This window comes from Paraburkholderia sp. CNPSo 3076, assembly GCF_026343935.1.
Taxonomy (GTDB): Bacteria; Pseudomonadota; Gammaproteobacteria; order Burkholderiales; family Burkholderiaceae; genus Paraburkholderia; species Paraburkholderia nodosa.
On record NZ_JAPMAL010000025.1, the window covers coordinates 1 to 115,343 of the forward strand.

At 64.0% G+C, this 115,343-nt stretch carries 93 protein-coding genes, 2 rRNA genes and 4 pseudogenes (1 of these 99 running past the window's edge); 36 read left to right on the forward strand and 63 right to left on the reverse strand.

From position 1 onward, the window contains the following. Both M3A49_RS26890 and rrf read left to right on the forward strand, forming a co-directional pair. Positions 1-241 (forward strand): 23S ribosomal RNA (locus M3A49_RS26890); the annotation flags it as partial. A 161-nt stretch (positions 242-402) separates the two neighbouring features. Continuing rightward, positions 403-516, forward strand: a 5S ribosomal RNA gene (gene rrf / locus M3A49_RS26895). Between the two features lie 95 nt (positions 517-611). Here rrf and M3A49_RS26900 read toward each other — a convergent pair. Together M3A49_RS26900 and M3A49_RS26905 are read right to left on the reverse strand one after the other, a co-directional pair. Continuing rightward, entirely contained in the window at positions 612-1,190 is a 579-nt protein-coding gene (locus tag M3A49_RS26900; RefSeq protein WP_266231755.1) for a pyridoxamine 5'-phosphate oxidase family protein, read from the reverse strand. Between the two features lie 10 nt (positions 1,191-1,200). Then, positions 1,201-1,905: an SDR family oxidoreductase gene (locus M3A49_RS26905; RefSeq protein ID WP_254357882.1), complete on the reverse strand. Its 705-nt coding sequence runs from the start codon at positions 1,903-1,905 to the stop codon at positions 1,201-1,203. Positions 1,906-2,095: 190 nt separating this feature from the next. Between M3A49_RS26905 and gcvA the strand changes: the two genes are divergently transcribed. Beyond that, on the forward strand, positions 2,096-3,016 hold the full coding sequence (gene gcvA, locus M3A49_RS26910) for a transcriptional regulator GcvA (RefSeq protein WP_266231756.1): 921 nt from the start codon (positions 2,096-2,098) through the stop codon (positions 3,014-3,016). 164 nt (positions 3,017-3,180) lie between these two features. After that, positions 3,181-8,022 (forward strand): NAD-glutamate dehydrogenase, encoded by a 4,842-nt coding sequence (locus M3A49_RS26915; RefSeq protein WP_266231757.1) that lies wholly within the window; start codon positions 3,181-3,183, stop codon positions 8,020-8,022. A 39-nt stretch (positions 8,023-8,061) separates the two neighbouring features. Here the strand turns inward: M3A49_RS26915 and M3A49_RS26920 are convergent, their stop codons facing one another. The 8 genes and pseudogenes from M3A49_RS26920 to M3A49_RS26955 form a co-directional block, all read right to left on the reverse strand. Beyond that, entirely contained in the window at positions 8,062-9,978 is a 1,917-nt protein-coding gene (locus M3A49_RS26920) for an AAA family ATPase (protein ID WP_266231758.1), read from the reverse strand. Between the two features lie 488 nt (positions 9,979-10,466). Then, on the reverse strand, positions 10,467-10,706 hold the full coding sequence (tatA, locus tag M3A49_RS26925) for a Sec-independent protein translocase subunit TatA (RefSeq protein WP_266231842.1): 240 nt from the start codon (positions 10,704-10,706) through the stop codon (positions 10,467-10,469). Positions 10,707-10,790: 84 nt separating this feature from the next. Continuing rightward, positions 10,791-10,985 (reverse strand): annotated as a pseudogene (locus M3A49_RS26930) (ATP-binding cassette domain-containing protein); the annotation flags it as partial. 67 nt (positions 10,986-11,052) lie between these two features. Then, complete coding sequence (locus M3A49_RS26935) at positions 11,053-11,787, reverse strand: anaerobic ribonucleoside-triphosphate reductase activating protein (RefSeq protein WP_254357903.1); 735 nt, start codon at positions 11,785-11,787, stop codon at positions 11,053-11,055. Position 11,788: 1 nt separating this feature from the next. Further along, positions 11,789-11,986 (reverse strand): anaerobic ribonucleoside-triphosphate reductase, encoded by a 198-nt coding sequence (nrdD, locus tag M3A49_RS26940; protein ID WP_254357886.1) that lies wholly within the window; start codon positions 11,984-11,986, stop codon positions 11,789-11,791. Positions 11,987-11,989: 3 nt separating this feature from the next. After that, positions 11,990-13,756: a ribonucleoside triphosphate reductase gene (locus M3A49_RS26945; protein WP_266231843.1), complete on the reverse strand. Its 1,767-nt coding sequence runs from the start codon at positions 13,754-13,756 to the stop codon at positions 11,990-11,992. Positions 13,757-14,063: 307 nt separating this feature from the next. Then, positions 14,064-14,420, reverse strand: a pseudogene (locus M3A49_RS26950) (nitric-oxide reductase large subunit); the annotation flags it as partial. A 72-nt stretch (positions 14,421-14,492) separates the two neighbouring features. Next, complete coding sequence (locus tag M3A49_RS26955) at positions 14,493-15,791, reverse strand: TAXI family TRAP transporter solute-binding subunit (RefSeq protein WP_266231759.1); 1,299 nt, start codon at positions 15,789-15,791, stop codon at positions 14,493-14,495. Positions 15,792-16,660: 869 nt separating this feature from the next. Between M3A49_RS26955 and M3A49_RS26960 the strand changes: the two genes are divergently transcribed. Together M3A49_RS26960 and M3A49_RS26965 are read left to right on the forward strand one after the other, a co-directional pair. Then, positions 16,661-18,019: an MFS transporter gene (locus tag M3A49_RS26960; protein WP_266231760.1), complete on the forward strand. Its 1,359-nt coding sequence runs from the start codon at positions 16,661-16,663 to the stop codon at positions 18,017-18,019. Positions 18,020-18,100: 81 nt separating this feature from the next. Then, entirely contained in the window at positions 18,101-19,249 is a 1,149-nt protein-coding gene (locus M3A49_RS26965; protein WP_266231761.1) for a porin, read from the forward strand. 158 nt (positions 19,250-19,407) lie between these two features. Here M3A49_RS26965 and xylB read toward each other — a convergent pair whose 3' ends face one another. The 7 genes from xylB to M3A49_RS27000 form a co-directional block, all read right to left on the reverse strand. Then, on the reverse strand, positions 19,408-20,868 hold the full coding sequence (xylB, locus tag M3A49_RS26970; protein WP_266231762.1) for a xylulokinase: 1,461 nt from the start codon (positions 20,866-20,868) through the stop codon (positions 19,408-19,410). A gap of 47 nt (positions 20,869-20,915) precedes the next feature. Beyond that, complete coding sequence (locus tag M3A49_RS26975) at positions 20,916-21,809, reverse strand: AraC family transcriptional regulator (protein WP_266231763.1); 894 nt, start codon at positions 21,807-21,809, stop codon at positions 20,916-20,918. Positions 21,810-21,863: 54 nt separating this feature from the next. Next, positions 21,864-23,036 carry an ABC transporter ATP-binding protein gene (locus M3A49_RS26980; RefSeq protein ID WP_266231764.1) on the reverse strand — a complete coding sequence of 391 codons (1,173 nt, stop codon included), beginning with the start codon at positions 23,034-23,036 and terminating at the stop codon, positions 21,864-21,866. Between the two features lie 3 nt (positions 23,037-23,039). Continuing rightward, complete coding sequence (locus M3A49_RS26985) at positions 23,040-24,074, reverse strand: NAD(P)-dependent alcohol dehydrogenase (protein ID WP_266231765.1); 1,035 nt, start codon at positions 24,072-24,074, stop codon at positions 23,040-23,042. Between the two features lie 10 nt (positions 24,075-24,084). After that, on the reverse strand, positions 24,085-24,897 hold the full coding sequence (locus tag M3A49_RS26990) for a carbohydrate ABC transporter permease (RefSeq protein ID WP_028207513.1): 813 nt from the start codon (positions 24,895-24,897) through the stop codon (positions 24,085-24,087). Beyond that, positions 24,885-25,763: a carbohydrate ABC transporter permease gene (locus M3A49_RS26995; RefSeq protein ID WP_254357893.1), complete on the reverse strand. Its 879-nt coding sequence runs from the start codon at positions 25,761-25,763 to the stop codon at positions 24,885-24,887. Before M3A49_RS26995 ends, M3A49_RS26990 begins: the two co-directional genes overlap by 13 nt. A 94-nt stretch (positions 25,764-25,857) precedes the next feature. Continuing rightward, positions 25,858-27,129 carry an ABC transporter substrate-binding protein gene (locus M3A49_RS27000; RefSeq protein WP_254357894.1) on the reverse strand — a complete coding sequence of 424 codons (1,272 nt, stop codon included), beginning with the start codon at positions 27,127-27,129 and terminating at the stop codon, positions 25,858-25,860. A gap of 524 nt (positions 27,130-27,653) precedes the next feature. Here M3A49_RS27000 and M3A49_RS27005 point away from each other — a divergent pair. From M3A49_RS27005 to M3A49_RS27035, 7 genes are all read left to right on the forward strand, one after another. Further along, entirely contained in the window at positions 27,654-28,406 is a 753-nt protein-coding gene (locus M3A49_RS27005) for an SDR family oxidoreductase (RefSeq protein ID WP_266231766.1), read from the forward strand. 516 nt (positions 28,407-28,922) lie between these two features. Continuing rightward, positions 28,923-29,891 carry an ABC transporter substrate-binding protein gene (locus tag M3A49_RS27010; protein WP_266231767.1) on the forward strand — a complete coding sequence of 323 codons (969 nt, stop codon included), beginning with the start codon at positions 28,923-28,925 and terminating at the stop codon, positions 29,889-29,891. Between the two features lie 108 nt (positions 29,892-29,999). Then, positions 30,000-31,514, forward strand: coding sequence for a sugar ABC transporter ATP-binding protein (locus M3A49_RS27015; protein ID WP_266231768.1), 1,515 nt, complete (start codon positions 30,000-30,002; stop codon positions 31,512-31,514). Then, positions 31,511-32,551 (forward strand): ABC transporter permease, encoded by a 1,041-nt coding sequence (locus M3A49_RS27020; RefSeq protein WP_266231769.1) that lies wholly within the window; start codon positions 31,511-31,513, stop codon positions 32,549-32,551. Before M3A49_RS27015 ends, M3A49_RS27020 begins: the two co-directional genes overlap by 4 nt. Beyond that, positions 32,548-33,627: a galactofuranose ABC transporter, permease protein YjfF gene (gene yjfF / locus M3A49_RS27025; RefSeq protein ID WP_266231770.1), complete on the forward strand. Its 1,080-nt coding sequence runs from the start codon at positions 32,548-32,550 to the stop codon at positions 33,625-33,627. Before M3A49_RS27020 ends, yjfF begins: the two co-directional genes overlap by 4 nt. Positions 33,628-34,056: 429 nt before the next feature. Continuing rightward, positions 34,057-34,674, forward strand: coding sequence for a hypothetical protein (locus M3A49_RS27030; protein ID WP_266231771.1), 618 nt, complete (start codon positions 34,057-34,059; stop codon positions 34,672-34,674). Positions 34,675-34,813: 139 nt separating this feature from the next. Next, positions 34,814-36,370 carry a methyl-accepting chemotaxis protein gene (locus M3A49_RS27035; protein WP_266231772.1) on the forward strand — a complete coding sequence of 519 codons (1,557 nt, stop codon included), beginning with the start codon at positions 34,814-34,816 and terminating at the stop codon, positions 36,368-36,370. 201 nt (positions 36,371-36,571) lie between these two features. On the opposite strand, the gene M3A49_RS27040 is transcribed toward M3A49_RS27035, so the two are convergent. Beyond that, positions 36,572-38,413: a sigma-54-dependent Fis family transcriptional regulator gene (locus tag M3A49_RS27040; protein ID WP_266231773.1), complete on the reverse strand. Its 1,842-nt coding sequence runs from the start codon at positions 38,411-38,413 to the stop codon at positions 36,572-36,574. A 373-nt stretch (positions 38,414-38,786) separates the two neighbouring features. Between M3A49_RS27040 and M3A49_RS27045 the strand changes: the two genes are divergently transcribed. Genes M3A49_RS27045 through catA form a run of 7 tightly spaced genes read left to right on the forward strand, consistent with a single transcriptional unit; the run spans position 38,787 to position 44,462 of the window. Next, the gene (locus tag M3A49_RS27045; RefSeq protein WP_266231774.1) at positions 38,787-39,062 is read left to right on the forward strand and encodes a phenol hydroxylase subunit; all 276 of its coding nucleotides are present in this window, start codon (positions 38,787-38,789) and stop codon (positions 39,060-39,062) included. Between the two features lie 40 nt (positions 39,063-39,102). Then, the gene (locus M3A49_RS27050; RefSeq protein ID WP_266231775.1) at positions 39,103-40,140 is read left to right on the forward strand and encodes an aromatic/alkene monooxygenase hydroxylase subunit beta; all 1,038 of its coding nucleotides are present in this window, start codon (positions 39,103-39,105) and stop codon (positions 40,138-40,140) included. Continuing rightward, entirely contained in the window at positions 40,133-40,405 is a 273-nt protein-coding gene (locus M3A49_RS27055) for an MmoB/DmpM family protein (RefSeq protein ID WP_028208985.1), read from the forward strand. The genes M3A49_RS27050 and M3A49_RS27055 overlap by 8 nt, the downstream gene beginning before the upstream one ends. Before the next feature lie 24 nt (positions 40,406-40,429). Further along, a complete protein-coding gene (locus M3A49_RS27060; RefSeq protein ID WP_266231776.1) occupies positions 40,430-42,037 on the forward strand; it encodes an aromatic/alkene/methane monooxygenase hydroxylase/oxygenase subunit alpha in 1,608 nt (535 codons plus the stop codon). Positions 42,038-42,075: 38 nt separating this feature from the next. Further along, a complete protein-coding gene (locus M3A49_RS27065; protein ID WP_266231777.1) occupies positions 42,076-42,438 on the forward strand; it encodes a phenol hydroxylase subunit P4 in 363 nt (120 codons plus the stop codon). 17 nt (positions 42,439-42,455) lie between these two features. Next, complete coding sequence (locus M3A49_RS27070; protein WP_266231778.1) at positions 42,456-43,520, forward strand: NADH:ubiquinone reductase (Na(+)-transporting) subunit F; 1,065 nt, start codon at positions 42,456-42,458, stop codon at positions 43,518-43,520. Positions 43,521-43,559: 39 nt separating this feature from the next. Next, positions 43,560-44,462: a catechol 1,2-dioxygenase gene (gene catA / locus M3A49_RS27075; RefSeq protein WP_266231779.1), complete on the forward strand. Its 903-nt coding sequence runs from the start codon at positions 43,560-43,562 to the stop codon at positions 44,460-44,462. A gap of 154 nt (positions 44,463-44,616) precedes the next feature. Here catA and ligK read toward each other — a convergent pair. Both ligK and M3A49_RS27085 read right to left on the reverse strand, forming a co-directional pair. Beyond that, positions 44,617-45,213, reverse strand: a pseudogene (gene ligK, locus M3A49_RS27080) (4-carboxy-4-hydroxy-2-oxoadipate aldolase/oxaloacetate decarboxylase); the annotation flags it as partial. A gap of 48 nt (positions 45,214-45,261) precedes the next feature. Further along, positions 45,262-46,122 carry a LysR family transcriptional regulator gene (locus tag M3A49_RS27085; RefSeq protein ID WP_266231781.1) on the reverse strand — a complete coding sequence of 287 codons (861 nt, stop codon included), beginning with the start codon at positions 46,120-46,122 and terminating at the stop codon, positions 45,262-45,264. 147 nt (positions 46,123-46,269) lie between these two features. Between M3A49_RS27085 and mdtD the strand changes: the two genes are divergently transcribed. Continuing rightward, positions 46,270-47,673 carry a multidrug transporter subunit MdtD gene (gene mdtD, locus M3A49_RS27090; RefSeq protein WP_416339018.1) on the forward strand — a complete coding sequence of 468 codons (1,404 nt, stop codon included), beginning with the start codon at positions 46,270-46,272 and terminating at the stop codon, positions 47,671-47,673. 8 nt (positions 47,674-47,681) lie between these two features. Here the strand turns inward: mdtD and M3A49_RS27095 are convergent, their stop codons facing one another. The 3 genes from M3A49_RS27095 to M3A49_RS27105 are packed head-to-tail and all read right to left on the reverse strand — an operon-like array spanning position 47,682 to position 50,351. Then, entirely contained in the window at positions 47,682-48,419 is a 738-nt protein-coding gene (locus tag M3A49_RS27095) for an ABC transporter ATP-binding protein (protein ID WP_254357899.1), read from the reverse strand. 36 nt (positions 48,420-48,455) lie between these two features. Further along, positions 48,456-49,475 (reverse strand): ABC transporter substrate-binding protein, encoded by a 1,020-nt coding sequence (locus M3A49_RS27100; protein ID WP_266231782.1) that lies wholly within the window; start codon positions 49,473-49,475, stop codon positions 48,456-48,458. Between the two features lie 24 nt (positions 49,476-49,499). Then, positions 49,500-50,351, reverse strand: a complete 852-nt coding sequence (locus M3A49_RS27105) for an ABC transporter permease (RefSeq protein WP_266231783.1) — start codon at positions 50,349-50,351, stop codon at positions 49,500-49,502. A 541-nt stretch (positions 50,352-50,892) separates the two neighbouring features. Between M3A49_RS27105 and M3A49_RS27110 the strand changes: the two genes are divergently transcribed. The 5 genes from M3A49_RS27110 to M3A49_RS27130 all read left to right on the forward strand — a co-directional run bounded on the left by M3A49_RS27110 (position 50,893) and on the right by M3A49_RS27130 (position 56,982). After that, entirely contained in the window at positions 50,893-52,467 is a 1,575-nt protein-coding gene (locus tag M3A49_RS27110) for a PLP-dependent aminotransferase family protein (protein WP_266231784.1), read from the forward strand. A gap of 151 nt (positions 52,468-52,618) precedes the next feature. Beyond that, entirely contained in the window at positions 52,619-53,023 is a 405-nt protein-coding gene (locus tag M3A49_RS27115; RefSeq protein WP_266231785.1) for a nuclear transport factor 2 family protein, read from the forward strand. 182 nt (positions 53,024-53,205) lie between these two features. After that, positions 53,206-55,017 (forward strand): sulfoacetaldehyde acetyltransferase, encoded by a 1,812-nt coding sequence (gene xsc, locus M3A49_RS27120; protein ID WP_266231786.1) that lies wholly within the window; start codon positions 53,206-53,208, stop codon positions 55,015-55,017. Between the two features lie 166 nt (positions 55,018-55,183). Continuing rightward, on the forward strand, positions 55,184-56,224 hold the full coding sequence (gene pta, locus M3A49_RS27125; RefSeq protein WP_266231787.1) for a phosphate acetyltransferase: 1,041 nt from the start codon (positions 55,184-55,186) through the stop codon (positions 56,222-56,224). Beyond that, the gene (locus M3A49_RS27130; RefSeq protein WP_266231788.1) at positions 56,221-56,982 is read left to right on the forward strand and encodes a sulfite exporter TauE/SafE family protein; all 762 of its coding nucleotides are present in this window, start codon (positions 56,221-56,223) and stop codon (positions 56,980-56,982) included. The genes pta and M3A49_RS27130 overlap by 4 nt, the downstream gene beginning before the upstream one ends. 60 nt (positions 56,983-57,042) lie before the next feature. Here the strand turns inward: M3A49_RS27130 and M3A49_RS27135 are convergent, their stop codons facing one another. The 4 genes from M3A49_RS27135 to M3A49_RS27150 all read right to left on the reverse strand — a co-directional run bounded on the left by M3A49_RS27135 (position 57,043) and on the right by M3A49_RS27150 (position 63,348). After that, positions 57,043-58,770: a cobaltochelatase CobT-related protein gene (locus M3A49_RS27135; protein ID WP_266231789.1), complete on the reverse strand. Its 1,728-nt coding sequence runs from the start codon at positions 58,768-58,770 to the stop codon at positions 57,043-57,045. Then, the gene (locus tag M3A49_RS27140; RefSeq protein WP_416339019.1) at positions 58,767-59,774 is read right to left on the reverse strand and encodes an AAA family ATPase; all 1,008 of its coding nucleotides are present in this window, start codon (positions 59,772-59,774) and stop codon (positions 58,767-58,769) included. The genes M3A49_RS27135 and M3A49_RS27140 overlap by 4 nt, the downstream gene beginning before the upstream one ends. 44 nt (positions 59,775-59,818) lie before the next feature. Continuing rightward, positions 59,819-61,276, reverse strand: coding sequence for an amino acid permease (locus M3A49_RS27145; protein WP_416339022.1), 1,458 nt, complete (start codon positions 61,274-61,276; stop codon positions 59,819-59,821). Between the two features lie 656 nt (positions 61,277-61,932). Then, positions 61,933-63,348 carry an NAD(P)/FAD-dependent oxidoreductase gene (locus tag M3A49_RS27150; protein WP_266231791.1) on the reverse strand — a complete coding sequence of 472 codons (1,416 nt, stop codon included), beginning with the start codon at positions 63,346-63,348 and terminating at the stop codon, positions 61,933-61,935. Positions 63,349-63,714: 366 nt separating this feature from the next. Between M3A49_RS27150 and M3A49_RS27155 the strand changes: the two genes are divergently transcribed. The 3 genes from M3A49_RS27155 to M3A49_RS27165 all read left to right on the forward strand — a co-directional run bounded on the left by M3A49_RS27155 (position 63,715) and on the right by M3A49_RS27165 (position 67,835). After that, a complete protein-coding gene (locus M3A49_RS27155) occupies positions 63,715-64,542 on the forward strand; it encodes an IclR family transcriptional regulator (RefSeq protein ID WP_266231792.1) in 828 nt (275 codons plus the stop codon). Positions 64,543-64,739: 197 nt separating this feature from the next. After that, entirely contained in the window at positions 64,740-66,377 is a 1,638-nt protein-coding gene (locus tag M3A49_RS27160) for a GMC family oxidoreductase (RefSeq protein ID WP_266231793.1), read from the forward strand. Positions 66,378-66,515: 138 nt separating this feature from the next. Continuing rightward, complete coding sequence (locus M3A49_RS27165) at positions 66,516-67,835, forward strand: MFS transporter (RefSeq protein WP_266231794.1); 1,320 nt, start codon at positions 66,516-66,518, stop codon at positions 67,833-67,835. 40 nt (positions 67,836-67,875) lie between these two features. On the opposite strand, the gene M3A49_RS27170 is transcribed toward M3A49_RS27165, so the two are convergent. From M3A49_RS27170 to M3A49_RS27185, 4 genes are all read right to left on the reverse strand, one after another. Next, entirely contained in the window at positions 67,876-68,880 is a 1,005-nt protein-coding gene (locus M3A49_RS27170; RefSeq protein ID WP_266231795.1) for a CobW family GTP-binding protein, read from the reverse strand. Beyond that, positions 68,877-70,553: an amidohydrolase gene (locus M3A49_RS27175; RefSeq protein WP_266231796.1), complete on the reverse strand. Its 1,677-nt coding sequence runs from the start codon at positions 70,551-70,553 to the stop codon at positions 68,877-68,879. Before M3A49_RS27175 ends, M3A49_RS27170 begins: the two co-directional genes overlap by 4 nt. Positions 70,554-70,568: 15 nt before the next feature. Then, positions 70,569-71,981: a sodium:solute symporter family protein gene (locus tag M3A49_RS27180; RefSeq protein WP_266231797.1), complete on the reverse strand. Its 1,413-nt coding sequence runs from the start codon at positions 71,979-71,981 to the stop codon at positions 70,569-70,571. A gap of 75 nt (positions 71,982-72,056) precedes the next feature. Next, a complete protein-coding gene (locus tag M3A49_RS27185; RefSeq protein ID WP_254357591.1) occupies positions 72,057-72,260 on the reverse strand; it encodes a DUF3311 domain-containing protein in 204 nt (67 codons plus the stop codon). Positions 72,261-72,502: 242 nt separating this feature from the next. Between M3A49_RS27185 and M3A49_RS27190 the strand changes: the two genes are divergently transcribed. Beyond that, complete coding sequence (locus tag M3A49_RS27190) at positions 72,503-73,420, forward strand: NAD(P)-dependent oxidoreductase (RefSeq protein WP_028207086.1); 918 nt, start codon at positions 72,503-72,505, stop codon at positions 73,418-73,420. Between the two features lie 87 nt (positions 73,421-73,507). On the opposite strand, the gene M3A49_RS27195 is transcribed toward M3A49_RS27190, so the two are convergent. The 3 genes from M3A49_RS27195 to sauS all read right to left on the reverse strand — a co-directional run bounded on the left by M3A49_RS27195 (position 73,508) and on the right by sauS (position 78,074). Next, a complete protein-coding gene (locus M3A49_RS27195; RefSeq protein WP_266231798.1) occupies positions 73,508-74,890 on the reverse strand; it encodes an MFS transporter in 1,383 nt (460 codons plus the stop codon). Positions 74,891-74,967: 77 nt separating this feature from the next. Beyond that, on the reverse strand, positions 74,968-76,632 hold the full coding sequence (locus M3A49_RS27200; protein ID WP_266231799.1) for an AMP-binding protein: 1,665 nt from the start codon (positions 76,630-76,632) through the stop codon (positions 74,968-74,970). Next, positions 76,629-78,074: an acylating sulfoacetaldehyde dehydrogenase gene (sauS, locus tag M3A49_RS27205; RefSeq protein WP_266231800.1), complete on the reverse strand. Its 1,446-nt coding sequence runs from the start codon at positions 78,072-78,074 to the stop codon at positions 76,629-76,631. The genes M3A49_RS27200 and sauS overlap by 4 nt, the downstream gene beginning before the upstream one ends. A 217-nt stretch (positions 78,075-78,291) precedes the next feature. Between sauS and M3A49_RS27210 the strand changes: the two genes are divergently transcribed. Then, positions 78,292-79,056: an IclR family transcriptional regulator gene (locus M3A49_RS27210; RefSeq protein ID WP_028207082.1), complete on the forward strand. Its 765-nt coding sequence runs from the start codon at positions 78,292-78,294 to the stop codon at positions 79,054-79,056. Positions 79,057-79,076: 20 nt separating this feature from the next. Here the strand turns inward: M3A49_RS27210 and M3A49_RS27215 are convergent, their stop codons facing one another. The 15 genes and pseudogenes from M3A49_RS27215 to M3A49_RS27285 all read right to left on the reverse strand — a co-directional run bounded on the left by M3A49_RS27215 (position 79,077) and on the right by M3A49_RS27285 (position 95,907). Beyond that, a complete protein-coding gene (locus tag M3A49_RS27215) occupies positions 79,077-80,030 on the reverse strand; it encodes a dimethyl sulfoxide reductase anchor subunit family protein (RefSeq protein WP_266231801.1) in 954 nt (317 codons plus the stop codon). Positions 80,031-80,084: 54 nt separating this feature from the next. Continuing rightward, the gene (locus tag M3A49_RS27220) at positions 80,085-80,819 is read right to left on the reverse strand and encodes a 4Fe-4S dicluster domain-containing protein (RefSeq protein ID WP_266231802.1); all 735 of its coding nucleotides are present in this window, start codon (positions 80,817-80,819) and stop codon (positions 80,085-80,087) included. A 15-nt stretch (positions 80,820-80,834) separates the two neighbouring features. Further along, positions 80,835-83,771, reverse strand: a complete 2,937-nt coding sequence (locus tag M3A49_RS27225; RefSeq protein ID WP_266231803.1) for a molybdopterin oxidoreductase family protein — start codon at positions 83,769-83,771, stop codon at positions 80,835-80,837. 208 nt (positions 83,772-83,979) lie between these two features. Next, positions 83,980-84,370, reverse strand: a pseudogene (locus M3A49_RS27230) (NUDIX hydrolase). 176 nt (positions 84,371-84,546) lie between these two features. Beyond that, on the reverse strand, positions 84,547-85,443 hold the full coding sequence (locus tag M3A49_RS27235; protein ID WP_266231804.1) for a LysR substrate-binding domain-containing protein: 897 nt from the start codon (positions 85,441-85,443) through the stop codon (positions 84,547-84,549). Between the two features lie 32 nt (positions 85,444-85,475). Beyond that, positions 85,476-86,201 (reverse strand): amino acid ABC transporter ATP-binding protein, encoded by a 726-nt coding sequence (locus tag M3A49_RS27240; protein ID WP_028207075.1) that lies wholly within the window; start codon positions 86,199-86,201, stop codon positions 85,476-85,478. A 39-nt stretch (positions 86,202-86,240) separates the two neighbouring features. Then, on the reverse strand, positions 86,241-86,897 hold the full coding sequence (locus tag M3A49_RS27245; protein WP_266231805.1) for an amino acid ABC transporter permease: 657 nt from the start codon (positions 86,895-86,897) through the stop codon (positions 86,241-86,243). Then, positions 86,897-87,655: an amino acid ABC transporter permease gene (locus M3A49_RS27250; RefSeq protein WP_266231806.1), complete on the reverse strand. Its 759-nt coding sequence runs from the start codon at positions 87,653-87,655 to the stop codon at positions 86,897-86,899. Before M3A49_RS27250 ends, M3A49_RS27245 begins: the two co-directional genes overlap by 1 nt. A gap of 42 nt (positions 87,656-87,697) precedes the next feature. After that, positions 87,698-88,492 carry a transporter substrate-binding domain-containing protein gene (locus M3A49_RS27255; RefSeq protein ID WP_375541833.1) on the reverse strand — a complete coding sequence of 265 codons (795 nt, stop codon included), beginning with the start codon at positions 88,490-88,492 and terminating at the stop codon, positions 87,698-87,700. A gap of 87 nt (positions 88,493-88,579) precedes the next feature. Then, positions 88,580-89,653, reverse strand: coding sequence for an ABC transporter ATP-binding protein (locus tag M3A49_RS27260; RefSeq protein WP_266231807.1), 1,074 nt, complete (start codon positions 89,651-89,653; stop codon positions 88,580-88,582). A 42-nt stretch (positions 89,654-89,695) separates the two neighbouring features. Further along, positions 89,696-90,538, reverse strand: a complete 843-nt coding sequence (locus M3A49_RS27265) for an ABC transporter permease (RefSeq protein ID WP_266231808.1) — start codon at positions 90,536-90,538, stop codon at positions 89,696-89,698. Then, on the reverse strand, positions 90,535-91,461 hold the full coding sequence (locus tag M3A49_RS27270) for an ABC transporter permease (RefSeq protein WP_266231809.1): 927 nt from the start codon (positions 91,459-91,461) through the stop codon (positions 90,535-90,537). Before M3A49_RS27270 ends, M3A49_RS27265 begins: the two co-directional genes overlap by 4 nt. A 5-nt stretch (positions 91,462-91,466) precedes the next feature. Continuing rightward, positions 91,467-92,564 (reverse strand): ABC transporter substrate-binding protein, encoded by a 1,098-nt coding sequence (locus tag M3A49_RS27275; RefSeq protein WP_254357605.1) that lies wholly within the window; start codon positions 92,562-92,564, stop codon positions 91,467-91,469. A 146-nt stretch (positions 92,565-92,710) separates the two neighbouring features. Then, entirely contained in the window at positions 92,711-94,216 is a 1,506-nt protein-coding gene (locus M3A49_RS27280) for an aldehyde dehydrogenase family protein (protein WP_266231810.1), read from the reverse strand. Further along, positions 94,213-95,907, reverse strand: coding sequence for a 5-guanidino-2-oxopentanoate decarboxylase (locus M3A49_RS27285; RefSeq protein ID WP_266231811.1), 1,695 nt, complete (start codon positions 95,905-95,907; stop codon positions 94,213-94,215). Before M3A49_RS27285 ends, M3A49_RS27280 begins: the two co-directional genes overlap by 4 nt. A gap of 326 nt (positions 95,908-96,233) precedes the next feature. On the opposite strand from M3A49_RS27285, the gene speB reads away from it, so the two are divergent. Then, positions 96,234-97,187 carry an agmatinase gene (gene speB, locus M3A49_RS27290; RefSeq protein WP_254357608.1) on the forward strand — a complete coding sequence of 318 codons (954 nt, stop codon included), beginning with the start codon at positions 96,234-96,236 and terminating at the stop codon, positions 97,185-97,187. Between the two features lie 79 nt (positions 97,188-97,266). On the opposite strand, the gene M3A49_RS27295 is transcribed toward speB, so the two are convergent. Beyond that, the gene (locus M3A49_RS27295; RefSeq protein ID WP_028207065.1) at positions 97,267-98,049 is read right to left on the reverse strand and encodes an amino acid ABC transporter permease; all 783 of its coding nucleotides are present in this window, start codon (positions 98,047-98,049) and stop codon (positions 97,267-97,269) included. 62 nt (positions 98,050-98,111) lie between these two features. Then, a complete protein-coding gene (locus M3A49_RS27300; RefSeq protein ID WP_254357620.1) occupies positions 98,112-98,840 on the reverse strand; it encodes a basic amino acid ABC transporter substrate-binding protein in 729 nt (242 codons plus the stop codon). 329 nt (positions 98,841-99,169) lie between these two features. Here M3A49_RS27300 and M3A49_RS27305 point away from each other — a divergent pair, with 329 nt between their 5' ends. Both M3A49_RS27305 and M3A49_RS27310 read left to right on the forward strand, forming a co-directional pair. Next, positions 99,170-99,985 (forward strand): MetQ/NlpA family ABC transporter substrate-binding protein, encoded by an 816-nt coding sequence (locus M3A49_RS27305; RefSeq protein WP_266231812.1) that lies wholly within the window; start codon positions 99,170-99,172, stop codon positions 99,983-99,985. Between the two features lie 44 nt (positions 99,986-100,029). Next, positions 100,030-100,686, forward strand: coding sequence for a methionine ABC transporter permease (locus M3A49_RS27310; protein WP_266231813.1), 657 nt, complete (start codon positions 100,030-100,032; stop codon positions 100,684-100,686). A gap of 30 nt (positions 100,687-100,716) precedes the next feature. Here M3A49_RS27310 and M3A49_RS27315 read toward each other — a convergent pair whose 3' ends face one another. The 12 genes from M3A49_RS27315 to M3A49_RS27370 form a co-directional block, all read right to left on the reverse strand. Continuing rightward, the gene (locus tag M3A49_RS27315; RefSeq protein WP_266231814.1) at positions 100,717-101,172 is read right to left on the reverse strand and encodes an RpiB/LacA/LacB family sugar-phosphate isomerase; all 456 of its coding nucleotides are present in this window, start codon (positions 101,170-101,172) and stop codon (positions 100,717-100,719) included. Positions 101,173-101,215: 43 nt separating this feature from the next. After that, a complete protein-coding gene (locus M3A49_RS27320; RefSeq protein ID WP_416339020.1) occupies positions 101,216-101,938 on the reverse strand; it encodes a triose-phosphate isomerase in 723 nt (240 codons plus the stop codon). Positions 101,939-102,087: 149 nt separating this feature from the next. Beyond that, positions 102,088-103,038, reverse strand: a complete 951-nt coding sequence (locus M3A49_RS27325) for a D-ribose ABC transporter substrate-binding protein (protein ID WP_266231815.1) — start codon at positions 103,036-103,038, stop codon at positions 102,088-102,090. 69 nt (positions 103,039-103,107) lie between these two features. Beyond that, positions 103,108-104,202 carry an ABC transporter permease gene (locus M3A49_RS27330; RefSeq protein ID WP_266231816.1) on the reverse strand — a complete coding sequence of 365 codons (1,095 nt, stop codon included), beginning with the start codon at positions 104,200-104,202 and terminating at the stop codon, positions 103,108-103,110. A 27-nt stretch (positions 104,203-104,229) separates the two neighbouring features. Beyond that, the gene (locus M3A49_RS27335) at positions 104,230-105,786 is read right to left on the reverse strand and encodes a sugar ABC transporter ATP-binding protein (RefSeq protein ID WP_266231817.1); all 1,557 of its coding nucleotides are present in this window, start codon (positions 105,784-105,786) and stop codon (positions 104,230-104,232) included. Then, a complete protein-coding gene (locus M3A49_RS27340) occupies positions 105,783-106,439 on the reverse strand; it encodes a DUF2291 domain-containing protein (protein WP_266231818.1) in 657 nt (218 codons plus the stop codon). Before M3A49_RS27340 ends, M3A49_RS27335 begins: the two co-directional genes overlap by 4 nt. A 51-nt stretch (positions 106,440-106,490) precedes the next feature. Then, a complete protein-coding gene (gene dhaL / locus M3A49_RS27345) occupies positions 106,491-107,144 on the reverse strand; it encodes a dihydroxyacetone kinase subunit DhaL (protein ID WP_266231819.1) in 654 nt (217 codons plus the stop codon). Next, positions 107,141-108,163: a dihydroxyacetone kinase subunit DhaK gene (locus tag M3A49_RS27350; protein WP_266231820.1), complete on the reverse strand. Its 1,023-nt coding sequence runs from the start codon at positions 108,161-108,163 to the stop codon at positions 107,141-107,143. The genes dhaL and M3A49_RS27350 overlap by 4 nt, the downstream gene beginning before the upstream one ends. A 12-nt stretch (positions 108,164-108,175) precedes the next feature. Next, on the reverse strand, positions 108,176-109,108 hold the full coding sequence (locus M3A49_RS27355; protein ID WP_266231821.1) for a sugar phosphate isomerase/epimerase family protein: 933 nt from the start codon (positions 109,106-109,108) through the stop codon (positions 108,176-108,178). A 48-nt stretch (positions 109,109-109,156) separates the two neighbouring features. Then, positions 109,157-110,665: a glycerol-3-phosphate dehydrogenase gene (locus tag M3A49_RS27360; RefSeq protein ID WP_266231822.1), complete on the reverse strand. Its 1,509-nt coding sequence runs from the start codon at positions 110,663-110,665 to the stop codon at positions 109,157-109,159. 20 nt (positions 110,666-110,685) lie between these two features. Then, entirely contained in the window at positions 110,686-112,314 is a 1,629-nt protein-coding gene (locus M3A49_RS27365; protein WP_266231823.1) for an FGGY-family carbohydrate kinase, read from the reverse strand. Continuing rightward, positions 112,314-113,291, reverse strand: coding sequence for a sugar-binding transcriptional regulator (locus M3A49_RS27370; protein WP_266231824.1), 978 nt, complete (start codon positions 113,289-113,291; stop codon positions 112,314-112,316). Before M3A49_RS27370 ends, M3A49_RS27365 begins: the two co-directional genes overlap by 1 nt. 181 nt (positions 113,292-113,472) lie before the next feature. Here M3A49_RS27370 and M3A49_RS27375 point away from each other — a divergent pair, with 181 nt between their 5' ends. Both M3A49_RS27375 and M3A49_RS27380 read left to right on the forward strand, forming a co-directional pair. Beyond that, positions 113,473-114,990, forward strand: a complete 1,518-nt coding sequence (locus tag M3A49_RS27375; RefSeq protein WP_266231825.1) for an FGGY-family carbohydrate kinase — start codon at positions 113,473-113,475, stop codon at positions 114,988-114,990. Between the two features lie 15 nt (positions 114,991-115,005). Beyond that, positions 115,006-115,343 carry the beginning of a glycerol-3-phosphate dehydrogenase/oxidase gene (locus M3A49_RS27380; protein WP_266231826.1) on the forward strand. It continues 1,402 nt past the right edge of the window, so the window shows 338 of its 1,740 coding nt (coding positions 1-338); it begins with the start codon at positions 115,006-115,008; the stop codon falls past the right edge of the window.

Below are 115,343 nucleotides of genomic sequence, written 5' to 3' on the forward strand. Positions count from 1 at the left end.
GACCGGAGTGGACGAACCTCTGGTGTACCGGTTGTCACGCCAGTGGCATCGCCGGGTAGCTATGTTCGGAAGAGATAACCGCTGAAAGCATCTAAGCGGGAAACTCGCCTTGAGATGAGATATCCCCGGGGCTTCGAGCCCCTTGAAGGGTCGTTCGAGACCAGGACGTTGATAGGTCAGGTGTGGAAGCGCAGTAATGCGTTAAGCTAACTGATACTAATTGCCCGTAAGGCTTGATCCTATAACAGGTGTGCCTCCGCCCCGCGTGGGTGAGCAGGACGCACAGGTTGAGAGAATCACGTGTTGTGCCGGAAACAACACAACCCCAATTGAGCAACACCTCTTTACGCTTCTTCCCGATTGGCTGTGGCGCAGAACCCTGCGACGCAGCAACCCGTCATGCCTGATGACCATAGCGAGCTGGTCCCACCCCTTCCCATCCCGAACAGGACCGTGAAACAGCTCCACGCCGATGATAGTGCGGATTGCCCGTGTGAAAGTAGGTAATCGTCAGGCTCCTTATGCTGTAACGTCCAGAACCCCGGTAGCTCCGAAAGAGCACCGGGGTTCTGGCGTTTGGGCGTGAGAAAAATAAAAAGCAGCTCGCCAATTCAAGGCGCCAGCCAGGTGCCGCGCCATTTCCCTTCCTCAAACACCAGACTGGCCCGCCTATGTCCTGTGGGGTTCAAATCGAGGTAGTCAATTCTCGATACGGTGACATCAATCAGGCAAAAGTTTTCGAATCCCGCTGATGAGTCGGGATCGCCGGCGTGCGTCGCTGCATGCGCCTCAACAGGTGACGCAACCGGTGTCGCAGGTGCAAGCGGCGTGCGATACACGATCAACGTCCGAGGTCTGCTCGAGCTCCAGACCGCCCTCGTTTCCGGGGGCGTCTCGACGATTCTCGCAACGCCGTCCAGCCTTATCTGGATCCCGCCGTCGAGATCACAGCCAACGAGCGATATGCGCGGGTCGCGCCTCAATTCGGCCACCTTCGTAGACCGCACGTCGGTATGAAACATGACTGAACGCTGCTCGCGAGAGGCACGGCGCAACACGACGGTCCGCACGGCAGGCGCGCCGTCTAGCGCGATCGTCGCGACCTGCAGCATCGTGAAGGGCGAGTGCTCCTTTCCCGCACTGGCGCCCGCGTGCAGGCGTGCCCAGACCTCATCGACGATCTGATCCATATTCGCCGCGTTACAGAGCACGCACGATGCCGCCATCGACACGGATGTTTTGCCCCGTGATGTACCCCGCGGCATCCGACAACAGGAACGCGACCGTTTGTGCGATCTCCTGTGTCTTCCCGAAGCGGCCAACCGGAATGCGGGCGACGATTTCAGGCGTTTCGGGCCAGCTGTCGATAAACCCCGGCAGCACGGAGTTGATTCGAATATTGTCCTTCGCGTAGCGATCGGCATAAAGGCGCGTGAACGAACTCAACGCGGCGCGCAGCGCAGAAGAAACAGGCATGGTCTGCTCAGGCGCATCGGCGGCAAAGCTCGAAATATTCACCACCGCGCCGCCGCCTTGCTCGAGAAACGCAGGCGTCACGCAACGCAGCACGCGAGCGACGTTGAGCACGACGAGATCGAGCCCGAGGTGCCACTGTTCGTCTGCGATGGAAAGCAGGTCGCCCTTCGGCGGATGACCCGTGTTGTTCACCACAGCGTCGATGCGGCCAAACTTTTCGAGCGTTTCGCGAACGAACCGGTCGATACAGTCCGGTTCGGTTACCGAGCCCGTAAAGCCGAATCCGCCAAGCTCTCTCGCGAGTTCGGCCGCGCTGCCGGAGGGTGACATCAAGGCCAGACGGTAGCCGCTGGCTGCCAGTTCGCGCGCGATCGCCGCGCCCATACCCTTGCCGGCCGCCGTGACGAGTGCTACTTTTTCTACTGCCATGGTGCTCCCTCCTCGAATTAGACTTAGCGCATCAGCGCTGCGCTACATGGGTTTCGTGTAGAAACTGTATGGCGTTATGACTTGATTGTCGAACGATGATTCTTATAGTCTGACAATAAAATTTCTGCTGGCTCGTTGCCGGATCACTGCGGGCTGATCGCCGGTTTTCCACTAGCCAATTTACCCGTTGATGCATTCATTGAAGCCACGCCACCTGCCGCCGCTGAATGCGCTCCGCGCGTTCGACGCATCCGCCCGGCACCTCAATTTCCGCCTTGCGTCCGCGGAACTCGGCGTCACGCAAGGCGCCGTCGCGCAACAGGTGCGGGTGCTGGAGGACGCCCTGAATTTGCCCCTTTTCGCGAGGGGGCCGCGGGGTCTCGCTCTCACGACCGAGGGGCAGACTTACTTCGCTGCCGTTCAGCGGGCGCTCACGATCGTCGCCGACGCGACCGCGGCACTGAACCTGCGCTCGACCTCCCTTACGATCAGCACGACGCCGTCATTCGCTTCGAAATGGCTGATACCCAGGCTGGCAGAATTTGGAGAGCAACACCCGGAAATCGACGTCCGGATCATTGCTGATGCGGCGCTGTGCAACTTCAGGTCCGACGGCGTGGATATCGCGGTGCGGCTCGGCAAGCCACCGTTCGCGAAAGGTCTCGTCAGCGACCTGCTATTTCCGCTACAGGTGTTCGCCGTAGCCAGCCCGCAACTGCTCAAGCCCGATCAGCCGGTGCGCACGATCTCGGACCTGGAAAACTATGTGCTGCTCCACGATTCTCATGATCTGTGGCCGGAGTTTTTCAACGCTCTGGGCTGCACAAGCGCACTGGGCGGGCTGAAAGGGCCGCACTTCAGTCAATCGTCGCTCGCCATCGATGCCGCCATTGCGGGGCACGGCATTGCGCTCACGAGTGAGCATCTCGTCGAGCGCGATATCGCGGCCGGAAGGCTGCGACGCCTGTTCGATTTCTCGTTGTCATTGTCGCTAGGTTATTACGTCGTCCTCCCGCAGAGCAGCGTCCGGTGGGAGACGAGCCAGAAGCTTCGGACCTGGCTGCTCGCCCAGTTCAACTCCGCATTGAAAGCGGCGCCATCAGCGCGTTGAAGCTGCCGTTCGCAGCCAGCAAGTTCTGCGCCACCATCCGCATTGCAGCGCAGCGCCTCACCGCGAGGCAGCGCGTGCGCACGCATTCATCGTTCGATCACCTTGCCGGTGCATAATGACTGAACCGCCGATGCAGTCGATGACTATCCGCCAAGGAGTTCGTCATGCTAGCGAGGAACGAAGAATTCGTCGCCCATCTGCTCTCCGACGTCATGGAATTTGCGCGGGCGCGCTTGCCCGAGCCGACATTCCAGATCGTCGAGCCATTCCTGCGGCACTACTACGATTTCGCTGACGCCGAAGATCTGCGCAGCCGCGGCATCGCCGACCTATACGGCGCCGCCATGGCGCACTGGCGAACCGCGCAGCGCTTCGTGCCGGGCAGCGAGCGCATGCAGGTCTACAACCCGATCCTCGAACAGCACGGTTGGCATTCGGACCATACGGTCATCGAAATCGTGAACGACGACATGCCGTTTCTCGTCGATTCGGTTTCCATGGCCGTCAACCGTCTGGGCCTCGCCCTGCATTCCGCGCTGCACCCTGTATTCCGGATCTGGCGCGGCAAGGACGGCACGATCGAGCGTGTGGACGAGGGCGGCGCTAGCGCCGGCGACGGGCAATCGCAGCTCGCCTCGTTCATCCACTTCGAGGTGGACCGCTGCGGCGACGCAGCAAAGCTCGACGAACTGCGCAGCGACATCGCCAAGGTGCTTGGGGACGTGCGGTCGTCCGTGGAAGATTGGCCGAACCTGCTCGAGGCCGCGCGCACCACCATCAAGACGATGAAAGCGCGCGAAACGAGCGCAGAGGACATCGAAGCTCGCGCGTTCCTCGAATGGATGGTGGCCGACCATTTCACCTTCCTCGGCCAGCGCGATTACGCGCTGGTTGCGCATGACGGCGGCTACGCCCTGCGCGGCGTGGAAGGCTCGGGCCTCGGCATTCTGCGCGAATCGCTGCGCGCGCCGGGCACGCCCGACATCACGCCGTTGCCGCCCGCGGCCGTAGACATCATCAGCGGCGCGTGGCCCATTTTCGTGACGAAAGCGAACTCGCGCGCCACGGTGCACCGGCCCGGCTATCTCGACTATGTCGGGGTAAAGCTGGTCGGCGCGGATGGCAAGGTGTGCGGCGAGCGCCGCTTCGTGGGCCTCTACACCTCGACCGCCTATATGGTCTCCACCGCCGAAATCCCGATCGTGCGGCGCAAATGCGCGAATATCGTGCGGCGCGCGGGGTTTCTGCCGAAAGGCCATCTCGGCAAATCGCTGGTGACGGTGCTGGAAACCTATCCGCGCGACGAGCTGCTGCAAGCGAGCGAAGACGAGCTTTTCGACATCGCACTCGGTGTGCTGCGCTTGCAGGAACACCAGCGTACGCGGCTATTCGTGCGGCGCGACCGCTTCAACCGCTTCGTTTCATGCCTCGTGTATGTCTCGCGTGACAAGTACAACACCGATCTGCGGCGGCGGATTGCAAACCTGCTTGTGGACGCCTTCAACGGCGTTTCCGTGGAGTTCACGCCGCTGCTTTCGGAGTCGGCGATCGCGCGGATTCATTTCGTCGTGCACGCCGAGCCCGGCACGATGCCCGAAGTCGACACGCACGAACTGGAAGCGAGGCTTGTGCAGGTCACGCGCCGCTGGCAGGACGATCTGGCGGATGCGCTGCTCGACGCATTCGGCGAAGAGCAGGGCACGAGTCTGTTGCATCGCTATGCCGATTCGTTTCCACCGGGCTATCGCGACGACTATCCGGCGCGCACGGCGGTACGCGACATCGAGCTGATCGAGCGCGTGCAGGGAACGCAGCGCATCGCGATGAATCTGTACCGGCCCATCGAGGCGGGGCCGCGTACGTTCCGCTTCAAGGTCTATTGCGCGGGCGAAGCGATTGCACTCTCGCGCAGCCTGCCCATGCTGGAACATCTCGGTGTGCGCGTGGATGAAGAGCGACCCTATGTGATCGAGGCGCCTTCTTGCGCGCCTGCCTGGGTCCACGATTTCGGCCTCGAACTCGCGGACGACGCCGAATTCGACATCGAACGTGTGAAGGGGCTATTCGAAGACGCATTCGAAAGCGTCTGGAACGCACGCATCGAAAACGACGATTTCAACCGGCTCGTGCTGCGCGCCTATCTGAGCGCGCGCGAAGTGACGATCCTGCGCGCCTATGCAAAGTATCTTCGCCAGGTGGGCTCGACATTCAGCGACGCCTATATCGAGCGTGCGCTAACCGGCAATCCCGCAATCGCCCGGCAGTTCGTCGAACTATTCGTACTCCGGTTCGATCCACGCGATTCACAGGCACGGGAAGAGCGCACGGCGCTCATGCTCAAGGCCATTGAAAGTGCGCTCGACCAGGTGCCGAATCTCGACGAAGACCGTATCCTGCGGCAGTTTCTCGGCGTGATCAATGCGACGGTGCGCACGAACTATTTCCGCCGCGAAACCAATGGCGCAGAGCGGCCCTCGCTCTCGTTCAAATTCGATCCGTCGAAAGTGCCTGGCCTGCCCGAACCCAAGCCGATGTTCGAGATCTGGGTCTATTCGCCGCGCGTGGAGGGCGTGCATTTACGCGGCGGACGTGTCGCGCGCGGCGGCCTGCGCTGGTCGGATCGCCGCGAAGACTTCCGCACCGAAGTGCTGGGTCTGATGAAAGCCCAGATGGTGAAGAACGTCGTGATCGTGCCGGTGGGATCGAAGGGCGGTTTTGTCGTGAAGAATCCGCCGCCGGCGAGCGACCGCGAAGCATGGATGCGCGAGGGCGTGGCGTGCTATCAGACCTTCCTGCGCGGCCTGCTCGATCTCACCGACAATCTCGTGAACAATGCGATCGTGCCGCCGCCCGATGTCGTGCGCCACGACCCCGACGACCCGTACCTCGTCGTGGCCGCCGACAAGGGCACCGCCACGTTCTCCGACTACGCGAACGCGATATCCGCCGAATACGGCTTCTGGCTCGACGATGCTTTCGCCTCGGGCGGCTCCGTGGGCTACGACCACAAGAAGATGGCGATCACGGCGCGCGGCGCGTGGGAATCGGTCAAGCGGCATTTCCGCGAAATGGGCGTGGATACGCAGGCCACGGATTTCACCGTGGTCGGCGTTGGCGACATGTCGGGCGACGTGTTCGGCAACGGCATGCTGCTCTCGCCGCATATCAAGCTCGTTGCAGCCTTCGATCACCGCCATATTTTCCTCGACCCCAATCCCGATGCGGCCGTGAGTCTCGCGGAGCGCACCCGGCTCTTCGCGCTCGAACGCTCGAGCTGGGCCGACTACGATCCGGCCACGATATCGGCGGGAGGCGGCGTGTTCGCGCGCACCATGAAGACGATCCCGCTTTCGGCCGCGGTGCGCACGTCACTCGGCATCGAGGCGGCAGCGCTTTCGCCAACCGAGTTGATTCGCGCGATCCTGCTGGCGAATGTCGATCTGCTCTACAACGGCGGCATTGGCACCTATGTGAAAGCCGCGCGCGAAACCAACGCGCAGGTCGGCGACCGCGCCAACGACGCGGTGCGCGTGAACGGCTCGGAACTGCGCTGCAAGGTCGTGGGCGAGGGCGGCAACCTCGGCGTCACCCAGTTCGGGCGCATCGAGTTTGCGCAGCACGGCGGCCACATCAACACGGATGCGATCGACAACTCAGCCGGCGTAGATTGTTCGGATCACGAAGTGAACATCAAGATCCTGCTCGGACTCGTGGTGGCCGACGGTGAGATGACGACGAAACAGCGCAACACCTTGCTCGCGGAGATGACCGACGAAGTCGGCCTGCTGGTGCTGAGCGACAACTACTACCAGACCCAGGCGCTTTCGATCGCGGGCCGATACGCCGTCGAACTGCTCGACGTCGAATCGCGCCTCATGCGCTGGCTCGAACGCGCGGGACGTCTGAACCGCCATATCGAATTCCTGCCGACCGACGACGAAATCGCCGAACGCCAGGTGGCGAAACTCGGGCTTACGTCGCCAGAGCGCGCCGTGCTGCTCGCTTACAGCAAGATGTGGCTCTACGACGCGTTGCTCGACTCATCCGTGCCGGAAGACCCGCTCGTCGCGGACTTGCTGATCGACTACTTCCCGCAGCCGCTGCAGCAGCGCTTTAGCGAACCCATGCAGCGGCATCCGCTGCGGCGCGAAATTCTGGCGACGCATCTGACGAACGCGCTCGTGAACCGCGTGGGCTGCGCATTCGTGCACCGTTTGATGGAGGAAACCGACGCGCAACCCGGCGAAATCGTGCGCGCGTGCATCATGGCGCGCGACGTGTTCGGCCTCAATGACATCTGGCGCGCCATCGACGGGCTCGACAATCGCGTGCCCGACGACGTGCAGGCGCGCATGTTCGTCGACATCGCGCGGCTGCTCGAACGCGCGGCGCTATGGTTCCTGCGGCATCTGCAGGCGGGCGCGGTGGATAACGATAGCGTGAGCACACTGCTGGCGCGCTGCCGCGACGCCGCGCAGCGCCTCGCGCCGCAATTGCCGACGCTGTTGCCCGAAGCGGATCTCGAAGCGCTTTCGGCACGCCAGGGCGAGCTCGTGAAGGCGGGCGTCGAGAACGCGCTCGCGCTGCGCGTGGCGAGCGGAGATATTTCGGTAGCACTGCTCGACATCGCCGATGTGGCGGCGGCGTGCGACCGCCCGCTGGAGCGCGTTGCGGCAGCGTACTTCGCCTTGGGCACGCGGCTCAATTACAGCTGGATTGGCGAGCGTGCTGCGACGCTGCCCACGCCGACGCATTGGGACACCATGGCGCGCGCGGCGGCGCTCGCCGAGGTGGCGCACCTCAAGCGCGCGCTCACCACGAACGTGCTTGCACAAGGCGCCGATGCCGCGGACGCACAAACGCTGGTGGACGCGTGGTGCGCTCAGCACGAGGCTGCGCTGGCGCGCTATGGGCAGTTGCTGACGGAACTGCGTGCCTCGAGCGGCGTGAGTCTTTCCGTGCTGCTCGTGATCGTGAGGGCGATGGCGGCGCTCGAAAGGGCTTGAGGGCTTGAAGACCTGAACGATGACGGCGGTGCAAGCGGCTCACGCGGCGGCCGCTTCGGTCACCGCCTGCGTGCTCGTCACGGCCGCCGCATGCTCGCGAATCAGACGGTAGACCGTCTCGCCGGCCACCGTCTCCGACTCGAGCAACTGATCGGCGATCGCGCGCAGCACTGGCTCGTTCGCACGCAGCAACGCGAAGCACGCGTCGTTGAGTTCGTGCAGCAGCCCATTCGCGTGCCCGATCGCGGTCTTCAACTGCAAGCCCGCGACCTGCTGCGGCAGCGCCGCGAGGCTGAACAGGTTGCCATCCGCGTTGAAGCCGTGCTTCGACACCATGTCGAGGCTGATGCGCGAGGCCTCCTGCAAATCCTGCGCCGCGCCGCTCGATGCTTCGCTGAACATGAGCAGTTCCGAATTGCGCCCGCCCAGCAGCACCTGGATCTCGTTGCGCAGTTCCGTCTCGCGATACAGGTACTTGTCCTGCATTTTCGTGATCAGCGCCACGCCCAACGCGCCGCCACGCGGCAAAATCGTCACTTCTTCGAGCACGCCGGTGCCGAGGAGGGCGGCGACGAGGCCATGTCCCGCTTCATGGATCGCAATGCGCGTGCGTTCGTCATCCGAAAGCGCGCGCTCCGCGCCATTGACGTCGCCAATGCGCGCAATCTTGATCGCCTCGAGAAAATGCACCGCGGCCACTTCCTGCTTACCGGCCTTGCGCGCAACGAGACCCGCCTGATTCACGATCATCGAGAGCGTGGCCGGCGAAAGGCCCGTGGTCAGGCGCGCGAGCTGGTTGAAATCGAGGTCGTCGACTTTCGTCTTCAGATTGCCGGCATAGAAGCGCAGAATTTCCGCGCGATCCTCCAGGTCGGGCAGACGCACCTGCACCGTGCGGTCGAAACGGCCGGGGCGGCGCAGCGCTTCGTCGAGATTGTCCGGGTGGTTGGTCGCGGCGACGATGATCACGCCTTCGTTCGACTCGAACCCGTCCATCTCCGCGAGCAACTGGTTGATGATGCGGTTGCTTTCCGCCTCGACCGGGCCGCCGCCCGTGTCGGTGCGCTTGCCGAGACCGTCCGCCTCGTCGATGAAGATGACCGTGGGCGCGTTCTTGCGCGCAAGCTCGAACAGGCGCTTGACCTTCTGAATGCCCACACCGTAATACTTCGCGCTGAAATAGCTGCCCGTGATGGCGATGAAATTCGCACCGCATTCGCCTGCAAGCGCCTGCGCGAGGCGCGTCTTGCCGACGCCCGGGCCACCCGTCATCAGCACGCCGCATGGCGCACGCACGCCCATGCTCGTGAACTGCGCCGGCTCGGTGAGCCACGCGCGCACGTCGGCGAGCGCGGCTTTCGCTTCGCCCGCGCCGATCACGTCGTCGAAGCGCAAAGTAGGCGATTCGCCGAGCAGTTGCGCGCCGCCGCCCATTTCCCGGCGCATGAACCACAGCAGGCCGCCTAGCATCAGCACGGGGAGCAGCAGACTGAGCGCGTCGCGCAGGTGGTCGAGGGCTTCTGTCCAACGCTCGGCGCCGATGCGCACATCGGCGTGCGGCAACCAGACGAGTTGCCAGGGCGGCGTTGCGCCCGGCTTCAGATCGCCGAGCAGCAGGGCGTTCGCGAACGCGCCATTATGATCGGCCACATAATACTTTTCGCCCTTGATCGTCGAGACGAGAATCGCTTCGCGGCTCACGCCGATTGCGGCGACATCGCGGTCGCGAATATCGCGCAGCAATTCCGAGGCGTCTTTCTCGCGCTTCGTCCATGGCGACGCGTCATGCCGCATTTCGCTGGCGACACCCGTAAGCGCAGCCGGCTGGGACTGCGCAAGATTCGCTTCATGCCGCCAGTAGAAAAAGCCAGCCGTCGCCGCGAGCGCGGCCGCGCATACACTCAACGCCACGTATCGGCCAAAGCGTGACCACCGCGAATTCCTTGCCGGTTTCATGAATCCATTCCTGTCCGGCGCCGCCGTGACGGCGCCAGATAATCTATCGTGGGACTGGAGGCGCTCGAACGTCTCGCCTTGCGTAGTCCATGGATAGTCAGGAATACGAAAACGACCCTTTTAATTGCGCTGCTCCTTTCGAATTATGCCTGCGTTGGGCGGTCCGCGAAAAAAGGGATTGGCGGATAAATACCTTTTAATCCGGTGATTTAGCGAGGTTGCGCGGTCTCTTAGGGGGCGCGACCAGCAATGTACGCCGGTTTGGGTGGTTTTCCCGAGAGGGCCAGACCATGCCGCAGACAGAATCAAAGGTAATGGGCAGGCCTTCCCGTATCCTCCGCGCGCGCAGAAAATCGAACGTAAATTCCCGCAGGTGTGGGTTGGATTTGCGCAGCAGATCGATGGCCGCGTGAAAGCGTCCGCGTACGGGGCTCATGTTGCACGCTCTCGAGGGCGCCAGAGTCGTTCCCGCCACTTTGCGCCGCGTTTCATCGTTGCTCCTGCGTGTGACATGCTTTCTCCGCAGCGTTGACATCGACAAGGGTGGGTGACGGTAGTTCGGCATCCTGAGCGAGTGCCGGCGGCGCCTCGACTTCCCGCATACCTTCCTTGAAACCCTTGACGGCACCGCCCAGATCGCCGCCGATATGGCGCAGCCTCTTCGTGCCGAACACCATCGCGACGATCAGCAAGACGACAAGCCAGTGCCAGACACGGAATTCGCCCATGGAAATCTCCTTTAATTCATCAAGGTTGCTATGCGTCGCGCCGACTGATGTGGCGCACGACGAGCCAGCCCGCAGCGAACAGACACGCCGCGACTCCTGAAACACGACACCGATTCTCGAGCGGACCTGATCCGGCATAGCAACGGCGTCGATATCGTCGACGAAAATGCGCCCGCTGCAAGGCGTAGCGAGCGTGGCGAGAAGCGAGAGCAGTGTCGTCTTGCCCGCGCCGTTGAAGCCGACGATGGCCACGAGCCCGGCGCCCGTGACCGTCCCCATAGTGGCGCTCGGTGCGATCCACACAACGACACGATGAGCCTGGCCGCTTTGCGTCCGCACGTACCTTTCATCCGCGTCGCAACGTGAATGCGGGAAACAGCGCGGCTATCCTGCCGACGAGTTCGTGATCGGGATAGCCTGCCATCGATACGGCATTCAAGCCGTCATCGTGGCAACCCTGAGTGCGGAAGACCTGCAGCGCGTAGTTCGTGATGTTCATTGCCGCGAGTGTCTGCGCGAGTTTCAGGACTTCGCCTTCTGGCAGCAGCCCGGGATGCAAAGTGGTGCGGCATTCGTATTGCACGCCGCTGGCCAGCACGACCTCGAGACTGGCCCGTGCATGTTTGCCACTAGAGGGTACGCGGGTGACGCTCGCATAGTCGCCAAACGCCGCCTTGACGTCCAGTCCAACCCAATCTACCAGCGGCAAGACTTCCCCGAGACGTCGCGGATGCGTGCCGGCAGTATGCAAACCAACCTTGAAACCTAGCGTTCTCACATCGCGAATGGCCTGCCCGAGCGCGGGATCGCCTGTAGGCTCGCCCCCGCTAAAGACCACGGCGTCGAGCAAGCCCACGCGGCGCATCAACAGGTTCAGAACGGCTTGCCACTCGAGCGCACCATTGCGGGTGCGCGGCTGCAAATGCGGATTATGGCAATACGCGCAACGCCACGGGCATCCCTGCACGAATACGACCGCGGCGATCTGGCCTGGATAATCGGTTGCGGTGAAAGGAACTACCCCGCCCACTCGGAGTGTGCGGGGCGCTTGCGGGCCGAAGTCCGGCCCGCACGATTTCATTTCAGTGGGCAAGCCGTGCCTCGCGTTCGCTGAAATATTTGCGCTCGTGGAATTCGCCCTTCTTGCCGGTGTTGAACGAAGAGACCGGACGGTGATAACCCATGACGCGGGTCCAGATCTCGCAGGGCTGGCGTTCTTCGTCGGACAGCGTGACGCCAGCGTGCTTTGCCTTCACAGATTGAGAGAGTACGGTGCTCATGGTTCAGACCTCAGCGGGTTCGAGTTGAGAAAGCTTGCGTTGAAGGATTTCTTCGTCGCAACGTGGGCAAAACTTGTGGCTGCCTCCCAGGTAGCCGTGCTTCGGGCAAATCGAGAACATGGGCGTGACGGTGATATAGGGCAGCGAGAATCGATTCAGCGCGCGTTGAACCAGTGTGCGGCACGCGTTAGCCGACGAAAGCGGCTCGGTCATATACAGGTGCAATACCGTACCGCCCGTGTATTTGCGCTGTAGATCGTCCTGGCGCTCGAGCGCTTCGAACGGATCGTCGGTGAAGCCAACGGGCAACTGCGACGAGTTCGTGTAATAAGGCATATCCGGCGTGCCGGCCTGCAAAATGCCCGGAAAGCGTTTGCGATCTTCCTTGGCGAAGCGGTACGTCGTTCCTTCGGCCGGCGTGGCTTCGAGGTTGTACATGTGGCCGGTTTCCTCCTGATACTCGAGCATTCGCGCGCGCACGTGGTCCAGCACGCGGACCGCCATGGCATGTCCCCATTCGCTGGTGATGTCGTGCTCGTCGGACGTAAAATTGCGGATCATTTCGTTGATGCCGTTCACGCCCAGCGTGGAGAAGTGGTTGCGCAGCGTGCCGAGGTACCGCCGCGTGTATGGGAAGAGCCCGTTGTCCATGCGATGCTGGATGACTTCGCGCTTGATCTCGAGGCTCGTCTTGCCGAGTGCTAGCAGCTCGTCGAGGCGCCGGAGCAGCCCCGTCTCGTCGCCGGCATGGACGTGGCCCAGGCGTGCGCAGTTGAGGGTGACGACGCCAAGGGACCCGGTCTGTTCGGCGGAACCGAACAAGCCGTTGCCGCGTTTGAGCAGCTCGCGCAGATCCAGCTGCAGCCGGCAGCACATGGAGCGGATCATGTTCGGCTTGAGTTCGGAATTGATGAAGTTCTGGAAATAGGGCAGCCCGTAGCGCGCGGTCATTTCGAACAGGCGGTCGGCATTCGGGCTGTGCCAGTCGAAATCGGGCGTGATGTTGTAGGTTGGGATCGGAAAGGTGAAGGCGCGGCCTTTTGCGTCTCCGGCCATCATGACTTCGATATACGCCTGATTGATCATGTCCATCTCGGCCTGCAGATCACCGTATGTGAAGGACATTTCGCGTCCGCCGATCAGCGGCACCTGCTCGCGGAGATCTTCAGGGCAAACCCAGTCGAATGTGAGGTTCGTAAAGGGCGTTTGCGTACCCCAGCGCGAAGGCACATTGAGGTTGTAGATCAATTCCTGAATGTATTGGCGAACCTCCGGATAAGACAGATTGTCGTGGCGCACGAAAGGGGCCATGTACGTGTCGAACGAACTGAAAGCCTGCGCGCCCGCCCATTCGTTTTGCAGCGTGCCGAGAAAATTGACGATCTGACCAATGGCGCTCGACATATGCTTCGGCGGCGAGGCCTCGACTTTTCCCGGTACGCCGTTCAGACCTTCGTTCAGGAGCGTGCGCAGCGACCAGCCTGCGCAATATCCCGAGAGCATGTCCAGGTCGTGAATATGCAGATCCGCATTGCGGTGAGCCTGGCCAACCGCCGCCGGGTACACATGACTGAGCCAGTAGTTGGCAATGACCTTGCCCGAGACGTTCAGGATCAGGCCACCGAGCGAATAGCCCTGATTGGCGTTGGCGTTGACGCGCCAGTCCTGTTGCTCGAGATACTCGTCGATCGAAGAGCGGACCTCGATCAACGGCTTGTCTTGCTGGGTTTTGCCCGGCGCGCCTGACGGCGCGGGGTCGCGATCGGCAATCGAGGCGGGAAGCGCAAGGGGCACGATGAACCCTCCTTTGAATACTAGATATTGTTGGTGAGGCGATCTTATTAACTACATGTAGTTCGTGTCAACGACGCTCGACGGCGAGTTTGTCGGGACTTGATCCGTGCTAATTTCGCCGGGTTCGTGCTCGATGGCAGGCAGACGTGCGCCACGGAGACCACGCATTGGACGTGTCACGCGGGACACGACGCGGCGATTACGCGCACGCGTCGATGGCGATTGGCGATGTTCGAGGGAGAGAGGCCGGCCACCGATCGTGGCCGGCTTGTCAGTGCGGCGATCAAACGCGCTGAACCGCCTTGTGTGTCGTTTTGGCTTCGACGGGAACGGCCGCTTCGGGACGGCGCAACAGCAGCCGCGCGGCGAACCAGCAGAGATACAGCACGCCTGCCGCGAACACCACGTCACCGGGCACACGCAGCCACACCAGCGTTTGCATCAGCGACGAACGAATGACTTCCGGCGAGCGCGCATACCAGAGTCCCTTGCTCACGCTGGCCCATGCCTGGTGGATGCCCGAAGGCAGGATCGAGATGAACACCATCATGAAGAGGCCGATGTTGAGCATCCAGAACGCCATCTTGAGCAGTGAATCGTCCCAGGCCTCGCGCGACGACATGCCACGCAGACAGAACAGCCGGCGATCTATTCGTCTTCTGCAGCCGCGCGATAGTGGGGTGTCGGCTGCGAAGCCGACGCTGCCGCGCCGCTATTCCTTCGTTCGCTGCGCAACGTGGGCTATCCGTTCCCGCACGACGCCGATCGCCTGCTTGAGCGCGTAGACATCCTGAAAATAGCGGTACGGAATGCGTATCCGGCTCGCGTTCGCGTCGATGTTTTCGATTTCTTCGCTCCATTGCGCGATCTGCGAGCGGTTCGGCTCGCTGTTGCTCCACACTTCGTCTTCGAGTGCCTTGATTTCGCGGTACCAAACCACGAGGCGCTTTTTCATCCTCGCTTCGAGCAGGCGCGGCAATGCCTGAAGCAAGCCAATCAGGAGCGCCGCGAACGGCACGAGGATCAACAGCCGTCGTTCGATCACGCTCGCGAGCCAGAACGGCAGATAGCGGTACAGGAACGGCTGGCCGGACTTGAAGTAGCGGACGCTTTCGTCGGAGATCGGGAATTCTTCCGTCTTCAGGTTGGGGAACGTGCCGAGCGGCGTGAAGTAATCTTCGCCACCGTGAACAGCGTGAGCCGCGTCGAGCAGCAGATAGACGAGCGCCGGATGCAGTGTGTCTTTCGATACCAGCAGCGCCGTTGCCGCGAGCAGCGTGACGTCGGTGCGCGGCAGATCGTCGGCGACACTCGTCGACGCGCGCGGCAAGACGATCTTTGAAAGCGACGGGAACTTCTGAACCAGCGCGTCTGCCTGGGCGAAACTCATCAGTTTGAGATTGCTGTTCAGCAGGGTCTTCTGCATCTCGGCGTCGGGCCTGCCGATGAAGAAAGCCGCGTCGATCTGGCCGCTTTCGAGCCCTTGATAAGCTGCCGGTGCATCCATTTGCAGCAGGGTGGAGTTCTGGCTCGTGATGCCGCTGTAGCCGAGCAATACCTGTGCAACGTTGAGCAGGCCGCTGCCGGGCACGCCCGTCGAAATTCTCTTGCCACGGAGTTGCGACAGCCGGTCGACGGTCGGGTCGCCGCGATAGAACACCCAGATCGGTTCGTACGACACGGCAGCGATTGTCTGCAGGCCGTCGGTCTCCTTCGGGCTGGTGGTACCCGACTGGATGAAACCGACCTCGTAGGCGCTGTTCGGGTCTCTCAACCGCTCGTAATTCTCCACCGCGCCGGAAGAACTGCGGATATCGAGCTTGATGCCCGCGCGCTTCAGGATGGGCGCATAGCGATCCGCAAAGCCACGATAGATGCCGTTGTCCGCGCCGCTGGTCATGACGATGGTGCGCTGGAACGCAGGTGCGACCACGATCGCCACCACCCAGCCAAACGCAGCCAACAGAAAGGTTACGCCGACGATCAGGAGGCGCTGCCTCCCCCTGGTCATGGGTGTTTTCTGGCTGCGATGCAGTGCCGGATTGTGTCGGGGCATCGTTATCCACGTCTACAGGATTTATCGCAGCAAGGGTCGCGGTGCATTGTGATCCGCTGTGATCGTTATGCTGACCATACTGCCGTCGCCGCTCGTAGTGAGTATGCCACGGAGAGGAAATCCACCGTCGCATTTAGGACGCATCGTTCGCTGGCAGGCTTGCCGGCGTACCCTTCCTGTCTAGTGGTGGGTAATCGCAGATCAAAGATATATGTCGTAGTGCAGACTAATATTCGGTTCAACCGTAAGACAGGAACGGCCACGCGAACAGCCGATGCGTCCGCGCAACGTCTTCCAGATTCAGATATATAAAAAAACATATGGAGGATATGAATTCGTCATTTTACTTGACATACCTCCATTGCGTTTAATTGGCTCCGTCACATCGACCCATAGAGCCAGGGCGCTACGCCAAAGGCTGAAAAAGACAGGAGACAACGATGTCAGCAACAACGCTGCGCAAGCGGCAACTGGCGCTTGCGGACACACCGCGCGCCGGCCGTCCGGCCAGACTGGCGCAGTCCCCGAATCATCGTCCGGACCGTCGGCATGTTGCTGCGCGCGTTCGCCACGGCGCACACTGCCCAGCGCGATAAACCGGCGCGCGTCCCAAGACCTTTCAGCGCTGCGCGTAGCGCGCACAGCCTGGCAAGGCCCCCAATTCCCGAGAAACCCCGACGCGGCGCGCCTGCAGCGCGCATCGCGCGGGATGGGCATGCGCGCCAACAGGCGCCGCCTGGCCTCGACGTACCGCCCCAGCCAGCTCGCAACGTAGTGCCTGAAGCGGTACGCATGACGCGCAACCGCAATCTGAGGAGACAACCATGGCAATCTCACGCACCGTCGACGTGACGGCCTTTATCGACCGGCATCGCGTCTCGCGGTTTCAGACGCTGATCGTCTCGCTATGCTTCCTGATCGTTGCCATCGATGGCTTCGATACCGCCGCGATCGGCTTCATCGCTCCCGTGCTGCACGTGCAGTGGCAACTGCAGCCCGCGCAGCTCGCGCCATTGTTCGGCGCGGGGCTGGCGGGGCTGATGGTCGGTGCGCTCGCGTTCGGTCCGTTTGGCGACAGGGTGGGGCGCAAGCGGTTATTGCTCGTTTGCGTGTGCGCATTCGGGCTGGCGAGTCTGATTTCGGCGTTCGCGCCGTCGCTCGGCGTGCTGATCGCGCTGCGCTTTCTGACCGGCCTCGGCCTTGGCGGCGCCATGCCGAACGCGATCACGCTCACTTCGGAATTCTGCCCGTCGCCACGCCGCTCGTTTCTCGTCACGACGATGTTCTGCGGCTTTACGATCGGATCCGCGCTCGGCGGATTCGCAGCCGCCGCGCTCATCGAGCATTACGGCTGGCGCTCGGTGCTGTTCGTGGGCGGCATCGTGCCGATCGCACTCGTGCCGATTCTCGCGTGGCGGCTGCCGGAATCGGTGCGCTATCTCGCAAGCCGCGGCGAACATCGCGAGCGCATCGAACGCACGCTCGCGCGCATCGCCCCCGATGCCGACCTCGCAGGCGCGACGTTCACGACGTCCGGCGCGAAAGCGAGCGGGTCGCCGGTGGGTCACCTGTTCCGTCCCGAACTGCTGCGCGGCACGCTGCTCATGTGGCTCGCCTTCTTCATGAGCCTGCTGGTGATCTACCTGCTGTCGAGCTGGCTGCCAACGCTGCTGCGTACGACCGGCGCCTCGCTGCGCACGGCGGCGCTCGTCACGGCGATGTTCCAGGTTGGCGGCACGCTCGGCGCGATCGTGCTCGGCTGGCTCATGGACCGGCTCAACCCCTGCTATGTGCTCGGTGCAAGCTACGCGGCGGCCGGCGTGTTCACGGCCGCCATCGGCTCACTCACGGCGACGCCCTGGCTCGCGGCGATTGCTGTCTTCCTCGCCGGCTTTTGCGTATCAGGCTCGCAGGTCGGCGCCAATGCGTTCTCAGCGGCGTTCTATCCGACCGATTGCCGCGCAACTGGCGTGAGTTGGGCCAACGGCATTGGCCGGCTTGGCTCGGTCGTCGGCTCGGTCGCGGGCGGCGCGATGCTCTCGACGGGGCTGACGTTGCCATCGGTCTTCATGATCGTCGGCGTGCCTGCAGTCGTTGCGGGCATCGCGATGACGGCACTAGGACGCTGGCGGAGGCAGGCGAACCTGGCGCCGCAAGACGAATTGCTGCTGAGCGGGGAATGAACGCGGCGCACGCGCCGCGGGAAATAACACCAATAAAACGACGAACGCACGAGCGACGTCGATACGACTGGAGATCGTTCAATGAAAAAGATCATCGCCGCGACCTGCGCGGCGTCATTCGGCATGGCCGCGAGCAGTGCGGCCCATGCCCAGGGCAGTGTGACGCTCTACGGCATCATCGACACCGGCATCGAATATGTGACGCATGCAAATCGCGAGGGCGACAGCCTTGTGCGCATGCCCGGCATCACGGGCGAGATGCCATCGCGCTGGGGCCTGCGCGGCACAGAACCGCTCGGCGGCGGCTTGTCCACGGTATTCGTGCTCGAAAGCGGCTTTAACGTGCGCGGCGGCGACAGCGGGCAGGGCGGACGCCTTTTCGGGCGCCAGGCGTGGGTCGGCCTGGAGGGACCATTCGGCGTGTTGAGCTTCGGGCGTCAGTACACGATGACGTTCTGGGCGCTTCAGGATTCGGATCTGCTCGGCCCGGACATCTACGGCGGCACCGGTACATTCGACAACTACGTGCCCAACGCTCGCAGCGATAATACCGTCGCGTGGAAGGGCAAGTGGCACGGCGTAACGGCGGGTGCGACCTGGTCGTTTGGCCGCGACGCCGCGGGCAACGGCAACTCGCCCGGACAGGGCACCTGCGCAGGGCAAATCCCGGGCGACTCGCGGGCATGCCGTCAATGGTCGGCGATGCTGCGCTACGACGCACCCGCAGGCTTCGGCGGCGCGGCCGCGTACGACCAGCAACGCGGCGGCCCCGGCGCAGCGGCGAACTTCTTCGACGGCGTAACACCACTACCGCTGAAGGACTCGGGCGATACCGATTCGCGCATCCAGCTGAACGGCTATGCCCAGTTCGGGCCGGTGAAGGTGGGCGGCGGCTGGCTCGGGCGCCGGGTCGACACCGCAGCCGCGACGGTGCCGAATGTGCAATCGAACCTCTACTACATGACTGCATCGTGGTACGCGACGCCGGCATGGCTGATCGACGGCGGCGTCTATCGCATGATCAACAGCGACCAGAACGCGCGTGGCACGCTCGTGACGCTGCGCAGCACCTACCTGCTCTCAAAGCGCTCGGCGGTCTATTTGCAGGGCGGCTACCTCGCCAATAGCGCACATGCGGCCTACACGATAAGCCAGGGCGGCGCGGGCGCGTCGCCGGGCGCGGGCATGTCGCAGCTTGGTGTGATGGCCGGTATCCGGCAGATGTTCTGACGCCTTGATGCGAAGGCCACTTCAATGGCCAGACGACGCAGGTAGCGGCCCCTGCGTCGTGGCCGTGATCGTTGCCAGTGTCACGCCCGGGCGCACGCGCAGCGCAGCGCCGATGCCAACAAGCAGCATGACGATGAACCCGCGAACGGAGGAGCAGTTCAGGCACGAAACTCGGATTTCAACGCCTGATAGAGCCGCCTATACCGTTCGAACCGGTCTCCCAGCACGCTCCGAAGTGCTGTCTCAGGCTCGTATCGTTCAAGGACGGCGGGCGCTTTGACCACTGCAGCGAGTTCTTCCCGTGTGCACGCGAGACGAGCGAGGCGACCTGCTCCAAGTGCCGCTCCGAGTTCGCTTCCTTCCTTTCGATTGAGTTCGAAGCCCAGCGTGCAAGCGCAGAGTTTTCCCCAGAATGCGCTGCGCGAACCGCCGCCAATCAATGCGGCTGCGGTGAGCGCCGTTCCCGCTCCCCGCAGCGCTGCATATCCATCTGCCATCGCAAACGCGACGCCTTCCATCACGCTGTATGCGAGATGCTGGGCGCCATGCGCCGAAGTCATCCCGTAGAAGACCCCCTTTGCTGCGGCGTCGTTGTGTGGCGTGCGCTCCCCGTTCAAATAGGGAAGGAAAATCGGCGCGGCGGCGCTTTGTCCCGAGGGGGCCATCTCGATCAGTTCGGCTACGCTGCTCTTGAGCAAGCCGGACAGCCAGTGCAGGCTCGCCGCTGCGCTGAGGATGACGCTCATCTGATGCCAATGCCGCGGCACGCAATGGCAGAACGCATGGACCGCCTGTGCCGGGTTCGGTGCATAGCTCGCGGTCGCGGCGAAGAGCACGCCCGACGTCCCCAGCGAGAGAAACGCATCGCCCGGCCGGGCAACGCCGATGCCAACTGCGCTCGCGGCGTTGTCACTGGCGCCGCCACAAACCGTCACGCTGCCATCGAGGCCCCACTCGCGCTGAAGTTCTCCCCGCAACTGCGCCGCGGGCTCGCTGCCCTCAACCAGTCGGGGCATGTGCTCCCTCGACAAGCCGGTCGCGTTGAGCATGCGGTCGGACCAGTCGCGTTTTGCGACGTCAAGCCATAGCGTCCCCGAGGCGTCGGACATATCGGACGTAAACTCGCCAGTCAGACGCCATGCGATGTAATCTTTCGGAAGCAGCACTTTTTGCACCGCACGAAAAACGGCTGGCTCGTACTTCGAAATCCAGAGCAGCTTGGGCGCCGTGAAGCCCGGCATGGCCTGATTCCCGGTGATATTGCGCGAATCGGGCACGAGCGCCTCGAGTTCGACGCACTCCGCGTACGCGCGTGTGTCATTCCACAGAATCGCCGGACGCAGGACGTTGCCGCTGCGATCGAGTAGCGTCGCACCATGCATCTGGCCGGAAAGGCCAATCCCGCGCAGCGCCCTGAACGCGCGAGGTTGCTCGCTGCGCAGAGCCGCGATGGCGTCGAGCGTAGCGTTCCACCAATCCTGGGGACTCTGCTCCGACCACAGGGGGTGAGGGTTCTCGACGCGTAGCCGGGCCCGGCTGCTGGCGATGACGTTCGATTCGGCATCGGTAAGCACAACCTTTACCTCGGACGTGCCGAGGTCGATTCCCAGATAACTCAAAGTGGATTCCCGACAGTGAGCAGGCGGGCGCGCCGCCTGGCAAGTTCTCAGGCCGCTGCCTTGTGGGCGTGTGAGGGAGCGTCGTTGAGCCGGTGCAACGCGCGAAACTTCGAAGGCGGAATCCCTTTTTGCGCGAGAAACTGCCGGTTGAAGTTCGATACGTTATTGAACCCGACGCGGTAACAGATATCGGTCACGCCGAGATCCGAGCACATGAGCAGTTCGCAGGCTTCGTTAAGACGCAGCCGGTTCTGATACTGCACAAACGTGCAGCCTGTTTGCCGTTTGAAGAAGCGCGTAAAAGTGCTGACGCTCATACTCGACATTTCTGCAACGTCGATTTCACGCAGATTGCCGGCGAGATTCTGCTGGATATAGGACAGCACCTGGTTGATGGTCGACGGCATATAGCGTTGCGCACTGACATTGTATGCAGGTCCGGCGAGCAGTTTCCTGCTGGTGCAGGCGATCAGCTGGTCGAGGATCGACATCAGCAGCATGACGCGGCGTGCACCGTGCGCGCCTGAGACCTCCTGCATCACAGGGGCAATGGCGAGGCCGAGTGCGTCCGGAAACTGGATGCCTCGCGAGGCCTGATCGATCAGCGCCATCGCAGGGCTGAGTTCGGCGAACGCCGCGACCATCTTCTCGACTGCATCACGTGAGAACTGCAGGACAAGGTCGCGAGACGGCACGCTCGCGCCGCCGTCGCTGTCCGTCACCCAGTTATGAGGCAGATTCGGGCCCGTCAGCACGATGTTGCCAGGATGGAAGTCCCCGATGTAGTCCCCCACGAAGAACTTGCCCGATGAGGCACGAATGACGTGCACTTCGTACTCCGGGTGGAAGTGCCATTTCGCAACCGTATGCGGATAGTCGTGCACCCAAGCCCGAAAGGACTCGTCCTGACGGGTATGGACCAATTCGAGATCCGGATTCATTGCTCTCGTCTCCACGGGAACCCTGACTTCGCGCCCAGGGCGCGTGCTTGCACGCTAATGTACTCCCACGCCGGGCGCCGCGTGCTGGCGCGGCTCGGGTAAGGGCGCAACCGCTGCCTCGTCTGCCGGCCCAAGCGACACATTATCCCCGGTCGCGACGTCGAAAACATGCAGATCGTGTTCGCGCAACGCGAGCCTGACGTGATCCCCAGTGTGAGGCACGGTACTCGCCGGAACCAGCGCGGTGATACGTTCGCCTGAGCAGTCAACGGTAATGAGCGCTTCTGCGCCCAACACTTCAACCAGCTCCACAGCACCGCCGAGCACGAGGGCGTCGTCCGCTTTCACATCATCGGGAATCCGTACGAAATTTGGGCGGACCGCCAGCTTGATCGCCTGTCCGTCCTGCAAGTGCTGAAAGCGCTTCTCGCGTAGTTGCCAGTGACCGGCAGCAGACGCCACCATGACGCTTTCGCCAGTGCGTTGCACCGAGGCATCGAGAAAGTTCATCGCAGGGGTGCCGATGAAGCCCGCACCAAAAATCGTCCGCGGATACCGGTACAGTTCGGTCGGCGTGCCTTCCTGCTCGATGTGTCCGCCGCGCATCAGAATGACGCGGTCGGCTAGCGTCATCGCCTCGAGCTGGTCGTGCGTCACGTAGACCGTGGTCGTTTTCAGGCGCTGATGCAAGCGTTTGATGTCGGTGCGCAGCTGGGCGCGCAACTTGGCGTCGAGGTTCGACAACGGTTCGTCGAACAGGAAGACCGCGGGCGTCTTGATCATCGCCCGGGCGATGGCGGCGCGCTGCTGCTGGCCGCCCGACATGGCGCGCGGCTTGCGCTCGAGCAGCGCGTCGAGATTGAGCATGGCGGCCACTTCGCGCACGCGGCGGTCGATCTCGGCCTTCGGCGTTTTGAGGCGCCGCAGGCCGAACGCGATGTTCTCGTACACACTCATGTGCGGATAAAGCGCGTAGTTCTGAAACACCATCGCGACATTGCGCTCGCGTGCGGGTACGTCGTTCACTACCGTGCCGCCAATCGAGAGACTGCCTCCCGATATCTCCTCCAGCCCGGCGATCATGCGCAGCATCGTCGACTTGCCGCATCCCGACGGTCCCAGCAGCACGACGAACTCGCCTTCGTCGATATGCAGGTCGAGCGGGTGCAATACCGGTTGGTCGCCGTCGTACTGCTTCATGAGCCCTTCGCAGACAATAGTCGCCATGATTCAATCCATCTCGATCTGGATCTTCACGTCCTCGGGGCGGCCAGCGGCGGCTTCCTCGAACGCCTTGATGCCGTCTGAAAACGCAAATTTGCGGGTGATGAACGGATTCACGTCGATCATTCCCGAACTGATGAGGGCCAGCGCCCGCGGGAAAATGTTCGCGTAGCGGAACACGGATTCGAGCCGGATTTCCTTTGCCTGCATCGCTACCACGTCGAGCGCGACCGGACCTGGCGGCATGCCCACCAGCACCGCGCAGCCGCCCGGGCACACGAGGTCCAGCAGCGTCTCGAAGACCTTCGCGTTGCCCGACGCTTCGAACACGACATCGGCGCCCCAGTCTTCGGTCACCTGGCGCACCACATCCTCGAGCGAATCCTCTGCGGCATTCACGGTTGTCACTGCCGGATTGCCTGCGAAATGGCGCAATTTCTCTTTCACGACGTCGGCGAGGATCACGCGCGACGCGCCGCCCGCGAGCGCCGCGAGCGCCGTCATGGCACCGATGGTGCCTGCGCCAATCACGACGGCCACGTCGCCGGGCTTCATGGCGGCCTTCGTGGCTGCTTGCAGGCCGATCGACAAGGGCTCGACGATGGCGCCTTGCGCGAACGAGACGTTGTCCGGAAGCCGGTAGGTGAACGCGGCCGGGTGAACCACGTAGGGGGTCAGGCAGCCATGCACCGGGGGAGTGGCCCAGAACCGCACGGCAGGGTCCAGATTGTAGAATCCGCGCATGGTGGCACGTGAATCGAACTGCGGCACGCCGGGTTCCATGCAAACCCGGTCGCCAACTTTCAGGTGGCCGACTTCGGCCCCCACCTCGACGATCGTGCCCGACGCCTCATGACCGAGCACCATCGGCTGCTCGACCTTGAACGGCCCAATGCGGCCGTGCGTGAAGTAGTGCACGTCACTTCCGCACACGCCGACGGTATGGATGCGAACCTTGACATCACGTGGCCCGATCACCAGCGGCAAATCGATGTCCCGCAGGCTCAGGCGTCGAGCTTCTTCCAGTACAAGTGCCTTCACAACATTCTCCTTATTTACCTTTGACCATTGAGTTCAGGAGGCGAATCAGCACGCCCACGAAGATGATTGGCGGCAGTGCGAGCAATACCGTGGACGCGTTGATCACGCCCCACGGCACTTCCTGACCGAGCGACGTAAACGCGGATGCCACGACCGGCAGGGTGGCGCTGCGCGAGGACGTCAGCGCAAGGCCCATCATCAGTTCGTTCCAGACCAGCACGAAACTGAAAATGATGCCGCCCAGCAGCGTGTTGCCACAGGTCGGCAAGGCGATGCGCCAGAACACCGCGTAAGGTCCATAACCGTCGAGCGTGGCGGCCTCCTCGATCTCGCGCGGCATGCGCTGGAACACGGGTATCGACAGCCATGTGATGGTGGACAAGGTCGTTAGCAGATAGGTGACGATCATCGAGAACCGCGTGTCGTACAGGCCCAGGTCCACCCAGATCGCGATGAGCGGAATCGCTACCGCAACCGGCGGCAGGAAGCGCAGCGACAGCAAAAAGAACTGGATGTCGCGTTTTGCCGGAACGTGAAAACGCGCGATCACGTAGGCTGCCGGCACGCCAAGCACCGTGCCCAGGATGACCGCGGTGCCCACGATGACCGAGCTGTTCTCCAGTGCGATCAGCACCTCCGGGCTCGAAATCACCTGCCGGTAATTGTCCAGCGTCGGCGTGAAGATGAAACGCGGCGTGGGCGTGACGATATCGAGCAGGTTCTTCAGTGAATTGAGCACCGCCCAAAGGATCGGGAACACCGCCACGACGGCGAGCGCAACACCGAGCAGCAGGATCGTACTGCGGGAGATCAGTCTTCCCATTTGTTCACCCGCTTCCAGATAAGCGTGAAAATCAAGGTCGTGGCGACCATCATCAGGACCGCCATGCTCGACGCGTACGACACCTTTCCTGCAAGGCCGATTCCCTGGGAGTACGCGTACATGTCCAGCGTTTCGGTGGATACGCCAGGGCCGCCTTTGGTCATCACGTAAATCAGGTCGAACGAGCGCAGCGATTCCACCATCTTGATGAACACAAGACTCATGATCGGCGCTTTGAGCATTGGCAGCGCGATGTATGCATAAACCTGCCAGGTGCTCGCATAGTCGAGCCGTGCGGCTTCGAGCGGCTCGGGCGGCAGCGTCTCGAGCAGCTTTAGCACCACCACTGAGAAGAACAGGCCCCATTGCCAGATATCGACCAGCGCGACCGCATAGAGCGCAAGCGCCGGGTCCGAGAGAAAGGCCGTGTTCGTGATGCCGAAGAGGCCGATCAACCAGCTGAGAATGCCATTGAGCGGCGAGTACATGAACTTCCAGATAAACGCCGCGGAAACACGTGGCAATAGCACAGGGATGATCAACAGCACACTGATGGCATTGCGCATCCTGCCGCGCACATGCTCGAACAGATAAATGGCAATGACGATTCCGAGCGCGACCGCGCCGAGCACCGTCACGACCTCCCAGATGGCCGAGACTTCAATGGAGTTGATGAAGCGCCGGTCGGCAGCAAGGCGCACGAAATTGCGCATCCATACGAACTCGCTGTCCGGGTAACGCAACACGCGATTGCGGAGCGCGAGGTTGATGGCCGCGATGGTAGGCACGAATCCCAGCACCACCATCGCAACGAGAGGCGGCACCAGAAACACGAACGGAAGGCTAGTCTTTCCGCGATTGAACATTCAGCTCTCCAGCTTCGAACACTCGGGAGCGCATGCCGCCGCTCCCGTGCACAGAGGGGACCCGCGCGCCTCGCGCTTGTCCCCGCGCTGCCGCTCATTTGCGCGCATGCTCCATGGCATCTTGCGCGTACTGGGTCGAATCGTTGAGCGCGCCCTGAATGTCCTTCTGGGTGCCCGTAAAGATTTCCTCGAGCGCCACGCCGAGGTTGTCGCCGATATCCGGCCATTGGGGGCTCGGCCAGAACGTGACTTTCGACACCGGCGTCGTATCCTTCAAGCCCGCGAGAATCTGCGGTTTGACGTGCTTCTGGAAATAGTCGCTTTCGATCGTGCTCGTGCGGTTGTAGTCGCTGAACACGTTGTCGTGCAGGCGTGCCTGCTCCTGTTCCTTGCTTGTTGCCCACGCAATGAACTTGCCGGCTGCCTGGCGGGTGCATTCGTCCTTCGCGCCGACCGCTGAAATGGCTAGTCCATGCCCGTAAGCAGCGGAGGGCAGCGGTGCGGGCGGCCTCACGTAGCCGACCTTGTCGGCGACACTCGACTTGGTGGGGTCTTCCATCCAGTCGGCGAACGGCGTCGACTCGATCATGAACGCCACCTTCCCGGAGCGGAATGCCTCGAGCGCGTTGCTCCAGTCATAGGTGGCGGAGCCCGGCGGCGCATACTTGAAGAGGTCCGTGTAAAGCTGCGTGGCCTTGACGGCAGACGGTGAGTTGAATGCGGGTTGCTGCTGCTTGTCGGTCCATGTTCCACCTTCGGCGAGCATGAACGGCGCCCAGCGCCAGACATTCATGCCGGAGCCGCGCTGGCCTCGGGCAACCCAGCCATACAGGTTCGGCGGCGCGTTGAGTTTCTTGATGTCGGCAACCAGCTCGTCGAGCGTGCGCGGCACCGGCATATGTGCTTTCTCGAGGATATCCCGGCGATAAAACAGGAAGTCGGAACCACCAATCAGCGGCGCGAAATACGCGACGCCCTTATAGCTCGCGACAGCGCGGCGTCCGGGCAGGAAGTCGTTGTAGTCGGCCTCCTTGGGGTAGTACTTCAGCAAGGGCACGATCCAGCCCGCCGTCGCGAACTCGGAGACATTCGCCTCATCCACGTAGTAGACCTGGTACGAACCGGCGCCGGTCGACGCGTCGAGCCGCGATTTTGCGCGGCGGTCGTTCTCTCCGAAGTAGCTGATCTCGATCTTCGTTCCGGTCTTTTTTTCGTAGTCGGGCAAGGACTTTTCCATCACGGTAAGGCCGAGACTTTTCTGCGCGAGCACCTTGATGACAGGAACATTGCACGACTGCGCGACCGACACGACAGGCAGGGTCGCGCCCAGCAACGCACACAGTGCGGAATAGTGGAACCTTTTCACTGCCGTCTCCTGGAAGGTTTTAGTTCGAGTGGTTGTTATCGGCCGGTGGTGGTTGCGTGCCGGTAGATAGCGAGCGTAAGTTAGCACCGGCCTGGCGAGCCAGCCACGCCAAAACGGGGCAGCGGTTCTGTACTTTTTGCTCAGTTTTTGTGTGCAGCGCAAAATTTTGTGTCGAACCTGGGTTGGGCGAGCGTGGCTGTATGCGTTCTGGCAGATCGCGATTCCAGCTCGATTGGCGGTTCGGGGATGGCTGCAAGCACAACCTTCGGCTTTGTCATGCGCCGAATCCTCGCGGCACTGATCCTGAGTACGCCTGTGTATATTTGAAGATTCGCGGGGATCGAATCCGTCGATATCCGCCATTTTTCATGGGAAGTCGAAACGGCAATTCTTGGCACTTTTCGATAGTTCATGATCTTCCCACAATAGCCTCACGCGATGCGACGGCGGCGAATCCTCTCAGTCGATGCGACACCCGCCGGGCGCTTTCACGCGTTCACTGCCTCTCATCTGGAGAATCTGTCATGAAGATTGTCGTAATCGGTGGTTCCGGCCTGATCGGGTCGCGTCTCGTGAAGCTGCTTGGCGATGCGGGACATGAGGCGCTCGCCGCGTCGCCGCGTAGCGGTGTGAACGCCGTGACGGGGGAGGGCCTGAGCAACGCGCTAGCGGGTGCGGACGTCGTCGTGGATGTGGCGAACGCGCCGTCGTGGGAGCCCCATGCGGTGCTCGACTTCTTTCGCAACTCGGCGCGCAACCTCGGCAAAGCGGAAGTGGCCGCTGGCGTACGCCATCACGTCGCACTGTCCATCGTCGGCTGCGAGCGCACGCCGGAGAATGCGTATTTCGTCGCCAAAGTTGCGCAGGAAGAGGCGATCGAGGCGGCGGGCGTGCCTTACACGATTGTGCGCGCGACCCAGTTCATGGAATTCATCGGCGCAATCGCCGATTACGGCACCGAAGACGGGACGGTGCGCGTTGGCGACGGACTGTTTCAGCCGATAGCCGCCGATGAAGTCGCGGCAACGCTCGCGCAGGTCGCTCTCGCCGCGCCGCTGAACGGCACGGTCGACATCGCCGGCCCCGACCGCGTGCCGTTCGCGGAGATCGTCTCGCGCTATCTGAAATCGGTGGGCGATGCCCGCCCGGTAGTGACGGATCGCGATGCGCGCTACTACGGCGGCCGCGTCGAGGAACAATCGCTTGTCCCGCTCGGCGACGCGCGGATCGGCCGCATCAGTCTCGACCAGTGGCTCGCGCAAGCAAAAAAGGGCTGATTCCAAGGTATCTGCGAAACCTGAAGCCGCAGACCCATGAGGCGCATTGACCGTCGCCATTCTTATAGATCAATCGAGACTTTCTAATTCCCGCCGCCAAAATCTTCACCCAAAGGACGACAACCCCAGCATGGTGTAGATAGGTATTTATACCAATGCCAAAACGTATATCGCGGAAGGCGAATATTTCATTAGAAGGTTATCGGGCTTCTCCATAGACTGTGCCGAACCCATTGATCGAGCGCTGTCTCGAGGCAACGGGTCGAGTCGATGACGTTCTTGCCTTGGCATTGCCCGGGAATTCAAATCTAACGACACAAGGGGGAGCGGAATACCTGCGTTTTGGCTAAAGCATCTATTCGATCGGTGATTCGAACAGCGTCAGATCTGACAAACGGAAGAAGCACTGTGGAAGCTTGAACGCAATGGCTGCCGTCACTGGCGTGCGGCGAGCATTGCAGGTTCAGGCTATGGCGAAAAATAGCAATTAGAAACTCGTACATCGGAGACAGAAGAATGAAGCTGGTCAGAAAGATCGCACTACGTACGATGGTGGGAGCAGCGTTCGCGCTTGCTGCGGGGACAAGCGCATTCGCACAGGGCAAGCCGATTACGCTTGGGTTCTCCCAGGTGGGCGCCGAAAGTGCATGGCGCACGGCAAACACCGTGTCGGTGAAAGCGGCAGCAAAGGATGCTGGCATCAACCTGAAGTTCTCGGACGCCCAGCAGAAGCAGGAAAACCAGATCAGGGCGATCCGCTCGTTCATCGCGCAGAAGGTTGACGTTATTGCGTTTTCGCCGGTCGTCGAGTCGGGCTGGGAGCCGGTGCTCGAAGAGGCGAAGCGTGCAAAGATCCCTGTCGTCCTCACCGATCGCGCGATCGACGTGAAGGATCCCTCGCTCTATGCGACGATGATTGGTTCTGACTTCATGGAGGAAGGGCGCCGCGCAGGTCACTGGCTCGAGGAGCGTTACAAGAACGAGCCGGGACCCATCAACATCGCAGAACTGCAAGGGACGGTCGGTTCCGCGCCTGCCAACGACCGTCATGCGGGTCTGATGGAAGTGATAAAGAGCGATCCGAAGTTCAAGGTCATCGCGTCGCAAAGCGGTGACTTCACGCTTGCGGGCGGCAAGCAGGTGATGGAAGCGTTTGCGAAGACGTATGGCAAAAAGATCAATGTGGTCTATGCCCATAACGACGATATGGCGCTTGGCGCAATCCAGGCCATGGAAGAAGCAGGCATCAAGCCGGGCAAGGATGTCACGGTGGTTTCCTTCGATGCGACGAAGGGTGGCTTTCAGGCCATGGTGGACGGGAAGATCAACGTGGACGTCGAATGCAGCCCGCTGCTCGGCCCCCAGCTGATGGCGGCGGTGAAGGACATCGTGGCCGGCAAGCAGGTTCCGCGGCGCATCGTGACCGACGAAGGCATCTTTCCGATGAATGTCGCAGCGCAAGTCATGCCGAGCCGGAAGTACTGATCTGCACGTCATATCCCGCCGACGGGCGCGCTCGGGAGCGTCACTCCTGAGCGCGCCGGCTCGTCCCCGACACCATTGGCGAGTCCGTCCGCGGAACTCGCGAACACCATGAACCCTGTACCCATTCTCGAAATGACGGGCATCGACAAGACGTTTCCGGGCGTCAAGGCGTTGCAGCAGGTCGATTTTCGGCTGTTTCCCGGTGAGATTCACACGTTGATGGGCCAGAACGGCGCGGGCAAATCAACGCTCATCAACGTGCTCACCGGCGTATTCGCACACGATCGCGGCGAAATCTGCCTCGCTGGGAAGCCGGTTCGCTTCACTGCGCCGCTGGACGCCGAAGCCGCCGGGATCCAGACGCTCTATCAGGAAGTGAACCTCTGCCCGAATCTTTCCGTGGCGGAGAACATCTTCGCCGGCCGGCATCCGAAGAAGCGCGGAGCAATCGACTGGAAGGCGATCAACCTGCAGGCGCGGGACGCGCTGGCCGCGCTGGATCTTTACATTGATGTCACGCACTCGCTGGATTCCTACCCGATTGCGGTCCAGCAAATGGTGGCAATCGCGCGCGCCGTCTCCGTCGACGCGAGCGTGCTCATTCTCGACGAACCGACTTCAAGTCTCGATGACGGCGAAGTCGCGCGGCTTTTCGCGGTGCTGCGCCGCTTGAAGGAATCGGGAATGGCGATTCTGTTCGTGACGCACTTTCTCGAGCAGACCTATGCCGTGTCGGATCGCATCACCGTCATGCGTAATGGCGCACGAGAAGGCGAGTACCTGGCAAAGGACTTGTCCGTCGACGTGCTGGTCGCAAAGATGACTGGCCGGGAAGGCATGAACGAGACGATGAAGGCCGGCACGTCGGACGGTCCGCACCCGGATGCAGCGGCCGCGCCTTTTCTTTCCATGCAGGGTGTAGGTCGGCGTGGGTTGATGAGTCCCGTCGATCTCGACGTGTGTCCTGGCCAGATCGTCGGTCTTGCCGGGCTGCTCGGTTCTGGTCGCACCGAAACAGCGCGGCTGGTGTTCGGCGCCGAGCGCCCGGACACCGGGACGATGCTGATCGACGGACAACGCGCGAAGCTCGCTTCGCCGCGAGACGCAGTGCGACATGGCATCGCCTATTGCCCGGAGGATCGAAAAAAAGAAGGAATCGTAGCCGCGTTGTCGATCCGGGAGAACATCGTTCTGGCGTTACAGGCGCGACGTGGGTGGTGGCGCATGCTGAGTTACTCCCGTCAAAGGAAAATGGCCGATCAATACATCGCGCAACTCGGAATCAAGGCGCGCGACGCAGAGCAGCCCATCGGCCTGCTCTCCGGGGGAAACCAGCAAAAGGTGCTGCTTGCCCGGTGGCTCGCGACCGAGCCGAAACTGCTGATCATGGATGAGCCGACGCGCGGCATCGACGTTGCCGCGAAGTTCGAGATCATGGACCGTGTCCGCTCGCTTTGCGCGAAAGGCCTCGCAATTCTCTTTATCTCTTCTGAAATGAGTGAGGTGGTTCGCGTCAGTCACAGGATTGCTGTCCTGCGTGACCGTCGCAAGGTCGCCGAGATTGCGGGCGATCGCCTCTCGGAGGATCAGGTGTATCAACTCATCGCAGGAGGCGAGTCATGAAGTCGGTTCGCGCGCTGGTGCGGCATCAACTGGTCTGGCCCGCCATCACACTCATCTTGCTGATTCTTCTGGACGTTGCGCATCGCGCAAGCTTTCTCTCGGTGACTGTCCTCGACGGTCATCTTTTCGGCGCGCCGATTGACATCCTCAATCGTGCTGCGCCGCTCGTGATGGTCTCCCTCGGAATGACGCTCGTCATCGCGACGCGCGGCATCGACATCTCGGTCGGAGCAACGGTGGCCATTGCCGGCGCGGCCGCCGCGATCATCCTCGAGGCGGATCCGTCGCGCGTTGGCATGGCGCTTGGTGCGGCGATTGCCGTCGGACTGTTGGCCGGGATGTGGAACGGTCTGCTTGTCGCGCTCGTCGGAATGCAACCGATCATCGCCACACTCATTCTGATGGTGGCAGGACGGGGCGTCGCACAGTTGCTGACAGGTGGCCAGATTATTCCCATCAGTGCACCGGGCTACCTCAGGCTGGGTGATGGATATCTGGCGATGGTTCCCTGCTCGGTCTGGATCGCCGTCGTGGTGACGCTCGCGCTCGCGCTTCTGGTGAACCGCACCGCTCTGGGACTTTTCGTTCGCTCCATTGGCGTCAATCCTGTCGCAACGCGACTGGTCGGGCTGCGTTCCGGCGCGATCGTCTTCGGCGTGTACGTCATCTGCGGGTTGATGGCGGCGCTCGCCGGGATCATCGCCAGCTCAAACGTACGGAGTGCTGACGGAAACAATGCGGGTCTACTACTCGAACTCGACGCGATTCTGGCCGTGACGCTCGGCGGGACGTCGTTGCTTGGCGGCCGCTTCAGTCTTGGTGGCACGGTGCTCGGCGCATTGATCATCCAGACGTTGACCTACACGACCTATTCGATCGGCGTGCCGCCGGAAGCAACGCTCGTTGTCAAGGCCGTTGTCGTGGTCGTGGTGAGTGTCATTCAATCAGAAGTTGCGCGTGCGCTGTTTGTCAAGCAGGTGAAACATCTTCTTTCCCAGGCGCGCGAACGCGCATCTACCGGAACGAGTCCATCATGAGAAAGCTGACTGGCCGTCTGGCTGATCCGAGAACGCTGCCCATCGTCGCAACGATCGTGCTGTTCGCTGCGCTGTTCGGTTTTGGTTCCGTCATGTACACCGGCTTCTTTTCGATGCAGGTATTGACGGGCCTGTTCGTAGACAATGCGTTTCTGCTTGTCGTGGCGATTGGCATGACGTTCGTGATCCTGTCGGGGGGCATCGACCTGTCCGTCGGCGCCGTGGTTGCCCTGACTACGATACTGTGCTCTGTGGGTGCGCAGTGGCTGCATTGGCCCATCTGGGTCGTCGTGCCGATCGTGCTGGTTTTCGGCGCGCTCTACGGTGCGGCGATGGGGGCGCTGATTCACTTCTTCCGCCTGCAACCGTTCATCATCACGCTCGCAGGCATGTTCCTGGCCCGCGGCGCCTGCTTCCTGATCACGACGGAATCGATCACGATCGACGAGCCGACGTTCCATGCTGTCGCGTCTCTGAATATTCCGGTCGGCGGCGGCTCCCTGAATGCCGGATCGCTGGTGGGCATTGCGACGCTCGTGGTCGCGATTTTCATCGCGCACTTTACGCGCTTCGGGCGCAACGTTTATGCGATTGGCGGCAATGAGCGCTCTGCGCTGCTTATGGGCTTGCCAGTCGCAAGAACGAAGATCGCTGTGTATGCGTTGAGCGGCTTCTGCTCGGCGCTGGGCGGGGTGATCTTTACGCTGTATGTGCTCTCCGGGTACGGACTGCAGGCACAGGGCATGGAACTCGATGCCATCGCCGCAACGGTGATCGGCGGAACGTTGTTGACCGGCGGGGTCGGCTACGTAATCGGATCGCTATTCGGCGTCGGCATCCTCGGCACCATCCAGACGCTGATCACCTTCGACGGTACGTTGAGTTCGTGGTGGACGCGCATCGTCATCGGCGCATTGCTCTGCGTGTTTTGTCTGCTGCAGCGGATCATCGAGCGGCACGCGGGTCGACGCCGCAAGGGCGGCGGGGGCTTCGCGCCGACATCGGCCGGGCCATCGCACGGTGGGCAGCGGGGGCGGGATAAGCGTCGCAGCGTTGATCTCGTCACGACGACTTGATCGTCTCAGGTTGATATCCAGTCTGTCTGAACGGGAGGGGAGAACGTGCTCGACTTACGGGATACGGATTTACGAAAGCCAGTCTTCGGGAAGGCGGCGCGACCTGGCGAGCCAGAGCAGGGCGCAGCCGGGAAGGCGTATCGGCAGACAACGCTTTCGAACGCCTGTCTGAGGCTCGACGTAGAGGCAGGGAGCCGCGGCGGGATTGTGCAACTGGAGTGGAACGACCGGGGGACATGGACGCCCGTCTTTCGACAGGCGCAGCGGCGAGGGCATATACCGGCTCCCCGTCGACTATCGTGTCAACCGTCGATCTGGGTTCAGAATGCGGCGCAGGACATCGGGGCTTCAGCGACGTCGTCCGGATCACAGCCAATCGGCGCAAGTGGGCTGCTTCCGGTGGCTGATGTTGCCCCCGGTGTCGCCCTGATGGGTGACTGGGAAATCGACTCCGCCGGAGAAAAATGTCTCCGCTTGATAACCGAGGTCGCACAACGCTATAGGGCGCTCCAGACATACGAGCTTGACGGGCCAACACTGGAAATAGCCGTCGAATTCGAGAATACGGGACACACGCCGCTACTGTGCGGAATCGAAATCAGTCCGGTCCTGGTGCGGGATTCAGACACCCGCATTAGCGCACCGGCAGGCGGGATCTGGATTGCACGGGAAAACGGAAAGTCTCCCAGGCTCGTTCCGGCTCCGTTCGCATGGCAATTCGGGGTGACATACCCTTTGCCCGCGAAGGTGGTTGACCACGCGTTCACTGGCTGGGGAGGGAGGGCGCTGGTCGAATGGCCGGCGCGACAGATTTCTCTCGCGATCGTGGGAAACACGGACTGCTATCGCCTTCGTGCATATCCGGAAGAAGATTCGTTTTCGTTCCAGGTGATGAATGATCAATCGGAACACCATTACATTCGCAACGGTGATGATGTGCCCGGCCTGACAGTTCTTGCTGCCGGACAAACGCTCAGCCGTCGGGTCAGCTTCACAGTCGAACGCCTGGCGTCTCTGACGAGGACCGCGCGCTACTCGACGGAGTAGCGGCTTATTCCAGTAGCGCTGTCCGGCGCTGTGTCGGGCAGGGCGCGGCGGGGAAGCGCTGGAATCTTTTCATATTAATAAAAAGTCATCACGGCCCGCGTGAGAGGTCTATTTGACACATCATGAATCGGGGGGAAATATGCTCAAGGGGTTCAGTATCAAAAGCGGGCTGACCTGCGTAATTTCGGTGTTTGTCGTCATCCTGGCCTTGACGAGTTCTGCGGGCATTCTGGCGCTGAAGCTGAACAACGACGCGCTGCGAGCCATGTATGAAGTTGATACCAGTTCGCTGGTCGCGCTGAAGACCAGTGACGCCTTGCTTCAGCGTGCACGCGTTTCGCTCGACAGCTACCTTTCGTTGTATGGTCTGGGCGATCCGGAACCGGCGTTGCTTTCGGGTGCGCGACAGGATTTAAAGGATTCCGAACTAGAATTCTCGAAGTATCTTTCGCTGCAATCGGGCACGGACTCCGAGGCGGCGAGGCAGCTGACAGGGCGGCGGCGGTCGGTCCTCGACAAGGCAATCCTGCCGGCGGCTGACGCGCTCGGCCAAATGGATTTCGGCCGCTTCAAGGAACTCCAGGGGAAGGCGACACAGGATGCGGTGGCGTCTTATCAGAGCGCGATGAAGGAACGGGAGAACGCGGTCGTCGACTTGCAACGGGAACGTTTTGCGCAGGCGCAGTCCCGCTTTCATTTGATGGTCGCCGTGCTTGCCGGAACGGCGATCGTCGCACTTGCCGTGGGAATAGTCGCGAGGCTGATCCTCGTCGGAATCGTTGTGCGCCCTGTCGCCGAAATCAAGGCACATCTCGCGCGCATTGCCTCAGGCAATCTTCAGGGTGATGTGCTCGCCGAATATCGGAACGAGATGGGAATGCTCATGGCGGACGTCAGGACGATGCAGGACGCGCTGGTGCGAACTGTCCGTAGCGTTCGTGGCGGAACGGAAACCATCAACGTCGGCGCACAGGAGATTGCCTCTGGCAGCGCAGATCTTTCCCGGCGAACCGAGCAACAGGCAGCTTCGCTTGAACTTGCTGCCGCGAACATGGCGCAGTTGACGCGGGCCGTCAAGAAAAACGCGGAGACAGCCAATACCGTGAGCCGACAGGCATTGGTGGCTTCACAAACAGCATCTGCCGGCGGCGAGGTGGTTCACGAAGTCGTCCGGACGATGCAAGGCATATCGGTGCATTCCAGCAAGGTCGCCGAAATCGTGGGCCTGATTGAAAGCATCGCCTTCCAGACCAACATTCTGGCGCTGAATGCCGCCGTCGAGGCGGCACGGGCTGGAGAACTCGGGCGAGGTTTTGCAGTCGTCGCGAGTGAAGTCCGAAGTCTCGCTCAGCGAAGTGCCCAGGCGGCAAAGGAGATCAAGCAGTTGATTGACGCTACCGTCGGAAAGATCGACGAAGGTTCGCTGCTCGCGCAAAGGGCGGGCACGATCATGACCGAGGTTGTGTCGTCAGTCACAGCGGTAAGCGGCTTGATGGCTGAGTTGCACCGGGCCACGCAGGAACAGAGCCACGACATCGAGCAGGTGAGTGGCGCGGTCGTGCAAATGGACACAACAACTCAGCAAAATGCAGCACTTGTCGAGCAGGCTGCAGCCGCAGCGCAATCGCTCAAGGAGCAGGCAGCGCTGCTCGACGATGTCGTTTCGGAATTCAAGATTGCATCGGGTACGTCGTGACTCTCCGGTCACTCAGACGGTATCGTTCACGAGCCCCGCGGTGTTGCCGCTCGCCAGCCACGGTAAAACGCGACATTTGTAAATAGCCAGAACACGACATTTCAAAAAAGCCGTAACATATAAAACTGCGATAATTAAGATTATGTAAAATAAAAGATGGCGTGCACTGCGACGCACCCCCACACACGCAGCTCCGCCACATCAAACGCGCAATCCCCGGCTTTTAAGCCGATAAACAAGCTGCGCGCGCGTGATACCGAGATTGCGCGCCGCCGCAGAAAGATTCCCCGACGCCTGGCGTACCGCGCTCTTGAGCAACGCCGATTCGATGTCGTCGAGCGAGAGCGGCGCGCCGTCGGTTTCGGTGCCCATCAACAGACTCGTGACCTTGCGCGTTATGCGTTCGGCGTCGTCGCCCGAACCCGCGCCGGCACCCGCGAGCGCGTTGAGCTTGTCGGACGGCAACAGGCTGCCATGCTCGTCCACGCCGAACACTGAAAGGTCGAACGTTTCCCCGCTGATGAAGAGATGCCCCACGTCGATCGGCGCGTCGTCGCCCGCAAGTATCACACCGCGCTCGACAATGTTCTCGAGCTCGCGGATGTTGCCGGGCCAGTTGTAACTGAGGATTGCGTCGATCGCGCGGCTCGTGAAGCCCGTGATATTGCGATCGTGTCGCTCGCGATATTTGCGCAGGAAGTGATTGAGCAGCACCGGCAAATCCTCCTTGCGCTCGCGCAGCGAAGGCACGCGTATGGGGAACACGTTGAGCCGGAAATAAAGGTCTTCGCGAAAGCGCCCCGCACGCACTTCATCGCGCAGGTCGAGGTTCGTTGCCGCGACGACGCGCACGTCCACGCGGCGCGTTTGCGTGTCTCCCACGCGCTCGATCTCGCCTTCCTGCAGCGCGCGCAGCAGCTTGCCTTGCGCCGTCATCGTAAGGATGCCGATTTCGTCGAGAAAGAGCGTGCCGCCATGTGCGCGCTCGAAGCGGCCCGGGCGGCTTTGGGTGGCGTCCGTGAAGCCGCCTTTCTCGACGCCGAAAAGTTCGGATTCCACCAGCGATTCGGGAATGGCCGCGCAGTTGACGGCGACGAACGCGCCCTCGCTGCGCTTGCTGATGCGATGCAGTGTGCGCGCGAACACTTCCTTGCCCACACCGCTCTCGCCGAGAAAGAGTACGGTGGCGCGCGTGGTCGCCACGCGGCGGATCATATGGCAAACAGCGTTGAAGCCCGGCGAAGCGCCGACCATGTTGACGTCGCCGAATGCCGTAGGCGCCGCGGGCGCTTCGCGTGGGTCGTACGCGCCATGTCCGCTCACCGGATCCGTACGGTCGTCGCTCGCCGCCAGGCCTTGCGTAAAAGACTGCGCCTTCAGGAAGCGCAGGTCGTTGGCGGCTTCCTCGCCCCACTCCTCGATCGGCTTGCCGATGATGCGGCAATACGCCTGGCCCAGCGCGCGGCACTCGACTTCGCGGTAGAGGATGGGGCGTCCCATGAACACGCTCGTATAACCGCTGGCGTAGCCGATCTGAGTCCAGCAGACGGGCTCTGCGCCGATGCCGTAAATGCGCACGTGCTCTTCGTCCTCGGCGCAGCCCTTCCAGAGAAATTCGCCGTAGTAGTGACCTTTCTCGACATCGATCTCGAGCCGAACCGGCTCGACTTCGGTGAGCCCTTCGAGCATATGCAGCTGCGGTCCCACGGCGAACATCTCGCTCACGTCGTTCCCGGGCCGCACCTTGCCCACCAGTTCCGCGTCGCGCGCGCCCGAGTTGTAGCCCATGCGCGTGAGCAGCCCGCGCGCCGCGTCGATACCAAGGCTGTCGATCAGCTCGCGCCGCAGCGTGCCGAGCGATTGCGCGTGCAGCAGCACCATGCGTTGATCGTCGAGCCAGATGCGACCGTTGCCCGGCGCGAATCGCAAGCGTGACATGAGGTCGGCGATGTCGGGGTAGCGCAGGCTGTCTACGCGCGCGCCCTTGGGCGTGACGAGTTTCATCTGCTCGGTGCCCTGCTCTGCCTTGTGCTGCGTACCCATGCTGTCCCGCTCCCTCCATCGATGGACGGCCCCACGATAGGGGAAGCCGCATGGCCGCGCAAGGCCGATTTGTTTGCGCCGTCAAACCCTGCGGGTAATCCCCGATGCTCGTTTGATGAAGCGATTTCGCGCCCGGCAGCACGCTTTCGATCATTTGATCGAAAGGGCGGCGTGTCGCGCCAGGCACGCCTCGATGCGCCACGAAACGCAGCACTGGCGCCAAACGCCGGACGCAAAAGACTTTTCAACGCTCGAGCGCCGCCCCGTGCGTGTCGCGAATCGCGCCCTGGCCTGCTCATTGCATATAGAGAGCACAACGCGGGGCATTGCACGAAAACATCAAGCAGCCGCGTAAGCGAAAAAGGAGGAGGCAATGAGCAAATCGCAAGCACGCGCACCGTCGCTCGATCGGCCGTTCGACGTCGAGCGGCGCTACGTGCGCATGAAGGCACTGCGCGAGGACGGCTTCGTCGAGTTCGACTTTTCGATTGGCGACCCGCGCATCTGCGTGGAGCTCGTGATGCGCGAGCCGGACTATCGCGCGTTCTGCGATATACACGACGCCGTGCGGCTCTCCGCGCTAGAAGCCGCCGCGCTGGACGCCGAAGAACTCAAGTGGCGCTACGGCCAGCCAGGTCTCGCCGAATAACCGGCAGCGCCACTCAACCCATTACACGGAGGAGCACGAGATGCAAATCGATATCAAGACTTCGGCGGTCCAGCCCGTACGGCAGACCTTCTCGCATATTGCGCGGCGCCTCGGCGCCGACAAACCCGCGTCGCGCTACCAGGAAGCTACGTTCGACCTGCAGCCCGAGGTCAACTTTCACTATCGCCCGCTGTGGCAGCCGCAATACGAGCTGTACGACAAGGCGCGCACCGCCATCCGCATGAACGACTGGTACGCGTTCAAGGACCCGCGCCAGTACTACTACGGCGCCTATACGATCACACGTTCGCGCCAGCAGGAGACGATGGAGAAGAACATCGAGTTCGTCACGCGGCGTGCGCTGCTCTCGGGCTTGTCCGATGAACAGAAAGAACGCATCGCCTCGCTGATGGTGCCGCTGCGTCACGTGGAGTGGGCCGCGAACACGAACAACTGCTTCGTCACCGCGTATGGCTGGGGCACGGCCATCACGCAGGCCACCATGTACCACTGCATGGACCGGCTCGGACTCGCCCAGTATCTCTCACGCGTCGGCCTGCTGCTCGACGGCAATCTCGGCACCTCGCTCGTGGCAGGCAAGGCCGCGTGGCTCGGCGCACCGTTGTGGCAACCGCTGCGCCACCTCGTGGAGGACCTCATGGTCGTGCAGGACTGGTTCGAAACCTTCACGGCGCAAAATGCCGTGCTCGACGGACTGCTTTACCCCCTCGTGTATCGCCACATCGACGCGCGGCTCTGCGCGCAATCCAGCGCGGGCCTCGGCATGCTCAACGAATTCGCGATCGGCTGGTTCGATGAAACGAGCCGTTGGGTGGATGCCACGCTGAAGACCGCGGCAGCCGAGTCGCCGGAAAACGCCGCCCTGCTCTCGTGCTGGATCGAAATGTGGCGCGGTCGAACGCTCGAAGCCTTGCAGCCGCTTGCGGTCGAGGCACTCGGCAACGAGGATGCCGCCGCTGCGCTCGCCGATATCGACACGGCATTTACTGCACGCATCACGAAGCTCGGCATCGCGATTGCCGCAGCAGGCGAGCGCACGGAGGCCCGTCATGGCTGACACCGTCTTCATCGCCTTCCAGACCAACGACGATTCGCGGCCCATCGTGGAAGCCATCGCCGAAGACAACCCGCATGCCGTCGTCAATGCCCTGCCGGCCATGGTCAAGATCGACGCCCAAGGCCGCCTCGTCATCAAGCGTGAATCGATTGAAGCGCGCATTGGCCGCCCGTTCGATCTGCGCGAACTGCAGCTGAACCTGATCTCGCTTTCCGGCAACATCGACGAAACCGACGACGAATTCATTCTGGCGTGGAACGCCTGAGCGAAAACTAACAGGAGACTGACAATGAGCACGCCCACGAGTACGCCGAAAAAACTCAGCATTAAGGATAACTATGCAATGCTCACGCGCGGCCTTGCGTGGGAAAGCACGTACCAGCCCATGGACACGATCTTCCCATACGACCGCTTCGAGGGCATCAAGGTCCACGACTGGGACCGCTGGGAAGACCCATTCCGTCTCACGATGGACGCCTACTGGAAATATCAGGGCGAAAAGGAACGCAAGCTCTACGCGATCATCGACGCCTTCCAGCAGAACAACGGCCAGTTCAACGTGACCGACCCGCGCTATATCAACGCGCTCAAGCTCTTTCTCACAGGCGTGAGCCCGCTCGAATACGCGGCGCATCGCGGCTTCGCGCTCGCGGGCCGCAACTTCCGCGGCGCGGGTGCGCGCATCGCCTGCCAGATGCAGGCCATCGACGAACTGCGCCACGCCCAGACCCAGGTCCATACGATCAGCCAGTACAACAAGTTCTTCAACGGCTTTCACGACTTCAGGCACATGCACGACCGCGTCTGGTATCTGTCCGTGCCCAAGTCGTATTTCGAAGACGCCATGAGCGCCGGGCCGTTCGAATTCGTTACCGCTATTTCATTCTCTTTTGAATATGTGCTCACCAACCTGCTCTTCATGCCGTTCATGTCGGGGGCGGCGTTCAACGGCGACATGGCGACGGTTACGTTCGGCTTTTCGGCGCAATCGGACGAATCGCGCCACATGACGCTGGGCCTCGAAGTCGTGAAGTTCCTGCTCGAGCAGGACCCTGGCAACGTGCCGATCATCCAGAAGTGGATCGACAAATGGTTCTGGCGTGGCTACCGGCTCCTCACGCTCGTCGCGATGATGATGGACTACATGCTGCCCAAGCGCATCATGTCGTGGCAGGAGGCGTGGGAAACCTATTTCGAGCAGAACGGCGGCGCGCTCTTCCACGACCTGGAGCGTTACGGCATTCGCCTGCCGAAGTATCACGACGTGGCGACGAAGGAGAAGGACCGTCTCTCGCACGAAGCATGGGGCATCTTCTACAACTACACGCACGCCGCGGCCATGCACACGTGGATTCCCACCGACGGCGAAATGGACTGGCTCGCGCAGAAGTATCCCGCGACCTTCGACAAGCTCTACCGCCCGCGCTACGAATACTGGCGGCGCCAGCAGCAGGAAGGCAAGCGCTTCTACAACAACTCGCTGCCCATGCTGTGCCAGGTGTGCCAGATCCCGATGGCGTTCACCGAGCCCGACGACCCCACGAAAACCTGCTATCGCGAAAGCGATTATCTCGGCAACAAGTTCCACTTCTGCTCCGACGGCTGCAAGGACATCTTCGACAACGAACCCGAAAAATACGTGCAGTCGTGGCTGCCCGTGCATCAGATCTATCAGGGCAACTGCTTCGAATCCGATGTCGATCCCACCGCGCCGGGCTTCGATCCCATGCGCGAGGTGCTGCGCTACTACCACATCGAAGCGGGCGCGGACGGCCACGAATTCGAGGACTCGCCCGATTGCTCGAACTGGCGGCGCTGGACCGGCAAGCCGGCATATGGCGGCGAAACCGCCGGCGATGCCGCACCGGAAGACCAGCCCGAGCGCCGCGCCGCCTGACGCTCGAAGCCCCAGACATCCATTCAAGGAGACACATCATGGCAGTAGTCGCATTGAACGAAGGCTACGCAGGGCCGATGCGCGACCGCGTGGAGAACTTCCACGGCAACCAGTTGCTGTACGTGGGTTGGGAGGATCACCTCATGTTCTGCGCGCCGCATTGTCTCGCCGTCGCGCCCGGCATGACGTTCGGCGCGCTTGCCCGCGAGGTGATCCCGGCGATGTACGGCATGCACCCCGACTGGCCTTCGGTGCAGATCGAAAGCGTCGAGTGGTTCCGCTCGCGCGAGCGCTTCACGCCCGACTTCGACGCGAGCCTCGCCGACAACGGTCTGGGCCACAAGGCGTTGCTGCGCCTGCGCACGCCGGGCCTCACCGGCATCGGCGGCTCGCACAGCTAGAACGGGAGGCAAGCATCATGAGCTATCAATTGACCATCGAACCGGTCGGCCAGACGATCGAGATCGAAGAGGAACAGACGCTGCTGGACGCGTGCCTGCGCGCGGGCGTGTGGCTGCCGCATGCGTGCTGCCACGGCCTGTGCGCGACGTGCAAGGTGCAGGTGGTGGACGGCGAGATCGAGCACGGCGAGGCATCGCCCTTTGCGCTGATGGATTTCGAGCGTGACGAGGGAAAGTGTCTCGCCTGCTGCGCACGCGTGCAGTCGGACGTGACGATCGAAGCCGATATCGACGAAGACCCGGACGCGCGCCATTTTGCGGTGCGCGACCATGCAGGGCGCGTGGCCGAGGTCGTCGATCTGACTCCGACCATCAAGGGCATTTTCGTCGAACTGGACGGCGAAGGCATCGCGTTCCAGGCCGGCCAGTACGTGAACGTGCAGATACCGGGCGAGAGCACGCCGCGCGCGTTCTCTCTCGCGGGCGAGCCTGGCAGTGCGGCGCGTATCGAACTCAACGTGCGTCTCGTGCCGGGCGGCAAGGGCACGACATGGCTGCACGAGCAACTGGGCGTGGGCGACACGCTGCGCTTCTCCGGCCCGTTCGGCCGCTTTTTCGTGCGCGCATCGGACCCGCAACCGATCATCCTGATCGCGGGCGGCTCGGGGCTCTCGAGTCCGCGTTCGATGGTGCTCGATCTGCTCGCGCAAGGCGACACGCGCCCGATTACCCTGCTCTACGGCGCGCGCAGCCGCAGTGAACTCTACTACCACGAGGCCTTCACGGCGCTGGCCCAGCGTCATGCGAACTTCACCTACGTGCCCGCGCTTTCCGACGAGCCCGCAGATTCGGGCTGGGAAGGCTTCCGCGGCTATGTTCACGACGCCGCACGCGAGCACTTCGCCGGCGACTTCCGCGGCCACAAGGCGTACCTCTGCGGGCCGCCCGTCATGATCGAGTCCGCCATCCGCACGCTCATGCAAGGCCAGCTGTTCGAGCGCGACATCTACACGGAGAAGTTCCTCACGCATGCAGACGGTGCCCAAGGCGCGGCGCGCAGCCCGCTCTTCAAGTCCATTTGAGCACACCTTCCCGGCAACCATATTCAAGGAGACGCCATCATGAACTACCAGGCCATCGACACGCTGCTCGCCAGCATGAGCGAACCCACCGCCGGCGCAGCGAACCCGCGCACGAAAGCCATCGTCGATCGCATCGTGCGCGACTTGTTCTACACGATCGAGGACTTCGACGTCTCACCCAGCGAGTTCTGGGGCGCCCTCAACTACCTCGCCGAAGCCGGGCCGGAATTGGGCCTCATTGCGGCAGGCCTCGGCTTCGAACACTTCCTGGACGTACGGCTCGACGAGGCCGAGTTGAAGCTGGGGCTGGAAGGCGGCACGCCGCGCACGATCGAAGGTCCGCTCTACGTGGCGGGCGCGCCGGAATCCACCGGGTACGCCCGGCTCGACAACGGTTCGTGCCCCGGCGAAACGCTCCTTATGCGCGGGCGCGTGCTCGGCGAAAACGGCCAGCCCGTCGCGGGCGCGCTCGTGGAAGTCTGGCACGCGAACCATCTCGGCAACTACTCGTACTTCGATCAGTCGCAGCCGTCGTTTCATCTGCGCGCGTCGATCCGCACCGACGCCGACGGCCGCTACAGCTTCCGCAGCATCGTGCCGGTAGGGTACAGCGTGCCCCCCGCCGGCAAGACGCAGCAGTTGCTCGACCAACTCGGGCGTCACGGCCATCGCCCAGCGCACATCCACTTCTTCGTTTCTGCACCCGACCATCGCAAGCTGACCACGCAGATCAACATCGACGGCGAGCCGCACCTGTGGGACGACTTCGCATTCGCCACGCGTGAGGGACTCGTGCCCGCAGTCGAGCGCCACGGCACTGGCGAAGGCAAGCCATTCGGCATCGAAGGCGAATTCGCGCTGATCGACTTCGACTTCAGGCTCAGCCGCGAGCGGGAAGCGGCGCCGAGTACCGAAATCGAGCGCTTGCGCGCCGCCGCATAACCGGCGCATGCGTCATACAGCCCAGGCGGGCGGCCGTCGCACTTCAGGGGGAAAGGTGATGAAGATCATTCGCGCCGGCTGGGACGACCACCGCTGTCAACCTCGGCATCAGGCAGGTGTTCTGAAGCGCGGCGCGCTCGCACAGTTGGCATTAGCTGGGCCGCCTGTTCCGGCCCAGTTCTTCGTTCGCCTCGCGCTTGCACGCGCTTTCCAGCGTTTGCGCCGCCATGGCCTGCGGCACCACGACCACGCCGTCGTGATCCGCCACGACGACATCGCCGGGCGTGACTAGCGCGCCCGCGCAAACCACCGGCATGTTGACCGAACCGAGCGTCGCCTTGATCGTGCCTTTCGACGAGATCGCCCTGCTCCACACCGGGAAGCGCATGTCGGAGAGTACGGTGACGTCGCGCACGCCAGCATCGATAACCAGCCCCCGCGCACCACGCGCCTTGAAACTGGTGGCGAGCAGATCGCCAAAGTAGCCGTCCATGCAATCGGCGGTCAGCGCGGCCACGACGATGTCACCGGGCTGAATCTGTTCGGCGGCCACATGGGGCATCCAGTTGTCGCCGGGGTGCAAAAGCACCGTGACGGCCGTTCCCGATGCGTTCGCGCCGGCATAAATCGGCCGCATATAAGGCTTGAGCAAGCCGGTGCGGCCCATTGCTTCGTGCACGGTGGCGCTGCCGAATGCTCCGAGCGAGTCGGCAAGACGGCTGTCCGCGCGCGTCGCGTTCGAATCCGGCAACACCTGATCCGCGCGCCGCGCCGCTTTCCCGGCGTTCCCGACTCGCGATCATTCACCGATCCACGAGCCGCGCAAGTCGCTGTCGTGCATGAGTTGCAGCAGCGTTTGCGCCGGGCGGGAAAGCCGCTTTCCCGCGAGCGCGATGAATTCGACATTGGGCAGCGCCGGAAGGCTCGCGACGTTCACGGGCGGCGCCAGTCCGCGTGCCGCAAGATATTGGGGCCGTACGGTGACGCCGAGTCCGGCGCGCGCCGCCGCCACGCAGCCCGAATGGCTGCTGCTCGTGCACACCAGTTGCCAGCGGAAGTCAGTCTGCGCAAGCGCGTCGAGCACCACGGCCCGCGTCACGCTCGGCTCGGCCACAAGAATGAGCGGCAGCGGATGCGCGAGATCCATCGTCGTGCCCGCGCGCGCGAGCCACTCGAGCCGTCCGGTGAAGAGCACCGTGCCGCGTTTGTCTCCCAATCGCCGCTTGCCCACCATCAGGTCGATGGCGCCGGAATCCAGCAGCTCGTAGAGCCGGCCGGTCATGCCGATGGTGATCTCCAGCTCCACGTCGGGATGCGCGTTGCGAAACGCCGTCAGCACGGCGGGCAGCGGGCCGAGCGCAACGTCGTCGGAACAGCCGAGCCGCACCCGCCCGCGCAGGCGCGGCGCACGGAACTGCGACTCGGCGCGGTTGATTGCCTGCAGGATGCTGCCGGCATGTGCCAGCATCGCCTCCCCATCGGACGTGATGGCGAGCGAATGCGTGTCGCGGATAAACAGGCGGCGCCCGATCGCTTCTTCGAGCCGGCGCACGTGATCGCTCACGCTCGACTGCGTGAGTCCGAGCTGGCGCGCCGCTTCGGTGAAGCTGTGGCAGCGCGCGACCGCTTCGAAGGTCCTGAGCCAGATGGGGTTGAGCATGGCGGATGGTTATCGGTAATGCCGATGACAGTCAAAGTCTCTACTGGGGTTCCCGATGAGCCATGGTAACAATATCATGACGGCATTGATGGTGATTGCGCCGCAAAGCCGTACCCGCCCCTGACGCGGCGCGCCGAGAAGTTCCAGATGAACAAGAATTCGAGCCACACGGCGCTGCTATGGATCGTCGCCGCCGGCTTTTTCATGCAGACGCTCGACACGACGATCGTCAACACCGCGCTCCCCTCGATTGCGCGCAGCCTTGGCGTGCGACCGCTCGTGATGCAGCCGGTCATCGTCGCGTACACGCTGACCATGGCCATGCTCACGCCCGCTTCGGGTTGGCTTGCCGACCGCTTCGGCACGCGCCGCGTCTATTTCGTCGCGATTCTGATCTTCGTGCTCGGCTCGCTGTGCTGCGCGAGTGCGCACACGCTCGAGCAGCTGGTGGTCGCGCGCGTGCTGCAGGGGATCGGTGGTTCGATGCTGATGCCGATCGGCCGGCTCGCGGTGCTGCGTGCGGTGAGCGGCGAGCAGTACGTCTCGGCGCTCGCGCTCATTTCGGTGGCGGGCCAGGTGGGACCGATCGTCGGCCCGACGCTCGGCGGCTGGTTCGTGCAGGCCATTTCATGGCACTGGATCTTCCTGATCAACGTGCCGATCGGCCTCGCCGGCCTGTTCGCGGTCCACCGCTATCTGCCGAACGCGTCGAGCACTGCGGCGCCTCGGTTCGATCTCGCCGGCTGCGCACTCGTATCGCTGTGCATGATTGCGTTTTCACTGGCCTTCGACACACCGGTCCAGACGCATCGCGCCGCGTGGTCTGCCGGGCTCTTCGCGCTCGGCATCGCGGCCGCATTCGCTTACGTGGCGTATGCGCGCGGCCGCCGCGATCCGCTCTTCAAGCTCCGCTTGTTCGGCGAGCCGAATTTCAGCGTCGGCCTGATCGGTAATCTCGTCTGCCGCATCGGCTCGAGCGCCGTGCCGTTTCTCGTGCCGCTGCTCATGCAACTCGAGCTTGGTTACTCGCCGCTGCGCTCGGGCCTCATGATGCTGCCCGCCGCGCTCGCGGGTACGGTCGCCAAACGCTGGATTGCGCCGCTGATCCGCCGTTACGGCTACGAGACATTCCTGCTGGTCAACACGCTGATCGTGGGCGCATCGATCGTTGCGTTCGCACTGATCTCGCGCGGCACGCCCATCGCCGTGGAGATTGCCGTGCTGGCCATCTTCGGCGCGGCCAACTCGATGCAGTTCGCCGCGATGAACAGCGTCACGCTCAAGGACCTCTCCCACGAAGACGCCGGCAGCGGCAACAGCCTCTTTTCCATGGTGCAAATGCTCGCGATGGGACTCGGCGTCACCATTGGCGGCGCGCTCGTGAGCCTTGGCGAGGCACAGTGGGGATCGGTGGCGCCCGGCTTTCGCATGAGCTTCGCGGGCGTGGGCGCGATCACGCTGATCTCCGCCCTGGTCTTCCGCCGCATCGACACGCAGACGCGCGTCGCCGCTTCGCCTTCGGCGATGGCGTCAACGGCCGTTCGCCGCTGAGCGCGCGATCAGTGCGCAAGAATCCCCATCGCACGTTTCTTCAGATCCAGGAAGTGTGATTCGAATGCGACCTGTGGCGTGCGCGGCCTTTCCAGTTCGATGGGTACGTCGAGTGCCACCCGCCCCGGCCGCGCTGAAAGCACGACAAGGCGCGTACCGAGAAAGATCGCTTCGTCGATGTCATGGGTGATGAAGACCACCGTGCAGTGGAGCTGCTCCCACAGCGCGGTCAAGAACGTCTGCATGGAACTGCGCGTCTGCGCGTCCAGCGCACCGAAGGGCTCGTCCATCAGCAGCACCTTCGGCTTCATCACGAGCGCCCGCGCAATTGCCACGCGCTGCTGCATGCCGCCCGATAGCTCATAGGGCTTATGGTGGGCGAAAGACTCCAGACCGATGATGCGCAGAATGTCCGCCGACTCCTTGCGCCGTTGCGCCTTGGGCACCGAATGCAGTGACGGCCCGAACTCGATGTTTTGTTCCACACTGAGCCACGGAAACAAGCCGGCCTGCTGGAACACGACGACACGGTCGGCCCCAGGCTGGTCCTTGATCTCGCCATCGACATAGATGTTGCCCTTGGTGGGCGACGTCAAGCCGGCGAGCAAATGCAGCAAGGTCGTCTTTCCACAGCCCGAGGCGCCGAGCACGGTGATGAATTCGCCGCCCCGGAACTGCAGGTTGATGTTTTCCAGTGCCGATGTGGCGCCGAATGTCTTGTACAGAGAATCGATGACGATGTTCAAGTTCGTCTCCTGCTCGACAGTCAGACAGTCAATGGATCAATGCGCCAGATGCTTCGAGTACTGCGGCGCGACGTTGTTGTCGAAACTCGCCGGCACACTCGGAATGCGGCCTATCGAGTTGAGCACCTTGGCCGTGTTCACCAGAGTCAGGTACGTGGCGGAGGTTTTGACGCCTGCGTCGAGGCCCATGACTTTCGGCGTGGTCTGGTCGGCGCCGGAAAACAGCTCGTAACCGGCGAGTTCGCTCGTCGCCACCGGCACTGTCACGCCCGTGGCCTTCGCCATCTCGGCGAGCGCCTTGTCGCGATCCTTCATCGTCACCTGATAGCCCTGGTCGAGCGCGGCGACGAAACCGCGGACCAGGTCAGGATGCGCCTTCGCCCACTCTGAGTTGGCGATACAGACGTTGTAGCTCGAGGCTTCGCGCGGCAGATCGCCGTCCGTCTTGATCGCCTTGCCGCCGGCCGTACGCAGCGCGCTGAATACCGGATCCCAGACGATCGCCGCATCGATCGCACCGGTCACCCACGAGGTGCGCATCTGCGGCGGCGCCATATTGATCTGCGTGACGGACGCATACGGCACGTGCGCAGCCGCAAGGAAGGTCGCCAGTTCGAACGAGGCCTGCGAGCCGGCGACGATCGCGATCTTCTTGCCTTGCAGCCCCGCGACGTCGTGGATGCCGCTATCCGGCTTGACCACGATGCCGGCCGCATTCGTGTAGCGCTCCTGGTTGTACACGATGGTCATCGGCAAGCCCTGTGCGATAGCGGTGACGAGCGGCGGAACGCCCAGGCCGCACATGAACGTGAGACTGTTCGATGCCAATGCACTCATTGCCGCCGGACCCGAACTGAAGAGCTTGTACTGGACGTCCGCGTTCATCTGCTTTTCGAACATATGCTCGGCCATCGACACCATGTACGGATCGGCGCCGTTGTCCTCGTAGCCGATGATCACCTCGGGCTTGCTCTGCGAATGCACCGCGCCGGGAACCAGACAACTGCTCGCCAGCACAGCCGCGCTCATGCCATAGACCCATTGCATCTTTTTCATTTTTCGTCTCCTCCAGTCACCCGATCAGTTATGTCCGCGCCACGGTACGACGATATTTTCGATCTTGCGAATCGCCAGTTCCATTCCATATCCGATCAAGCCGATGATCACGATGCCGACGATCACGATGGCAACCTGCAAGGCCTGTCCGGCGAACTGGACGAGCCAGCCAAGGCCGCTGCTCGCCGCGATCAGTTCCGCGGCAACCAGACAGGTCCACGCCACGCCGATACCCACGCGCATTGCGGTGAAGATCTCCGGCATTGCCGAGGGCAGCACGACCTTGCGGAAGATTTGCGCGTTGGTCGCGCCGAGCGTGCGGGCAACCTCGATGCGCAGCGGCGGTGTGCTTTTCACGCCCGACATCGTGCCGATGATGATCACAGGAATGGTGCCGACCAGAATCAGAATGGCTTTGGGCAATTCGCCGATGCCGAACCACACCACCAGCAGCGGAATATAGGCAAGCGGCGGAACCGGCCGGACGAACTGCAGCAGCGGATCGATGATGTCGAACACGATCTTGTTGCGTGACATCAGCAGCCCGATCGGTACGCCGATCGCAATCGCGCCCACAAAACCAATAACGATGCGAAAGCAACTAATCAGGACGTCGCTGACGAGCGATTGGCCGCCGTAGCCGTTGTGGACGATTTCGACGAAGGCCTGCCACACCGCCGCCGGCGAGGGCAGCGCGAACGCCGGGAAGATGCCCGCCATCGATACCGCCTGCCAGAGCGCGACGCATATCACGAGCACGGCCGTGGTCAGCCAGTACGAATTCAGTTTCCCGTGGCCGCGGCGGATCTTGATGACCGGCTCGGTCGACGAGTCCGCGTGATGCTTCATCATCTTTAGTCTGGGTAGGGCTCTCACCGCCTTCTCCTCAAGTTGAAAAACAATGCGCACACCAGCGCGAAGCTCCGCGTCCGGTTCGGGTTCCGTCTCAATTCAAGTATAGTCAGCGGCTACAAGGCAGATTTCGTCTTCATTTATTTCGCACTCGCGAACTCGCCCGTTTAGTCAAGCATTCTCAATCAATAAAGCGGCGGGTAGTACCAGGCGGGAAGTTCCGATGGGGCCAGTCGCGGATGACCGCTGTCTCCCGCTTTCCCGAAGCGCAGCAGGCCCCGTCCAGCCGATTTCTTCCGATTATTTGCCCCCCGCGCGCTCGCAGCCCCAAGGCCCGCCAGCCGGTCGCGCTGCGCCGCAGCAAGGGCCTGGCGTGCGCGCGTGCGTCGAGTGGCTTGCCGAAAGCGGCGTGCTGACCGTTTCGTCGCGAACCGTCGCTCCGAAATTTACCTAATCGACTCGGACGGCCAGTGTTGAATATCGTGTGTTGATTGACTGGCCGATTCAGCCGATAACCGGCCGCCCAAACGTCCTCTCACCGCCGCCATCGATCACAGGAGCCAGCATGCCGACCCGTACCCCGTCCGCCCTTTGGGCACAGCAATTCCGACGGTCGCCGGAGTCGAAGACAAGTCTGCAGCACCAGATCCGCGAGATGCTGGTGGCCTCCATCCTCGACGGGCAGCTGCCGCCGGACTCCGCCTTGCCTTCGAGCCGCGAGCTGGCCGAGCAGCTCGGCGTGGCGCGCAATACCGTCGTGCTCGCCTACCAGATGCTCGTGGAGGAAGGCTATCTGGTCTCGCGCGAACGCAGCGGGCACTTCGTCAACCCCGAGATGCTGGAGGGCCTGCACGGCGTAACGGTCCAGCAGCGGGTCCAACAGCGGGTCCAGCAGCGCGTGCAGCAACGGGTTCAGCAGCCCGACGTCGTCAAGCCCCATGGCGCCCGGTTGCCCGCCCCGCCCGCGTGGAATGCGCGCATCGTGCGCCCGCCCTCCGCCCAGCGCAACATCGTCAAACCCGCCAATTGGCAGAACTACGCATATCCCTTCATCTACGGGCAGTTCGATCAATCGCTCTTTCCGACCAATGACTGGCGCGAGTGCTGCCTGAAAGCGCTCTCGATCATGGAGATCCGCAACTGGGCGCCCGACCTGATCGAGCGCGATGACGAGTCGCTGATCCAGCAGATCCGCACGCGTGTGCTGCCGCGGCGCGGCGTGTTCGCCATGCCCGAGGAGATCATCATCACGAATGGCTGCCAGCAGGCGCTCTATCTCGTCGCCGACCTGCTGTGCGGCAAGAACACGACCGTCGGCTTCGAGAATCCGGGATATCCCGATGCACGCAATATTTTCGTGAATCGCAACGCGCAGCTGCTCGAATTGCCGATCGACGGCGAAGGGATCGACCCGGTGCGCCTGCGCGACTCGCTCGCCCGCTGCGATTACGTGTTCGTCACGCCGAGCCATCAGTGCCCGACCACGGCGACCATGCCCATCGCGCGCCGCCAGGCGCTGCTGGAACTCGCCCAGCAGCACGACTTCGTCATCATCGAAGACGACTACGAAAGCGAAAACACCTTCTCCGGCACGCCGCATCCGGCCTTGAAGAGCCTCGACACGGCCGATCGCGTGATCTACGTGGGCAGCCTTTCGAAGACGTTCGCCCCCGGCCTGCGTCTCGGTTACGTGGTCGGCCCGCAAGAGCTCGTGCGCGAGTTGCGTTCGCTGCGCCGCCTGATGGTCCGGCACCCGGTGGCCTATATCCAGCGCGCGTTCGCGACGTTCCTCGCGCTCGGACACCACGACGCGCTCCTGCGCCGGCTCGCGCATGCTTACAAGGAGCGCGCCCGCGCGTTGATGGCGGCGCTCGACACCCATCTGCCCGAGGTGCAGTACGTACCGATCGGCGGTGGTGCGTCGTGCTGGGTCCAGGGGCCGGCGTGGCTGGACTCCGCGCGCCTGGCAGACGATGCGCGCGAAGCCGGCATTCTGATCGAGCCCGGCGGCGTCTTCTTTGCCGACGACGCTGAACACAGTCCATGGTTCCGCATGGGCTTCTCCGCCATCAAGCTCGAGAAAATCGAGCCCGGCGTGCGCGCGCTCGCCGAGGTCGTGCGCAAGCAGCGGCCCGCCTGAGCTTCTCAGGAAGTCTCCGGGCGCTGGCCCAGGCGAAAGCTCCGCACTGGTGCTACCGCCATCGAGAGGCAAACCCTAACGTGTCGATATACCGTGCCGCGCGCGAGTCCTCGCGCGCCGGCCGGCGCCGGCTTTTCCACTGGAGACACGTATGGCAGACACGCTCAGCGCCCAACCCGCCGTCACGGCCGACACGCTCGCCGCCTTTTCCGACGCCTTCAACCGCCATGACGCCGACGCGCTGATGGGGTTCATGACCGAAGACTGCGTGTTCGACGCGGCCGGCGGCCCGGAGGTGTATGGCACCCGCTTCGTCGGGCTTGAGGCAGTGCGCGCCGCTTTCGAAGCGGTCTTTCGCACGTTCCCCGACGCCCATTGGGGCGACGGCCGCCACTACGTCGCGGGCGAACGCGGCCTATCCGAATGGGTGTTCAGCGGCACGCATGCCGAAGGCTGGCGGATCGAAGCCGAAGGCTGCGATCTCTTCGAATTCCGCGACGGCCTGATCGCCGTGAAGCGCGCGTTCCGCAAGGAGCGCCCGAAGCAGGCCGCCTGACCCGCGTGCAGCGGCGCAGCGGCGCACCGGCGCACCGGCGCATCGGTCGCCCAGTGTTTTGAAACGAAACGTTCCATTCCATTTCAGATTCACCCATCAAGGACGGAATCCCTTGACCCTCATTGGGTGCCGAATAGCATTCAAAACACGGCGTTCCGTCAAACGATAACCGGAGACAGTTGATGAGCGAAAAGACCCCCACCCAGACGGCCAGCGGCCCGCAGGACATGACCCCGTCCGAGGCCTTTGTCGAAACCCTCGCGGCCAACGGCGTGACCGACATGTTCGGCATCATGGGCTCCGCGTTCATGGATGCGATGGACATCTTCGCGCCCGCCGGCATTCGCCTCATTCCCGTCGTTCACGAGCAGGGCGCGGGGCACATGGCCGACGGCTACTCGCGCGTATCGGGCCGCCACGGCGTCGTGATCGGCCAGAACGGTCCCGGCATCAGCAACTGCGTGACGGCCATCGCGGCGGCTTACTGGGCCCATAGCCCGGTCGTGATCGTCACGCCCGAAGCCGGCACGATGGGCATCGGTCTCGGCGGCTTCCAGGAAGCGAATCAGCTGCCGATGTTCCAGGAATTCACGAAGTACCAGGGCCACGTGACGAACCCCGCGCGCATGGCCGAGTACACCGCGCGCTGCTTCGACCGCGCCATGTCCGAAATGGGCCCGACCCAGCTCAACATTCCGCGCGACTACTTCTACGGCAAGATCAAGGCCGAGATTGCGCAGCCGCGCCGGCTCGACCGCGGCCCCGGCGGCGCCGAAAGCCTGAACGAAGCGGCGGATCTGATCGCGGCCGCGAAGTTCCCCGTCATCATTTCCGGCGGCGGCGTCGTGATGGGCGACGCGATCGAAGAGTGCAAGGCGCTCGCCGAACGCCTCGGCGCGCCCGTCGTGAACAGCTACCTGCACAACGATTCGTTCCCGGCGAATCATCCGCTCTGGTGCGGCCCGCTCGGCTATCAGGGATCGAAGGCCGCGATGAAGCTGATCTCGCGCGCGGACGTCGTGATTGCGCTGGGCTCGCGCCTCGGACCGTTCGGCACGCTGCCGCAGCATGGTATGGACTACTGGCCAAAAGACGCGAAGATCATCCAGATCGATGCCGATCACAAGATGCTCGGGCTCGTGAAGAAGATCTCAGTAGGCATTTGCGGCGACGCGAAGGCTTCGGCGCAGGCGCTGACCGAGCGCCTCGCGAACCGCACCCTCGCGAGCGACGCCTCGCGCGGCGAGCGCGCCGACCAGATCGCCACCGAAAAGGCCGCGTGGGAAAAAGAACTCGACTCGTGGACGCACGAGCGCGACGCCTACAGCCTCGACATGATCGAAGAGCAGAAGCACGAGCGCACGCCCACCGGCGGCGAGTATCTGCATCCGCGCCAGGTGCTGCGCGAACTCGAGAAGGCGATGCCCGAGGACGTCATGGTGTCGACCGACATCGGCAACATCAACTCCGTCGCGAACAGCTATCTGCGCTTTAACAAGCCGCGCAGCTTCTTCGCCGCGATGAGCTGGGGAAACTGCGGCTATGCGTTCCCGACCATCATGGGCGCGAAGGTGGCCGCGCCCCACCGCCCCGCGATCTCTTATGCGGGCGACGGCGCCTGGGGCATGAGCCTCATGGAAACGCTCACCTGCGTGCGCCACAACATTCCGGTGACGGCCGTCGTGTTCCATAACCGTCAGTGGGGCGCCGAGAAGAAGAACCAGGTGGACTTCTATGATCGCCGCTTCGTGGCGGGCGAGCTGGAAAGCCCGAGTTTCGCCGGGATCGCGAAGGCGATGGGCGCGGAAGGCATCGTGGTGGACAAGCTCGAGGACGTGGGTCCGGCGCTCAAGCGCGCCATCGATCTGCAGATGAACCAGGGCAAGACGACCATCGTCGAGATCATGTGCACGCGCGAGCTGGGCGATCCGTTCCGCCGCGACGCGCTCTCGAAGCCCGTGCGCCTGCTCGACAAGTACAAGGACTTCGTCTGAAGGGCCAGCCGCAGCCCGCGCGCGCCGTATGTTGCAGGCAGGTGCGCGCGGGCTGCGTCCGATCGCCGGCCGCAGGCGGGGCACCCGCTTGTGGCCGGTTTTCGTCTGGACACGCCAGCTGCTGGCGTGAGTCCTTCCGTTTGTGCGTCCATGAGCCCATGACACCATGAAAGCCCTGAACCGTATCGTGGAAAGCGCCCGCCTCGCGCCCATGCGCATCGTGCTGTGCGAAGCCGATGACCCACGCGTGCTCGCCGCCGCGGCGCGAGCGCACCAGGAGGGCATCGCGCGCATCATGCTCCTGGGCGACCCGGGCGCGATTCGCGCGGCCGCCGCGCGCGAGTCGGTCGATCTCGGCGAGATCACGCTGATCGACCCGCAAAAGAGCGCATGGCGCGCGGCCTTCGCCGACCAACTGGTCGCGCTTCGCGGCGCTAAAGGCATGACGCCCGCGCTCGCGTGGGAGGAGGCCGCGAAGCCGCTCGTCTTTGCCAACCTGATGGTGCGTCTCGGCCACGCGGACGGGTCGGTGGCGGGCGCGGTTCACACGAGCGCCGATGTGGTGCGCACGGCCATCCAGCTGATCGGCGTCGAGCCGTCGTTCAAGCTTGTGTCGAGCTTCTTCCTGATGATGCTGTGCGAGCCGTTTCATCGCTATAAAGGCGGCCTGATCTTCTCCGACTGCGCGCTCGTGGTGGACCCCGACGCCGCGCAGCTCGCCGAGATCGCCATGGCCGCCGCCGACAGCGCGCGCAGCCTGCTGATGGAAGAACCGCGCGTCGCGATGCTGTCGTTCTCGACGAGCGGCAGCGCCCACCATGCGAGCGTGGATAAGGTGATCGAGGCGACACGGCGCGTGCAGGAGCAGCGCCCCGCCCTCTGCGTGGACGGCGACGTGCAGCTCGACGCGGCGCTCGTGGCCGAGATCGCCGAGCGCAAGATCGAGCATTCGCAGTGCGGTGGCCACGCGAACGTGCTGGTGTTCCCGAATCTCGATGCGGGCAATATCGGCTACAAGCTCGCGGAGCGTCTCGGCGGCGCGAAGGCCATCGGCCCGCTGATGCAGGGTCTGAACCGGCCCGCCAACGACCTCTCGCGAGGCTGCTGCCCCGAGGATATCTATTACGTGATCGCTACGACGGCGGTCCAGGCGCAGACGGCCCGCCAGCGCGACGTCACTCACTCGAAGGAACCCCACGCAGCATGACGCATGAGAAGGTCCTGGTGCTGATCGCCGTGATCGGCGCGGCCAGTTATTTTCAGACGATCACAGGCTTCGGCCTCAGCATGATCGTCATGGGCGCCACGAGCGGCTTCAGCCTCGCGCCGCTCGCAAGCATCGCCACCCTGCTAAGTCTCGTCACGCTCGCTAACAGCGCGGCGGCACTGCCCGGCAAGCTCCACCATATCGACTGGCGGGCCGTGGGCGCCGCGACGCTCGGTGTGCTGCCCTCGGTCGTGGTGGGTGTCCTGGTGCTCGACTATCTGAGCGCCTCGGCTTCCGGCATGCTGCAATTGCTGCTTGGCGCCGTCGTGCTGTATGGTGGCCTGGGCGCCGCGCTGCGGCCTACGCCGCTCGCGCAACGCTCGGGCGACCGCAGCTTTTTCGTGAGCGGCGTGTGCGGCGGCCTCCTGAGCGGCATGTTCGGCGTGTCCGGGCCGCCGCTCATCTTCCAGTTCTATCGCCAGCCGCTCAAGCTGATCGAGATTCGCTGCGCGCTGATCCTGCTTTTCACGGTGACGTCGCTCACGCGCGTGCTGTTCAGCGCCTGGGAGGGCGAGCTTCCCACTTCGATCTGCATCGAGGCTGCGCTCGCCGCGCCGGTCGTGATGCTGATGACGCTCGCGGCGCGCCACTACCCGCCGCCGCTTTCTTCCCTCGCGATGCGCAGGCTGGCGTTCGGCGTGCTGATGATCATCGGCGCTTCGCTCGTGCTGTGTGCGGTGAAGGCGCTGATGGTTTGATGTGAGCCGGGGATTGCCCGCGCAGGAATCGATGACTGCGCGCAGGCCGCGCCCATTGCGCTAACGCGGCGCCCCGATCCATTGCGCGAGACCGATCAGCCGCGCCATATCGAGCGCCTCGCCGGAGTCGAGCGCGACGCAATGCCGGTAGTACGGACTGAGGTCCAGCCCGACACCGAGCCCGATCACATCGACGTCACGCATCGCCTCGTGACGCGCCACCACCTCCTTCAGGTGGTTGTCGAGATAGAAGGCGTCGTTCGTCTGCGCCGTGGCCGTGTCCATCGGGCTGCCGTCCGAGATCGCAACGAGAATGCGCCGCGCCTCGGCGCGGCTCGCGAGCCGCGCGCACGCCCATTCCACGGCCTCCCCGTCCACGCCCTCGCGAAACAGGTCCGCCTTCAGAAGCGCGGCGATGGCCGGGCGGGCGCGCCGCCAGCTCTCGTCGGCGGACTTGAACACCATGTGGCAGGTCTCGTTCAGGCGCCCCGGGTGGGGCGGTCGCCCGCCCCCGAGCCAGTCCGCACGTGCACGGCCGCCGTTCCAGGCGAGCGTCGTGAAGCCGAGCACTTCGGTCGCGATGCCCGCCTGCTCGCATGCGCGCGCGAGCAGATCGACCATCATGGCAACGGGCTCGATATGCGCCTTCATGGACCCCGAGCAATCGATCAGGAAGCCCACCACGCAATCGCTGCGCGGCTCGAATCGCTCGCGCCTGAACACGCGCCGCTCGGCGGGCGAGCTGACGACCTGCGCGAGGCGTCGGCCGTCGATCCGGCCGTCCTCCTCGCCGAAGAGCCAGCCGTCGCGCTGCGGCACCGCAATCGCCATCTGCAGCGTGCGCGCGAGCCGCGCAACGTTGATGCCGCACGCGGCGATGCGCTCGTCGAGCCGCTCCCGATACTCGCGCAGCAGCGCTTCGCGCACGCGCTCAGCGGGCCGGATCTCGCGGTCGTACTGCGTCGTGTATGCGCGATAGCCATTCGCCGCCTCGGCCAGCACGCGGCTCACGCCGGTCGGGGCGAGCGCGGGCAGCTCGACACTCGTTTCGTCGAAGTCGACCCACAGCGAGAACGACGTCAATGCGTCGTCGGCTGCGCGCGCTTCCTCGGCGTCGTCCCCTGCCCGCGCCGCGCGCGCGTCGTCGAGCATCGTCGCGACGCGGCGCGCCAGCTCGCGGGCATGCACCGCGTAGGCGCGTTGATCTGCGCGAGTCGCGCGCAGCCCCGCAAGCTGCACGCCGATCGCAGGCACGATGCCGGCGCGTGTCGCTTCGATCAGATCCTCGGTCTCGTCGAGCACGGGCCAGCCGCTCACGCGCGACCAGACGATCTGCGCCACCGTATAGAGCAGGATGCCGAGATGGCCTTCGCTCAAGCCCGCCCGGCACCAGGCGCGCGACCACGTTTCGAACCGGTGCCGCAGGTTGTGCGCGAGGCCCGGCATGCCGGGCGGCAATCGCGCCTCGCAGCGCACCTGCTCGAACAGCTCGAACAGCAGGCGCTCGATCGGGGCGTCGGGAGACAGCAGGCGGTGCAACGCCGCGTCGGAATGGAGCAGCCGCTGCGCGGCCGCGTCGGCGGCGCCACGCAACGAGGCGAACTCGTCCTCGTAGACATTGCTGCGCAAATGCGGCGCATGCAGCGGCAGGGGCCGCGACTCGCGGCAAAGCCGGCCGCCGCGATAATGCAGCGCGGCGTCGCCGGTGAGCGCGCGCACGGCGGCCGCGCATAGTGACTCGCGCCGCAGCGCGGTGCGCACGGCCTCGGGCGTAGGCGTGGCGCTCACGCGCGCGGCTCCCGCGGTTCGCCGCCCTCGCCGCCCTTCGCGGTGGCCGCTGCGTCCAGCTCGACGCCAAAGCAGCGCTGGTAATACTCGGCGACGATTGGCCGCTCGGCCTCGTCGCACTTGTTCAGGAACGTGAGCCGGAACGCCAGCGCGGGGTCGTGAAAAATCTGGCAGTTCTCGGCCCAGTCGATGACGGTGCGCGGCGACATCAGCGTGGAAAGATCGCCGGTCGCGAACCCTTTGCGCGTCATAGCCGCCATGCTGATCATCGAGTCGACGAGTTGCCGGCCCGCGTCGTCGGTCATCTCCGGCACACGGGCGAGCACGATGCCGGCCTCCTCCTCGCGCGGCAGGTAGTTGAGCGTGGCGACCACGTTCCAGCGGTCCATTTGCGCGTGGTTCAGCATCTGCGTGCCGTGATACAGGCCGTTGAGATTGCCGAGGCCGATCGTATTGGTGGTCGCGAACAGGCGGAAGTGGGCGTGCGGGCGGATCACGCGATTCTGGTCGAGCAGCGTGAAGCTGCCGTCGCGCTCGAGGATGCGCTGGATCACGAACATCACATCGGGGCGGCCTGCATCGTATTCGTCGAAGATCAGCGCGACCGGACGCTGCAGCGCCCAAGGCACGATGCCCTCCTGAAACTCCGTGACCTGGCGGCCGTCGCGCACGACGATGGCGTCCTTGCCGACGAGATCGAGCCGGCTGATATGGCCGTCGAGATTCACGCGCACGCAGGGCCAGCTCAGGCGCGCGGCGACCTGTTCGATATGCGTGGACTTGCCCGTGCCGTGCAGCCCCTGCACCATCACTCGCCGGTTGCGCGTAAAGCCGGCGAGTATCGCGAGCGTGACTTCGGGGTTGAAGCGATAAGCCTCATCCACGTCCGGCACGTGGGCGTCGCGCTCGCTGAAGGCCGGCACCATCAGGTTCGAATCGAAGCCGAAGCGCTCGTGCACCGACACCATGCGGTCCGGCCCCTCCATCGCGCGTTCTGTGGTCATCGCGTTCTCCTTGTCGCGTTCATGACTGCATGCAGGCTGCGGCTTCATTTGCCGAAGCGGCCGGCGCCCGACTCTGTTGCGGCGGGCGGCCACGTCGCGAAGGACGGCGCGTAGTCGCGGGCACGCTCACGGATGCGCGCGCGGCGCTGCAGCCATGCGTAGGTGACGAGCAGCACGGCGAGGCTCGCCACGCCGAGCCAGAGCGGCTTGCGCTGCTCGGGGATGAACGCCATCGCGACGAGAATACCCACCATGCCGGCAATCGCCACCCACGTGAGGTAGGGGAAGCACCACATCTTCACGCGCAGCTCGCCAACGGCCGCCGGATCGAGGCGTTTGCGCAGGCGCAGTTGCGACAGGGCGATCAGCAGATAGACGAAGATCGCGACCGTGCCATACGAGTTGACGAGGAACGCGAACACCGTATCCGGCGACACGTACGACATCACGACCGACACATAGCCGAACACAGTGCCAAGCAGGATCGCGCGCACCGGTACGCCGCGGCGGTTGACTTTCGCGAGCGCCGCCGGTGCGTCGCCGTGGCGGGTCAGCGCGAACAGCATGCGCGAGGCCGCATAGAGTCCCGAGTTGAGCGCCGAGAGCACGGCGGTCAGCACGATCGCGTTCATGATGTTCGCGGCGGCGGGCAAGCCCATCACCTGGAGCGCGCTCACATAGGGCGTCGACATGGCCGGCGAATTCCACGGCACGAGCGCGACCACGAGCAGTACGGAACCGACGTAGAACACGAGCACGCGCGTGATGACGGAGTTCGTGGCTTTCGCGACGGCCTTGGCGGGCTCGCGCGCCTCGGCCGCCGCGATCGTGACGATCTCCGCGCCGAAGTAAAAGCCCGTTGCCGCGACGGCGCCGCTCAACACCGGCCCGATGCCCTTCGGCATGAGGCCGCCATGGCCGAGCAGCGTCGGCAATACGGCGGTCGTATGTAGCGACGACGGCCACAATCCAAGGACATAGAGGCCGCCGAGAAAGAGGAAAACGATGATCGCCGCCACCTTGATCGAGGAGAACCAGAACTCGAATTCGCCGTAGCTGCCCACCGAGATCAGGTTCGTCGCGCTCAGGAGCACGAGCAATACGAGGCTGATGAGCCAGGCGGGCGCGTCCGGTAGCCAGAACTGGACGAGCTTGGCGCCCGCCACCGCCTCGACGGCGACCACGATCACCCAGAAGTACCAGTACATCCAGCCGGTGAGGAAGCCTGCCAGCTTGCCCGGTCCGCGCCAGGTGGCGAATGCTAGACGCGCATATTCGTAGAACGAACCGACTGCGGGCATGGCGCACGCCATTTCGCCGAGCATGCGCATCACCAGCACGACGAGGCCGCCGGTGATGAGGAATGAGAGCACGGCGGCTGGGCCGGTCTGCTGGATCACGACGCCGCTGCCGACAAAAAGACCGGCGCCGATCACGCCGCCTAGCGCGATCATTGTCATGTGGCGCTGCTTTAGGCCACATTTCAGTTCCTGGTTGTCCATCGGGGGTTGCATGTCACCTCCACAGATTTTGGGTTCGATTCTCGAGGCGCCTTTTGGGTGGCGCTTTTTTTGTGGTTTTTTGGGTTTTTTGGGTTTTCCTGTGTTCGCGTCGGTATGCCAGTGTTGCCCCTGTGCGGGGCGGCACCTCCTTTCTTTGCAGCGGCAAAGAAAGGAGGCAAAGAAAGCCGCTCAAACCGCCAGCGCCTGCCACGGTTCACCTCGCACCATTAATGGTGAATGGCTCCGGAGCGTCTGTCACCTCGCACCACCAAAGTGAGTGACAAGGCAGTCATGCATCCCGCTGCTCGCTACGCGCGCTGCGGTTGGGTCTGCAAGGGAAACCGGGTGGCACGCCTGAGCATTCGCCAGAACTCATGTGCCCCGCCGGTTTTTGGCTATGCCCTTCGGCGCGCGTAGCGCCGCCGGAAGGATGAGCGCCTTGTCACTCCGTTTGGGGGCGAGTGGCGACAGACGCTCCGGAGCCATTCACCATTTACGGCGAGATGTGAACTGTGGCAGGCATTAGCGGTTTGAGCGGCTTTCTTTTGCCTACTTTTCTTTGCCGCTGGCAAAGAAAAGTAGGTGCCGCCCCGCACAGGGGCAACGCCTGCATACCGACGCGAAAACAAGGAAAGGCCAACAGCAAACGCACACCATCAAGCCTTCTCATCCCGCCTGAAATACTCCAAATAAAGCAACCTCTGCCCAATCCGCCGGAAAGGCGCAAACGGATGCCCAGGCAGCGGCGACGTAAAAATCGGCAGCGTGTGCTGTGCGCCCTTACCCGCGATGCGCTCAGCAAGCCGCCGCCCCGCCTGCTGCGAATAGGACACGCCATTCCCCCCATAGCCAAGCGCGTAAAACACCGATTGCCGGGGATCCGGCTGACACACACGGGGCATCATGTCGTGGCTCACATCCACCCAGCCCCACCACGAATAGTCGATCTGCACCCCGCGCAGCGCGGGGAACTTACGCGCCATACCTTCCTTGAGCAGATCGAGATGACGCGGATTAGGCGCATCATCGCCAGTAATCGCGCTGCGGCTGCCGATCTGCAACCGGCCGTCGGGCAAGAACCGATAGTAAAAGCGTAGCGTGCGCGTGTCCGTGAGCACCTGAGTCGTGCGAAAGCCGCACGCGGCGATCTCGGCTTCGGTGAGCGGACGCGTGACCATCGAATTCGAAAGGATCGGCATGACCTTGCTGCGCAGCGTGGGATGCAGCGTCTGCGCCGTGTACGCGCCGGTCGCGATGCCAACCGCGCGCGCCCGCACCACGCCGCCCGGCGTGCGCAAGTGATGCACGCCATTGATGGTCTCCCATCTCATCACCGGGCTGCTCGTGTGGACCTTCGCGCCAGCGGCGCGTGCAAGGCGCAGATACCCGAACGCCAGCTTCAGCGCGTGGATGCCAATCCCTTCGGGCTCGTGCAGCGCGCCGGCCGCCTCGTGGTCGTCGATGAATTCGCGGCGAAACGTCTGCGCGCTCAAAAGCTCCGACGGATAGCCGAATACGTCCTTCCACACCTTCGCCTCGGCGGCGAGCTTCGCCATGATGCGCGGACGGTGCGCGATCAGGAAGTGGCCGCCCGGCTGAGGATCGCAATCGATCTCGGCAACGAGTTCCTTGAAGTGATCGAAGCCCTGCTGGATTTCGTCGTGCATTTTCAGTGCGACATCCTTGCCCCAGCGCTCGATCCATTGCGAGCGCGAGAGGCGCCCCGAGGCGTTCTGCCCCTGTCCGCCATTGCGGCTGCTGCAGCCCCAACTCGTGCGGTTCGCCTCCAGCACCACGGCCTTGATGCCATGCTCGCGCGCGAGGCAGAGCGCCGTGGCGAGCCCGGTGTAGCCCGCACCGATGATCGCGACATCCACGTCGAGATCTTTCGTGACGGGACCGTCGTCGGGCGGCGGGCTGCCCGCCGTCGCGACCCAGTAGGTCGGCGCGTAATCCTTGCCGACCCCAGGGCCCGGCGAGACGAGAGGATCGTACGTGGGGTCGTACTTCGTGGAGCCGGACTCGTTCGCGGCAAAGCCGGCGGCGGCGGAATCGACTGTGCTGTATCCCATGATCAATGCTCCACAGGCTTCGTGAAGACGCTTGCATGCTCCGCTGCGAGAGCGGTTCCTGCCGACTGCCTGTTCGTCATGCCTGTCTCCTTGCAAAGCTGTCGTCGTTCTTTGGCGCTCTGTTAGGAAAAATTCTAGGCAGACCAGAATTGCGCAGGTAGAGCCAGTGGACCGGTATCGACTGGTACAGCGCGCGAATCATTCGCATGACGTATCGGGGTAATCCGCTACGTAACCCCGCGAACTTTGCGCTCATACTGAAAATGTGCCGGGAAACTCGAACAATTCGTTTCATTTCCACTGCCCTTCATGACCTTCAGGAGGAAGCCGATGCGCGAGACAGCGCGAGAGACGACGCAAACCCCAATGCAAAACAGGGCGCAAGACAACGCCCCCGCGCTGCGCGAAGAATCGTCAGGGGACGACGCCCGCGTGCTGCGCGCGCTCGTGGTGCTGGAGCAACTGGCGTCCGCGGGCCAGCCGTATACGCTTTCGCAGTTGTCCGCCCGGCTGCATATTCCCAAGGCGACGCTGCTGCGGCTCATCGATTCGCTGGAAGCGCGCGGCTATGTGATCCACATGCCCGATTCGCGTGGGCACGACCGCAGCATCGCGCTGGGCCCGCGCGCAGCGCAGCTCGCGCTCGCCACACTCGCCAACAACACCTTCACGCGCTCGTGCCGCGTGCTGCTGCGCACCCTCGTGGAATCGCTCGGCGAAACCTGCAATCTCACCGCGCTCGACGGCGACCGCGTGCTCTATATCGAGCGTGTCGAAACGACGGAGCCGCTGCGCATGGAGATGCGTCCGGGCATGCACGTTCCGCTGCACTGCACCGCGAGCGGCAAGCTCTTTCTCTCGCAGATGAGCGTGCTCGAGCGCAACGCGCTGCTCGAACGCCTCGTGCTGACAAAGATGACGCACCGCACCCTGACCGCCCCCAGGGCGCTCGCGGCCGAGCTTGAACAGCTCGCGGTGCGCGGCATCGGCATCGACAACGAAGAGTTCGTGCGCGGCATGGTGGCGATTGCGGTGCCGGTGCGCGACCCCGTCAGCAAACGCGTGCTCGCCGCTCTCGCCGTGCATGCCCCGACTGCGCGCGCGACCCTCGAGGAACTGCTGGAGTCGGTGGGCCGCATGAAGCAAACGGCGACTAGACTCGCGCCGCTGCTGCAGGGGCTCTCGCTCGCCTGAACGGGCGCCGGCGCGTCGCCGCTTCGGCGGCAAAACGGCCGCGCTGCGCCGTAGACTTCTGATTCCGTTTCGGCAGTTTCCGTTTCACTTTCGGCCCGTGCGCACGATCCCCGCTTGCGGTCGGCATCCCCTTCCTCGACATTGATCCGAAAACGCGGCGCATCATGCCGCTCCAGGAATTCGAGGAGACGGGATTCATGGACCATGAGGTCGACTACCTGATCGTCGGCGCCGGATCGGCCGGTTGCGTGCTTGCCCACCGGCTGAGTGCCGACGCGCGCGACGCCGTGCTGCTGCTCGAAGCGGGTGGCGAGGACAACAATCCGTGGATCCACGTCCCGGTCGGCTACTTCAAGACCATGCACAACCCCGCGCTCGACTGGTGCTATCGCACCGAGCCGGACGAAGGCGTGGCCGGCCGGCAGATCGACTGGCCGCGCGGCAAGGTGCTCGGCGGATCCAGTTCGCTCAACGGCCTGCTCTACGTGCGCGGGCAGCGTGAGGATTACGATCGCTGGGCGGCGCTCGGCAATCGCGGCTGGAGTTATGCCGACGTTCTCCCGTATTTCAGGAAGTCGGAGGATCAGGAGCGTGGCGCGAACGCCTGGCACGGCGTAGGCGGCCCGCTGAAGGTTTCCGACCTGCGCCTGCGCCGGCCCATCGCCGATCATTTCATCGCCGCCGCGCAGGAAATCGGCATCCCGCCCAATGAGGACTACAACGGCGCGGTCCAGGAAGGGGTCGGCTACTTTCAGCAGACGGCCTATAACGGCTTTCGCTGGAGCACCGCGAAGGGTTTTCTCAAACCCGCACGCAAACGCAGCAATCTGATTGTTGAGACGCGGGCGCAGGCGAGCCGGATACTGTTCGATGGGCGCCGCGCGGTCGGCGTGGAGTATCTGCAGGACGGCATGAAAAAGCGTGCGCGTGCGCGCGTCGAGGTCATTCTCGCTTCGGGCGCGATCGGCTCGCCGCAAATTCTTCAGCACTCCGGAGTTGGCCCGGCGCACGTGTTGCGCAACGCGGGCGTTGCCGTGCTGCACGACTCGCCGGGCGTCGGTCAGAACCTGCAGGATCATCTGCAGGTACGGCTCGTGTTCCGCACGCGTGAACGCACGCTCAACGACGAAGTCAATCATCCGTTGCGCAAGGCGTGGATCGGCTTGCAATACGCGCTCTGGCGCACCGGACCGCTCACACTGGCGGCCAGCCAGGTGGCGATCTTCACGCGATCGAGCCCCGCAGCCGAGCGCCCCGACATCCAGTTCCACATGCAGCCGCTGAGCGCGGACAAGCCCGGCCAGGGCGCGCATCCCTTCTCGGCGTTCACGGCGTCCGTCTGCCAGTTGCGGCCGCATAGCCGCGGCAGCGTCGAAATCCGCGGCTCCGACCCGCTCCAGTATCCGGCCATTCGCGCCAACTATCTGTCCGATCCGCGCGACCACCCCGTCGTGATTGGCGGCATTCGCGTGGCGCGCCGCATCGCCGCCGCGCCGTCTCTGGCACCCCACATCGTGTCCGAGTTCGTGCCCGGCGAGCGGTATCAGAGCGATGCCGAATTGCTGGATGCGGCGCGCCAGTTCAGCCAGTCCATCTATCACCCCGCGGGCACCTGCAAGATGGGCCGCGACGCGACCGCGGTCGTCGACGAGCGCCTGCGCGTGCATGGCCTCGCCGCGCTGCGCGTCGTCGATGCGTCGATCATGCCGGAGCTCGTCTCCGGCAACACCAACGCCCCCGTGATCATGATCGCGGAGAAAGCCGCCGACATGATTCTCGAGGACCACGCGAGCCTTTCCCGGCTGCAACGGGAGCATGCCGAAGCCTACCCCTGAAGTCACCCGGCGCAAGGGCTCGAGTAAGTAGTATGCGCAGCACGGCAACGACACGCAGCAAACAAAGGATACCTTACGAAAATACCTGCTTTTCAAGAGGCCGCACCGCTCCAGGTGCGCCCCAAAAAGGAGACAGCCATGAACGCATTGCCCCGCACCGACGCCCGGCAGATGAGGCGCGTGGTCGTCGCGAGCCTGATCGGCGCGACCATCGAGTGGTACGACTTCTTCCTCTACGGCGTCGTCGCCGGCATCGTCTTCAACAAGCTTTATTTCCCGAGCGGCGATCCCCTCATTTCGACGATGCTCGCCTACGGCACCTTCGCGGTGGGCTTCCTGAGCCGTCCGCTCGGCGGCATTGTCTTCGGTCACTTCGGCGACCGGCTGGGCCGTAAAAGCATGCTGATCATGACGCTTTCGATCATGGGCGTCGCCACCGTGTTGATCGGCACCGTGCCGACCTACGCGCAGATAGGCCTGTGGGCACCCGCGCTGCTGCTTGTCCTGCGCGTTGCACAGGGCCTGGGCCTTGGCGGCGAATGGGGCGGCGCCGTGCTGATGTCGTTCGAATACGCGCCCGAGGGCAAGCGCGGCCTCTATGCGAGCATTCCGCAGATTGGCCTCGCGATCGGGCTCTGCCTTGCGTCGGGCGTGGTCGCCCTGCTCTCCTCCGTGCTCAGCAATGCGCAGTTTCTCGCCTGGGGCTGGCGCGTGGCGTTCTTCCTTTCCTTTGCGCTCGTGGCAATCGGCATGTATATCCGCCTGCGTGTGCTGGAAACGCCGGAGTTCGAACGCGTGAAGCAACAGGGCGCCGAAGTCCGCGTGCCGATCGCCGAGGTGCTCGGCCGCTATCCCGGCAACGTGCTCGCCGGCATGGGCGCACGTTTCATCGACGGTGTGTTCTTCAACGTCTTCGCCGTTTTCACGATCGCCTATCTCACGCAGACGCTCAAGCTCTCGCGCACCGACGCCCTGCTCGCCGTCATGGCCGCCGCGTTCACGATGATCTTCACGATTCCGTTTTTCGGGCGACTTTCGGACCGCATCGGCAGAACCCGCATCTACTTCTGGGGCTCGCTCTTCACGGGCTTGTCGTCGTTCTTCGGCTTCTGGCTCATGAAGCACAGCGGCGGCTCGCCGGTGTTCGTGTGGATCGCCGTGATCATTCCGCTGGGCGTCATTTACGCTTCCGTCTATGGGCCCGAGGCGGCGCTCTTTGCCGAACTGTTCGACGCCAACGTGCGCTACTCCGGCATCTCGTTCGTCTATCAGTTCTCCGGCATTTTCGCGAGCGGCATCAGCCCGATCATCGCGACCTGGCTTTTGCAGCGCAACGGCGGCGATCCGTGGCTCATTTGCCTCTATACGATGTTCGCGGGTCTCGTGAGCGCGCTCCCGGCCGCGTGGGTGGGCCGCCGACATCACTCGCGGCATCTTGCCATGAGCGGGGCGCGGTAAATGGCTCGCCACGCTTCGTGCGCGGCACTACATGGCGCCACTACGCGGCGGCACGCACGCAACACGCGAGCAGTCCGTCGCGCAACATCGCTTCGGTTTCCGGATCGATGAAGCCGATGAAGACGATGACGCTCTCCGCGCCCGGCGTATGCTCGCCTTGCGCGGGCGGCGTCATGCGCAGCCGGCGGCCCGCGACCTGGCACACGCGCGTGCTGACGCGACCTTCTGCATCCACCACGCGCACGAAGCCTTTTGCGCGCAGGATCGTGCGCGGCAGCGCCTTGAGCCACGCGCGCAGGCGCCCCTTCTCCAATACGCCGGGCGCGGCGAGCGCCACGCTCGCGAAGGTGGGGAACACGCTGGCGCCTTGCCCGAGCGGCCGGTGCTGCCAGCGGCCGGCATCGGCGAGCGCGCGTGTTTGCGGCACGCTCGCGTCGAACAGCAGCGCGAGCGGCACGCGGCCGTGGTCCGCGGCCACGACGATATCGGTCGCGGCGAGCGCGCGCACGTCCGAGACGGCGCGCTCGCGCGACTCCGGCGCGATGAGGTCGAGTTTCGCCACGATCACCGCGTTCGCGCTGTCGATCTGCTGCTGCGCCATCGCGCCGACCAGCGGATCGACCAGCGTGCGCACGAGTTCCGGCGCGTCGACGACCACGAGCACGGCCGTGAGACGAAACGCGCTGTTGAGCAGGCCCACCTGGGCGATCTTCGCCGGGTCCGACACACCGCTCGCTTCGATCAGCAGGAGGTCCGGGCGATCCTCGCGCGCGGCGAGGCGCGCGAGTGCATCGACGAGCGCGCCGCCGATCGTGCAGCAGATGCAGCCGTTGTCTAGCTCGATCACGTCGTCGCTGCGCGCGCGCACGAGCCGGCCGTCGATATTCACGGCGCCGAAGTCGTTGACGAGCACCGCAATGCGTTTGCCGTGCGGCGCTTCGAGCAGATGGTTCACCACCGTGGTCTTGCCCGCGCCGAGGTAGCCGCCGATCACCGCGAGGTCGATCGGCGCGCGCACGGTCGGCGGCGTGGCGGCGGAATTCATCGCGGCGCGCGCATGACGCGTCCGCCGAGCACCGTGCCCCACACCGGCACGTCTTTCAGGCGCTCGGGCGCACAGGTGCTCGGGTCGTCGTCGAGCACCGCGAAGTCGGCGAACTTGCCCACTTCGATGCTGCCGATCAGGTGATCGAGGCGCAGCGTGTACGCGGCGCCGAGCGTGATCGCGTGCAGCGCCTCATCGACCGTGAGCCGCTCCGCCTCGCCCAGCACGCGTCCGCTGGCCGTTTCGCGCCGCACTGCGCACCACGCCGTAAACAGCGGGCTCAGCGCCGTGATGGGCGCGTCCGAATGCAACGCGCAGGGAATGCCCATGCGCTGCGCCGAGCCAGCCGGGTCCATGCGATTCGCGCGGTCCGGGCCCATGGTCTGGCTGTAATGCGCATCGCCCCAGTAATAAATGTGGTTCGCGAAGAAGTTCACGCACAGGCCCAGCGCCCGGATGCGCCGCAATTGCGCCGCGTCCGCCATCTGGCAGTGCTGCAGCGTGTGCCGGTGGTCGGGCCGCGGATGGCGCGCGAGCAGCGTCGCAAGCGCGTCGAGCACGACCTCGGTCGCTTCGTCGCCGTTCGTGTGGATATGCAGTTGCAGCCCGGCGCGGTGATACGGCTCGAACACCTCGACCAGTTGCGCGGGCGGAATCAGCCACAGGCCGTTGGGCTGGCCGCCCGCGTAGCCTGGCCAGCGCACGCGCGCGGTGAAGCCCTGGATCGAGCCATCGACGATGAACTTCACCGGCCCGAAGCGTAGCTTGTCGGTATTGCCCGCCATCGCCTCCTGCACGCCGGCCGCGCTCTGTGCGGGATTACGCTGCGGCGCAAACGCGGGCACGATGCGCACGGGGTACTCGGGGTCGGCCGTGACGCTGTGCAAGGTCCGGTTGCCCTCGGGCGAAAGGTCGTTCACGAGATCGGTCGCGGTCGTCACGCCCGCGAGCTGCGCGACGCGGCCAAAGTTCCAGACCGCGTGCGGCTTCTCGCTGGCCGCGATCGCGAGCTTGCCGCCAATCACCTGGTAGATCGGGAACATCGCCGCGAACTCCTGCAGCTCGCCCGTGGGCTGGCCCTGCGCGTCGCGCGCGATGCCGTCCACGTCCGTGTCCTCATCGATGCCCGCGAGCGCGAGCATCGCGCTGTTCACGTTCATCAAATGCACGCTCGCATGGAGAATGGCGATCGGACGGCGCGCCGAGACCGTATCCAGTTCGCGTGTCGTCAGACGGGCCGCGCCGAAGTAGATCGGATCGAAGCCCCACGCGAGCAACGGGCCGTCGTCGGTCATGGCGCGTTCGGCTTCCGAGAGGCGTTCGAGCACCGCGTCGAGCGTGCGCAGCCCGTGCCACAGCTTGCCATCCGGCCCGCGACGGTCGTAGTAGCCCACGTAGACCGCATCCCATACCGCGCCTTCCATCAGGTGGCAATGGCCTTCGACGAGCCCGGGCATCAGCACCTTGTCGCGCAGCGTGTCGTCGCGCGCGCAGGCGCCGAACTGCGCGTCCCAGCGCGCGGCGTCCTCGCTCGTGCCGACCGCGAGAATGCGCCCCTCGCGCACGGCCACGTGGGTCGCATGCGGCTGGCCGGGGTTGAGCGTGAGGATGCGGCGCGCCGCGAAAACCGTGACCGGCTGACCGGCAGAAGAGGACGAGGCTTGCGGATTCATTGACAGGCTCAACTCCTATGAATGACGGTGCAGCGGATCGGGCATGGCATAGCGCCGCCCGGACGGCCGCAACAGAATATGTCCCACGAAGACCACGAGTACGTTCACGCCGAGGCATACGAGCCCGAGATTGATGCCGCCGAAGCCGATATGCAGCGCGTAGCACACGATCGCGAGGCCCTGCCCGCAGACGATGCCGGCCGCCACCGCGCCCGGCCGCACCTGGCGCCCGGCGAGCAGGATCAGCATGCCGGGCAGGAACTGCGTGATGCCATAGTAGGTCGTGTTGATGAGCGAGAGCATGAGGTTCGGCGTGAGCAGCGTGGTGGTGATCGACACCACCAGATAGGCCACGATCACGAATTTCGCGGTGCGCTTCTGGCGCGCCTCGGGCAGGTTCGGAATGAGGTTGCGCGTGACGATCGGCCCGATCGCGAGACAGATGCCCGCCAGCACGAGCAGCCCCGAGAGCGCGGCGCCCGCCGCGACGAGGCCGAGCAGCCAGTCGGGCAGCAGATGGACGGCGGCCGCGAAGAACGCGTCGTTGGGCGAGGCGAGCTTGAGGTTCGCGCTGATCGCATAGTACGAGGCCACCACGAGGAACGGGTACATCATCATGTAGAGCGGCATGGCGATCTGGGTCCGGCGGATCGTGTTGGGCCCGCGCGCGGTGAAGAAGCCCTGTGCCGCAAACGGCATCATGTAGAAGCCGAGCGACTGGAACAGCATCGTGCTCATGGAGAAGCGCAGCTGAGGCGTCGTCATCGCGTTGCTCACCTGGTGGCTCGCGGCATGGAACACCTCGTGCGTGCCGCCGGCCATCCACGCGGCAGCCACGCCCGTCACGACGATCGCGAGCAGCATCAGGATGTCCTTGAGCACGGCGATCCAGGCGGAGGCGCGCACGCCGGAAATGGCGATGTAGGTAAACGCGAGCGCGGCGCAGACGACGATCAGCCAGAACGGCTGAACGTGCCAGCCGAGTCCCTTGAGCGCGGAGACGAGGCCCGTAAACTGCAGTTCGCCCCAGGGGATCAGGAACAGGATGGACGAGCCCGCCACGATCAGCTCGAGCACGCGGCTGCGATAGTGGCCCTTGAAGAGGTCCGCCTGCGTAATGGCGTTGTGCTGCTTGCCGGCCTCCCAGATGCGCGGCCCGATGAAATAGCCGATGGGGTAAGCCAGCAGGATGTAGCCGAGGAACCAGATGCCGTAGGTCGGCCCTTTCGCATAGATGCCGCCCGGAAAGCCGACCATCGTGCCGATGCTGTAGATCTCGCCGGCCGTGAGGAAGAACACGAGCGCGACGCCGAACTGGCGCGACGCGACGAAGAAGTCGTGCACGCTCTGCTTGCCGTGGCCGCGCCGGGAGCGGATGGCGAGATACAGCGAAAAGGCGATCAGGAGCGAGAAGACGAATGTGGACATGCGCGGCTCTCCAGGGGGGAGACGGTAGGAGGGGCGGCGGTGGCGCGCGAATGCGGTCTGCGCAGCCGGCGCTCACTAGTTCTCGTTCGCGTAGCGGTGCCGGTCGAAGAAATGCCAGCAGGCAAAAAGGCACCCGGAGGTCACGAGGAACCACGCGAAGATCCACGCGTAGATGAAGGGCACGCCGAAGACATAGCGGTCCTGCTGCGCGGCCACCCAGGGGAGCGCGCCGATGACGCCCAGAAAAGGGAGGCCGATTCCGATCAGATACCTGAGCATCCTTGTCTCCTTTTGGGGGCCTGGACGCCCTGCTCCGGTCACGAGCAAGGCCGGCCAGGCCGTCTTGTTGTACCGAGTATCGGCTGACAAAAACGCGCGCGGCTAGTGCCAGACGCGCCTTATCGTTGAGTCCAGGCCGCGTCCGGGCCGGCGCCGCCTCGTGCCGACGCCGCCCAGGCGCCGCGCCGATAGCTGAGATAATGAAACCGCCCCAGCCTCAAACCCCACCCCAAGGAGCCACTGTGAGCCAATCCGCATCCTCGTCCGCCCCCAATCCAGTACGCCGTGTCGCGTTCCTGGGCCTCGGCGTGATGGGCCATCCCATGGCCGGTCATCTCGCCAAGGCCGGGCTCGACGTCACGGTCTACAACCGCACCGCCGCAAAGGCCGCGCAATGGGTCGCCGAATACGGCGGCCGCGCGGCCGCCACGCCGCGCGAAGCGGCCCAGGGCGCCGATCTGGTGCTCGCCTGCGTCGGCAACGACGACGACCTGCGCAGCATCACGCTCGGCGCGGACGGCGCCTTCGCCGGCATGACGCGCGACGCCGTGTTTGCCGACCACACGACCGCCTCCGCCAACGTGGCGCGCGAGCTTTCTGCGAGCGCCGCCGAACATGGCCTGCATTTCATCGACGCGCCCGTGTCGGGCGGTCAGGCGGGCGCCCAGAACGGCAAGCTCACGATCATGTGCGGCGGCGAAGCCGCGGCCTTCGAGCGCGCGAAGCCCACGCTCGCCCATTACGGGGCGGCCGTGACGCTGGTGGGCGCGGCGGGCGCCGGCCAGCTCGCCAAGATGGTCAACCAGATCTGTATCGCGGGCCTCGTGCAGGGGCTGTCCGAGGCGATCAACTTCGGCGAGCGCTCGGGGCTCGACATGGCGCTCGTGCTCGACGTGATCGGCAAGGGCGCCGCCGCGAGCTGGCAGATGGACAACCGCGGCCAGACCATGATGGCCAACAAGTTCGACTTCGGTTTCGCCGTGGACTGGATGCGCAAGGACCTGGGCTTCTGTCTCGACGAAGCGAAGCGCAACGGCGCGGCGCTCCCGGTTACCGCGCTCGTCGACCAGTTCTACGGCGACGTGCAGCGTCTCGGCGGCAGCCGCTTCGACACGTCGAGCCTGATCTGGCGCCTGCGCAAGCTCGACGGCGGCGCATAAGGCGTACGTGGGCGGCGGCTCCCGGAAGGCCCCGGAAGCCTTCAGGGCCGCCGCATGCACTGCCTCACGCCTCGCACCCTGTGAGGCTCAGCGCCACCAGCGCAGCGGGCGCCGCAGCGTGTGCCGTTCGAGCCGCACCGTCGGCATGCTGTCGAGGAAGGCGAAGGCCCCGGCCTCTTCCGGGCCCATGCGCCGCTCGCGTTCCTCGTCGGCCTCGACCGTGCGCGCGGTATCGATGAAGAGCGCCGCGACGATGCCCAGCGCCAGCAACCCAGCCGAGATCATGAACGGCACGTTATAGCTGCCGGTGTGCTGGATCAGATAGCCGAACACGACCGGCGACAGCATCCCCGCAATGCCGAAGCCCGTGTTCATCATGCCGCCCGCCGTACCCGCGTACTTGCCGGCGATATCGAGTGGCAGCGTCCACAGCACCGGATTCGTGATCTCGAGGAAGAAGAACGAAGCGGAGAGGAAGAGCACCGCGACCATCGGGTTCGCGACGGACACCATCGGCAGCAGGAAAGCGAGCGAGCCGCCCATGCCGGTCACGAGCACCGCGCAGCGCGCGAAACGCAGCCGGCCCGTCCACTTGAAGAGCCGGTCGGAGATCACGCCGCCGAGCGTGTCGCCCACCACGCCGGCGAGCAGCGGCAGCGCCGTGAAGAGCGCAATCTGCTTGAGGTCGAAGCCGCGCGACTCCTTCAGATACGACGGCAGCCACGTGAGATAGACCCACAGCAGCCAGCCATAGCAGAAATCGACGAACGTGACGAGCCACATGCGTCGCACGAGCTTGCGCCACGGCGTCGCCGCGCGCTTCGCGCGGTCGCAGTCGCCCTTGCAATAGCCGATCTCGGCGGTCTCTTCGGGCGTGACGCGCCGGTTCTGCTCCGGCGAGTTCGTGAACACGAAGAGATAGAGCACCGTCCACATGAGGCTCACGATGCCGAGCAGGATGAACGCGTCGCGCCAGCCGCCCGCCACCACCACCGCGAGCACGAGCGGCGGCGTCACCGCGCCGCCCAGGCGCGCGAAGCTGTGCGTCACGCCCTGCGCGAAACCGCGTTCGCCCACCGGCATCCAGTACGTGAAAGCGCGTGTGGCCGTGGGAAACGCCCCGCCCTCGCCCACTCCAAGCGCGAAGCGCAGCCCGACCAGCATCGCGACGCTGCCGGCAAAACCCGTGGCGAGCGTGGCCGCGCCCCAGATCAACGAGAGCACGGTGAGCACGAGTTTCGGTCCGAACTTGTCCGAAAGCCAGCCGCCGATGATCTGCATGACGGCATAGGGATAGGCGAACGCGGAAAATACCAGGCCGAGCTGCACCGCGCTCAGGCCCATTTCGTGGCGGATCAGCGGTCCCGCGACCGCGATGTTCACGCGGTCGATGTACGAAATGAAATACATCAGACACATGACCGCGAGAATGATATGGCGCGTCTTGACGCGCTGCGCGTGCTGCTTCATGTCGTCGTCTCCTGAGTCTCTCTTTTGTGTCGCCGGGTCGGATGCGCGCGTCGGCGCGCGAGGCGCGTAGTCGTGTATCAGCCCGAGGGCGTCACGAGCTTCAGCCGTTGGACCTTGCCCGAGGGGCCGCGCGGCAGTTCGTTCACGAAGCGGATCTCTTTCGGCGTTTTGTAGCGGCCCAGTTCGCGCAGGCAGTGCTCGCGCAGCTCGTCCGGGTCGGGCGCGCCCTGCCAGTGAGCCTCGCGCGCAACCACGAACGCGACGATCTCCTGCCCATAGGCGGGATCGGGCACGCCGACGGCCGCCGCGTCGAGCACGCCCGGATGGCGCAGCAGCGCCTCGTCGATCTCGCGCGGCGCAATGTTCTCGCCGCCCTTGATGATCAGTTCCTTCGAGCGGCCGTTGATATAGAAGTAGCCTTCGTCGTCGCGATAGCCGAGGTCGCCGGTGCGCAGCCAGCCATCGGCGGTGAACGCCTTCGCCGTGTCCTCGTGGCGCTTGTAGTAGCCGCACATGACCTGGGCGCCGCGCAACACGATTTCGCCGCACTCGTTCGGTCCGCATTCGCGGCCGTCACGATCGATCACGCGCGCTTCGCCGCCCGATGGCAGGCCGATACTGCCGATCCGGCGCCGCGATGCATCGTACGGATTGCTAAAGACCGGCGCGGCGGTCTCGGTCATCCCCATCGTTTCGATGACGCCAATGCCGAAGCGCGCCTCGAATGCGCGATGATGGTCGGCAGGCAGCGCGGCAGACGCGCTGCGGCAGAACTTGAGCGCCGAGAGGTCAAGCCCGCGCGGTTCGTCGCCGTTGAGGAGATAGGCGACGATGGTCGGCACCACGTTGATCCACGTGCAGCCGTAGCTGGCGGCGTCGCGCCAGAACGTGCGCCCGGAGAAACGCGCCGTGAGCACGACCGAGCCCGCGTGCCAGAGCGGCGCAAGCAAGGTCACGACGAGGCCGTTGATGTGATAGAGCGGCAGCGATGCCAGCACGCGGTCATCGTCGGCGAGCCGGTGCTCGAGGCTGATGTTGCGCGCGTTCGCATGGAGGCTTGCGTGGCTGAGCAGCACGCCCTTCGGCGCACCGGTCGTGCCCGAGGTGTACATCAGGAGGGCGATGTCGGTACCGTCGGGCCCGGACTGGGTTTCCACGGGCGGTGATTCCAGCACCGGGAGGCTCGCGAGGCTCGACGCCGGCACGGCGCTCGCCACATCGGCGGCCGCGATTTCGAGCGCGGGCAGCACCGGCAATGCGACGGCATCCGGCTCCGTACGCACGAGCGCAATGTTGCGCGACATGCCCTGCTCGCGCAGCGCGGCAAGCGCCGCCGCGAGCGCGCCGCTGGTCTGCGCGCTCGCGAAGATCATCCGCGTATCCGAATGCTCGACGATATAGGCGAGCTGGGACGCCTGGCAAAGCAGGTTGAGCGGATGCGCGATCAGTCCGCTGTACATCGCGCCGAGCAGCAGCGTGGCAGTCTGGATGCCGTTGCCCATCAGGACCGAAACGACGTCGCCCGGCTTGAGGCCGGCGTCGCGAAAGCGGCTCTCGAGCGCGCGGCAACGCTCGAGCAGCGCGCCGAAGGTCAGCGTCGCGCCCGCCGCCGTGGCGCTGTCGGCGACTGCGCCGGCATCGCCCGTCGCGCCTTCGTCGGGCGCCGCCAGCAGGAAGGGCTTGTCCGCATACTGTGCGGCGCGTGCTTCGATCAGCGCGCGGATCGTGGCGGGCGCGCTCATTGGCCGAACCTCCGGAAATAGTCGCCGAGCAAGGTGTCGAGTTCGGGAACGTGCTCCGCAATCGGGTACGCCACGCGCGTGATGTTCAGGTACTGGCGAAAGCCGAGATTGTCCGAAAAGTTGTTGCGCCCCCAGGTCCCGCAGCCCATCGAGAGCGAGAACGGCAGGCCGTTGTCGAAGTTGCCGCCCGTCGCGAAACAATGCGCCTGGTTGACGATCACGCGCGCCACCGGCAGCGTCGACCCCAGCGTCACGGCTTCGTGCGGGTCGTCCGTGTGCAGGCCGACCGAGTGACCCGCGCCCATGTACGCGTAGAGGCTGCGCACGATATCCGCCGCTGCGCCGAAATCGCGCGCGCGATAGACCGTGAGCACAGGCGCGAGCTTTTCGCCCGAAAACGGATGAGTCGCGCCGAAGCCGGTCTCCTCGACCATCAGGAACGCGCTTGCGCGCGCTGCTACGTCGTCGAGGCCGGCGGTATGCGCGATCTGCGCCGCGGATTTTGCGGTGCAACGCGACGAGAGCTTGCCGTCGGTCCACATCGCCGCCTGCAATTGCGCCTTTTGCTGCGCGTCGAGCAGCACGCCGCCACAGGCGGCGAGTTCGTGCAGCATCGCGTCGTAGACCGCCTCGTCGATCACGACGCTGTTCTCCGACGAGCAACTCGTCGCGTAGTCGAAAGTCTTCGACGCGGCGATCTTGTGCGCCGCATCGCGAAGGTTCGCCGTGCGCGTGACGATCGACGCCACGTTGCCGGCGCCTACGCCGAAGGCCGGCGTGCCGCTGGCGTAGGCCATGCGCACATTGGCCTGCGAGCCCGTCGCGACCACGAGGTCGGCTTCGCGCATCAGCGCGGCGGTGGCGGCCTTGTCCACGGGCGCGGGCAGCATCTGCACGAGCGCCGGGTCCAGCCCCGCTTTGGCGAACTGCGCATGGATGAAGCCGATGAGCGCCTCGCACGCGCCATAACCCTTCGGCGAGGGCGCGACGATCACCGCATTGCCGCATTTGAGCGCGTTGATGATCTTGTTGGCGGGCGTCGCGGCCGGATTGGTGGATGGCGTGATTGCCGCGACCACCCCGACCGCGCGCGCGATTTCGACGATGCCCGTGGCCTCGTCTCGCGCAATCACGCCACAGGTCTTTTTCCCATGCAGGTCGCGCAGCAGCCCGAGCGTCTTGCGGTAGTTCTTGCGGAACTTGTCGTCGGCGTTTCCGAGCCCTGTGTCGCGCACCGCCAGCTCGGCAAGCTCGCGATTTCGGCCGGGCTCCATGATCGCCCACGCGGCGGCCGCCGCAGCGGTATCCAGGGTTGCCTGCCCGGCGAACTCGAAGGCTTGCTGCGCTGCACGCGCACGCGCCACGAGCGCGGCGATCTGCGGCGCGGGCGCTTCGGGTTTGCCCGCACCAGCGGCATTGGCAACGGTCTCTCTCACATTCATCGGCGCGCTCCGATCAAATAATTGGCTGTACTGCCAATCTATTCATCGGCGCGTGAATGCGAGTCCCGATTCCCGCACAATCGGTGACACACGGCCAGGGAGCCGAGGAATATGCGATTTTCGGGACTTTCACCAGTCCCGAAAATTGCACCGGGCGATGCACAATAACGGGAAAGCTAGCGTCAATCGCACAATGCAACCGACGCAGGAGACAAGCGTGTCCACATCGAACCAATCGAATGCGGCGGCAGTCCGCGCGTTCCGCGTGCTGGAAACGCTAGCCCAGGCGGGCCATCCTTTGGCGATGATGGATCTGGTGGAGGCGCTCGGTTTGCCCAAGCAGACGGTGCACCGCATCCTGACCCAGCTCACCGACGCGTGGCTCGTCACACGCGGCGCCAACGACAAGCTGTACGAGTGTTCGGCACGCGTGAGAATGATGGCGGTGAACGTGCTGATGCATGCCGGGCCGGCGGCGGCGCGGCATCTGCTGCTCGAACAGCTCGTCGAAAAGATCGGCGAGACCTGCAATCTCACCATGCTCGCCGGCAACGACGTGGTCTATGTCGACCGCGTGGAGACCGAATGGCCGCTGCGCATGCATCTGCAGCCGGGCTCGCACGTGCCGCTGCACTGCTCGGCAAGCGGCAAGCTGCTGCTGAGCTTTCTGCCCAAGGAGCGGCGCGACCGCATGATCGACACGCTGCCGCTGCGCGCCCACTCGGAGCAAACGATCACCGACCGCGAAGCGTTGCGCAAGGAGCTGGCGGTGACACGCCGCCGGCAGCTCGCGATCAACAATCAGGAGCATTTACAGGGCTTGATCGCGATCGCCGTTCCCGTGATGCTGGACCGCAACCGTGCGTGCGCGGCGATCGCCGTCCAGGCGCCGGTCGGGCGCGTCGCGCTCGACGACCTGCTCGCCTTCGTGCCCGACCTGAGGCATGCCGCAACGGAAACCGCGAAGACGTTCCGCGAGTAGAGGGACGTGGGGCGCTCGACTTACGAACGCTGATAGTAGAGATTCTGCGGATGCCGCGCTTCAGCAAAGAAAAACCAGCGCTCCGCCACCAGGCCCGCGTACTGGATCACAGCCGCCACGCAAAACACCGCGAACGATAGCCCAACGGATCGGATGCCGCCTCCGATCGCCACGAGGCAGAAAGGAGCGAGGAACGCCGCGATCAGGAACGTCCACTTGATGCGTTTGAGCGCGCGGGGCGTCTTGCCATGAAAGAACTCGCGCAGATTGAAGGCACCCGCCGTAAACCCGCGCGACTTCTGCTCGACATGTTGCGCGCGAATGCCGGTCGCGCTTTGCACGGTCGATTTCGGGCGCAGGCGCGCATTGCGGACCAGCGAGGCCGTGCGCGACGCGCAGCCCGCCAGCGTCAACACGCATGCGCAGACGGCAAGCGGCACCGCCATGGCCGGTGCGAATCTCGCGGCGCATGCGGTCGCGAGCGTGAAGCCGGACGCGCAGCCGAGCAATACGAAATTGACCAGCGTGAGCGGCGTCGCCCATTCCTGGAGAAAGCGCAGGCACGCGTAGATCATCGCGGTGCACACGAACAGCAGCAGGCTCGCGACGACAGCCACGCCCCCTATTGCCAGGGAATACGAGGCCTCTAGCAGGTGCGCGAGACCATAGGCGAACGTGCAGGCCAGAAACGCGGGAAGACAAAGGCATTCGCGCGACAGCCACGAGGTGCGCCACATCGCAATGGCCCGCCATGCCCGCTCGGGATGGCCGAGATGAAAGAACGACGCAACGAGCCCCAATGCGCCCAGTGCGCATGAAAGCGCCGCACCGACGACATAGAACATCGCCGGAACCGCCGCCACATCGCCGAAGCCAAGCCGTTGCGCCAGCTCCACGCCGACGAGCGCGATCAGCAACCCCTGGCCCGCCCCGCTCAGCGTGGTGAGAAACACCACTGAAAATGCCGGATTCATACCGTTCTCCACTCTTCGATTCGGCGCGCGCCATGCGAGCACGCGCAGACGTGCTCACACGCGCGTAGCGATCGACGCGAGATTGAGCGCGCCGTGTTCGGCCTGCGTTTCCAGCGTATCGGTCTCTCCCGCGCCCGATGTCTTGCACGAACACGAGCCGCTGCCGCAGGACGTCACCGTTTGGCGCGGCAAATAGTGATTCGACGGCCGGGTTCCCCACTCGGGCATCAGCTGATAGCCGCCCCGTTCGCGGATCGCCTTCGACACGACCGACTCAGGATCGTGAATGTCGCCAAAGAGGCGCGCCGAGGTCGGGCACGCCAGCACGCACGCGGGCTTGCGGTCGCGCTCCGGCAGCGCTTCGTTGTAGATGCGGTCGGAACACAGCGTGCACTTGGTCATTTCCTTGCGCGCTTCGTCGATTTCCCGCGCGCCGTAGGGGCAGGCCCACGCGCAGTACTTGCAGCCGATGCAGCGGTCGTAGTCGACCAGCACGAGACCGTCTTCCTTGCGCTTGTAGCTTGCCCCGGTCGGACAGACCGGCACGCACGGCGGGTCCTCGCAGTGCAGACAGGACTTGGGGAAATGAATGGTGTCGGCAAGCGGAAACTCGCCGGCTTCGAACGTCTGCACCCGGTTGAAGAACGTGCCCGATGGATCGGCGTCATACGGGCGAAAGTCGGCGAGACTGCCCGCCTCGCCCGACGTGTTCCATTCCTTGCAGCTCGTCACGCAAGCGTGGCAGCCCACGCAGACGTTCAGATCGATCACGAGCGCCATCTGTGTCATCGCATGCTCTCCGTTTCACTTGCGTTGCGCGGCCTTCGCAAGACGCGCGGCAAACTCGCCGCGCCCGGCGAAATACGTCTGCACGACGCGATGGATGATGCCCCCTGCCCCCGTGCCGACGGAGCCGGGCAGCGCGGGCATGGGGGCGAACTGCGGCAGCGTGTGGTCGGCGTGAGCCTCCGCCGGATAGATGCGCACGCGCACGTCGTACCACGCGGCTTGCCCCGTGACCGGATCGGAGTTCGACGTGCGCGTGTGATCGGCGCGCTTGACGGGAATTTCGTCCGCGATCAGGTGGTTCAGCAGGAAGCCGCGTTGCGACTCGTTGGCCTCGGGTCCGAGATTCCACGCGCCCGCCGACTTGCCGATGGCGTTCCACGTCCAGACCGTGCCCGGCTCGACCGCTTCGCTGTAGCGCGCGAGGCAGCGCACCTTGCCCCATTGCGATTCGACGTAGATCCAGCCGCCGTCCTCGATGCCCTGCGCCGCCGCCGTGCGCGGATTCATGTACAGATAGTTCTCGCCATGAATCTGCCGCAGCCAGGCGTTCTGCGAGTCCCACGAGTGGTACATCGCCATGGGACGCTGCGTGACGGCCGCGAGCGGATACTGCGCGTGATCGGTCGTATCGTGCTCGAGCGGCGGATGCCAGAACGGCAGCGGGTCGAAGTACCGTTCGATGCGCGCGCGCAAATGCTCGGGCGGTTGCCGGCCTTTCGTCTTGCCCTGTGCCGCGAGCCGGAACTTCTGCATCACGTCCGAGTAAAGCGCGATGACGATCGGCTCGTTGAACTTGCGAAAACCCTTTTCGACGGCGAAGTCCAAATAAGGCCCGTTGCAGTTGCGCATGTATTGCAGCGACTCGGGCAGCGTGTAGTGGTAGACGCAGTTGTGCTTCGCGTACTCCTCCCACTGCCGCGGGTTCGGTTCGCCAACCAGCGCCTTGTCGCCGTCCTTGCCGCGCCAGCCGATCAGGAAGCCCACGCCCGAGCCGGGCGCCGTCTGGTGATTGATGATGAAGTCCGGATAGTCGCGGTATTTGCGCGTGCCTTCGGGCGTCGTGAACGCCGGCAGTTTCAGGCGGCTCGCCAGCTCGACGAGCACTTCCTGGAACGGCTTGCATTCGCCCGTCGGCGGGACGACGGGCACGCGCACGGAGTCTACCGGACCGTCGAATTCGGAAATGGGCCGGTCGAGCATCGACATCGCGTCATGGCGTTCGAGGTAGGTCGTGTCGGGCAGAATCAGGTCGGCGAATGCCGTCATCTCCGACTGGAACGCATCGCACACCACGATGAAAGGAATCTTGTACTCGCCGTTCTCGTGCTTGTCCGCAAGCATCTTGCGGACTTCCATCGTGTTCATCGACGAATTCCACGCCATGTTGGCCATGAAGATCAACAGCGTATCGATGGGATACGGGTCGCCCCGCCACGCGTTCGTAATGACGCTATGCATCAAACCATGCACGGCGAGCGGGTACTCCCACGAAAACGCCTTGTCGATGCGCACGGGCTCGCCCTTGGCGTCAATAAACAGATCTTCCGGCGCGGCGGGCCAGCCCAGCGGACCATTCGCGAGCGGCGTGTTCGGCTTCACGTCGTCCGGGCTGTTGGGCGGCTTCGCCGAGGGCGGCACGGCGCGCGGATAAGGCGACTTGTGCCGGAAACCGCCGGGCCGGTCGATGGTGCCGAGCAGCGACATCAGCACGGCGAGCCCACGTATCGACTGAAAGCCGTTCGAGTGAGCGGCGAGCCCGCGCATGGCGTGAAAGGCAATGGGCGCGCCCGTCACGGATTCGTGCGTCTCGCCCCAGGCGTCGGTCCACTGAATCGGCAAGGTGACCTTCTGATCGCGCGCGACATCGGCCATTTCCTGGGCCAGCCGGCGGATCGTGGCTGCGGGAATGCCGGTGATCTGCGCCGCCCACTCAGGCGTGCAGTCGGCAACCTGCTCACGCAGCAACTCGAACGACGGCGCGACGGGCGTGCCGTCTGCGAGCGTATAGCGCCCTTCCAGCGCGGGGCGCACGCCCGGCGCGTGATGCGGCACTTCGCGCTGGCTCGCGGCGTCCCACCACAGGTGGTTCTGCGGAAAGAGCGGATTGCGCGTTTCCACTGCCGGGTCCTGCACGAACAGGCCGTACGTATCGCTGTCGGCGCGCATATCGAGCAGTTCACCCGCGTTCGTATAGCGCTCGACGAACTCGCGGTCATACGCATTCCGTTCGATCAGCTCACGCATGAGCGCCATGAACAGCGCGCCATCCGTGCCGGGACGGATCGGCACCCACTCATCGGCGATTGCCGCGTAGCCCGTGCGGATCGGATTGATGGCGATGAAGCGGCCGCCCGCGCGCTTGAACTTCGAAATCGCAATCTTCAGCGGATTCGAGTGATGGTCCTCCGCTGTGCCGATCATGAAGAACAGCCTGGCGCGGTCGAGGTCCGGTCCACCGAATTCCCAGAACGAGCCGCCCATCGTATAGATCATGCCGGCCGCCATGTTCGCCGAGCAGAAGCCGCCGTGCGCCGCATAGTTTGGGGTGCCGAACTGTTTGGCGAACAAACCCGTCAGCGCCTGCATCTGGTCGCGGCCCGTGAAGAGCGCGAATTGCCTCGGGTCGGTCGCGCGCAAATGCGCGAGGCGCTTTTCCAGCATGTCGAACGCGGCTTCCCAGGAGATGGGCTCGAACTGGGCGGTGCCACGCAGGGCGTCCGGTTTGCGCAGCAGAGGCTGCGTGAGGCGCGCCGGCGAATACTGCTTCATGATGCCCGACGAGCCTTTGGCGCAGATCACACCCTGATTAAGCGGATGCTCGGGATTGCCATCGATATAACGAACCTCGCCGTCGCGAAGATGCACGCGTATGCCACAGCGGCACGCGCACATGTAGCACGTCGTGGTCTTGACCTCGAGCTTCTCATTCTGCGTGCGGGGCTGATGTTCCATCGCTCCTCCAGATACGCTTGCGGTGCGGCTGCACAAACTCTGTGCCGACAATGAATATCGTATAAATGTGCGGCCAATAGAAAAACTCGCAATTTGCGATCTCATTCATCAGCCCGCCCGATAGTTGCGGGCGGCGCGCGTGGCTTGACGTCTGGATTCGGGACTGGGCGGGACGGCGGGGAGCGAGGCCGCTCGGCGGCAGAGCGCGTTACGCGCGAACGAGCGTGGGTTGCTTCACTTCATGACCGAACAGGAGATTGACGGTTTTCCGTGTCGGCACGCTGGTCATCAGTGTAGATACCTTCTGGGGACGAAACCATCGGCACCTTAAAATCTCGTTGCTCGGCGCAGGTCTTGCGTCGTCGTGCAGCACGGAGAAAAAGACGTGGTGCCGCTTGTTGAGCCCGCCGAACTGGAACAGGTAGCCTTAGCTCGAAGCCCTCGAGCGTCGTTTCTTCGTTGAGCTCACGCACAGCAGCGTCCGCCGGCGACTCTGCGCGCCGAATCGTGCCGCCGGGCAGCGACCATCTCGAACGTCCCCGTTCGACGAGGAGAATCCGTCCTCCCTGCCAGCACACGATAGTTGCTCGTTCTTTCATGCTTCGCGTTTCATGACAGACGCCATCTGTAACGTATGAGCCGATTGTTGCCCGCCCCTGTGCGCGCGTTCGATCGCCTGGCACACCCGTGGTTGGGGCAGCAACGATCGAGCCCGAAGTGAGGGCGATACGGGGTCGGTACTAAAAAGTGCATCGCGCCGCTCGCCAGGCGGTTCTTATACGGGCGCGATCGCCGGTTGTGGTTGGTGATTCAGTGCCATCCACTCGCTGAAGAGCTTCACCTTCGGCTGATGCGCCACGCACTCGGGATAGACAAAGTAATAGCGCGCGCCCGTTTCGATCACCTTGTCGAACGGCATGACAAGCCGCTTGGCCACGAGGTCGTCATCGACCAGCGTCCGGTCGCCGATCGCAATGCCGAAGCCTTGCATGGCCGCGTTCGTCGCCAGATCGAGAGTTTCGAAACTCGGCCCCATGTTCGCGTCCACCTGGGTCGCGCCGACCTGATCGAGCCATTGTCTCCAGTCGCGATGGTCTCGCGTCGGGTGCAGCAGCGTGAATTGCGAGAGATCGTCGAACTGTGCGAGCGGCTTGCTGTTCAGCAGTTCCGGCGCGCAGACCGGCGTAATCTGCTCGTCGAACAGCGGCACCGCGTGAACACCGGCCCCTGGGGACGAACCGTAGATGATCGCGGCGTCGAACGGCTCGGCCTGGAAGTCGACGTCATGCTGCCAGGTTGCCGTGATCTGCACCAGCAAGTCGGGGTGTTCGCCCTGAAACCGCATGATTCTCGGCAACATCCAGCGCATGATGCAGGTCGGCACCTTCATGGCGAGATCCGTGCGCTGCCGCGTCAAGCGCAGCGACATCTCCTCGATGCGCGCGAGACCCTCCTTCACGACGGGCAGCAACATCTCGCCTTCGGTCGTCAGGGTGAGGCCCTTCTTTCCTCTGATAAAAAGCGGAAACTTGTAGTAGTCCTCCAGCGCGAGGACCTGCCGGCTCACCGCTCCTTGCGTGAGACACAGATGTTCCGCAGCACAGGTGAAGCTGCGGTGGCGGGCAACCACTTCGAATACCTGCAGCGCGTTGAGTGGAGGAAGGCGTCGCATGGAATTCGCGTATCCGGTTTGATGGAAGCGGGCTAGTGAAGGATCTTTGAAAGGAAGTCCTTGGCTCGGCTTGACTTCGGCTGTGCAAAGAACGCCTCCTTGAGATCGTCTTCGACGATACACCCCTGGTCCATGAAGATCACGCGATTCGCCACCTTCTTCGCGAAGCCCATCTCATGCGTGACGCACATCATCGTCATGCCTTCCTGAGCGAGTTCGACCATGACGTCCAGCACCTCGTTGATCATCTCCGGATCGAGTGCCGAGGTTGGTTCGTCGAACAGCATCGCGATCGGGTCCATCGACAACGCCCGGGCGATCGCGACACGCTGCTGCTGACCGCCGGAGAGCTGGCCGGGAAACTTGTCCGCATGAGCGCGCAAGCCCACGCGTTGCAGCAGCCCCAAGGCCTTTTGGGCGGCCTCGTCCTTGCGCCGGCCAAGCACCTTCACCTGTGCGAGCGTGAGATTTTCGGTAATCGACATATGCGGGAATAGTTCGAAATGCTGAAAAACCATGCCCACTTTCGAGCGCAGCTTCGACAGATTGGTCTTCCTGTCGCCAACCGACTCGCCGTTGATCCTGATCTCGCCGTTCTGAAACGGTTCGAGGCCATTGACCGTCTTGATCAGCGTCGATTTTCCCGAGCCCGACGGGCCGCATACCACGACGACTTCGCCTTTTTTCACTTCCGTCGTGCAGTCGGTGAGCACCTGGAACTGACCGTACCACTTCGATACGTTGCTAATGGTAATCATGTGGAAACCTGCTTCTGAAGAGCGTTGAAGTTCATGCGTTCAGCGGTGCCGGGCACGCTGGTAGCGGCCTTCGAGCACGCGCGCATACCACGTGAGCGGAAAGCACATCGCGAAGTACAGCAGTGCGACCATTGCGTAGATCGGGAACGGACGAAACACGGCGTTCGTGATCATGGCTCCGGTCTTGGTCAGCTCGGTCAGGCCGATGATCGACGTGAGCGCCGTACTCTTCACCACCTGGACGAGAAAGCCGACCGTGGGCGGCACGGCGATCTTCCATGCCTGCGGCCAGACGACGTAACGCAGCTGCTGAGGCCATGTCATGCCGAGACTGGCCGCGGCGCTCCACTGCCCTCGCGGCACGGCTTCGACGCACCCGCGCCAGATGTCGGCCAGGTAGGCGCTCGTGTAGAGGGTCAGCGTCACCGTTGCGGCCAGCCACGGCGAAACTTCGATTCCCACGAGCGGCAGCCCGAAGAACGCGAGAAAGAGCTGCATCAGCAGTGGCGTGCCTTGAAACAGCTCGACGTACAGCACGGCGATGCGGCGCAGCCACGCCAACGGCGACACGCGCATCGCCAGCAGCACGAGACCCGCGATGCCGCCTCCAACGAATGCGCAAAGCGAGAGCAGAACGGTCCAGCGCGCGGCGAGCAGCAGATTGCGCGCGATATCCCAGAGAGTGAACTCGACCATTACGAACGCTCCTTCGAAAGGCTGGATGCAGCCATGCGGGCGCGACCGGAAAGCCACGCACGCAGGGGGGCGCGCGAGGCGCCGGCGCCGCGCGCCGTGCGCCCGGCGAAGAGGCCTTTGCCAAGCCGGTTGATGAGCAGCCGCAGCACGATCGACAGCAGGAGATAGATCACCGTGACGATCACGTAGCTCTCGAACGAGCGGAAGTTGCGCGACTGGATGAAATTGGCTGCGTACGTCAGGTCGGGCACGGAGATCTGCGAGACGACGGCCGAGCCGAGCATGACGATCAGCACCTGGCCCAGCAGCGCAGGGAAGACGTTGGCGAGCGCCTGGGGCAGCACGACGTGGCGGAAAACCTGCCGCCCCTGCAAGCCGAGCGCCATTGCCGCCTGGCGCTGGCCGCGAGGGATCGAGTCGATGCCGGCGCGCACGATTTCGGTCGCGTACGCTCCCAGATTGACGGTCATCGCCAATACCGCCGCCTGCATCTCGTCGATCTGCACGCCCAGACCCGGCAGCCCGAAAAACACGAAAAAGAGCTGCACGAGAAAAGGCGTATTGCGGATCAGCTCGACGTAGGACGCAACCAGCGCGCGCACCCACTTCGGGCCCGCGACGGCAAGGCTCGCGCCGGCAATGCCGAGCAAGCCGCCCAGCACGGTCGAGACCGCCGTCAGGCCTAGCGTCACTTCCACGCCGCGCGCCAGCATGCCCGCGTAAAGACCGAAGTCACTAAAGTCGAATGTGTAGGTCATCGCTGCGCCGTCTGTCGTTAGGTAAGCGGAAGCCGGAGCGCGTCAGAGACTAGCCGGCAGCGGAGCACGCAGCCACTTGAGCGAGATGGCGTTCATCGAGCCGTCCTTCTTTGCGGCCGCGATGGCGTCGTCGACCTTCTGCTTCAGGCGCGGCTCGTTCTTGTTCAGGCCCACGTGATCTGGAGAGCTGAACAACGAGAACTTCTGCTCCGGATCGTTGGCCGGATGACGGGCCATGATGGTCGCGCCAACATCGTTGCCAACCACGAGCAGTTGAGCCTGACCGGACAGGAATGCGGAAATCGCCCCGTTCGGATCGTCGAAGCGCTTGATGACCGCGGAGGGCGGCGCCACCTTGGACACACTCAGATCTTCGAGCGTGCCGCGCGCGACGGCGACCGTCTTGCCAGCCAGATCGCCCGCATTCTTCACCGCCAGCGATTTCGGTCCGAACACCGCGAGATAGTACGGCGCATACGGTTGCGAGAAGTCGATTACCTTCGCGCGCTCAGGCGTCTGGCCAACCGAGAGCAGCATGTCCGCCTTGTGATCCGCCAGATAGGCCATGCGGTTGTCGCCCGTCACCTGCACGAGTTCGACCTTCGCGTTCAGGGCCTTCCCGATCAGATTGGCCACGTCGATGTCGTAGCCCTGTGGCTTCATGTCAGGCCCGATCGACCCAAATGGCGGATAGTCCTCGAATACGCCGACACGCACGACGCCCGATTTCGCAATCGTGTCGAGGGCGTCCGCATGTGCGAGCGGTGCGAACGCGCTGAGGGCAGCCGTGCCGGCAAGCGCGAAGGCTGCGATGGTGCGAGCCGCCAGGCGCTGCATGGGGCTCGTGGTGACGTGAGTGGTGTTCATGACGGGTATCTCCTTCCAACGGCTTCTCTTGGGGGTAAAAAGGTTCATTGCGGGGTTTCAATGCCCGGTGTGCGCCGGAATCAGCCTGCACGCGTGGGCCGGCATCTCGGCGAGCACTGGCCGCCCCACTTCGAGGTCCGGCGTCTCGCGGGGCGTGGTGGCGGCGGTGAGCGTGAAGCCGTCGCAATCGATCGTCGCTTCGATCTGCGCGCCCACGTCACGGACAAACGTCACCTTGCCGGCAACGACGTTCGGACCGCGATTCGCACTCATGGGCCGCACACACACGTCTTCCGGGCGAATCAGCAGGCGGATGTCGCCCGAGCGCTCCGGCGTGCGCATGGCGGCATTGACGGCGATCCGCTGGCCGCCCGGCAGCGCGATGCCAGTGTCGGCTTCGAGCGTCACGGGCAAGATGTTGCCGAGGCCGATGAAGTCCGCCACGAATTCGTTCACGGGGTCCCGGTAAATGTCGAGCGGCCTGCCGACCTGGGCGATACGCCCTCTCTGCATCACGACGATCTCGTCGGCCATCGTCATCGCTTCGCGCTGGTCATGCGTGACCATGATCGTCGTGATGCCAAGCCGCTGTTGCAGCAGGCGAATCTCGACCTGCATCGCTTCACGCAGCTTCGCGTCCAGCGCCGAGAGGGGCTCGTCAAGCAGCAACAGTTTCGGCGACGAGGCAATTGCACGCGCAATCGCCACGCGCTGGCGTTGGCCGCCGGAAAGCTGCGTAACGGGCCGGTTCGCCATGTGCGGAAGCTGGATCAGTTCGAGCAGTTCCGCCACGCGCTTCGCTTGTGCGCTCTTGTCGACACCGCGCAAGCGCAGCGGATAGGCGACATTGCCGGCAACGGTCATATGCGGAAACAACGCGAGCGACTGAAACACCATGCCGAAGTCGCGCCGGTTGGCCGGCACATGCGTGAGGTCGCGGCCCGCGAACATCACCGATCCGGAAGTCGGCGTCTCCAGGCCCGCGATGATACGTAGCAGGGTTGTCTTGCCGCAGCCGGATGGCCCGAGAAAACACACCAGCTTGCCGTCCGGAACGTTGAGATCGACGTGGTCGACCGCGAACGCGTTCTGAAAGCGCTTGGTGATGGCCTGCAAAGACAGATGGGTCATGAGAGTTCCTTTGTGCCCCGGGGATCGCGTGAGAGGCGGCGATCAGAGCGCCACGCCTTCGTCGCCGACGAGCTTTTCGAGCAGCCAGATCAAGGCAAAGTCGATCAGCACGATGAAGACCGCGAACGAAAACACGGTTGGGTCGAGCGACGAAACGGTGCGGCTGTAGAGCCAGACAGGCAGCGTCATCGTGTTGATGCCATAGAGGAAGAACGTCACCGTGAATTCGTTAAACGAAATGATGAACGCGAACAGCATGCCGGCGAGAATGCCGGGGCGCATGAGCGGCAGTACGACGTCAACGAGCGCACGCCGCGGACTCGCGCCCATCACGCAGGCGGCTTCCTCGAATTCCGGCCCGATCGACGCAACCGATGCCGCGCAGTTCTTCACCGTGAACGGCAGCGCCAGGATCACGTGCGCAATGACGAGCCGCCCCACGCCCAGTTCCACCGGCAGAACATTGAAGACGAGCAGCAGCGAAAGCCCCAGCATCACGAGCGGATAGACGAGCGGCAGCGCGACCAGTTGCTCGATCACCGCCTTGCCGCGAAAGCGGTAGCGCGAGAGTGCGTAGGCCGCGGGCACGGATACGGCGGTGGCGATGAACATCGTTGAAACCGCCACGATGAGGCTCGTCGTGAGCGCAGTGCCCATGGACAGCACGTCGCTCGCATCGGGCGACACGAAGGTGTGCCATGCAGCCCGGTACCAGTGCAAGCCGAAGCTCTGCGGCGGAAATTCGAGCGTGTCGGAATTGCCGAACGACATCGTGATCATCGTCAGAATCGGCAGCGCCGCGAGAAAGAGCACGATCGTCGCAAACCATCCGGTCACGCGGCTGAGGCGGCCGGGCATCGTCAGGGGGATGCGCAAGGCATTCATGAGCGGGACTCCGCGTGGCGTTGCAGGTTGCGCACGAGCCGCTGCGAGATGACCATCACCGCAAGCGTCGCGGCCATCAGAACGACACCCGAGGCGGACGCGGCGGGCCAGTTCAGCAACGGCGCGACCTGATCGTGCACCAGCACGGCGAGCATCGGAACGCGGCGTCCGCCCAGCAGCAACGGCACCGCGAACGCGCTCGCGTTATAGGCGAACACGAGCAACGCGCCCGAGACGATGCCAGGCATCGCCAGCGGCAGCATCACGTGGCGCAGCGTCTGCCAGCGGCTGGCGCCGAGGGTAGCCGCCGCCTCTTCGTACGAGCGCGACACCGCGCGCATCGCGCTCGATATGGGAAGCACGGCGAGCGGAAAAGCCGTTTGAATCAGTCCGAGCAGCACGCCGTTCTCGCGATACAGCCACAACACCGGGCGCCCGATCAGGCCGGTGGCCATGAGCACGTGATTGACGAGGCCCGCCGGCCCCAGCATCACGAGCCATCCGTAGCCCTGCAGCAGCAGGTTGACCAGCAGCGGCAGCAGCACGCCGGCCAGCAGGAGGCGCCGCGCGGTGCGCGACTGCGTACGCGCCATCGCGAGTGCCACGGGAATCGCCAGCACGACGGCAACGATCATGCTCTGGAAGGCAAGCCGCAAGGTCAGCCAGAGCGAGCGCAGGAAGTAGGCGTCCCCGAGATCGACGTAATTCTGCAGCGTGAAGGCATGCCACTCGTTGCCTGGGAGGCCGAAGCTCATGCGCAGCACGGCGAGCGCCGCCGCGATCAGCACGGCGAGAAACGCGAGGATCGGTGCGAGCAGCAGCAACGGCGGCACGCGCGGCAGCGCCGTTGCGGTACTGTGCTGGGCCGTCGATTCCCCGGCAGGCGCAGGCGTTCCCGCGCGGCGTGAAGAGAGGGCTGACATGGCGCTCAAGCGGAAAAGATCTCGGTAAAGCGCTTGATCCACGCAGGCTGCAACGCGGCGAGCGCCTTGTCGTCGTGAAGCACGGCCTTCTCGGCGATCTGCTGCGGCGACGGCACGAAGGCGCGGCTTTCGGCGGGAATGACCGCGCGCGAGTTCACCGGACCGTTGAGCACGTCGGCGGCCATGCGGCCCTGCACGCCGGCATCGAGCGAATGATTGATGAAAGCGTGGATGAGATCGATATCGCCGGGATGTGACTTCGGAATCACCGTAAACATCAGCTGTGTCGCGAAGCCCTCTTTCATGCCGTAAGTCACGGCCATCTTGTACTCGGGCTTGCGGATCTGCTCCGGGAAGAACGCCGGTGCATAGATGCCGCCAATGTCGAGCGAACCGGTGCGGAACAGATCGGCGACCTGGTTCGGGTTTTCGCCGAGTGTCAGCACGCGGTCCTTCAACTGGGCGAGCTTCTTGAAGCCCGGATCGATATTCTGCTGCGAGCCGCCCGCCATCTTCGCCGCGATGATCGCCAGATCGACCGCTTCCGCCCACTCTGGCGGCGGCAGGAACAGGCGTCCCGCATACTTCGGATCCCAAAGGGCTTCGTACGTCGAGGGTGCGGTCTTCACGGTCGACGTGTTGTAGATGAGGCCGTCCGACCACAGCAGGTAGCCGACGCCGAATCCGTTGGCGCCCGTGCGGTATTGCGGCGCGACGTCTTTCAGGTTCGGCAGCTTGTTCAGGTCCGGCTTCATCAGCAGGCCCGCATCGGCTAGACCCGAGGCGCCGACGCCGGCAAGCGTGATCACGTCGTAGGTCGGCCGGTCGCCGGCAGCCTTGAGTTTCGCGACCATGCCGGAGGTACCATCGGCGCGGTCGGCGATGACCTGTGCGCCGGTCTTCTGGCTGAACGTGGCGGCGATGTTGCGCAAGGCCGCCGCGCCGGTATCGTCGGACCAGGTGAGCAGCCGCAGGGTCTTGCCCGCGTAGCTCTTCTCCTGTGCCCTGGCAGTACTGATGAACGGCATGGGCAACGCCGATGCCGCCAGAGCCGTGCCGATTGCCTGAATGGCCTGCCTTCTCCCCAGCTTGATCCCCTGCATGGTCATCTCCTGATTGAACCGTATGGGCGCTGCCCAATGCGCGCTGCCATTACCAAAAATCACGCGAGCGTGCTGCGTGAATGGACTCTACGTGCGTCAAAAACCCGCAACAAACGAAATCTCTGCATGCGCGCCATGACAAAAGCTCATGCACCGCGAACGCAATCCGGAGCGCCGGTGGCCCCGGCGGGCATGAGCACCTGCTTGACTTCCTGGAAGGCCGCGAGCCCGAACGGACCCAGTTCGCGCCCGATGCTGCTGCGCTTGTAGCCACCCCATGAGGTCTGAGGAAAGATGACCTGCGGCGCGTTGATCCACACGACGCCCGCTTCCAGCTCGGCCGCCACTCGCCTGCCCCGCCCGGCGTCGCGCGTGACGACCGTGGCGACCAGGCCGAACTCGGTATCGTTGGCCGCGCCGACGGCCTCGTCCTCGGTATCGAAGCTGCGCAGGCACAGCACGGGGCCAAAGATTTCCTCGCGCCACAGCGGGCTTTCGGCCGGGATATCGACGAACATCGTCGGCTTCACGAAGTAGCCGGGGCCGGCCGGCGCCTCGCCTTCGATCACGAGGCGCGCGCCGTCGGCCTTGCCGCGCGCGATATAACGCTGCACACGGTCGTACTGCGCGCGGTTGGTGAGTGGCCCCATTTGGACGCCGGGTGTGAATGGATCGCCAACAACCGTGCGCGTTGCGCGGTCGGCGAGACGCGCGGCAAGTGCCTCCGCTATCGGTCGTTCGACCAGCACGCGCGAAGTGGCCGAGCACATCTGGCCACCATTGAAGAACGCGCCGCCCGCAACGAGGTCGGTGGCGAGATCGAGATCGGCATCGGCGAACACGATGATGGAGGACTTTCCGCCCAGCTCCAGACTCACGCCCTTGATCGTGTCCGCGGCGGCTTTCATGACCTGCGCGCCAACGGCCGTGCTCCCGGTAAAGGAAACCTTCGCGACGAGCGGGTGTGCCGCCAACGGCGCCCCGACTTCGGTGCCCGTGCCCGTCACGACGTTGACCACGCCTGCCGGCACACCGGCGTCCGCGATGATCGCCGCAAGCTCCAGTTCGGGCAGCGGCGTTATTTCGGAGGGCTTGAGAATGACCGTGCAGCCGGCCGCAAGGGCGGGCGCGAGCTTCCACGCCGTGGTGACCATCGGGAAATTCCACGGCACGATCAGCGCGACCACGCCCGCCGGCTCGCGCCGGACGGTCGCCTGATAGTCGTCGCTGGGAAGCGCGACCCCGGATTCGCCGATTGCGTCGAGTTCTTCGGCGAGGCCCGCGTAGTACTCGAACGTCGCGATGACGTCGCTCACGTCGATTCGCGCTTCGTCCAGCGGTTTGCCGTTGTTGAGCGACTGGAGCGCCGCAAGACGCTCGCGCCGGTCGCTCACGCCGCTCGCGATCGCACGGAGCAAGATGGCACGCTGCGCGCCGGTGGTCTTTTTCCAGCTGCGGAAGGCCCGCGCGGCGGCACGCACCGCGCAATCGACATCGGCGGCGTTGCCGGCCTCGACCTGGGCAATCGTTTCCTCGGTCGATGGGTTGACGACCGGCAGACGCTGCCCGCCCTCACTCGCGCACCAGAAGCCGTCGATGTAGAGCTGCGTACGCAGCGCGACGCCAGGCTCGAACCCTTCGTGCTGCTTCATGACGGCACCCGTGCAAACCAGTCGGCTTCGTTCACTTCGATCACGGTGGGGATATCGCGCGATACGGCCTGCTGCAGCTCGGCGGCAAGCGCATCGGGCGTATCCACGCGAGCGCCCACGCAGCCGAACCCGCGCGCCAGCGCGAGAAAATCCGGCGTATGGATATCGACGCCGACCGGCACGATGTCGCGCGCCGTCATGTACCGCCGTATCTCGCCATAGCCAAAGTTGTTCCACAAGAGAACCACCACGGGCACCCGGGCTTCGACGGCGCTGGCGAGTTCCGGCAGCGTGAACTGCAGCCCGCCGTCGCCGATCAGGCAAACCACGGGGCGATCAGGCGCGGCGAGCTTCGCGCCAACCGCCGCGGGAAGCCCGTAGCCCAGCGTGCCGTAGCCGGTCGACGAGTTGAACCATGAGCGCGGTTGCGGTGCGTCGTGCACGAAGTTGCCCGCATACACGGGGCTGGTCGAGTCGCCCGCAATGATGACGTGTGGCAACGCGGCGGTAATCGTATCGACAAGGCGCTTCTGCGAGCGCGTCGGCGCGTCGTAGCTGGCCTCCACGGCCTGCCGCGCGAGCGCAACCCGCTGCGCGCCCCAGTCATGCTGACGCGCCGCCGTGATACATTCATGCAGCCGTGTCGACAGGCTGCCAAGCGCTTGCCGCGAATCGGCGGCGATAGCCACATCGGGACTGAAGTTGCGCATCAGTTGCTGCGCGTCGATGTCGATGCGGATTAACCGGCCTTCGATCGAAAAGCCGCCGTCGAACACCACGTCATAGTCGGTTTCGCCCAACTCGGTGCCGACCGCGAGCACGACGTCCGCTTCGCGGGCCAGCGCCCGCGTTGGCGGCAGCGATTGCGTCGAGCCGAGCAGCAGCGGGTGTCCCGGCGGCAGCAGTCCCTTGGCGTTGATCGTCAGCGCGATCGGCGCCTGCAGGCGCTCGGCGAGTTCCTGCAGTTCGGCCGCGGCGTGCAGCGCGCCACCGCCTGCGAGAATCAGCGGCCGTCGGGCCGAGGCGAGCAGGTCTGCCGCCGCAGCGAGGGCGGCCGGGCAGCCTGCCGGCTTCGCTGGCAGCACGGCTGGCATCAGGTTCATGCCGCGAGCGGGCGCGACGATCACGTCCAGCGGAATCTCGATGTGCACGGGTCGCGGCCGCGCGCCGCCGAAAACGGCAAATGCCCGGGCCAGCACCTGGGGCAGTTCCGCGGCATCGAGCAGCGTGTGCGAGAACGCGGTGAGCCCGGCGAACACGCCGCGCTGCGACGGCAGTTCGTGCAGGCGCCCGTCTCCGTTGCCGAGTTCGCGGCGTGCATTCACGCTCGAAATCACCAGCATCGGAATGGAGTCGGCATAGGCCTGCGCCATCGCGGTCGCGATGTTCGTCATGCCCGGCCCGGTGATGATGAAGCACACGCCCGGTTTTCCGGTCACGCGTGCATAGCCGTCCGCCATGAAGCCCGCACCCTGCTCATGGCGCGGCGTGACGTGGCGAAGGGACGAAGCGGCGAGACCCCGATAAAGCTCGACCGTATGCACGCCCGGGATGCCGAAAACGTACTGGACGCCGTATGCTTCGAGCAGGGTGACGAGCGCCTCTGCGCAGGTCAGGCCCGTTGTATGGGGCCATTGAATTGGCCGCGCGCCGGCTTCCTCGAAGCTGGCGGTAAATTCCGGATAGTTCATGGATGGTCGCGTTCCTGGTTGGTACCGCCCGATGCAGATGCCGGCCCGGCTGGCCTATGCACACGCATCTGCGTCGTTGTCCAAACCATTCTCGGCGGCCCCACGCGGCGCGGACAATCGATATGTTTTCATGAGGTGCATGAGCTTCTTGCATGACCTGAGGAAAACCCACATCCGCACGACGGCGTGCAAGGGTTTACGCCGACCCATGACTGGGGGACATGCGTCGCATGAAATTATTTCGATTGTTCGTATCCTGCTGCTGCGCAGAAAATGCATTCAGCGAATGCTTTTAAGCGTCTAACCGAATGAAACTGGAGCGAATTATGGACATGGAATATTTCCAGCCCCTGGGCGGCAATGCGATGCCGCGCTGCGGCGGGATCGCGACGATGATGCGGCTGCCCAACGTGCAGAATGCCGAGGGGCTCGATGCATGTTTCGTGGGCGTGCCGTTCGATCTGGGCACATCGAATCGCACCGGCGCGCGCTACGGGCCGCGCCAGATTCGCACCGAATCGGTGTTGCTGCGCCCGTACAACATGGCGACACGCGCCGCACCGTTCGATTCGCTGCGTGTCGCGGATATCGGCGATGTCGCGATCAATCCGTACAACCTCCCCGATTCGATCGCGCGGATCGAGACCGCCTACGACGCAATCCTGAGCCACGGCGCAACGCCGATCACGCTCGGCGGCGACCATACGATCACGCTGCCGATCCTGCGTGCCATTCATCGCAAGCACGGCAAGGTCGGCCTGATTCACGTCGACGCGCACGCGGACGTCAACGACACGATGATGGGCGAGAAGATCGCGCACGGCACGCCGTTTCGCCGCGCGGTCGAGGAAGGGCTGCTCGACTGCCAGCGTGTGGTGCAGATCGGTCTGCGCGGCACCGGCTACGCCGCCGAAGACTTCGACTGGTGCCGCGAACAGGGTTTTCGCGTGGTGCAAGCCGAGGAATGCTGGAACCGCTCGCTCGAACCGTTGATGGCAGAGGTGCGCGAGCGCGTTGGCGGAGGACCGGTGTACTTGAGTTTCGATATCGACGGGATCGACCCGGCTTACGCGCCCGGTACCGGCACGCCGGAGATCGCGGGATTGACGGTCCCGCAAGCCCTCGAAATCATTCGTGGCGCATGGGGGCTCGACCTCGTGGGCGCCGATGTGGTGGAAGTCGCGCCGCCGTACGATCCGTTCGGCACCACCGCCCTGCTTGCCGCCAATCTCGCATACGAAGCGCTGTGCGTGCTCCCGCGTGTGAAGCGCCGCGCGTGAATCGGGATATTGCCAGCTTTGGCGGCGACCCCGCTTTGCTCGAGCTGACGGATGCGCTACTCGATCAAAACGGGGTGCGTTACCGTGCGACGCGATCGGTTCGCGCCAGGTGATCCTCCAGCCTGCGCAGGCCCATTGTCAGCGCCAATGTCATCAGCCAGTATGCTGCCGCAATCGCCAGGTAAGGCTCCCAGTAGCGACCGTAGGCACCGGCCACAGTGCGTGCAGCATAGGCCATCTCACCGAGACCGATTGCCGAGATCAACGACGTGTCCTTGAGCAGCGAAATCACGTTGTTGCCCAGTGGCGGCAGCATGCGCCGGAAGGCCTGGGGAATCACAACGTAACGCATCATCTGTCCGTGCGTCATGCCGAGCGACTGGCCCGCCTGCCTCTGGCCGATCGCAATCGACTGGATGCCTGCGCGAAACACCTCGGAGATATAAGCGCTGGAGTTCAGCGTCAGCGCCGCCACGCCCGAGATCAGCGCCCCGTGATTCTGCTTCAAGGTTCGAGCCAGATCGCCGCTAATCAGGAGCCCGTGCACAGGATGGATGAACACCGGCATCACCGCGAAATGCATCAGCAAGATCTGCACGAACAGCGGCGTACCACGAAAGAAACTCACATAGGCCGTAGACGGCCAACGGAGCACATATTTGCACACCGTCCGCCATGGCTGATGCCTCGCGTCGGCAAGCCGCGCCAGTGCCAACAACAGGCCCAGGGCGCAGCCCATCAGCACGCAGGCCACCGTCGTGCCAACGGTGACCAGTGCCCCCTCCCAGAACAGTTGCCTGTACTCCACCAGGATGTCCGGGCGGAACCAGCCGAACCACATGACCGGATTGCTGTCTTCCATGCTCGCTTTCAATAAAAGGCTGAAGCGCGGGCGGGCCCGGCGCGCGCCGGGGCATCACGCCATTATTGCGGCTTGAAGTCCTGGTTGAACCACTTCTTGTAGATCACGTTGTAGCTGCCATCTGCGCGGATCGCAGCCAACCCGGCGTTAATCTTGTCCAGCAGGGCCTTGTCGCCCTTGCGGACGACGATTCCGTAGTATTCCTTGGGGAAATTCGCGTCTTCCACGGTCTTGAGGCCAGGATTCTGCGATACCCGGTACGCAATGACACCGTTGTCGCCAATTGCCGCATCTACTCCACCTGAAGCCAGTTCGGAAATGATGAGCGGCGTGCTCTCGAAACGGCGGATATTCGGGTTGGTCTTGCCCACCTCACGGCTCATGACATCGTCAGCCGTGGAACCGCTCACCACGGAGACCTTCTTGCCATCCAGGTCCTTCAGTGACTTCACCGAACTGCTCTTCGGCACCGCGATCAACTGGCGCGCATCGAAATACGGCGCCGAGAAGTCAAAACTCTGCTTACGCTTATCGTTGATCGTGACACCGGAGATGACCAGGTCCACGTCGCCATTGTTGAGCGACGCGAAGATGCTGGTGAACGGCGTGTTCACAATACGCAGTTTCATATGCTGCTGCCTGGCGATCGCATCGATGATGTCGATGTCAAAACCTACGATCTGCTTGTCCTTGTTTTCAAACGCGAACGGCGTATAGGTCGCGCTCGATGCCACAACCAGTTCGCGGTCTTCCGCGTGTGCGGCGACAGACCAGATAGCACAGGCGGCCATCGAGGCGGCAAGGGTGAGGAAGAATTTTTTCACAGCGTCGTCGCCCCGAGACAAGAAAAGTTGGAAAAGTATATAGCAATCCACTAAAAAGCCTACCAGCCAAAATTCGTCTACATACCGTGGTCGCGCGCCGCGACGCCGCCCGCACTTTGGCGACCATCCGGCGCATCTTTGCCGAGCGGGCTGCGCTGAACATGGCATACGTCGCCGACGTAGATCGACCGGCGCGTGTCATTAGCATTCGACAATCCATTCGTAGTGCCACGCAGATCTACGTTCCTATAATTGCCCGGCGTGCCAACCCAGCCTTTCACCCCGGAGCCATCCTCATGATTCGACGCACCCTGCCCATTCTCGCCGCCATCGCGCTCGTGCTCCCGTTTGCCAGCGGACCCGCGTTTTCCGCCGGCGCGCCGGCGCCGCTCAAGGTGGGCGTGGCCGGTGGCGTAGACGAGCAGATCTGGGAGGTCGTTACGCAGGTTGCGAAGAAGAACGGGCTGGATGTGGAGGCAATCGTTATCAGCGGCACCGCAAGCCCGAATGAGGCGCTGAACAACGGCGATCTGAACGCCAATTCCTTCCAGCACATTCCGTATCTGCGCGATCAGGTCAAGTCGCGCGGCTACAAGATCGTGGCGGTTGGCGACACGTATATTTCGCCCATCGGCTTCTACTCGAAGAAGTACAAGTCGCTCGAGGCGCTCCCTGCCGGCGCAACGGTCAGCATTCCTGCGGACCCGAGCAACCAGACCCGGGCCCTCGTGATCCTGCGCGATCACAAGCTCATCACGTTGCGCGACGGCTTCGATCCCTACACCGGCACCGCTTCGCTACAGGACGTGCGCTCCAACCCACGCAAGCTGAATTTTGTCGAGGCCGACCCGCTGGTCCAGGCGCGCTCGCTGCCCGACGTCGATGCCGCAGCCATCGTCAATAACGTGGCGTCCGAGGCGGGACTTTACGCCACGCGCGACGGCATCGCGGTCGAGCACAAGGAGCACAACCCCTACGTGAACATCATCGCGGTGCGCGAGCAGGATCGCAACGCGCCGTGGGTGCCGAAGCTCGTCAAGGCGTATCAGTCAGAGGAAGTCAGGCACTTTATCCAGACACACTTCAATGGCTCCGTGACTCCCGCATTCTGATACTTCGCATGCCTGCGCATGTTGCCATCTCGAGGTGAAAGGTTATGTCGCCAACCCTGGCTGACCGCTACGTGCAGGCCCTGCTGCAGACCCTCCTAATGGTGGGTGCGTCCATGCTGATCGCGATCGTCGCTGGCATGCTGCTCGCGATCGTGCTCACGGTGAGCGCACCGGGCGGGCTTTATCCGCGACCGCTACTGCACAAGACGCTCTCGACCGCCATTAACATGTTCCGCGCGATCCCCTTCATCATCCTGCTGGTCGCGCTGCTGCCCGTCACGCGCTTCATTGTCGGGACGACACTGGGCGCGTGGGCCGCCGTCGTGCCGTTGAGCGCGAACCTGATTCCGTTCTTTGCGCGCATCGTCCAGGTCAATCTCGGCGGCGTAGAGCCTGGGCTCATCGAGGCCGCGCGCGCGATGGGCTGCAAACGCTCCCAGATCGTCCACCACGTGCTGTTGCCCGAGGCGCTGCCCGGCATTCTCGGCGGCGTCACGGTAACCGCAATCGCGATGATCGACATGTCGGCAATGGCCGGCGCCGTCGGCGGCGGCGGCCTTGGCGACATGGCGATACGCTATGGCTACGAACGCTACGAAACCCGGGTGATGATCGTCGTGATCTTCATCCTGGTCGCGCTCGTATCGGTGATTCAGCTGATCGGCGAATATTTCGCTCGCCGGGTCGATCGCAAGCACTGACGACGCCCAGTCGCGCAGAATATCCTTGAGTTACCGGTGGTGATATTTCGAATCCACTTCGTTGATCGCCGCGACGTTGCCTGCGCTACGCCCGTTTTCGTCGAACGTATTGTCGAGAAAAGCGTCGGCAATGGCCTTGGCCACCTCCGGCCCGATTACGCGCGAACCCATTGTGATGATCTGCGCATTGTTCGAGAGCGCCGCGCGTTCCGCGGAGTAGGTGTCGTGGCACAGCGCGGCGCGAATGCCCGGCACCTTGTTCGCCGAAATACTGACACCGATGCCGGTGCCACATACGAGAATCGCGCGGTCATATGCGCCGCTGATCACGCCGGATGCCACGCGGTCCGAGAGATTGGCGTAAAACTCGTTCGGATTCGCTTCGTTGCTCGACACTTCGAAAACATCGTAACGATCTTTCAGATAGTCGGCCAGCACCCGGGCCAAACCGACTCCTGCGCTGTCGCCTCCAATGGCCACTTTCATGACGATCTCCTTGAGAATGAGGATTTGCAAGCCCGCATCGAGGTCAGAGCACCGCCCCGACGCGCTTCAATATGTCCAGATACCCGCTCACATTCCACGCCGAACGGCCGATGAAGAGCCCGTCGATATTCGGGCAGGCGGTGAGTTCGGCGCAGTTGTCCGGGTTGACCGAGCCGCCGTACAGGCACGGTATGCGGCGGCCGAGAATCGCCTGCGCGACCTGACTGATTTCCGCCTGTCGCGCGTCGGCGTAATCGGGGCTGGCGGGAACGCCGTGTTCGCCAATGGCCCACACCGGCTCGTACGCGAGGAGAATCGGCGCTGCGCGCTGTTCCGGGCTGAGTCTTGCCAGTGCGCCACGGACCTCGGCAGCCAGCACGTCTGCGGCCCGGCCGCTTTGCTTGTCGGCGAGCGTCTCGCCGATACAGACCAACGGCGTCAGCCCATGGCGCACGGCGGCCTCGACCTTGAGGCCAACAGTGTCGTCGGTCTCGCCGAAATGCTCGCGCCGTTCGGAATGGCCCAGTTCGACGAGCTCCATTCCGCAATCGACCAGCATCGGCGGCGCAATTTCACCGGTCCAGGCGCCGTGCTCGGCCCAGTGCATGTTTTGCGCGCCGACCTTGATGCCGGTCTCCGCAAGAATGGATTTGACTTCCCGAATCGCGGTGAAAGGCGGAATCACGAAGCACTGAATTCGCGGGTCGTCGGGGCTGGCAAGCATGCGCTCGGCAAAAGCGATCGCTTCCGCCAGCGTCTTGTTCATCTTCCAGCTCGTGCCGACCCAAAAGAGGGAATCAGTCATGGTTACCTTGTTGCGCATCTGCGCTCACGTTTAGCAGCGCATGTCGCGCCGGAACCAGCGGGAGTGGCTCGACCCGCCAGTCCGGCGCACTGATCAATACGTCAGTCAACTCACTTCGACAGCACGAACGGCGCGGTGTACTTCGACGCATTCGCTTTGGTGATGAGCACGCAGTCGAACAGCTGCTTCTCGCTCGATGCGCCCGTCTTGCCGGTTTTCAGGAACTGATCTGCCTCCTGCACCGCCTTGGCGGAAAACTCGGCGACCGGTTGCAGCACCGTGTACTGCAACTCGCCGGCCTTGACCGCATCGACCGCTGCGGGCGAACCGTCGAAGCCGCCGACCTTCACGCTCTTGAGCTTGCCGGCCTGCTTGAGCGCGGCGATCGCGCCGAGCGCCATTTCGTCGTTGCCGCTAATGACACCGATCACGTCCGGATGCGCCTGCATCAGGCTCTGCGTGGCGTTGAAACCTTGCGTGCGGTCCCAGTTGGCCACTTGCGAGCCCACCATCTTCAGATCCGGATACTGGCTCAGCACCGATTTGTAGCCGTTCGAGCGCGTCGCGGCGTTGTTGTCGGACGGCGCGCCGAGCAATTCGACGTAATTGCCCTTCGAGCCGACGTCCTTGATCCATTGCTGGGCGCCCAGAGCCGCGCCTTGAGCGTTGTTCGAAACCAGCTGCGCCTTGGCGAGGCCCGGCTGATTGATTTCCGCGTTGACGAGGAACACCGGAATCTTCGCGGCGATCGCCTTCTTCACGGCGCCAACGGAGCCGCTCGCGTTGGCCGGGTCGAGAATGATCGCGACCGACTTGTTGGTGATGGCGGTGTCGATCTGCTGACTCTCGGTATTCGTGTCGCCTTTCGATGCGGAAACGTTGGCGGTGTAGCCGAGCTTTTTGGCTTCGGCAGAGGCGATGTTGCCTTCGGCAAGCCAGTACGGGTTCGCAGGATCGTTGACGATGATGGTGATGAGGCCGGCGGCTTGAGCCTGTCCGGCGAACAAGGGTGCGGCCAGGGCGATGGCCGCAAGGATCGTGGTCTTTGTCTTCAAGGTCATGAGTTGTCTCCTCCAAGGTTGATGATGGTGTAAAGCTTCAATTCACTTCTCGCTTACCGGTCGTACGGCTCATGCCTTGCCGCCGCCTTGCGAAGAAGCCAGTTGTCCACCGGTCGACGCGGGACTCTTGACGCGGCGGCGATATTGAATGGCGTTCAGCAACACCGCGAGGACAATGACCGCACCGGTGAATACGGTTTGCCAGTAAGACGAGATGCCGATGATCACGAGACCGTCGGACAGAAAGCCGATCACGAATGCGCCGAGCAGCGTGCCGCGGATATTGCCGGTGCCGCCCATCAGCGACGCGCCTCCGATCACCACGGCCGCGATGGCTGTCAGTTCGTAGCTCGTGCCCGCCGTGGGACCGGCGGAGGTGAGCTGCGAGGAGAGAATCAGGCCGGCGATCGCCGCGCAGATGCCCGAGAGCATGTACACGCTGATCTGCACGTGTTTTACCGGCACGCCGGAGAGTTCCGCCGCGCGAGCATTGCCGCCCGAGGCATAGAGCCAGCGGCCGAATGCCGAGCGATTGAGCACGATGCTGCAGAGAACCGCGATCACCACCAGGATCAGCACGCCCACCGGCACGTTGAACAGCCGGTCGAAGCCAAGCCAGTCGAAGCCGGTATTGCCCAGATCGGCCTGTCCGCCCAGGTTGTTATAGGTGAGACCGTTGGTCATCAGCAGGGCGAAGCCGCGCACGACATACATGACGCCGAGCGTGGCGACGAACGCCGGCACGCGAAAACGCGCGATCAGAATCCCGTTGACGAGGCCGATGAAAGCGCCGAGCGCGCAGCACAGCACGACCACCACCCACACCGGCGGGTACAGCACGACGCCGAGCATGTTCAGCGTCACGCCCTGCATGAAGAATCCCGCGACGACACCGGAGAGTCCGAGCGTGGAGCCAACCGAGAGGTCGATCCCCCCGTTGATGATCACGAGCAGCATGCCGATCGCAAGGATCCCGTAAATGGCCACGTGTGAGGCCATTGTCAGGAAGTTTTCTAGTGCGAAATAATTGGGTGACAGAAAGGAAAAGATAATGACAATGGCGATCAGCGCGAAAAACGCACGTCCTTCGAGCAGGATCTTGCCAAAATCAAGCCCTTCTCCGCCGAAGCGACTGGATCTCGGTGTTTTGGCGGCATGGTTCATGTTGAATGTCTCCTGGCATTGCTACGATCAGACAACAACGGCTTCGCCCGAGGCGGCCATGATGTCGTCCTTGTTGGCATCCGGTCCGAATTCGGCCGATATCTTGCCGCGCCGCATGACGATGATGCGATGCGCGACGCTCAGGCACTCCCCGACTTCCGAAGTCGAATAGACGACGGCCAGACCTTGCTTCGCGTTCTCCGCGAGCAGGCGAAACACCTCCGCTTTCGCGCCGATGTCGATGCCGCGGCTGGGTTCGTCGAGCAGGATGACTTTCGGCCCGGTTGCCAGCATCTTGCCGATCACCACCTTTTGCTGATTGCCCCCGGAGAGCGAGCGGATCGATGCACCCGCTCCCGAGGTCTTGACGTGCACGTTGCGGATCGATTCGCTCACGAGTTCGCGCTCGGCGCCAGGCGACATCAAGAACCCCTTCACAAAGGAGCGGATGCTCGCGAGCGACAGGTTCGAGCCCACGCTCATGGTCGGTACGAGCCCATCGCGCTGCCGGTCCTCCGGCACCAGCACGAGGCCCTTCGCGATGCGCTCGCCAATGCTCAGCGACGCCATGTCCTCGTCTTCGAGCAGCACCTTGCCGCCCGTGACGGGAAGGTGCGTGCGGCCGGCCACCGCTTCGAGCAGTTCCGTGCGGCCCGCGCCCATCAAACCGTAGATGCAGACGATCTCGCCCGCGCGCACCTTGAGCGACAGATGATCGACCACCGAGGTGCCCGTGCCCGATTCGTCGGCAACGCTGATGTCGTCGATGTCGAGCGCGACGTCGCCGAACGCGTAACCCGTCGGCGGCGAGCCGAGATCGAAGTTCTCGCCGACCATGTTGCGCACGATCCAGCCGAGGTCGATGTCCTTCCTCTGCGCCGTGGCGGCGATCCTGCCGTCGCGCAGGACCACGGCGTAGTCCGTGACCTGCAACGCCTCTTCGAGATGATGCGAGATGTACACGATCGAAACGCCGCGGCTCGTCAAGTCGCGAATCACCTTGAAGAGCACCTCGACCTCGGAGGCGCTCAGCGCGGAAGTCGGCTCATCCATGATGAGGATGCGCGAATCGACCGAGAGCGCACGTGCGATCTCGACCACCTGCTGCTGGCCCAGGCGCAGGTCGTGGACCAGCGTCATCGGGTCGATCTCTTCTTCGAGGTCGACCATCAGTGCCTGCGTCTGGCGCGCCTCCTCGGCGAAGTCCACGCCGGTCGGCGTGCGCAGCTCCCGGCCCATGAAGATGTTGTCGCGCACGCTCAGATTGGGCGCGAGGCTCAACTCCTGGTGAATGATCGAGATGCCGTGATCGCGCGCATCGCTCGACGAGGCGAAGGCGACCCGTTCGCCGTCGAGTTCAATCTCACCCGACGTGGGCTTTTCCACGCCGGAAAGAATCTTCATCAAGGTCGACTTGCCTGCGCCGTTCTCGCCAAACAGCGTCGTGACCTTGCCGCGATGGATCTCGAAGTTCACGCCCTTCAGGGCATGCACGCCGCCGTATGACTTGACGATGTTGCGCGCGGACAGGAGGACGCCGTCCTTCGTTGCGGCCGGTGTCGTGATTGGGGTCGCGGTGCTCATTTGACGTCCAGCTTCGCAGGAGTGACGAGCCAGCCGTTCGGATTGATCAGCTGGAACACGCCGACGACCGAGACGCTCTTGCCGGTCAGTCTGGTCGTATCGATTTTCGACAGGACCGCTTTCTTCATTTCAGAATTGATCGCGTAGCCGGCGTTCTGATAGTCGATCTGGTTGGTGAACTGCCCGAAGCTGATGTTGCCGGTGGCGTCGCGCAGATCCGTGCCGTTGATCGCCGGCCCCGTTTGCACGCGCACGACAAGCGAATCAGGCAGACCGGGCACCTTCACTTCGTACACGCCCGCGTCTTCCTTGCCCGCCACGCCGGTGAACTTCACCGCCATCTCGGGACCCACGCCGCCGCCAGCCACACCGTATTGCTTGCCCGCCGCGTCCTGATCCTTGGCGATGGCAGCGGCCAGCGTGGCGGCATCGACCGCACACTTTTCGATGGCTGCCTGAGTTTTCGGGAATTGCTTCGTGCCGTAGGCAGCCGGTTCGAATTCTTTGGTCTGCGAGTCCGCGTCGGAGCCGATCTTCACGACCCTCGTGCTCATCGCCATCGCAACCAGCAACATCACCAGCAACACCACTTCGATCACGAGGCGAGTCTTGTGCCCGGAATGCCCCTTCTTCGATGGAGCAATGGTGCTCATTGGCTCACCCCCCTTGCGTCGCTACGACGGCTTTGCCGGTCGTCTGCCCGTTCAATCCGTGCCATGTCTCCTCCAGTTTTCTACGATCACATTGACCACCATCGCGGCCGACGCCGCACCCGGATCCATGTGTCCGATGCTGCGTTCACCGAGACGCGACGACCGACCCCTGGTCGCGACCATCGCGATCGTGGACTCGGCGCCCGCCGTTGCCGCCTCGCCCGCGCGCGTCATGATCTCGCGCACCGGCAAGCCTTCCTCCATGCCGTGTTCGATCGCCGCCGCAGCGGGCGCCCAGGCATCCACCATGGTCTTTTCGCCGACTTCGGCCCGTCCGCGCGAGCGGATGCCTTCGGCCATCGCGACGATCAGGCCCGGCGCCTCGTTCAGCGGGAGTTCCTGGCGTGCACCGGCAACCTTGGCCGCGCGCATGAATGCAGTGGCATAAAGCGGTCCCGACGAAGCGCCAACCGCGTTCAGGAAGCCCTTGGCCGCCGCATTCAACTGATCCGCGAGGGTCGCTTCCGCCGGCAGCGTCTCGATCGCTTTCGAGGCGGCAGTCAAGCCCTGCTCCATCGCGATACCGTGATCCGCGTCGCCGATCGCGCCATCGAGCCGGCAAAGCTCGTCGCGCGCCTTCGCGATGGCGCCCGCGAGCTCGCGGAACAGGCGTGCCATATCGGCGGTCGTCAGCGCGGGCATCATGCGGCCCTCTGCTGAAACATCGCGCATTCGCACGGGTGATCGATGAGGCGCTGAAGTTCGTCGTCCAGGTGCATCACAGTGATCGACGCGCCCGCCATTTCGAGCGACGTGCAAAGCGGCCCGACCAGCGTGCGATGCACCACGAGCCCCGCTTCCCGCAGGCGCTGCGCAACGCGGCGGTTGAGGATGTACAGCTCCATGAGCGGCGTGGAGCCGAGCGAATTCACGAGTACGGCAACGCGATCGCCTTTGGCGGCGCCCATCTCGGCGAGGATCGCATCCATGATTTCGTCGATGATGGCGTCGGCCGTGCGCAGCGTCTCGCGGCGCATGCCTGGCTCGCCGTGAATGCCCATGCCGATTTCCATTTCACCGGGCGCGATCTCGAAGTTCGGACGTCGAGTTTGCGGCAGCGAGCACGGCGCGAGCGCCACCCCCAGCGTGTAGGTGCGCGCGTTGGCATGACGCGCCACACGCTCCACCTCGTCGAGCGGCATCATCAGATCGGCGGCGGCGCCCGCCGCCTTGAAGATGAACACGTTGCCCGCCACGCCGCGCCGCGTTGCGCGCTTCTCGCGTGGCGCCGAGGCGATGTCGTCGGTCGTCAGTACCGTGCGCGCCTCGACGCCCTCGAGTTCGAGCATCTCGGTGGCCATGTCGAAGTTCATCACGTCGCCGGCATAGTTGCCGTACATGAACAGCACGCCCGCGCCGCCATGCGCGGCGAGTGCGGCATCCACGGCCGGTTGCGGCGGCGGCGACGCGAAGACGTTGCCGATCACCGCCGCGTCGGCCAGCCCCTTGCCGACGAAGCCCAGAAACGTCGGCTCATGGCCCGACCCGCCGCCAATCACGAGCGCCACCTTGCCGGCACGCGGCCCGTTGCGCGCGACGATCGCGCGCGGCGCGCTGTCGTTGCGCGTGAGCAGATCGCCGTGGGCGGCCATGATGCCTTCCAGCATCTCGTCGACGGCGGCGTCGCCGTCGTTGATCAGTTTCTGTGTCCTCGTGCCGTGCATCGTCGGATCTCCTCAGATATTCAGATCGGCAACGCCGGAATCGAAATGCGGCGCCCAGAACGCCACGGATTCGGCGATCTGCTCGACGACTTGCCGGTCGGTCGGCTCGCGCTCCTTGAACGACAGTTCGAGGCAAATCTCGTTGTCGCGTCCGCCGCCTTCGTGCAGCGCCTTGATCAGCGGCTCGGGCTGAATGCGGCCACGCGCGTTGAACTCGGCGGTGAAAGGACGATGACCGCCCTTGTCTATCTGCGACTGCTTGATGTGAATGATCGGCGACACCCGCGGCACGGCGCGCGCCCACGCATACGGGTCGAAGTCGTCGGGATTGGGGCTGGTGACGTCGCCGTGGTCGATATCGGCCATCATCCACATGGGGATCGCCATGTTCGCGGCACTCAGCTTGTCCTGCAGCGCCATGCACGCGGCAATGGTCTCGCCGAACTCGCGGCCGATCGACATGGGTTCCCAGAACACGTATTTCAGCCCCGCCGCCTTCGCATGCCCGGCGACTTCGGCCCAGCAATCGATCGCGGTCTGGATCAGCGCATCGCGGCGCCCCCGGTCGTCGAAGTCCTTGTAGGTGAAGATGGCAAACTGCGTGCCAATGGAATCGCCGCCCAGGTCGGCGGTGATATCCGCGAAGGTCTTGAACCAGTCGACGTAGTAGCGGCGCACCTCGGCGTCCGGATGACCGAAGTGGTTCAGCCGCCCGTAAGGCCCCGTCATGCCGGACGTGATGCGCACGCCGGTGCGCGTCATCGCCGCGCGCATCTCGCGCGTCAGCCTGCGCGTCGTTGCTGCCGGCCACGACGGGTTGATGAACTCGTGTGTCAACTGCACGTCACGGATCTTCATATCGTGCGCGATGGCATCGATCAGGTCGCCCGGCTCGGCAAAGCGGTTCACCAGCGGATTCGTGTTGAGTGCAAGCGTGAATGCCATGTTCGTCTCGTGTCGTATGGGTTGCCTCGGAGTTGCGGCCCGCCCCGCTTACGCGGATTTCCTGACGAGGCCGTCGAGCCAGACGCCGAAGGCGGCTTTTTGCGCAGCGCTCATGTGCAAACCGTGTTTGGTGCGCCGCGAGAGCATGTCGTCGGCCGACTCAGCCCATTCGTTAGCCATCAAATAACGCGCCTCCGCCTCATAGAAGGTCGGCCCGAACTGCTGGCCCAGACCGGCGAGCGAGGTCGCGCCGTTGATCACCTGATGCGTGAGCGTGCCGTGGGTCTGCGTGTAGTAGCGCAACAGGTTGCGAGGCAGCCATACGTACTGCACCTGCAGCTTCGCCATGAAACGCGGCACGTCGGCGCCTTCGATGTCGCCACCCGGCAGCGTCGCGGATGCGGTCCAGTCCGCACCCATCTTCGGGAAGGTCGGCTGCAGCTTTTGCAGCGCGTGCTCGGCCAGCTTGCGGAAGGTGGTGATCTTGCCGCCGAAGACATTCAATAACGGCGCGCCGCCGGTGACGTCCAGATCGAACACGTAGTCGCGCGTGACCGCCGACGGATTGCCCTTGCCGTCGTCGTAGAGCGGGCGCACGCCCGAGAACGTCGACACGATGTCCTGCTTGCGCAATGGATGCTTGAAATAGCGGTTCACCGCAGAGAGCAAATAGTCGATCTCGTCGTTCGTGATCGCGACCGTTTCCGGGGCGCCGTCCCAGGCGACGTCGGTCGTGCCGATGAGCGCCTTGTCGCCTTCGTACGCGTTGATGAAGATCACGCGCTTGTCGTGGTTCTGCACGAGGTAGGAATGCGGACCTTCCCAGAACTTCGGCGTGACGAGATGGCTGCCCTTGACGAGCCGCACCTTGCGCGTCGACTGCGCGCCCGCGCGCCCAATCACTTCGGACACCCAGGGTCCGGCCGCGTTGACCAGCGCCCGCGCCCTCACCACCCGCGTCGCGCCGTTGCGCGCGTCGCGCAGTTCCACGCGCCACGCCCCGCCTTCGCGCCGCGCCGAAACAAACGCGGTGCGCGTGAGCACTTCGGCGCCGCGCCGGGCGGCGTCCACGGCATTGAGCACCACGAGGCGCGCATCGTCGACCCAGCAGTCGGAGTACTCGAAGCCTTTGTGGTACTCGTCCTTGATCGGCGCCCCTTCGGGATTGCGCCGCAGATCGAGCGAGCGCGTGCCCGGCAGCTTCTTGCGTCCGCCAAGATGGTCGTACAGGAAGAGGCCCGTGCGCACGAGCCAGGCGGGACGATCGCCGGGACTGTGCGGCAGCACGAAACGCAGCGGCCAGATGATGTGCGGCGCGGCGTTGAGCAGCACTTCGCGCTCGATCAGCGCCTCGCGCACGAGCCGGAATTCGTAGTACTCCAGATAACGCAACCCGCCATGCACCAGCTTGCCGGAACGCGACGACGTGCCCTGCGCCAGATCGTCCTTCTCGCACAGCATTACCGACAGCCCGCGGCCCGCGGCATCGCGTGCGATACCCGCGCCGTTGATGCCGCCGCCGATGACACACAGGTCCACCATGTCCTTCTCGCTCATCTCACGTTCCATGTTCGACGTTAGTTGAGGCTTGCGGAAACTGCCTCCGGCCGATGCCGCGATTTCAGCAATCGGGCCGTTTCCGCCCACGTCGGCACCAGCGCTTCGCGTGCCTTGCGATACGCGGGAAAAAGTTGCGCATACAACTGCGTCAGTTCCACATCGGGCGACTCGGGCTGTCCAAGCAGCGGCGTCACCCATTCGGCGATGCACGCATTCATGTTCGGGTACACGCCGAGCGCGACCGCCGCCATCATGGCCGCACCGGCCGCGCCCGCTTCCTCGCGGGTGGAGATCCGCGTGGGCGCGCCGACCACGGCGCCGAGCACGCCGCGCAACGCGCGCGAACGCGTCGCACCGCCGGTCAGGCGCAGTTCGTCCGGCATCGGAATGCCCATCGACGTGTAGCAGTCGCGTGCGGCCATCCCGAGCCCTTCGACCACGGCGCGGACCAGATCCGGATACCGGCTTTCGCTCGTCAGTCCAATGAAGTCCGCGCGCGCGTTGGGCTCGACAAACGGCCCGCGTTCGCCCGCATCCGAGATATACGGGTGATACAGCAGCGAGCCCGGCCGCCCCTCCTGCAGCCAGCCGTCGACGCATTTGATCCGGTCGCTGCGCGAAAGACTCGTGCCGAACTGCGTGAGCAGATCGCACGCGAGATTGAGCACCCAGTCGACGTTCAGCGTGGCCGCCATGTTCGACTGCACCTGCGCCGACATGCCCGGCAACGGCAGCGCGATGACATAGCCCGTGCCTTCCGCGTTCAGATGCACGTTGTCGTTGCGCATGGCGCGCATGTGCATGCCCGTCGAGCCGACGATCGAGCAGCTTGCGCCCGCCGCGCCTTCCGTGTGTATGCCCGCGCCCAGCGCCGTCAGCACGATATCGACGAAGCCGAGACACACGGGCGTACCGGCCAGCAGACCTGTCTCTGCCGCTGCCTGCGCAGAGAGCGGATGCGTGCGTTCGGTCCCGTCGATGATCTCGGGCAGCAGGCCGCGCCGCGCGCTCAGGCCGAGTGCGTCGATGACCGTGTCGTCGTAGCGACGCGTGCGGAAGTTGCCGTAGGTGAAGCTGGCCTCCGACGGATCGGTCGCGCGCACGCCGGTCAAATTGAGATACAGCCAGTCCTTGCAATGCAGCGCGACTTCGGCGCGCGCCAGCACGTCAGGCATCGTCGCGGCCATATGGGCGATCTGCGCGCCCTGGCTGCATGCGGCGAGCCCGGTGCCGGTCGCCTCGAAGCGCGCGCGACTCGCGGGACCCTCCTGCAAGGCGCGCACCGTGTTCGCGGCGCGCGCGTCGAGCCACAGCCAGGCGTCGCTTGCGGGCTGGTTGCCCGCACCGACGAGCCACGTGCCGTCGCCCTGGCCCGTGACCGCCAGCGCCTGCGTACGTTGCGCGAGGCCCTCGACCTGCGCGCCGAGATCGCGCAAGGCTTGCGCGCAATCGGCCCAGGTTTGCGCCAGCGACTGGGTCGCCGCGCCATCGGCGCTGGTCGTGTAGCGGTTGGGCAGCGAGGCCACGGCAATCTGCCGTCCCGACAAATCGAAGGCCACGGCCTTGATGACCGAGGTGCCCGCGTCGATGCCGACGATGAGATTTCGCGCTGCGTTGCCCCCGACGTTACCCATCATGTTGCTCATCACGGAGCTTCCGTAGCTTCAGGGTCCCCACCCAGCGCCAGCGCCGTGGCCTCGTCGGTGATCAAGCCGCTGAGGAGGCCGCTTTTCAGGACGGCGCGGATAGCGGCGATCTTCGACACGCCTCCGGCAATGGCCACGATGCGCCGGCTCGTCAGATCGGCCAACGGGGGCGCCACCGTGCGCGCCGCCAGCGACGTTTCGACGGATTCGCCGGCGTCGCTGAAAAAATGCCCGAGCAGTTCACCCTTGCCGCCCTTGCTGCGCACTTCTTCGATTTCCGCCGGCTCGATCATCTGCGACGCGACAAGCTGTGCATCCGCGTCCACCGCTCCGATGCCGACGACCATCAAATCCGCATGCGCCGCGAGATCGAACACTTCGCGCACGCCGCGCTGCGAGAGCAGCACCTCGCGATCCTCCGCGGTATTGGCGAAAAACGGCAGCGGCAGCACGTACGACACCGCGCCCGTCTGATCGGCGAGCTTGTGGATGACGTCATACGGATTCGCGGTGTACTTGCGCGTCACGCCGCCGAGCAGCGAGACGAAGCGCACCGTGCCCGCGTCCATGCGCGGAATGTTCGCCACCACGGCGGCAAGCGTGCGCCCGTGGCCGATGCCGATGACGCCGTCCTGGCGCGCCGCGATCTCGCGTTGCAGGAAATACGCCCCAGCGACGCCCAGCGCACGCAACGGCAAGTCGCCTTCGTGCAGATCCGGCACCACTTCGCAATAGCTCAGGCCGTAGCGCTGGGCCAGTTCGGCTTCGAGCACGACGCACTCGGCGACATCGCCGTCGATCGTGAACTTGATCGCGCCGCTCTGATTGGCGCGCGTGATCAGCCGATGCGCCTTGACGCTGCTCACGCCGAGTCGGGACGCGACATCGGCCTGGGTCTGCCCGGCTGCGTAGTGCAGCCAGGCCGCGCGTATCGCAAGGCTGTCCTCGGCGTCACGCTTTCCGGCGATTTTTGTCATGTTGTCTCCATGCACCCACGAAAAGTGATATTTTTTTCGTGTATTGAAATTTATTTCAGTGACCTCAAGGTAAGCATTCCTTTCCCCGGCTGCCATCCGCGATAACCCTGGGTGGTCTTCGCCTGTTCGAGGGGCCGAAAGGAAGCTGTTGCAACGCATCAAAAAACAGCATGGAGACACGATGGAGCGCTATTTACTCGGCGTCGACAGCGGTTCGACCGCCACCAAGGCCGTCGTCTTTGACACATCGGGACGCACCGTCGCGGTGGGAAGCCGGCGGGTCGAGCAGCGCCAACCGCGCGCGCGACACGTCGAACGGGACATGCAAGAGGTTTGGGCAGCGGCCTGCGGCGCCATCCGCGATGCGTTGCACGAGATTCCGCCGGACTCGATTGCGGCGGTGGGCGTGACCGGGCACGGCGACGGGCTCTATCTCGTCGACAGCGCCGGCGCGCCGCTCGGACCGGGCGTTCTGTCACTCGACAGTCGCGCATTCGAGGTAACCGAGCGCTGGCGTGAGGCAGGCGTGCTCGAAAAAGCGCTGACGCTGACGGGACAGCAGCCCTATCTCTACGCTGCCGTTAGCTTGCTCAAGTGGATCCAGCTCAACGAGCCAGAGCGCTTTGCGAAGATCGCCCACGTGCTCTTTTGCAAGGACTGGCTTCGTCTATGCCTGACCGGCGTGCCGGCCACCGATCCGACCGAAGCGAGTTCTTCCTTCACCAATGTCGATACGCAGACTTACAGCGACGAGGTCCTGTCGCTCTACGGCCTGACGTCGATCGGTCATGCGCTGCCGGAGATCATCGCTTCGGCGCAGGCCGCCGGCCGGATCACCGCGCAGGCCGCCGCGCAGACCGGACTGAAGGAAGGCACGCCGGTTGCCTGCGGGATGCACGATGTCACGTCGAGCGCGCTCGGCATGGGCAACATCGAGCCGGGTGTTGTTTCGATTACGGCGGGCACGTTCAGCATCAACGAAATCCTGTCCGATCGACCGCAACGGGATCCGCGCTGGTCGTGCCGCAACGGCACGCGTTCCGGCCAGTGGATGAACATGTCCATCTCCCCTGCTTCATCGAGCAACGTCGACTGGGCGTTGCGCGAACTCTTTCAGCACGAAACACAGGAAGCCGCGCGGCGCGGCGGCTCGTTGTTCGACCTGATCGGCGACGAAGTGCAAGCGGCCTTCACGGAGCCGAGTTCGGTCATGTTTCATCCCTTCCTGTTCGGCTCGCCCTTCGAGCAACCAGCGAGTGCGTCGTTCTTCGGCATACGCTCGTGGCATCGTCGCGCGCATCTGGCGCGTGCCGTGCTCGAAGGCATGGTGTTCAATCACCGTTGGCATGTCGAAGCGCTGACGAGCGCTTTTCCTGCGCGTCGAGCCGGGCTGACTGGCGGAGGCTCGTCGAGCCCCCTGCTTGCGCAGCTATTCGCCGATGTCCTCGGCGTCGCGATCGATATTCCCGAAAGTCCCGAGGCCAGCGCGCTTGGCGCCGCGCTCTGCGCCGGTGTCAGCGTAGGCGTTTTCGGCTCGCTTTCCGAGGCGACCGCGCGCGCGTGCCGGGTCGCGCACACGTACGTTCCGGACACCGAGCGACATGGCCAACTCGACGCGGCGTATGCGCTCTGGTCGCGGCTCACGGCAGCCATCCAGCCTTTGTGGCCCGCGCTCGACCATGCGGCCGTCGCGCACTGAAGGGGGAACACAACGATGACACAACGAAACCGCGAACGCTTTCTCGAGCGCGTGAGGCAGCAGCCAAAGGTCAGCGTGTTGATTATCGGCGGCGGCATCAACGGCGCAGGCCTCTTTCGCGACCTCTCATTGCAGGGCGTCGACTGCCTGCTGATCGACAAGACGGATTTCGCCTCCGGCGCGAGCAGCGCGCCGTCGCGCCTCATCCATGGCGGCGTGAAGTACCTCGAAACCGGCGAGTTTCGCCTCGTGACCGAATCCACGCTGGAGCGCAACCTGCTGCTGAAAAACGCGCCGCATTATGTGCAGCCGCTCGAAACCGTCTTGCCGATTCACTCGTACTTCGGCGGCAT

Coding starts and splice junctions, on each gene's coding strand:
- M3A49_RS27040 (WP_266231773.1), bottom strand. CDS start 38,413: ATGGGTACGCAGCACAAGGCAGAGCAGGGCACCGAGCAGATGAAACTC.
- M3A49_RS27305 (WP_266231812.1), top strand. CDS start 99,170: ATGATTCGACGCACCCTGCCCATTCTCGCCGCCATCGCGCTCGTGCTC.
- M3A49_RS27100 (WP_266231782.1), bottom strand. CDS start 49,475: ATGAAAAAGATGCAATGGGTCTATGGCATGAGCGCGGCTGTGCTGGCG.
- tatA (WP_266231842.1), bottom strand. CDS start 10,706: ATGGGCGAATTCCGTGTCTGGCACTGGCTTGTCGTCTTGCTGATCGTC.
- mdtD (WP_416339018.1), top strand. CDS start 46,270: ATGAACAAGAATTCGAGCCACACGGCGCTGCTATGGATCGTCGCCGCC.
- M3A49_RS27260 (WP_266231807.1), bottom strand. CDS start 89,653: ATGACCCATCTGTCTTTGCAGGCCATCACCAAGCGCTTTCAGAACGCG.
- M3A49_RS26980 (WP_266231764.1), bottom strand. CDS start 23,036: ATGGCGACTATTGTCTGCGAAGGGCTCATGAAGCAGTACGACGGCGAC.
- M3A49_RS27065 (WP_266231777.1), top strand. CDS start 42,076: ATGGCAGTAGTCGCATTGAACGAAGGCTACGCAGGGCCGATGCGCGAC.
- M3A49_RS27140 (WP_416339019.1), bottom strand. CDS start 59,774: ATGACCACAGAACGCGCGATGGAGGGGCCGGACCGCATGGTGTCGGTG.
- pta (WP_266231787.1), top strand. CDS start 55,184: ATGAAAGCCCTGAACCGTATCGTGGAAAGCGCCCGCCTCGCGCCCATG.
- nrdD (WP_254357886.1), bottom strand. CDS start 11,986: ATGAGCACCGTACTCTCTCAATCTGTGAAGGCAAAGCACGCTGGCGTC.
- M3A49_RS27255 (WP_375541833.1), bottom strand. CDS start 88,492: ATGCAGCGCCTGGCGGCTCGCACCATCGCAGCCTTCGCGCTTGCCGGC.
- M3A49_RS27370 (WP_266231824.1), bottom strand. CDS start 113,291: ATGACAAAAATCGCCGGAAAGCGTGACGCCGAGGACAGCCTTGCGATA.
- M3A49_RS27200 (WP_266231799.1), bottom strand. CDS start 76,632: ATGAGCGCGCCCGCCACGATCCGCGCGCTGATCGAAGCACGCGCCGCA.
- M3A49_RS27315 (WP_266231814.1), bottom strand. CDS start 101,172: ATGAAAGTGGCCATTGGAGGCGACAGCGCAGGAGTCGGTTTGGCCCGG.
- M3A49_RS27165 (WP_266231794.1), top strand. CDS start 66,516: ATGAACGCATTGCCCCGCACCGACGCCCGGCAGATGAGGCGCGTGGTC.
- M3A49_RS26920 (WP_266231758.1), bottom strand. CDS start 9,978: ATGAAACCGGCAAGGAATTCGCGGTGGTCACGCTTTGGCCGATACGTG.
- M3A49_RS27285 (WP_266231811.1), bottom strand. CDS start 95,907: ATGAACTATCCGGAATTTACCGCCAGCTTCGAGGAAGCCGGCGCGCGG.
- M3A49_RS27155 (WP_266231792.1), top strand. CDS start 63,715: ATGCAAAACAGGGCGCAAGACAACGCCCCCGCGCTGCGCGAAGAATCG.
- M3A49_RS27375 (WP_266231825.1), top strand. CDS start 113,473: ATGGAGCGCTATTTACTCGGCGTCGACAGCGGTTCGACCGCCACCAAG.
- M3A49_RS27300 (WP_254357620.1), bottom strand. CDS start 98,840: ATGGCCGCCTGTGCTATCTGGTCTGTCGCCGCACACGCGGAAGACCGC.
- M3A49_RS27145 (WP_416339022.1), bottom strand. CDS start 61,276: ATGGACAACCAGGAACTGAAATGTGGCCTAAAGCAGCGCCACATGACA.
- gcvA (WP_266231756.1), top strand. CDS start 2,096: ATGCATTCATTGAAGCCACGCCACCTGCCGCCGCTGAATGCGCTCCGC.
- M3A49_RS27060 (WP_266231776.1), top strand. CDS start 40,430: ATGAGCACGCCCACGAGTACGCCGAAAAAACTCAGCATTAAGGATAAC.
- M3A49_RS27275 (WP_254357605.1), bottom strand. CDS start 92,564: ATGCAGGGGATCAAGCTGGGGAGAAGGCAGGCCATTCAGGCAATCGGC.
- M3A49_RS27055 (WP_028208985.1), top strand. CDS start 40,133: ATGGCTGACACCGTCTTCATCGCCTTCCAGACCAACGACGATTCGCGG.
- M3A49_RS27235 (WP_266231804.1), bottom strand. CDS start 85,443: ATGCGACGCCTTCCTCCACTCAACGCGCTGCAGGTATTCGAAGTGGTT.
- M3A49_RS27030 (WP_266231771.1), top strand. CDS start 34,057: ATGGGTGACTGGGAAATCGACTCCGCCGGAGAAAAATGTCTCCGCTTG.
- M3A49_RS27070 (WP_266231778.1), top strand. CDS start 42,456: ATGAGCTATCAATTGACCATCGAACCGGTCGGCCAGACGATCGAGATC.
- M3A49_RS27340 (WP_266231818.1), bottom strand. CDS start 106,439: ATGAGCACCATTGCTCCATCGAAGAAGGGGCATTCCGGGCACAAGACT.
- M3A49_RS26975 (WP_266231763.1), bottom strand. CDS start 21,809: ATGAATCCGGATCTCGAATTGGTCCATACCCGTCAGGACGAGTCCTTT.
- M3A49_RS26960 (WP_266231760.1), top strand. CDS start 16,661: ATGGCAATCTCACGCACCGTCGACGTGACGGCCTTTATCGACCGGCAT.
- M3A49_RS27365 (WP_266231823.1), bottom strand. CDS start 112,314: ATGAGCAACATGATGGGTAACGTCGGGGGCAACGCAGCGCGAAATCTC.
- catA (WP_266231779.1), top strand. CDS start 43,560: ATGAACTACCAGGCCATCGACACGCTGCTCGCCAGCATGAGCGAACCC.
- M3A49_RS27215 (WP_266231801.1), bottom strand. CDS start 80,030: ATGAATCCGGCATTTTCAGTGGTGTTTCTCACCACGCTGAGCGGGGCG.
- M3A49_RS26905 (WP_254357882.1), bottom strand. CDS start 1,905: ATGGCAGTAGAAAAAGTAGCACTCGTCACGGCGGCCGGCAAGGGTATG.
- M3A49_RS27355 (WP_266231821.1), bottom strand. CDS start 109,108: ATGGCATTCACGCTTGCACTCAACACGAATCCGCTGGTGAACCGCTTT.
- M3A49_RS27185 (WP_254357591.1), bottom strand. CDS start 72,260: ATGCTCAGGTATCTGATCGGAATCGGCCTCCCTTTTCTGGGCGTCATC.
- M3A49_RS26955 (WP_266231759.1), bottom strand. CDS start 15,791: ATGACCAGGGGGAGGCAGCGCCTCCTGATCGTCGGCGTAACCTTTCTG.
- M3A49_RS27050 (WP_266231775.1), top strand. CDS start 39,103: ATGCAAATCGATATCAAGACTTCGGCGGTCCAGCCCGTACGGCAGACC.
- speB (WP_254357608.1), top strand. CDS start 96,234: ATGGACATGGAATATTTCCAGCCCCTGGGCGGCAATGCGATGCCGCGC.
- M3A49_RS27035 (WP_266231772.1), top strand. CDS start 34,814: ATGCTCAAGGGGTTCAGTATCAAAAGCGGGCTGACCTGCGTAATTTCG.
- M3A49_RS27175 (WP_266231796.1), bottom strand. CDS start 70,553: ATGAATCCGCAAGCCTCGTCCTCTTCTGCCGGTCAGCCGGTCACGGTT.
- M3A49_RS27130 (WP_266231788.1), top strand. CDS start 56,221: ATGACGCATGAGAAGGTCCTGGTGCTGATCGCCGTGATCGGCGCGGCC.
- M3A49_RS27020 (WP_266231769.1), top strand. CDS start 31,511: ATGAAGTCGGTTCGCGCGCTGGTGCGGCATCAACTGGTCTGGCCCGCC.
- M3A49_RS27160 (WP_266231793.1), top strand. CDS start 64,740: ATGGACCATGAGGTCGACTACCTGATCGTCGGCGCCGGATCGGCCGGT.
- M3A49_RS27240 (WP_028207075.1), bottom strand. CDS start 86,201: ATGATTACCATTAGCAACGTATCGAAGTGGTACGGTCAGTTCCAGGTG.
- M3A49_RS27195 (WP_266231798.1), bottom strand. CDS start 74,890: ATGAAGCAGCACGCGCAGCGCGTCAAGACGCGCCATATCATTCTCGCG.
- M3A49_RS27265 (WP_266231808.1), bottom strand. CDS start 90,538: ATGAATGCCTTGCGCATCCCCCTGACGATGCCCGGCCGCCTCAGCCGC.
- M3A49_RS27295 (WP_028207065.1), bottom strand. CDS start 98,049: ATGGAAGACAGCAATCCGGTCATGTGGTTCGGCTGGTTCCGCCCGGAC.
- M3A49_RS27245 (WP_266231805.1), bottom strand. CDS start 86,897: ATGGTCGAGTTCACTCTCTGGGATATCGCGCGCAATCTGCTGCTCGCC.
- xsc (WP_266231786.1), top strand. CDS start 53,206: ATGAGCGAAAAGACCCCCACCCAGACGGCCAGCGGCCCGCAGGACATG.
- M3A49_RS27010 (WP_266231767.1), top strand. CDS start 28,923: ATGAAGCTGGTCAGAAAGATCGCACTACGTACGATGGTGGGAGCAGCG.
- M3A49_RS27015 (WP_266231768.1), top strand. CDS start 30,000: ATGAACCCTGTACCCATTCTCGAAATGACGGGCATCGACAAGACGTTT.
- M3A49_RS27310 (WP_266231813.1), top strand. CDS start 100,030: ATGTCGCCAACCCTGGCTGACCGCTACGTGCAGGCCCTGCTGCAGACC.
- M3A49_RS27150 (WP_266231791.1), bottom strand. CDS start 63,348: ATGGGATACAGCACAGTCGATTCCGCCGCCGCCGGCTTTGCCGCGAAC.
- M3A49_RS27360 (WP_266231822.1), bottom strand. CDS start 110,665: ATGAGCGAGAAGGACATGGTGGACCTGTGTGTCATCGGCGGCGGCATC.
- M3A49_RS27320 (WP_416339020.1), bottom strand. CDS start 101,938: ATGAACAAGACGCTGGCGGAAGCGATCGCTTTTGCCGAGCGCATGCTT.
- M3A49_RS27335 (WP_266231817.1), bottom strand. CDS start 105,786: ATGAGCACCGCGACCCCAATCACGACACCGGCCGCAACGAAGGACGGC.
- M3A49_RS26965 (WP_266231761.1), top strand. CDS start 18,101: ATGAAAAAGATCATCGCCGCGACCTGCGCGGCGTCATTCGGCATGGCC.
- yjfF (WP_266231770.1), top strand. CDS start 32,548: ATGAGAAAGCTGACTGGCCGTCTGGCTGATCCGAGAACGCTGCCCATC.
- M3A49_RS27250 (WP_266231806.1), bottom strand. CDS start 87,655: ATGACCTACACATTCGACTTTAGTGACTTCGGTCTTTACGCGGGCATG.
- M3A49_RS26990 (WP_028207513.1), bottom strand. CDS start 24,897: ATGGGAAGACTGATCTCCCGCAGTACGATCCTGCTGCTCGGTGTTGCG.
- M3A49_RS26935 (WP_254357903.1), bottom strand. CDS start 11,787: ATGAAATCGTGCGGGCCGGACTTCGGCCCGCAAGCGCCCCGCACACTC.
- M3A49_RS26915 (WP_266231757.1), top strand. CDS start 3,181: ATGCTAGCGAGGAACGAAGAATTCGTCGCCCATCTGCTCTCCGACGTC.
- M3A49_RS27220 (WP_266231802.1), bottom strand. CDS start 80,819: ATGACACAGATGGCGCTCGTGATCGATCTGAACGTCTGCGTGGGCTGC.
- M3A49_RS27045 (WP_266231774.1), top strand. CDS start 38,787: ATGAGCAAATCGCAAGCACGCGCACCGTCGCTCGATCGGCCGTTCGAC.
- M3A49_RS27170 (WP_266231795.1), bottom strand. CDS start 68,880: ATGAATTCCGCCGCCACGCCGCCGACCGTGCGCGCGCCGATCGACCTC.
- M3A49_RS26900 (WP_266231755.1), bottom strand. CDS start 1,190: ATGGATCAGATCGTCGATGAGGTCTGGGCACGCCTGCACGCGGGCGCC.
- M3A49_RS27115 (WP_266231785.1), top strand. CDS start 52,619: ATGGCAGACACGCTCAGCGCCCAACCCGCCGTCACGGCCGACACGCTC.
- M3A49_RS27005 (WP_266231766.1), top strand. CDS start 27,654: ATGAAGATTGTCGTAATCGGTGGTTCCGGCCTGATCGGGTCGCGTCTC.
- M3A49_RS27350 (WP_266231820.1), bottom strand. CDS start 108,163: ATGCACGGCACGAGGACACAGAAACTGATCAACGACGGCGACGCCGCC.
- M3A49_RS27330 (WP_266231816.1), bottom strand. CDS start 104,202: ATGAACCATGCCGCCAAAACACCGAGATCCAGTCGCTTCGGCGGAGAA.
- M3A49_RS27325 (WP_266231815.1), bottom strand. CDS start 103,038: ATGACCTTGAAGACAAAGACCACGATCCTTGCGGCCATCGCCCTGGCC.
- dhaL (WP_266231819.1), bottom strand. CDS start 107,144: ATGATGCCCGCGCTGACGACCGCCGATATGGCACGCCTGTTCCGCGAG.
- M3A49_RS26995 (WP_254357893.1), bottom strand. CDS start 25,763: ATGTTCAATCGCGGAAAGACTAGCCTTCCGTTCGTGTTTCTGGTGCCG.
- M3A49_RS27280 (WP_266231810.1), bottom strand. CDS start 94,216: ATGAAGCAGCACGAAGGGTTCGAGCCTGGCGTCGCGCTGCGTACGCAG.
- M3A49_RS27180 (WP_266231797.1), bottom strand. CDS start 71,981: ATGTCCACATTCGTCTTCTCGCTCCTGATCGCCTTTTCGCTGTATCTC.
- M3A49_RS27225 (WP_266231803.1), bottom strand. CDS start 83,771: ATGGAACATCAGCCCCGCACGCAGAATGAGAAGCTCGAGGTCAAGACC.
- M3A49_RS27270 (WP_266231809.1), bottom strand. CDS start 91,461: ATGTCAGCCCTCTCTTCACGCCGCGCGGGAACGCCTGCGCCTGCCGGG.
- M3A49_RS27110 (WP_266231784.1), top strand. CDS start 50,893: ATGCCGACCCGTACCCCGTCCGCCCTTTGGGCACAGCAATTCCGACGG.
- M3A49_RS27085 (WP_266231781.1), bottom strand. CDS start 46,122: ATGCTCAACCCCATCTGGCTCAGGACCTTCGAAGCGGTCGCGCGCTGC.
- sauS (WP_266231800.1), bottom strand. CDS start 78,074: ATGAATGTGAGAGAGACCGTTGCCAATGCCGCTGGTGCGGGCAAACCC.